This is a genomic window from Streptomyces sp. NPDC056373, from assembly GCF_042262425.1.
GTDB lineage: Bacteria > Actinomycetota > Actinomycetes > Streptomycetales > Streptomycetaceae > Streptomyces.
Genome location: NZ_JBHJPX010000008.1, coordinates 1 through 80949, shown reverse-complemented (window position 1 = coordinate 80949; position 80949 = coordinate 1). Strand labels below are relative to the sequence as shown.

Below are 80949 nucleotides of genomic sequence, written 5' to 3'. Positions count from 1 at the left end.
CCCCTCGCCGCGCTCCCCCTCGGCCCCCCGGGGCTCGCCGCCGCCCGGCCGGGGCCCCCCCGGCCGGCCCCCCGCCCCCCCCCCCCCACGGCCGCCCGCCTCCTCGATGAGGGCGGCCGCCGTGTCGGTCGCCGCACCCGAATCCAGGAGTGCGGCGATCCGGCCGCCCATCGGGGAGCCGAGCGCCACCAGCACCGGGAACGTCTTCTTCCGCTCGCGCAGATCACCGTGGACCGGTTTACCGGTGACGCCGGGGTCTCCCCAGATGCCCAGCACGTCGTCGACGATCTGGAACGCGACCCCCAGGTGCCGGCCCGCCCGGTCGAGCGCGGCGGCCGTCTCGGGGCCGGCGCCGCCGAGCACGGCACCGAGCGCGGCCGCGCAGCCCAGCAGCGCGCCCGTCTTCTGCTCCGCCATCGCCCGGTACTCGTCGGGCCGCACCCGCTCCGGGCCGGTCCACGGGCGGTCGGCGAACAGCAGGTCGTCCGCCTGCCCACGCACCAGGTCACCCAGTGCCACGGACAGCGTGCGCACGCCCGCGGCACCACCGGGCTGCGCGGCCAGCGTCTCGACGGCCAGGGCGAACAGGGCGTCGCCCGCCAGCACCGCGGGCCCCGTGCCGTAGGCCCTCCACACGGTCGGGCGGCGTCGCCGGTCCGCGTCGCCGTCCATGATGTCGTCGTGCAGCAGGGAGAAGGTGTGCACCAGTTCCACCGCGACGGCCGCGGCCACGCCGGCCTCTCCCCGCGCACCGGCCGCCTCCGCGCCGAGCACCGCGAGCGCCTGCCGCACGCCCTTGCCGCCGGAGGCCGCGGCCGGAGCACCCCCGACCTCGCACCAGCCGAAGGAGTACGCGGCCATCTCGCCCACCCAGGGGTGCAGCCGCCCCACGGCCTCCTCCAGGGCGGGCCGGACGAGGGCGCGGCAGCGGCCCAGCACCGCGGGGACGTCACGGGCGCCGACCGCGCGAACGTGCGCCTCGCCCCGCAGCGCCGTCCGCGCCGCGGCGGTCGCCTCGGCCGCCGTGCCCGGCCGTGACGGCCGGGCGGCGACCGGTGCCGGCGCGTCCTCGAGCGCAGACTGTCCGGCTTCCCGGGACGGCAGGGCGTGGGTGGCCGGGGGCCTCCTGCCGTGGTGCGCGGTTTGTCCGGTTTCCCTGGACGGCGACCCCTGCGTGGCCGGTGCCGGTGCCGTCGTGGCGTTCCTCCGGGCTGTCTTCACCGTCGTCGGCAGCGCCGTCACAGGGTCGCCCCCGTCGTCCGCCCGGCCGACGGTATGCCGAGTTCCTCGTGGGCCCTGGCCACCATCCGGCGGGCGTGCTGCAGCCCGATGCGCTCCAGCAGGCCCGCGAGGTCGGCCAGTTCGGCCGCCGTCTCGTCACGGTCGCGGCCCAGGCGGGCCAGGGACTTGGCGAGTCCCAGCCGCGAGAGCGCCTCCCCGCGCGGCTCGCTCATCTCGCGGAACTCCTTGAGCGCCTGCTCGTACAGCACGCGCGCCTGCTCGTAACGCCCCGCCCGGTACAGGACGTTGCCGCGCATCTTGTGGTTGTAGGCGAGCGCGCTGGACAGCCGCATCGCACGGCACGTCGTCTCCGCCTCGCTCAGCAGCTGAAGGGCCCGCTCGGTGTCCTGGTCGCGTACCGACACCACGTCGGCCAGTCCGCGCAGCGCCCAGGCGTGGCCGCGGCGGTCGTCGGCACGAGCGGCGATCTCGGCGGCCTCCTCGAACAGCGCGTACGCCGAGTCGTAGCGGCCGGTGTTGCGGTGCATCTGCGCGATGCCCTCCAGCGCCCACACCGTGTGCCGCGCTTCCCCGCGCCGCCGGGCCTCGGCGAGCAACTGCTCGTGCAGTCTGCCGACGGACTCGTAGTCGCCCTGGATGCGGCCGGTCTCGGCCAGGCCGGCCAGCGAGTATCCGCGCACGACGATGTCCCCGCCGCGTTCGCCGAGGTCGGCAGCCAGCTGGAGCAGTCTGCGGGCCAGCCGGAGCGCGCCGCGCTGCCGGGCCAGGGTGCCGCCGCTCCACAGTGCCCAGGCCATCGCCCCGACGTCCCCGGCCTCCCGGGCCGCGCGGTAGCTCGCCTTCCAGGCCCGGTCCGCGTCCTCGATCCGGCCCAGCCGGCGGTGCGCCTCGGCCACCGCGAGCCCGGAACGCGCCGCCTCCCCGGGCTGTCCGGCGCGCTCGGCCGCTCTCAACTGCTCGGTGCCGGCGGCCAGGACGTCGGTCAGGGAGGAGTTGACGGACAGAGTGGTGAGGGCGCCCTGGTACTCCGGTGCGAATGCCTTGCCGTACATCGATGCCTTTCGGTCCGTATGCGCCCCATGTATACATGCTGCGTATACATGGGGTGTATAGGGGTGTGGAAACCTGCCCCGGCCACAAGGGCCGGGGCAGCACCTGTTGCCGATCAAGACGTCGGCGCAGCGGACCGGGTTGCCTGTGAGGCGCAGATCACCTGATGGGTGTTCAGTGCTGGCCGGCTTTGTGCGGTGTCGCCTCGCTCGGCCGGACGACGACGAACCCCTCGCCCTGGAGCAGCAGTTGCACCGCCTCACCCGAGCCGCCGCGCAGCATCGACCCGATGGACTGCGAACGGTGCAGCGAGGTCTGCAGCCCCGCGGTCCAGCCGACGATCGCGTCGGTGTCGACGTACACCGGGTACTGCGGCGATACCGGGATGACGAGCGGGCTGCCCTCGCACACCAGGCCCAGCTTGCCGTGCCCGGTGAAGACGCTGTTGAACAGGCCGCCGCCGGTGATGCCGGCGCCCTTCACGGTGGCGATGCGGTACGACAACGTGGCGTCGAAACACAGGACGTTGCGGCCGTTGACCGTGAACTCGTCGCCCGGCTCGACATCGACGATGAAACAGTTCTGCGCCTCGTGCGCGAACCAGGCCTCACCCTGCCCGCGCACCGCCATCAACGGCAGCCCCTCGCCCGTGACGGCGCGCTTGAGCATGCCGCCCACGCCCTGGCCCCTGCGCTCGAACTGGAGATTGCCGCGGTAGGAGATCATCGCGCCCTGCCGGGCGAGCATTTCGCCGTTCACCGTGTACCGGATGCACTTGGCGTTCTCGACCGCCATGCCCGGCGCCGTGGCGGGCCGCACCATGTGCTCACTGGAAAAGAGGTCACCCTTCATACCGGCATCCTCGCCCGGAGCGTGTCCCTCCGCCAAGATCACGCGGGAGGCCGCTCCGTCCGGCCACGGCTCACACCGCTCCTCCGGCCGCGAGGGACGGCCCGCCCGCCGAGGAGCACGCCCGTGGAGGCCAGCCACCTGCACAGCACTTCCGACCGCACCACTACGGTGGGTACGCCCAGACGACCTCCACCCGCACACGCCCCGACCGGCCGAAGGAGCGCCGACGCATGTCCCGCACCGCACGCCCCCGCTGCCGAGCCGTCCTGGCCGCCCTTTCCTGCTGCGTCGCGCTGGGATGCGGGACCGGCACGGTGCCCCAGGGGGGCCGGCCCAGCCCGCCGCCCAGCGCCCCGAGGGCGGCCGGGCCCAGCGTGGTCACCTGGGCCTCCTCCGCCGGCCACGTGGGCGAGACGGCCGCCGGCCGCGGTTACCGGCTGATGGTGCGCACCAGCGTGGGTGGCAGCGGCCTCAGGGTGCGGCTGTCCAACGCCTTCGGCGACCAGCCGGTGACGTTCGCCAACGTCCACGCGGGCCTGCGACGGGGCGGCGCCGCACTCGTCCCCGGCAGCAACAGACGTCTGACCTTCGGCGGCCACCGCTCCGTCACCGTCCCCGCCGGCGGCATGGTCTACAGCGACCCGCTGCCCGGCCGCGTCCCGGCCGGGCGCACCCTCGCCGTCAGCATGTACGTGCCCCGCGCGGCCGGAGCCCTCACCGGACACTGGCTGGCGATGCAGACGTCCTACAAAACCGTCGGCGACCACGCCGCGGAGGAAAGCGCCGCCCACTGGAAGCAGCGGACCGGCTCCTGGTTCTATCTCGACGCGGTCGCCGTCCGGCCCCACGAGAAGACGGGCGCCGTGGCCGCCCTCGGCGACTCCATCACCGACGGCTGGCATTCCACGACCGACCGAAACCGCCGCTGGCCCGACTTCCTGGCCCGCCGCCTGCGCGAGTCCACCGGCACCCGGGTCGAGGGGGTGGCCAACGCGGGTATCGCCGCGAACAAGGTCCTCCTCGACGGCCCCGGGCAGAGCGCCCTGAACCGGGTGCAGCGCGACGCGCTCTCGCTGCCGGGCGTGCGCACGGTCTTCCTCTTCCAGGGCGTCAACGACATCAAGGCCGAACCCGGCGCCACCGGTGCCGGTCTGATCGCGGGCTACCGCAGGCTGATCGACCGGGCGCACGCGGCCGGGAAGTGCGTCGTCGGAGCCACCATCGCCCCCTACAAGGGCTGGCAGGAATGGGACCCCGCCGGGGAAGCGGTGCGGCGGCAGGTCAACGCCTTCATCCGCGACAGCGGCGAGTTCGACGCCGTCGCCGACTTCGATCGCGTCCTGCGCAGCCCCGACGACCCCGAGCGGATCCGCCCCGCCTTCGACGGCGGCGACCACCTGCACCCCGACGACCAGGGGATGCGGGCGATGGCCGATGCCGTCGACCTGGACAGCCTCGACTGCGGGGCCGGCCAGTTGTGACGTCCCGCGGCGCCGGAATGATCCGAACGGCAGGCCCCAGGGCCTGCCGGCAACCGGTGACGACACGGCAGCCGCACGTGCCCGGCCGGTCCGAAGAGCATGGACCCGGCCCCGCGCGAGGCCTCCGCCCCGCACGGCGCCACACTCCCCCTGGCCCGACAGGGGCCGGCCGGCGGGGCCTTGGCCGCAGGCCGCCTCGGCCGGCTGCCCCGGCGGTCAGCCGGAGGTCGTCGGCTCCGGCGTGATCAGGCCCTCGCGGTAGGCGATCGCCACGGCCTCGCCGCGGCTCGACGCGCCCACCTTGGCGAGGATGTTGGAGACGTGGACGCTCGCCGTCTTGCCGCTGATGAACAGCTCCTCGCCGATCTGCCGGTTGCTGCGGCCGAGGGCGAGCAGCCGCAGCACGTCCTGCTCGCGCGCGGTGAGGACGGCGGCCCGGTCGTCGCTCCCGGGCCTGTCCGACAGCCGGCCGCGACGGACCAGGTCGTCCACCTGTCCGCGCAGCGGCGTGGCTCCGAGGCCGTCCGCGATCTCCCGCACCGCCCGGGCCTCGGACGCCGCCTCCTCACGCCGCCCGGCCGCCACCAGGGCCTCGGCGTACCGCAGCCGGCACCGCGCCCGCTCGTAGACGTCGCCGTAGCCGAACGCCGTCACCACCCTCGCCCAGGCGGCCGCGTCCGGTCCCGACGTGGCCCTGATCCACTCGGCCTCGGCCCGGGCCAGCCACGCCTGCCCCTCCGGGCCCTGAGGCGGGCCGTCGTCCCGGACGGCCGTCGTCCGTGCCACTTCCACCAGTTCGGTCGCGGTGTCCGTCCAGCGGCGGGCCCCGGACTCGTCACCGGCCGACCGCAGCCCGGCCGCCGCGTCTGCCACCGCCGACAGCGCCAGCGCTGCCAGCCGCACCGTGACGTCCGGGCGGGTACCCGACTCGTCGATGAGGCCCGAGACCGTCGCCCGCATCCACCGCACCGCGTCCTCGGGATCCCCGCGCAGTGCCGCCGCGTCGGTGAGCACGATGCCCGCGACGAGGGTGGCCATCCAGTCGAACGGCCCCTCCAGCAGGGCACGCGCGCGGTCGGCGGCCGCGAAGTCACCGCGCGCGAGCATCACGTACAGCGCGGGACCGATGGTGTACCCGCCGGCGGCCGGCAGCACGTCGGCGTCGGCCGCCGCCGCGCGCACACACTCGTCCCAGCGGCCCAGCACGTTCAGCACCAGCAGCCGCAGGTATCGCATCTCCAGCGGATACGTCGACGACAGCAGCCCGGCACGCCGGGCCCGGTCCAGGCCCTCCGTGAGCCAGGGCACGCACTCCGTCAGGGCACCGGACTCGTAACAGCCCATGGCCAGGTTGAACAGCGCGCGCAGCTCCACGGGCGCGTTGCCCGAACTCCGGGCCAGCTCCCTGGCTTCGGCCAGCAGCCGCCGGCCCTCCGGGCCGCGCCGCCCCTGGCCGTCGAAAACGGCCAGGGAGATCAGCAGGTCCGCCTGGGCGTCGGTCACCCGCAGCCGCTTGGCCACCCCCAGCGCCCGGCGGGCGACCGTGAGCGCGGTCTCGTTCTCCCCGACGTGACGTGCCGCCAGGACATGGGTGGCGGCCGCCCACACCCACGTCGGGGACGGCGGCTCCTCCGGGATCATCGCCAGGGCCTCACTGCTGTAGGCGAACGCCGCCGTCAGGCTGTCCACGCTCAGCAGGTTCCCGGCGAGGGTGTAGCGGACCCGCGCGGCGAGTTCGGACTCGGCGTCCTGGCCGAGTCCGGCCAGCGCGGACCGGGCGAGGGACACCGCCCGGTGCAGTTCGCCGGCGTGCGCGGCCGCCGCCGACGCGCGCAGCATCAGCGTCACCCGTTCGACGCCCGGGGGCCGGGCCCCGGGACCGACCGCCGACCACAGGTCCAGGGCCGCTTCGAGATGCCGTTGCTCCTCGGCCGGCGCACCGACGCGCCGGGCGTGGTCGGCGGCCTCCAGCGACGCGGCCAGCGCCTCGGGCAGGTCGTGGCTCTCCCGGTAGTGGTGGGCGCGCTCGGCGGCCCCCTCGGCCCGCCCGCGCCCGGCGAGCAGCCGTGCGAACACCCCGTGCAGCCTCGCCCGCTCCCCGGGCAGCAGATCGGCGTACACGGCCTCACGGGCGAGCGCGTGCCGGAAGGAGTACGTGTCCGCATCGCCGGCCACGAGCAGCTGCCGGCCCACTGCCTCCCGCAGCGCCGACTCCAGCTCCGCCTCCGGCAGTCCGGCCGCCTCCCGGAGCAGGTCGTGCTCCACCCGGCGCCCGGCGACGGCAGCGGTCCGCAGCACCTGCTGCGCCGTCTCGGAGAGCTGCTCGAAACGGATCAGCAGCACATCGGCGAGTCCACTGGGCACACCGCCCGAGTCGGTGTCGGTGGCGGCGAGCAACTCCTCCGCGTAGAAGGCGTTCCCCTCGGCCCGCTCCACGATCCGCCGCACCGTGGCGTCCGGCAGCGGCCGCGGCTCCAGGGCCCGCACCAGCCGGTCCACGTCGTGATCGGCCAGCGGCCGCAGTTCCATCCGCTCGACGACGGGCAGTCGTACCAGCTCCGCCAGCAGCGGCCGCAGCGGATGCCGGCGGTGCAGGTCGTCGGCCCGGTACGAGGCGAACACCGCCAGCCGGCGCCGGAGCACGCCCCGGCCCAGCAGGAACCGCAGCAGGTCACGCGACGACTGATCCGCCCAGTGCAGGTCCTCCAGCACGAGCAGCAGCGGCGTGACCTCCGTGACCTCGGCCAGCAGCCCGGCCATCCCCTCGAACAGCCGCAGCCGCCCGTCCACGTCCCGCGCGGAGTCGGATCCTGCCCCCAGCAGCCGCTCGACCACGGGATGGGTGGCGAGAGAGCCGGCGAACCGCTCGTCGGCGGCCAGCACCCCGAGAATCTCGGTGAAGGGCAGATAGGGCAGCCCGACGTCGCCGAGATCCACGCAGTGCCCGGTGAGCACGGTCATGCCCGCCGCGGCAGCCTGCCTCCCGGCCTCGTCGAGCACCCGGGTCTTGCCGACCCCGGCGTCCCCGGCGATCAGCACGGCCCGGGCCTCACCGCCGCGTGCATGCTCCAGTACCGAGGAAAGGCGCGCGAGTTCGGCGTCCCGCCCGACGACGGGCGTGACCGATGAAGCCTGCTGCACAGAACCAACCTTCTTGCTTCAGGGGCGCGGGGAACTGCGCGATCGACCGGACACGACCCGCAGCCGCCACCGGACAGCGAGCCCCAAGCGCCTAGGCCCGCAAAATCTTCGCCCAATCCGCCGGCACCCGCCCCGCCGGCCCCGGCGTCGGCTGGTCGACCGGATGGCTCACCGGCTCCGCCAGCTCCGGCCCGCCCTCGTACAACTCGTTCGTCTCGTAGTTCCAGTACCAGTCCTCACCCGGCTCGAAGCTCTGCACGAACGGATGCCCGGTCTCCCGGAAATGCCCCGTCGCGTGCTTCGCCGGCGAACTGTCACAGCACCCCACGTGCCCGCACTGCGCACACCGCCGCAGATGGAACCACCATCCCCCGGCCGCGTCACACCCGGCACACCCGCTGCCGCTGGGCCGCGCGGTCGGGTCGATCCCGTTCTCGCCACTCATGCAGACTCCTCCTCGGCCGCTGTCAGCGGAAGCAGTACCTGGAAACGCGTGTCACCCGGCTCGGACTCCACCCGGATGCTGCCGTGGTGCTTGTTGACCACGATGCGCCACGAGATGTCGAGCCCCAGCCCGGTCCCCTCACCCACCGGCTTGGTGGTGAAGAAGGGGTCGAAGATCCGCTCCCGGTCCTGTGCCGGGATGCCTGTGCCCGTGTCGCGGAACTCCACCAGCAGCCGGTCGTGTTCCGCGGCCGTCCGCACGGTCAGGGCCCCCTCCCCGCCCGCGCTGTGCATCGCCGCGACCGCGTTGTCGATGAGGTTCGTCCACACCTGGTTGAGCTCGGCGGGGTAGGCGGGGATCCTCGGCAGCGTCCGGTCGTATTCCTTGACCACCTCGATCCGCTTGCCGATCTTGCCCGACAGCATCAGCAGCGTGGAGTCGAGGAGTTCGTGCACGTCGGCGTGTCGGAAGGGCGCGCGGTCGAGCTGCGAGTACTGCTTCGCCGCGTCGACGAGATGGGAGATGCGTGCGGTCGAGTCGTTGATCTCGTCCATCAGCAGCTCGGTCTCGACGGTGTAGTTGAGCCACCCGATCGCGCTCGGCAGGATGTCCTCGTCCACCGCCGCCGCGACCTGATCCAGCCAGTCCACGTCGAGGCCGGCCTGCACGAAGGTGGGCGCGATCCGCCAGCCCTCCTCGATGCCCTGGTCGTCCAGCCAGTCGGTCACGGCGTCCTCCTGGTCGGACGCCTCCAGCGGGCTCAGCGCGGGTGCCTTCGCGACCCGCTCGGCCGTGCGCTCCTGGATGTCGATGAGGTTCGCCATGACCTCGGGGGAGTACGACCCCTGCGCGATGATCGCCAGTTTGTGGCGCATCTTGCCGACCCGCTCCCGCAGGGTGGCCGTCGCCCGTACGGCCGCCGCGGCGGGGTTGTTGAGCTCGTGCGTGAGCCCGGCGGACAACGAGCCCAGCGCCAGCAGCCGTTCGCGCTGCCCGATGGCCCGCTGGGTGCTCTTCGAACCGAAGAACAGCCCCTCCAGCAGGTGCACCGCCATCGGGAACCACTCCTGCATGATGCCCGCGAAGGTGTCGGCGGGCAGCACGAAGAACCGCGTCGGCTCCGTGACACGCATGGAGTTGTTGTAGACCTGCCGCACCCGGTCGCCCAGGTAGGCCTGCATGGACCCCGCGTACACCCCGCGCTGCGAGGTCCGGGTCACCTCCACGTCGTCCCCGCCCACCCGGCGGTACAGCACCACCGTGCCTTCGAGCATCACGTAGAAGCAGGTCGCGGGCTCACCCTCGGTGTACACGGGACCGGGTTCGAACCGCTCCACCCGCCCCTCGCTGCACAGCCTGCCGAGCTGCTCGGGCGTGAGCTTCTCGAACAGGAACAGCGCCCCGATCTCCTGCGGGTTGCAGGGCACGGACCGCCCGCTCACGACTGCTCCAGATACCGGTGGACGAGCATGACGGCCATGGCTCCCTCTCCGACGGCGGACGCGACCCGCTTGGCGGACTCCGAGCGGGCGTCGCCCGCCACGAACACGCCGGGCACGTTGGTCTCCAGGTGGTACGGCGGCCGGTCCAGCTCCCAGTCCTGCGGCGGGCGGCCGTCCGGGGTCAGGTCCGGCCCGGCGAGGATGAACCCGCGCTCGTCCCGCAGCACCGTCCCGTCCAGCCAGCCGGTCAGCGGGGCGGCGCCGATGAACACGAACACCCACTGCGCGTCGACCTGTTCGGTCTGCCCGCTGTCCACGTCCCGCAGGGTCAGCCGCTCCAGCCGGCCGTCGCCGTGCGCGGCCTCGACGACCGTGCGGGCCCGGACCTGGATGTTGGGCGACTCCTCGATCTGCTGGATCAGGTAGTGCGACATCGACGCCGCCAGTGACTCGCCGCGCACCAGCAGCGTCACCGACTTGGCGCCCCGGGACAGGTACATCGCCGCCTGTCCCGCGGAGTTGGCGCCGCCGACGATGTACACGTCCTGGTCCTGGCAGGAGGGCGCCTCCGTCAGGGCCGACCCGTAGTACACCCCGCAACCGGTCAGTTCCTCGCACCCGGGTGCCGCCAGCTGACGGTAGGACACCCCGGTCGCCAGGATCACGCTGTGCGCCGCCACCGCCGAGCCGTCGGAGAACCGTACGACCCGGGCCGCGCCGTTGACCTCCAGTGCCGTCACCTCGCGCGCGGTGAGGATCTCGGCGCCGAACTTCGACGCCTGCCGCCGGGCCCGGTCGGTGAGCTGCGCCCCCGACACCCCGTCGGGAAAGCCGAGGTAGTTCTCGATGCGCGAGCTCTGACCCGCCTGCCCGCCGGTCGCCGACCGCTCCACCAGCACGGTCCGCAGCCCCTCGGACGCGCCGTAGACGGCCGCGCCGAGACCGGCCGGGCCGCCGCCGATGACGACCAGGTCGTAGAAGTCGGCCGTCGGCGTCGTCGCCAGCCCGACGCGCGCGGCGAGGTCGACGGCCTCCGGCTCGACCAGCGGCGAACCGTCCGGCGTGATCACCACCGGCAGCCGCAGCCCGTCCTCGCCGGCCGCGGCCAGCAGCCGCCGTCCCTCCGGCTCGTCGGCGGAGTACCAGCGGTAGGGCACCTGGTTGCGGGCCAGGAACTCCCGCACGTCCGAGGAACGCGACGACCACCGGTGCCCCACGACCTTGGTGCTGGGCACGGGCCGGAAGTCGCTGGACCGCCACGCCTGGAGCAGATCGTCGAGGACGGGGTACAGCTTCTCCTCGGGCGGGTCCCACGGCTTCAGCAGATAGTGGTCGAGGTCGACGACGTTGATCGCGTCGATCGCGGCGTTGGTGTCCGCGTACGCGGTCAGCAGCACGCGTCGCGCGCCCGGGTAGACGTCGAGGGCCTGTTCGAGGAACTCGATGCCGTTCATCTGCGGCATCCGGTAGTCGGCCAGGATCACGGCCACGAGATCACCGCGCAGCTTCAGCTCCCGCAGCGCGTCCAGCGCGGACTCGCCGGACTCCGCCCGCACGATCCGGTACGACGCGCCGTACCGGCGCCTCAGGTCCCGGGCCACGGCCCGGGAGACACCCGGGTCGTCGTCCACGGTCATGATGACGGTCCGCGCCGAATCGGCGGCCTGTGCCATACGTCCCCCACACCGGGCGGTCGACTCAACGGCACGGCGTCCCCGGGGCACCGCGCCGACCTCCGCCCATCGTATGTTCGATCGCCGCGCGGCGCTCCGGTACGAAGATCGGCTCCGACGGGCGCGGGCACCGGCGGCGGTGGTGAAGACTGGGCGGCACAGTGACCGACGCCCAGGGAGGCACCCGGATGACACGCCCGATCACCGCAGGGGTCGACGGATCGCAGGAGAGCCTCGCGGCCCTCGCCTGGGCGGCGCGGGAGGCCGTGCGGGGCGACCGGCCGCTGCGCGTGGTGCACGCCTGGCGGGTCCAGACGCCGGAGCTGATCGAGAGCGCGGTCGCCGCGGACGCGGAGAGCCAGGCCGAGTGGGTGCACGGCGCGGTGACCGAGGCCGTCGGGACCGTCACCGAACGGCATCCGGATCTCGCGGTGACCACCGATGTCATCGAGGGCGCGGTGGCCGACACCCTGGTCGCCGCCGCTGCCGGCGCCGAGATGCTGGTGCTCGGTTCGCGCGGACACGGCCGCATCGTCGGATTCCTGCTCGGCTCGATCGGCCAGCAGGTGATCGCCGAGGCCGTCCGGCCAGTGGTGCTGGTCCGGGCCGGCGACCGGCCCTCCTCCGAGGCCGCCGGGCGGGAGATCGTGGTGGGCCAGCAGGGCGATCCCGAGGACAGCGCCGAAGCGCTGCGCTTCGCCTTCGAGACGGCCGCCGCGCGGGGGGCGACCGTGCGGGTCGTACGGGCCTGGAGCCTGCCGCCCGTCTTCGCCTACAGCCCGGGCTCGCTGAAGCTCCTCGACGAGGCCGGGGGACTGGAGCCGTACGAGCAGAAGAGCCTGGCAGCCGCGGTCCGGCCGTTCCGGGAGCGCTTCCCCGACGTACCGGTCGAGGAGCACGTGGAGATGGGCAGCGCGAGTCAGGTGCTGCTGTCGGTGGCCGGGACGGCCCAGCTGATGGTCGTGGGCCGGCGGGCCCACCGCTCGGCCGTCGGGGCGCGCATCGGCTCGGTGGCCCACGGGATGCTGCACCACGCCGACTGCCCGGTGGCGGTGGTGCCGCCCCTGTGAGGGCCCCGGCCCCTCACTCCGCCGTCGGCTGCAGGGTCTTCCTGGCCTTGGGCAGGATGTTCTCGATGTAGTCCTCGACCACCGCGTCGAGGCCGATGTCGTGCTGGGCCCGCTCGGACAGGTACCAGCGGTGTTCGAGGAGCTGGTGGTAGATCTCGGCCGGGTCCATCGCGCCGCGCAGTTCGAGCGGCACGGCCCGCACCGTCGGCCGGAAGACCTCGCGGACCCAGCGGTGGGCCAGCACCTCGGGGCGGGCGCCATGGGGGTCCCCCCTGTTCGAGCGAAGCCGAGAACTTGGGGGAGGATCACCCGGCGCGTAGTCGTCCTGGGTCGCCATCCAGCTCTCCAGGTCGTTCAGCAGCCGCCGGGCCTGGTTCTCCTCCGTGTCGAGACCGGTCAGACGCAGCAGCTGCCGCTGGTGGTGGCCCGCGTCGACCACCTTGGGCACGAAGCTGACCGTGTCGCCGTTGGAGGCGTGCTCGATCTGCATCTCGGCGACGTCGAACCCGAGGTCGTTCAGGCGGCGGATCCGGCGTTCTATGTAGTGGTACTTGCCCGCCGGGTAGACGGAGGCCCGGGTCAGCTCGTCCCACAGGCCGCGGTAGCGGGCGCAGATCTCCATGCCGAACTCGACCGGGTCCACCGACGGGTGCAGCGCCCCGGACGCCTCCAGGTCCAGCAGCTCCCCGCTGATGTTCACGCGGGCGAGATCGAGGTCGTACTCCCGCTGCCCGGTGCTGAGCTGTGGATGCAGGTCGCCGGTCTCGGCGTCCACCAGGTATGCGGCGTATGCGCCCGCGTCGCGCCGGAAGAGGGTGTTGGACAGCGAGCAGTCGCCCCAGGCGAACCCGGCCAGGTGCAGCCGCACCAGGAGCACGGCGAGCGCGTCCATGAGCCGGTGCATGGTGGCCGGCCGCATGGTCGTCTCGAACATCGAGCGGTACGGCATCGAGCCGCCCAGGTGCCGGGTGACCAGGACGCTCTCCAGCGGGGCGCCGCTCGCGTCGGTGCGGCCGGTGACCACGGCCAGTGGGTCCACCGACGGGATGCCGAGCCGGTCCAGGTCGCGCAGCATGTCGTACTCGCGCAGCGCCGGGCGCTCCGCCAGTTCCTTGACGGCGATCACCTCGTCGCCCGCCCTGGAGTAGCGCACGACGTGCCGGGAGATGCCGCGCGGCAGCGGCACCAGGTACTCCTCCGGCCACTCCTCCAGAGGTACGTCCCACGGCAGTTCCAGCAAGAGCGCGGGGTGCTCGGGGTTGGTCGCGCTGATCTGCAGTGCCATGGGCCGGGTGTCCTTGTCTCGCCGCCGATCGTCAGATCAGATTAGAGGGCCCGTTCCCGGGCGCGGAGGGCGGCGTCCCGTACCGGCCCGCGGTGGACCGGCCCGTGCCCGGGAAGCAGCAGCTCGCCCTCCAGCTCCGCCAGGACGTCCAGCGAGGCCAGGGCCCGGGGCCGCTCGTGGTGGAACATGTCCGGCAGCAGCTGCGGCCCCTCGATGCGGGACGTGGGATGCCCGCTGACCAGGGCGTCCCCGGAGACCAGCGCACCGGTGCCGGGCAGGTGGTAGGCGCAGTGCCCGCCGGTGTGACCCGGTGTGTGCACCGGCACCGGCCGCCCGGGCAGGTCCAGGGCGCCGGCCCGTGGGAAGGGCTCGGGGGCCCTGACCGGGTTGTGTGTCGTGCCGCCGGAGCGCAGCGCGTGCACCGCCCACGGGAGCACGCCCGGTCGCCAGCCGTTGCCCAGCACCGTGCCGAGGGACACCTGGTGCAGGAAGTCGCGCCGGGCGTGCGGCACTTCGGCCTCGTGCAGATACACGGGCGTGCCGTAGGTGGTGCGCAGGTACTCGGCGGAGCCCAGGTGGTCGTTGTGGGCGTGGGTGATCAGCACGGCCGCGACCGCCTCCGGGGAGCCGCCCACCTCGGCGAGCGAGGCGAGGACCTGCTCCCGGTCACCCGGATACCCGGTGTCGATGAGCGTCACGGCGTCCCCCTCGGTGAGGATCACCCAGTTGGTGTTGGAGCCGTGCACCAGGTAGGTGCCGTCCGCGACGTGCTGTACGTCCGCCCGCATGAATGCCCTGCCCCTGTGTGGTTTCCGGTACCGGCCCGACGGGAGAAGGAAAGCAGACGCGGTGAGATCCAAGATCGCCGGGTCCGCCCCAAGAGGGTCGTGTTGCGCGGTTGTCCGGTCCGCCGTCAGCGCACGCCGTGCGGGCGGAACTGGATGCTGATGCGCGGCCCCGTGGCCCGGGTGCTCTTGGGGACGGCGTGCTCCCAGGTGCGCTGGCAGGAACCGCCCATCACGACGAGGTCGCCGTGGCCCAGCGGGCGGCGGACGGTGTCGCGGCCGCCCCGCACCGGGCGCAGCAGCAGGTCCCGGGGCGCTCCCACCGACAGGATCGCGACCATGGTGTCCTCGCGCGCACCGCGTCCGATCCGGTCACCGTGCCAGGCCACACTGTCCCGGCCGTCGCGGTAGTAGCAGAGCCCGGCCGTGGTGAACGGCTCGCCCAGCTCCTCGCCGTAGTGGGCGCTCAGCGCGTCCCTGGCCCGGGCCAGTACCGGGTGCGGCAGAGGATCGTCCACGCCGTAGAAGGAGAGCAGGCGGGGGACGTCGACCACGTGGTCGTACATCGTGCGCCGCTCGGCTCGCCACGGAACCTCGGCCGCCAGCTGTTCGAACAGTTCGTCCGAGCCAGTGAGCCACCCGGGAAGCACATCGAGCCAGGCGCCGAAACCGAGGTCGGTACGGCTGATCCCGTCCAGAGAGCCGAGCCGCAGCTCGTCGGCCTGGTCGAAGAGGGAGCCCTGGAGGTGCATGCAGCCAGCGTACCCCGGAATCGAAAGTGTGTTCCATGGTGAGATCGGTCTTTCGATACGTTGGTGTATCCAATACAGTCGTGTATCGAAGCGACCGAAGGCATCAAATGGATCGAAGGGAGGGCGGGGCATGGCGGCCGGCGGAACCACCGGACGCGTGACCAGGCGCCGGGTGCACACCCGCGCCAACCTCCTCGGGGCGGCGTTCTCCGTGTTCGCGGCCAAGGGATTCGGCCACGTCTCGATCGAGGAGGTCTGCGAGGCCGCCGGCTACAGCAGGGGCGCCTTCTACTCCAACTTCTCCAGCCTCGACGAGCTGTTCTTCGCCCTCTACCAGGAGCGGGCCGACCTGATCGCCGAGCAGGTCTCCGGCGCGCTCGCCCTGGACGGACCCGACCTCGACGTGCCCGCCGCCGTGGACCGCGTCACGGACGTGCTGCTCCTCGACCGCGACTGGCTCCTGGTGAAGACGGACTTCCTCGTGCACGCCGCCCGCGACCCGGAGGTGGCGCGCAGCCTGCTCGAACACCGCGCGCGGCTGCGGCGGGCCATCGCCGACCGGCTCGGCCGGGCCCGCGGGCACACCGCGCTGCCCGCCGTTCTGGGCGACATCGACGCCGCCGCCCACGCCGTCGTCGCGGCGTACGACGGTGTCACCACGCAACTGCTGCTGGACCGGGACCTGGAGCACGCCCGTGTCTGGCTGAAGCAACTGCTCACGGCCCTGCTGACCGACGGCAGCGGCACCCCCGATCACACGAAGCACTGAGGAAGGGAACGGTCGCCATGGATGCCGATGTCATCGTCGTCGGAGCGGGACTCGCCGGCCTGGTCGCGGCGCACGAACTGACCAGCAAGGGCCGGCGGGTCGCCCTCGTCGACCAGGAGAACGCGGCCAACCTCGGCGGTCAGGCCTTCTGGTCCTTCGGCGGGCTGTTCCTCGTCGGCTCGCCGGAGCAGCGGCGGCTGGGCATCAAGGACTCCTTCGACCTCGCCTGGAGCGACTGGCGGTGCAGCGCCGGCTTCGACCGGCTGGAGGGCGAGGACTCCTGGGCCGTGCGCTGGGCCCGCGCCTACGTCGATTTCGCCGCGGGGGAGAAGCGGTCCTGGCTGGACGGGCACGGCATCACGTTCCTGCCCACCGTCGGCTGGGCCGAACGCGGCGACCTCACGGCACACGGGCACGGCAACAGCGTGCCCCGCTTCCACGTCGCGTGGGGCACCGGAACCGGCGTCGTCGAACCGTTCGTGCGCTACGCGAAACAGGCCGCCCGGGACGGACTGCTCACCTTCCACCACCGCCACCGCGTCGACGCCCTCGTCGTCGAGGACGGCACCGCCCGGGGCGTACGCGGCACGGTTCTGGCCGAGGACCCCGCCCCTCGGGGCGTCGCCTCCAGCCGGGACGCGATCGGCGAGTTCGAACTGACCGCCCAGGCCGTCATCGTCACCAGCGGCGGCATCGGCGCGAACCACGACGTCGTGCGCCGCTACTGGCCGGAGCGCCTCGGCACCCCGCCGCGGGAGATGGTGACCGGCGTCCCCGCCTACGTCGACGGCCGGATGCTCGACATCAGTGCCGAGGCGGGCGTCCGGCTGGTCAACCGCGACCGCATGTGGCACTACACCGAGGGCCTGCGGAACTGGGACCCGATCTGGCCCGGCCACGGCATCCGTATCCTGCCCGGCCCGTCCTCGATGTGGTTCGACGCCCTCGGCCGCCGCCTGCCCGGACCGTACCTGCCCGGCTACGACACCCTCGGCACCCTGAAGCACCTGCGCACCACGGAGGACATCGCCGGATACGACCACTCCTGGTTCATCCTCACGCAGAAGATCATCGAGAAGGAGTTCGCCCTGTCGGGCTCCGAGCAGAACCCCGACATCACCGCCAAGGACCGTGCCGGATTCCTCAAGGAGCGCATCCTCGGCAAGGGCGCGCCCGGACCGGTCGACGCGTTCCTGCGCAAGGGCGCCGACTTCGTGACCGCGGGCAGTGTGGAACAACTCGTCGCGAAGATGAACGAACTCACCGACAAGCCGCTCCTCGACGCGACCGTGGTCAAGCGCCAGATCGAGGCCCGCGACCTGCAGATCGCCAACCCCTACGCGAAGGACGCGCAGGTACAGGGCATCCGCAACGCCCGTCGCTACATCGGTGACCGCCTCGGCCGGGTCGCCACCCCGCACCGCATCCTCGACCCGGCGGCCGGACCGCTGATCGGCGTCAAGCTGCACGTCCTCACCCGCAAGACCCTCGGCGGTATCCAGACCGACCTCGACTCGCGGGCGCTCGGGTTCGACGGCAAGCCGATCGACGGACTGTACGCGGCCGGCGAGGTCGCCGGATTCGGCGGCGGCGGCGTCCACGGCTACAACGCCCTGGAAGGCACCTTCCTCGGCGGCTGTCTCTTCTCGGGCCGGGCGGCGGGGCGGGCGGCCGCCAAGCAGACCGCCTGACGTGAAGCGACGGTCCGTCCCCTCAGGACCCGAGGAGGCGGGCCAGCACGGTGGCGTGGCTCTGCTGGGGCGTCTTCGACGCGGTCAGCAGGGTCACGTCGCCCTTGCGGACCAGATCGCGCACGCTGTCGAGCGCCTCGACGGCCTGGCCGGCGGCGAGCTCCGCCTCATACCGTTCGGCGAACTCCTCGTACGAGCCCTCGCCCGCGTGGTACCAGCGGCGCAGCTCCGTCGAGGGGGTGAGCGCCTTCGGCCACTCGTCCACCCGCGCCGCGTCCTTGGCCAGGCCGCGCGGCCACAGCCGGTCCACCAGGACCCGCGCACCGTCCTCCGGCTCGGCGGGATCGTAGACACGGCGCACACGCACGCTCATGGTCGGTCTCCTCTCCGCGGCGGACGGGTGTGCCGCGAGCCTAACCCCGGCCGGGCACCCGCACCGCCCGGTACCGCCTTGCGCGCACACGACAGGTCCCGGTGCCGCGGCGGGCGGCGTTCACCGTCAAGGAGTGGCGAACGCCGCCCGCTGCTGCACCAGGACCCTCGGGGGTGGCCGGTGTCAGCCGGAGCGGCGGCGGGCGGCCGTGCGGCGCTTCAGCGCACGCCGTTCGTTCTCGCTCGTCCCGCCCCACACGCCGATGGACTGCCCCGTGTCCAGGGCCCATTGCAGGCACTGCTCCTCCACGGGGCAGCGCCGTCGGCACACGGCCTTGGCCTGCTCCGTCTGCAACAGAGCCGGGCCGGAGGTGCCGATCGGGAAGAAGAGCTCGGGGTCCTCGTGCCGACAGGCAGCGTGGTCTCGCCAGTTGTCCATCGAAGTCACCTGCATCGCAGTAGAAACGTGCTCTCTCGGATGCTTACTCTCTTTCGGGTGACCTGTCGATGCCCGCTGAAACAGGGCGTTCCCGGACAGTCGTTCACTGCTCCCGCATGCCCCAGGGGGAGCCGTGGTCCGTCAGCAGGTCCAGGAACGGCCGGGCGGGGAAGGCCTCCGGGCCGAGCACACCGGTACCGGACCAGGCGCCCGTCGCGAGGAGTTCGAGCGCGACGACGGGGTTGATCGCCGTCTGCCACACCACGGCCTGGGAGCCGTACTCGGTCATGGACCACTGGTTGTCGACCACGTGGTACAGGTACACCTCGCGCGGCTCACCGTCCTTCACACCCCGCACCCAGGTGCCCGCACACGTCTTGCCGTGCATCCGCTCGCCCAGCGTCGCCGGGTCGGGCAGGCACGCGGCGACCACGTCCCGGGGCGAGACCTTCACCGGTCCGTCCGGCCCGGGCACGGTCACCGGGTCGGTGCGGTCCAGGCCCAGCAGGTGCAGGGTCCGCAGCGTCTCGACGAACTCCCGGCCCAGGCCGTACTTGAAGGTCACCCGCCGGGCGTCGACCCACCGCGGGACGAGCAGCACCTCCTCGTGCTCCACGTTCACGCACTCGACCGGGCCGATGCCCTCGGGGAAGTCGAACACCTCGGGCTCGCTGAACGGCTCGGTGGTGAACCAGCCCTTCCCGCCCTCGTAGACGACCGGCGGGTTGAGGCACTCCTCGATGGTGGTCCAGATACTGAAGGAGGGCGCGAAGCCGTAGCCGTCGACGGCCAGGTTCGCGCCGTCGCGGATGCCGATCTCCTCGATCTCGTCGAAGAGTTCGTCGGCGGCGTACCGCGCGAACACGTCCGACAGGCCCGGCTCCACCCCCATGCCGACGAGGGCCAGCAGCCCCTCCCGCTCCCAGTCCGCGGCCTGCGCGAACTGTTCGTCGCCGAGCTTGACCCCGCACTCCTCGTACGGCCGCTCGGCGTGCGGACGGGACAGCGACATCGCCATGTCGAGGTAGGTCGCGCCCGCGGCGCGGGCCGCGCGGAACAGAGGCATCACGAAGCGGGGGTCCGTGGCGTTGAGCAGGACGTCGCAGCGGTGCCGGGCGAGCAGACGTGCGACGGCACTCTCGTCGCTCGCGTCGACCTGTTCCGCCGTGAAGCGCGCGTCGTCGCCGAGCGCCGCGACCGCCGCCGCGGCGCGGGCCGGGTCGTAGTCGGCCACCACCATGGCCTCGAAGAACGGCCGCCGGGTCGCGATCCGGGTGATGGCGCCGCCCACTCCACCGGCTCCCACGAGCAGTACACGCATGACAGAAACTCCCTATTTGCGAAGAACGTGACACGCCCTTGGAGAGATGAAACGCCGCCCCGTCACTTAAGGTCAATGGCGTTGGCATAAGGAGGGAGCCCAGCGTGCCGAAGCCCGTGGTGCCCGAGGAGAAACGCCGCCGGCGCAGGCCCACCAAGAGCGGCACCGTGCTGTCCGAGGAGCTGATCGTCGAGACCGCGCTGCGCATGCTGCGCGAACACGGCAGCTCGGGACTGACGGCCCGCCGGCTCGGCCTCGCCCTGGACGCCGACCCGAGCACGCTCTACCGGTACTTCCGCGGCATGGACGAGCTGACCCTCGCCATCGGCGACGCGCTCATCGGCCAAGCCCTCAGGGGCTGGCGGCGCACGGGGGAGTGGCGGGCGGACCTGCGGTCCTTCGGGCTGCGCATCCACGCCGCGTATCTCGCCCATCCACAGGCCGCCCTGCTGACCACGAACCGCGTCACGGGCCGGGCCCATGAGCTGGCAGCCGACGAGGCCGTCCTGGACGTCCTGCGCACGGCCGGTTTCCCGCTGCCCGACACCGTGCGCATCTACCACGCCTTCATCGACCAGACCCTGGCCTTCGCCGCGCTGGACGCCGCCTCGCTGGCCCTGCCCAGCGACTCGCTGCACGCCGACGAGGACATGTGGCGCTCCACGTACGCCCACCTGCCCGCCACCACCCACCCCCGCATCGCCGAGGCGGCGCCGCTGCTCGCCGCCCGCATGCTCGACAGCGCCTACCCGACGGCCCTGGAGATGCTGCTGGACAGCGCGGCGGCCCGACTGGAGGTCTTGCGGGACTGACGGTCTCAGGGCTCTGCTGCCCGAATGCTGCGGCGGCCCGGCTGGAGGCCTTCCGGGACAGGGGTCTCAGGGCCTGTTGCCGGACAGCGCGGCGGCCCGGCCGGTCTCGGGGAATCGAGGGCTCAGGGCCGCAGCGCCTGCGCCGCCGTCGCGGTCACCGTCTCCGCCACCTGGGCGAGCGCCGGCGAGTCGAGCTTCCACTGCTGCCAGTACAGCGGCACGTCGACCGTGCGGCGCGGGGCGATGCCGACGAGCCGGCCGTCACGCAGCAGAGGATCCGCCTGGGGTTCCGGCACCAGGCCCCATCCCAGCCCGGCGGCGACGGCCTCGACGAACCCCTCCGAGGTCGGCACGAAGTGCCGCAGCGCGCTCGCGCCGCCGCGCCCCCGGGTGAGCCCGCGGACGAAACCGTCCTGGAAGTCGTCGCGCCGGTCGAAGACGACCACGGGCGCCTCACCGAGCGCCTGCGCCAGACTCCCGCCGAGGTGGCGCGCGGCGAAGTCCGGCGCGGCCACGGGCAGATAGCGCATCCGGCCGAGCGACCGCACGGAGCAGCCCGGCACCGGATCGGGCGACGAGGTCACCGCGGCCATCACCACGCCCTCCCGCAGCAGGGCCGCCGTGTGGTCCTCGTCCTCGCGGCGCAACTCGAAACAGAGCCGCAGTTCCTCCGGTACGCGAGTGAGCACCGGAAGGAACCAGGTGGCCAGCGAGTCCGCGTTCACCGCGACCGACACCCGGATCGGCTCCCCGGTGTCGGCCAGCCCCAGCTCCGTGTAGGCGTCGTGCTCCAGCCGTGCCACCTGACGGGCCAGCCGGACCAGCACCTCACCCGACTCGGTCGGCCGCACCGGCTTGGTCCGCAACAGCAGGACCCGGCCCGTGCGCTGCTCCAGCGCCTTCACCCGCTGGCTGATCGCCGACGGCGTCACGTGCAGCGCGCCCGCCGCCGCGTCGAACGTCCCCTCGTCCACGACGGCGAGCAGGGTCCGGACCTGGTCCAGCGGGAGATCGGTCATCATCACGTGTGCTGATGATACGTAAGAATCTTTAGCTGGACCCGGGTGAGAGGCCTCCGTAGCGTCGACGCCATGACCAGCACCTTCACCGCCGGCGCCGCCGGTTTCGGCACCGGACTGTCCCTCATCGTCGCCATCGGCGCCCAGAACGCGTTCGTCCTGAGGCAGGGGATCCGCCGCCAGGCCGTCCTCGCCGTGGTGGGGATCTGCGCCCTGTCCGACGCGGCACTCATCGCGCTCGGGGTCGGCGGGGTCGGCGCGGTGGTGGTGAAGTGGCCGGGCGCCCTCACGGCGGTCGGCTGGATCGGCGGTGCCTTCCTGCTGTGTTACGGCGTCCTGGCCGCCCGCCGGGTGTTCCGGCCGGACGGGGACGCACTGCGGACCGAGGGAGACGCGACCGGATCGGTGCGCCGGGCCGTGCTCACCTGCCTGGCGATGACCTGGCTCAACCCGCACGTCTACCTCGACACCGTCTTCCTGCTGGGCTCCGTCGCCGCCGACCACGGCGAGCTGCGCTGGACCTTCGGCCTCGGCGCCGTGCTGGCCAGCCTGTGCTGGTTCACCGCCCTCGGGTTCGGCGCCCGGATGCTCGGCCGTTTCCTCGCCAGGCCGGCCGCCTGGCGCGTCCTGGACGGCCTGGTCGCCGCCACGATGATCGTGCTCGGCATCGTGCTCATCACCGGAAGCTGACACCTCGGCCGCGGTGGCCGGACCGGCCGGTGCGATAGTGATCCCCGCCCCAAAAGATGTAGCGAGCATCGAGGAAGCGGCGCGTGGACACGAGCGAGAGCACGACCGAAGAGCGGGAACCCGACCGGGAGGCGCCCCGGCGGCGCGGCTGGCGGCGCTGGGCGATGGACACCCGCCCGCTGCGCCGCCCCGCCTACCGGCGGCTGTGGAGCTCGACGGTGGTCACGGCGGTCGGCAGTCAGCTCACCGCCGTCGCCGTCCCCAAGCAGATCTACGACATCACGGGCTCCTCGGCCTGGGTGGGCGCCGCGAGCCTGGCCGGCCTCGTGCCCCTGATCGTGTTCGCGCTGTGGGGCGGGGCGATCGCCGACACCATGGACCGGCGCAAGCTGCTGCTGATCACCAACAGCGGCATCGCCGTCACCTCGCTGCTGTTCTGGCTCCAGGCCTTCGCCGCCCTGGAGTCGGTGGCCGCGCTGATGCTGCTGCTGGCCGTGCAGCAGGCCTTCTGGGGCCTGAACGCACCGGCCCGCAGCGCCTCCATCGCCCGGCTGGTCCCCGCGGACGAACTGCCCGCCGCGAGCGCCCTCGGCTCGACCGTGATGCAGACCGGCCAGGTGGCCGGCCCGTTGCTCGCCGGCGCCCTCATCCCCGTCATCGGCCTGCCCGAGCTGTATCTCATCGACGCGCTGGCGCTGTGCGTGACGGTGTGGGCGGTGTACCGGCTGCCCTCGCTGCCGCCCCTGGCCGGCACGGTGGTGCGGCGCGCGGGCGTGAAGGAGATCGCCGCCGGTTTCCGCTACATCTCCGGCCACACCGTGCTGCTGCTGTCCTTCCTCGCCGACATCGTCGCCATGGTCCTCGGCATGCCCCGCGCCCTCTTCCCGCAGCTCGCCTCCCAGACCTACGCCCCGTACGGCGAAGGGTTCGCGCTGGGCCTGCTGTTCGCGGCGATCCCCGTCGGCGCCGTGCTGGGCGGGCTGTTCTCCGGCACCTTCTCCCGGGCCCGGCGGCACGGCCTGATGGTCATCGGCGCGGTGGTCGCCTGGGGCGTGGCCATCACGGGCTTCGGGCTGAGCGGCAGCCTCTGGGTCGCGGTGGCCTTCCTCGCCCTGGCCGGGGTGGCCGACATGGTCTCCATGGTCTTCCGCGGGGCGATCCTGCTGTCCGCCGCGACCGACGAGATGCGCGGGCGCATGCAGGGCGTCTTCACGGTCGTCGTGGCGGGCGGGCCACGCCTGGCCGACGTGCTGCACGGCACCGCGGGCTCGGCCTTCGGCCCCCGCACCGCCGTGGCCGGCGGCGGACTGCTGGTCGTCGCGGTGATGCTGGTGCTGGCCACCGCCGTACCGGCGCTGCGCCGCTACCGGGTCTGAGGGCTCACAAGGCTCCGCGCCGGTGCAGCGTGTACTGCTCCATCAGCTTGCCCCGGGTCATCTCCAGCCGGTGGGCCAGCACCTCGGCGACGTTGCGCACCAGCATCATCCCGAGCTGCGGGTCCTCCCGGCACAGCTCCAGCACGGCCCCCGCGTCGAACTCGTAGGCTCGCACCGGGCTGAACGCCACCGCGCCGAAGTCCCAGGTGTAGGGCGGGAAGAGCCAGGACCAGCCGAGCAGGTCCCCCGCGCCGAGGCTGGCCACGGTCACCCGCTGCAGGGAGTTCACCTGCTGGTCCAGGGAGACGGCGCCGGAGCGGATGACCCAGAAGCGGTCGGCCGTGCCGTCCGCCTCGAAGATCCGGACGTCCTCCCGGAACGACACCTCCCGGGCGAGCGTCATCAGCAGCTGCCGCTGGGGCGGAGGCAGGGCGGTCAGGAGTTTGATCGCTTTGGTCATGCGTGGAGCTCCTCGCCGGGCGGTCGACTGCGGTGCGGTGTCCAAGGGGTCCTCACCCCATTTCAGCCGCTGCCGGGGCCGTGGGCACCTCGGCGTACGCGACTTCTTCCGGCAGGCCGCCCGGGCATGAAAAAGCCCTGGCTGGACGGGGGGGACCAGCCAGGGCCGTGTGCGGTGACGCACGGAGGACCAGGAGTCGACTCCGTCACCACGTATATGAACCGTAAACCATTCAGGCGGTGGACGCGCACCCGAAGACCGGGTCGCGTGACCCGTTTCACGCCCGTGTCACCGCGTGAGCACCCGCACCGTCTCCAGCTCCGGGTCCTCGGGGTCGGGCAGGTGCATGCCCGCCTCCAGCCCCGTCCGCAGGTACGCCAGCACCGGTTCGGTCAGGCGCTCACCGGGGAGGACGGCGGGGATGCCCGGGGGATACGGCGTGATCACCTCGGCCGCGATCCGCCCGGCCGCCTCGGACACCGGCACGGTCTCGGCCGGGCCGAAGAAGGCGTCCCGGGGCAGCGCCGCCTGCTCCATGCGCAGCTCCGCCGGCGACGGCACCTCCACCCGCGGTGCCCCGGGCAGATCCGGAGCCGCCCGCGCCAGGTCCCGCAGCGCCTCCAGCAACCGCCCGGTGGTGTCCCGGTCGCCGCCGTGGGTGATCTGCGCGCCGATACGGCGGTGATCCACCAGATGCGCGTCGATCTGCCGGTGCTCGCGCAGCCAGTCCGCCGCCTGGAAGCCCGTGATCCCGAGTTCGGTCAGGTCGATGACGCCGGGCAGCGGGTCGAGGTCGTCGGCCAGACCCGGACCGCAGAAGTCGTCCCGGTCGTTGACGTGCAGTCCGTCGATCTCCTCGACGGCGGCCCGGGCCTCGGCGGCGAGGTCCAGCGCACCCGCCATCAGTTCCTCGCCGCGCAGCGCCATCTGCCGCCGCCAGCCGTCGAGGCCCGCGAAGATCAGCACCGACGGGCTGGTGGTGCCCAGCAGGTCCGCACGCATCCCCAGCAGCTCCGGCGGCACCAGATCGCCCTGGAGATGGAAGACCGAACCCTGCTCCAGACCGCTGCCCATCTTGTGAATGCTGGTCACACAGATGTCGGCGCCCGCGTCCACAGGGAACTGCCGCACGTGCTGAAGAAGGTGTGCTCGGCATGCACCGCGTCGGCCATCAGTTCCTGCGCGCGCTGCAGCACCCGCCCACGGGTCAGCCGGTCGTCCGGACCTCCCGAGGCCAGCACGTCCTCGTGGAACACCGCGTCACCGAGGATCTCCCGGACCGCCGGATCGGCACCCCGGGCCTGCTTGTGCCCGGGCGGTGTGAACGACAGACGTTCCTTGCGTCGGTACTCGTCCAGGGCTTCCAGAACCGGTGCTCGCGTGTGGTCGACCGTCATGCGCGCCGGGTCCCCGGCGTGTGCCCTTGCAATCCGGTCCCACCCGGACGGCCACCGGCGTCCGTCCGGTCAGCCCTCCTGTTCGTGTCTGCCCGGTGTCACGATCTCGTCCAGCACCCGCAGCACCGCCTCGTAGGACATCTGCCGAACGGTCGCGTCCCGGGCCCCTTGCGGGTCGGTGGCGCCCAGCTCCTCGCTCCTGGTCCGCCATGTCCGCTCCTCCTGGAGCGCGCACTCCCTCGCGCGCCGGATGCGCCGCAACAGCTCGTCCGAATCCACCACATCGGTCATGCGGACCGCGTACCCGCCGAACGCGCGGAGATGGCACCCGCATCCGGCCGTTCGAGGTCTTTTCGCATCCTCCGGCCGGACCGGAGGTTTGCAGGTGCGGGGACCGGTGAGCCGAAGAGTGAGACCGCGGCGTTCACGCGGTGCGCGTCCCGAACGCCACGAGTCCGTTTCGAGCAGTGGGTCCGAGGACCCCGGGCAGGCCCCCGCGGGCGGCCACGGAACCCGGTCCGGACCCGGTATTTCCGTCCGTGCTGTCAGGGGAGCTGCAGAATGTGCGACGAGCACATGATCGAATCCGTAGGTGAGCCGCCCGGGTCTCACCGGGCCCGGCCGTGCAAGCCGGCCGAGGCGCGCAGGGCGGTGGAGCTGGCCGTGGCCGAACGCTGCCGGGCCACCCACACCCGGTGCGACACGGACGCCCTGTCCGACGCGCTGCTCGTCACCTCGGAGCTGACGACCAACGCCATCCTGCACGGCGGAGGCGTCACCGACTTCCAGGTGGACGTCGACGATCCCGGCGTGCGCGTCTCGGTCAGCGACCGCAGTGACGCCCTGCCCGTGACCGCGCCACGCACGGACCCGAACGGACGCATGCGGCACGGCGGCCACGGCTGGCCCATCGTCTGCCGGCTCGCCCGCGACGTGCGGGTGTCGGACCTGCCCTCCGGGGGCAAGTGCATCACCGCCGTCGTGCCCCTGTACTGAATGCCGGTGAGGCAGCTCCCGACAGATTGCACTGCAAAGCGGAGTTTGCTCCCCCGGGTGCAGGGCAGACGCACATTCGTGCTTCGGACCGGAGGCGCCCCAGCGGGAGCGGTATGACTGCCCCGGAGGCCTCCAGGCGATCCGGGCAGCTTCCTTCCCGCGGTCAGTCCCTGAAACCACCGTTCAGGAGCGAATCCGCATGCTCATCGAAACGCCCACCCATCGTCCCGGCACGCCCGAAACGACGACCCCCGCCAGCCGGCGGCGTCACGACGACGCCCCCGACACCGCCTCCCTCTTCGCCCGTATGGCGGAGCTGGAGGAGGGCCCCGAGCGGGAGGCCGTCCGCGACGAACTGGTCACCCTCTGGCTGCCCATGGCCCACCGCATCGCCGGGCGCTTCCGCGACCGCGGAGAGTCGATCGAAGACCTCCGCCAGGTCGCCGCACTGGGTCTGGTCAAGGCCATCGACCGGTTCGACCCGAGCCGGGGTGCCTTCGAGAGTTACGCCGTCCCCACCATCACCGGCGAGGTCAAGCGGCACTTCCGGGACCGCATGTGGGCCCTGCGGGTCCCCCGCCGTGTGCAGGAACTGCGCAACAAGGTGCGGGTGGCACGCCGCGAACTCACCCAGAACCCGGGCAGCCCCGAGCCTTCCGTGGCGGACCTCGCCACGCACACCGGCCTGACCGAGGAAGAGGTCAATGCCGGGCTCGAGGCCCTGGACAGCTTCAGCACCCTGTCGCTGGACGCCGAACTCTCGGCCGACGACGACGGCTACAGCCTCGCGGACACCCTCGGCGCGGCCGACTCGTCCTACGACGTCGTCGTGGACCGTGAGTCCGCCAAGGAAGGCCTGCGCCGTCTGCCGGAACGCGAACGGGCCATCCTCTACATGCGCTTCTTCGAGGACATGACGCAGAGCCGCATCGCCGATCACCTCGGCATCTCACAGATGCACGTCTCCCGCCTCATCAGCCGCAGCTGCGCCCGGGTGCGCGACGAGGTCCTGGGGCAGCAGACGGGCAACCGGGGCAGCGGCGGCCCCTCCACGACGGCCTGACCACCCGACCTTCACGAGGAGCGAAAACCACCATGCTGAGGCCCCACCCCGCCGTGCTGCGCCGGCTCGTCGACGAGTACGAGGCCCTGGCCGCCGCCGAAGCCACCGGCGGACCGGCGGAGCAGAACCCCCGGGTACGCGACCTGGCGTACACGCTGTGCGTGTCCACCGGCACCCGGACCCTCGAGCGCGCCCTCGAGGCCGCTCACCAGTGGCTCGCGACCGCACCCGCACCGGTTCGCGGACCCGTGGCGCCGATGGCCGGGCCGCGTACACCGGTCACGGAGCCCGCCTGACCCCCGTGAGCCGTTGAGCGACGGGGACGACGAGACCGAGCGAGAGCCCGGCCGACGGCGCGAGCCGCGGCCGGGCCCTTTCGCGCCACGACTTCGGCACTCCAGGAGTTTCATGTCCACAGCGGAGCGTGCCGCCGCCGACGGCGGCGAGCTGGAGCGCCTGCGTGCCGAGGTGCGCGACCTGCGGGCCCGCGCCCGCGTGCGCCCGCTGATCTCGCAGGCGCAGGGCATGATCCAGGAGCGGTACGCACTGCCGGACGGTGAGAGCGCCTTCGCCCTGATGCAGCGGGCGTCCCAGCGGTACAACGTCAAGCTGCGCACGCTGGCGGGCGTCCTGGTCACGGTGCCGCGGCCCGAGGGTTCGGACGGCCTGTGGTTCCCGCGGCGGGTGCGCGAGGCGGCACCGGACCTGACCTTCACACAGGCGCACCGGTCCGGTTCCGGCAGCCGGAGCGCCGTCCTGAAGGCCGTACTGCGGTCCACCCTGGCGGTCACCGGGACCGACATGGGCAACGTGCAGCTGCCCGACCCGGCGCGGGGCGGTCTGCGCATCGAGCAGCACACGGGCCTCACGGCCGAGTTCGTCGACTTCTTCGCCCACGTCGGCGAGGACGGGACGTCCTGCGCGCAGGCCGCCCGGGACGTCGCCCAGGTCACCGTCCACGACGTGGAGAGCGACCCGGTGTTCTCCGAACCGGCCCGCCTGGCCATCCTCGAGGCGGGCAGCAGAGCCTGCCACAGTGTGCCCCTGACGACCGCGTCGGGGTTGTGCGTCGGCATGGTCTCGGCCCACATGGACCGGCCCCTGAACGGACTGACCGCAGCCCAGACGAAGGCCCTGGACACCGTCGGCGGCCAGGCGGGCCGCTGGCTCGCCTGGCACGACCGCACGGTGGTCCTGGACGCCTTGGAGCACCTGCACGCCCTCGGCCGCGCCGCCCGCGGAACGAGGCTGCGCCGGTCCTGAGCCGTGAAACGAGGCCGGTCCCGGTCCCGGTCCCGGCCCCGGAGCGCGGCTGCGCCGGTCCTGAGCCCGTGACGGGAGTGGCGCAGCCGTGCCGTTGGGGAGACCGCACGCGACCGGCAACCGGAACCCCCTGGTCCGGTGGTTGTGCAGGGTGTGTGAACGCAGACCGGGGGCATCCGGACTGCCGGGAGGTCGACATGAACACGAGTGCGATGGCACAGGGCGGTCGCTTGAGGGCCCGGCGGATGGCGCGGGGCTCGGTGACCGAGGGGGCGGCACGGGCGGGTTTCGCCGCCCGGGGCGTGATCTATCTGCTCGTCGGAGCGCTGGCCCTGCAGATCGCCTTCGGCGACACCGGCCGTCAGGCCGACCGAGGAGGAGCCCTGCAGGAACTGGCGCAGAAGCCGTTCGGCGCGGTGCTGCTGTGGGCGCTGGGCATCGGGCTCGTCGGCATGGCCCTGTGGCGGCTGTCCGAAGCCCTCTTCGGCTCGATCGGCAAGGACGGCCGCAGCGCACGCAAGCGGCTGATGGCGACGGTCCGCTTCGTCTTCTACGTCTTCGTCGCCTACTCGGTGCTGACCTTCGCGGTCAGCCGCCACCAGAGCGGCGGATCCAGCGACCAGCAGTCCCGGGACGCCACGGCCAAGGCTCTGGAGATACCCGGCGGCCAGTGGCTGGTGGGAGCCGCGGGGATCGGCATCGTCGTGGCCGGCGGCTGGATCGCAGTACGCGCGGTGCTGCGCAAGTACCACGACAAGCTCCGGCTGGGTCAGATGACCCGGCGGACGCGACAGCTGGTGGACGTCACGGGCGTGACCGGCGGCGCGGCCCGGGGGCTGGTGTTCGCGGTGGCCGGTGTCTTCGCCGTCCGCGCGGCCGCCGACTACGAACCCGACAAGGCCAAGGGCCTGGACGACACCCTGCGCACCTTCGCCGACACTCCGCTCGGCCCCTGGCTGCTGGTGTGCGTCGCGGCCGGGCTCGTGCTCTTCGGGGTGTTCTCCTTCGCCATGGCCCGGTGGCGGCGCGTCTGAGCCGCGATTCGTGGGGAACACGATGCCAATGAGCGATTCCGAGATTCCGCATGGCGATGGCCGGCCCGTGGACATGTACCTGGACCTCCTGCGCATCCGGATGGACACCGAGGACTACCGCCTCCTGATGCGCGCGGTGGAACCGGTCCTGGAGGCGATCGAAGAGGAACGCCTGTCCAGCCTCGACTTCGCGCTCGACTCCGGAGGCGAGGACGAACTGCCCCAGGAGGTCCGCGACGAGGTGGCGCTCGTCATCGCCACCGCCGTCACCGGCCGCCTGGACAACGAAGTCGTCGAACTCGACGTCGACGACACCGGCCCGGTCAGGATCGTCACGGACGCCACCACCGCGTCCGACCCGATCCGCCTCGGCGAGATAGCCGAATACATCCGGGACCGGCACAGGCAGACCGAAGAACTGCGGGGCATCGCCGAGGTCAGCGGGCTGCCCACGGACTTCTGACGGGCAGCGGCTCCGTGTTCCTCATCGCGGGGCTCTCACCCCGTGGGGGCCCTCAGCCCTTGGGCGCCGCCACCGGCACGTCCAGCGGCCGGGCGAGGCCCACCACGGCCTCGTCCAGCCGCTCCAGATGCCGCAGCACGCGGTCGGTGATGCGGCCGTAGCGCGGTGTGCCGGCGTCGGATCCCAGCAGGGAGGCGATGCTCGGCCCGGTCTCGACCCACGCGTCCGCGTGCTCGTCGGCGACCCGGGACGCGATCGTCTCGATGTTGCGCACCGTGCGCCCGGCGGCCCCGCGCAGTCGCGGGTCCGCCGCGATCGAGGGATGCGTGGGCAGCAGTTCGGCGGTCGCCGCCAGCGTCCGTGCGTGGTACGCGCACGTCTCCAGCAGCGCCACCACGTAGCGGGCCGTGTTCCGCCGCGTCCGCAGGGGTGTGACCGGGTGGATCAGCGGCTGGGTCGCGGCCCGCAGATCGGCCAGTGACTGGTCCAGGTCGCGCGCCTTGTCCAGCAGTTCGTCCGCGGGCCCGCCGCTGAGCTGGCCGACCGCGGCCTCGGTGACCTCGGCCAGCCGCTCCAGCACGGTGCCCAGCAGCTCGTTCGTACGGCGGTCCGTCCGCACCGGCAGGACCAGCGCCGCCGCGACCACCCCGCAGGCCGCGCCGAGCGCCGTCTCCTCGATGCGCAGCACGAGCACGTCGAGACTGTAGGTGTGCAGCAGCGTGTACAGCAGTCCCAGCATCGCGGTGACGAAGAACGACATCAGGGTGTAGGACAGCGGCGCCGAGTAGAACATGGCGAAGATCAGCACCAGGACCAGGGCGAACGCCGTCCAGGTGTGGTTGCCGACCAGTCCTGCCAGGACGATCCCGGCCACCACGCCGAACACGGTGCCCAGCAGCCGCCGGTAGCCCTTGACCAGGATCTCGCCCGTCGACGCGGTGTTGAGGAAAACGATCCAGCACGTCAGCACCGCCCAGTACCAGCGCTGCGACGACAGCAGTTCGCCGCCCACGATGGCCAGCGCGGACCCGACGGCGACCTGCACGGCCGCACGCGTGGTGGGCCGCCGCAGCCCCGTCTGCTCCTCCGGAGCCGCCTCCTCGCCACCGCCGTCGATCGCGGCGTCCTCGGCGTCCAGTTCCTCGCGGGAGCGGGCCGTGGCGGGGGTGTCGTCCGACTCGTCCTGCGGACCGTCCAGGGCGATCCGCAGCCCGAGCACCGCGCGGGCCGACTCTCCGATGCCGCGGAAGACGTCCTGGACGGCGGCCGAGGCGGCCGGCAGGTTCTCCTCGTCCCGGTAGCCGAGGAGCCGGTTGCGCACATGGGCGAGCCCGGTGCCCGTGTCGCCGCTGCCCGCCCGCAGCACCAGGACGTGCAGCGCCCGCAGATCGCGGCGCAGCGTGGCGCCCGCCTCGTCGGGCATCTCCGGCCCGGTGAGCGACGGGGCGGGCGCGCCCGGCAGGTGCAGCGTCAGCGTGTCGGCGCGTTCGGCGGTGCGGGCGGTCAGCAGCAGCAGACCGAGGCGCTCCGCGGCGATCTCGGCGTCCGCGATCCTGCGCTGCACCAGCCGCGCCGCCGACTCGTCCGGGGTGCCCTCCTCCAGCCGTCCCTGGATCATCATCGCCGTCTCGTGGAGCCGGGCGGTGCCGTCGCGCACGGCCTCCAGCGCCTTGTCCATCTCGGCGGCGGGGGCGTCGAGCAGTTCGGCCTGCGCGGCCACCAGCTGGGCCAGCCGCGCGCGGAAGGCCAGACGCAGCCGCAGCAGCACACCCGTGGGCGTCGCCGGCACGACCGCGAAACGCATCAGGGCGCTGGAGCAGAACGCCAGGGCCATGGCTCCGCACAGCTTCGGCAGCGTGCCGACGGTGGCATCGACGAACAGCGACAGGAAGTAGACCTGGAAGCCGATCAGCCCCAGCGCGGTGCCCCGGTCGCCGAACCGGCGGCCGTAGACCGCACAGAAGATCAGGACGACGAAGAAGGCGTCACCGACGACGAGACGCGTGTTGAGCACCGCGCCCAGTGACACCGAGGCCAGGGCCACCGGCAGCCCCAGTGCCAGCGTCACGGCCTGGGCGCCGAGCTGCTTCTCCCGGATGGCGAAGGTGGCGACCATCGCCGCCATGGCCCCCGCCACCAGAAGGTGCACATCGGTCTGCAACAGGGACAGCACGGCCAGGGTGAGCGCGATCGCGCCGACCGTCCGCAACCCGGCCGTCAGACGCAGCAGTCCGGGGTCGGACGCCGCGATCCGGTCCCGAACTCGTTCCCGCACCGCGCGTCCCGCTGCCCTCACGCCGCCGCACTCTCTCCCTGCTCACACCAAGATCCGTATCTCAGCATGACATGCCACCGGCGAAAGCTCCCGTCCGGGCCGTCCTACTCCGGTCCGCCGGACGCCTCGACCCGCTCCCGCACCTGCTCCGGCGTCAGGTAGGCGTCGGTGTACTCGAAGTCCTTCAGCCGCGCGGCCTTGCGGGTCTGGAACCCCGTCCGTACGAAGTCGTCACCGGCGACCGCGTTGAGCAGCCAGTTCGTCATCACCCGCGTCTTGGCCACGTTGGTGCGCAGCGCGGACCAGTGGTAACCGCGGGCCACGGCCTGGGCGGGCAGCCCGCGCAGTTCGATGCCCAGCGGCTTGGAGACCGCGTCGGTGCCACCGAGGTCGACGACGAGCCCGAGGTCCTTGTGCACGTACGGCTTGAGCGCCTGGCCCCGCAGCGACGCGATGACGTTCTCGGCGACGTGCCTGCCCTGCCGCAGGGCGTGCTGCGCGGTGGGCGGGCACATGGCCCCGTCCCCCTTGGCCAGGTCGGGCACGGCGGCGGAGTCGCCTAGCGCGAACACCCCGTCGTCGCCCGGCAGGCTCATCTCCGGGGCGACCGCGAGCCTGCCCTTGACGGTCTCCGCGCCGAGCGTGGCGATCAGCGGACTGGCGACGACCCCGGCGGTCCAGATGAGCGTGCGGGTCGGGACCACCCGCCCGTCGGTGAAGGTGACCTCCTCGGGACCCGCCTTGGCGATGGAGGTGCCCAGGGAGATGTCGATGCCCCGCCGGCGCAGGATCTCCTGCGCGCTGCTGCCGAGCTTGTCGCCCAGCTCCGGCATCAGCTTCGGCGCGATGTCGATCAGATGCCACTTGATCAGGCTCGGGTCCAGCCGCGGGTAGCGCTTGACCGCCGCGTGCGTCAGCCGCTGCAGGCACGCCGCCGTCTCGGTGCCCGCGTAACCGCCGCCGACCACCACGAACTGCAGCCGCGAGGCCCGCTCCACGGGGTCCTCGCTCGCGTCGGCCAGGTCCAGCTGCGAGATGACGTGGTCACGGATGTACGCCGCCTCGGCGAGCGTCTTCATCCCGAAGGCGTGGTCCGTCAGCCCGGGGATGTCGAAGGTCCGGGTGATGCTGCCGGGCGCCAGCACGATGTAGTCGTAGGGCTCGTTGACGATCTCGTCGGTGATGGTGCGGACGACACAGACCTTGGACTTCAGGTCCACGCCGATGGCGCCGCCGGGGATGATGCGCGTGCGGTACTTCTTGCTGCGGCGCAGCGAGACGGCGATCGACTGCGGCGTCAGCACACCGGAGGCGACCTGGGGGAGCAGCGGCAGGTAGAGCTGGTAGGCGAACGGCGTCACCAGCGTGACGTCCGCCTCGTCCGGGGAGAGTTTCCGTTCCAGACGGCGGACGCACTCCACACCGGCGAAGCCTGCGCCAACCACCAGGATCCTGGGTCGTGTCACGGTGTTCATCCCTTTCTGCGGCTCCAGGCGGTCTGCCTCGAACGCCTTCCGACTGCCCCTGGATCGCTGGTTCGCACCCACTCGATCCCACCGTGTCTCCGGCCGGCGCGCCAGCCGGACGCGGCAGGCAGACGAACGCGTCGATCACCACCATGCCCGCACTGTGGCCGAAAAGCACCGGGCGGGAGTGAAGAACACGTGCACACAAGGACGGCCGGACCCGCCGTCAGGAGTCCACGCCACCTTGGACATGACACAGCAACAGACACACGTCGTCGTCCCGCTCGGAATCGCTCAGCAGCGGAGGCAGCAGCCGGTCCGCCGAACCCTCCAGGTCCGCGTCCAGTTCCGCGGACCGGAATCCGCCGAGTGCCGTGGCCAGCCGGTCGATCCCGGGGTCTATGCCCTGGGCACGCCGCTCCACCAGCCCGTCCGTGTACAGCGCGAGGGTCGAGCCGGGCTCCAGGTCCTCCGTGTGGTCGGCGATCTCCTGGGTGAGCGGGATGCCGAGCATCGCACCGGGTTTGGCGTCGAGGATGCGCACGGTGCCGTCGGGCAGGCGCAGCACCGGCGGGGGATGCCCGGCTGCGGCCCAGGTCAGCGTGGGCTCGTCCGGGTGGAACCGGGCGATGACGGCGGTGGCGTACAGGTCCGGCTGGAGATGGTGCAGGAACCGGTGCAGGCGGGTCAGCAGCCGCCCGGGGCTGTCGCCGTCGACGGCGTAGGCCCGCAGCGCGGTGCGCAGCTGGCTCATCATGACCGCCGCGTGCAGACCGTGTCCGGTCACATCGCCGATGACGGTGATGAGACCGCCGTCCCGCTGGGGGAACGCGTCGTACCAGTCGCCGCCGATGTTCAGCCCGTGGGTGGCCGGAAGGTACCGCGCCGCCAGGCTCAGGCCCGGCGTGGCCGGCAGATCCGTCAGCAGGGCACGCTGCAGCGTCTCGGCGATGTCGCGGTTGTGCTCGAAGCGCCGGGCGTTGTCGATCGCGATGCTCGCCCGCCGGGTGAGCTCGATCAGCATCACCGCGTCGTCCGGGTCCCAGCGTTCCCCGGGCGGCGACAGGGTCAGGACGCCCAGCGGAGCCCGCCGCGTCGGCAGCGGCACGCACAGCAAAGGCCGTCCCGGGTCCAGGGCCGAAGGCGGCTGGTCCTCGACGCCGGGCAGGTTGCCGGGACGGTCGGCGGCGTACTGGGGCCGCCCGGTACGGGCCGCGACCACAGCGGCGGCCGGGTGCGGCGCCGACCGGTGCTTTTCCTCCTCGTGATCGAAGAGCCAGACGTCGACGCTGCCCGCGTACTCCGGCACCAGCAGGTCCGGCAGCCGGCGGACGATCTCCTCGTGGTTGAGCGATGCCGTCAGCACCGCGCTCGCGTCCGCGAGGAACGTCAGGCGGCGCCGGGCGCTCTCCGCCTCGTTGCGGGCGCTGCGCTCGGCGGCGAAGGCCTCGCGCTGGGCCAGTCCGGCCGCGTCCAGCTCGGCGTGCAGGGCCAGGACGCCCTGGTTGGTCTGGTGCAGCTCCTCGCGGTGGAAGAGGACCAGGTCCTCCTGCTCGGTGAGTTTGTCCAGCACCACGGCCGTGTCCTCGTCGGCGCCGAGCAGCGCCTCCGACAGGGCGGCCGGATCGTCCGGGACGGTGCCGTCCTCGGTGGCCTCGGCGGACTCGGGACAGGGGACCGTGACCTCCCAGAGCGGCTCCCCGGCGGTGCACGCCTCCGGAGACGGGGTCACCACGACGTGCAGCAGGCCCTCCTCGGCGGGGGAGCCCGCCAGGTCCATGGTGAGCCGCCAGGTGCCGCCCTTGGTGAGGCACTGCCGCAGGTGGGCGCTGAGGTCGGCGGCGAGCCGGGTCCGTTCGACGGTGGGCACACCGTACGCGGCGGCCAGGCGCGCGAGCGAGATACGGGCGCGGGCCGCGTCGGTGACGGTGGTGATCTGCCAAGTGCGCATCATGGGCGTTCCGGCGGGTTCGAGGTCAGCACGGCCACGGCGGTGTCGTCCCGGACCGGTCGGGCGGGACTGCTGGCGTCACGTATCGTCACGGCGGCCGTCACGGCCGGGTCGGTGGCGGGCAGACCGGGGTCGGACGGCGGTGTCCAGCGGCTGGGCAGGCCGTCGGTGTGCAGGATGAGTATCGGGTCGCCCACCCAGTCGGCCGCCTCCTCGCGGAGGGTGCCGGGCCGGTGGACCCCGACGATGCCGGGCCGCGACAGCAGGGGGTGCCAGCTGCCGTCGGTGCGCAGCCGCGCCCCGACGTTGCCGATGCCGGCGAACCGCAGCCGCCCGGCCGTCAGGTCGAGCTGGGCCAGGGCGACGGCGGCGCCCCGGGTGCTCCGCAGCGCGTCGTGCAGTCGCCGCAGTGCCTCGGCGGGGGAGAGGTGGGCCCAGCGGTGCAGCGCCGTGACCGCGGCGGACGAGGCCCGCGCGGCCTCCGGCCCGTGCCCCAGCCCGTCCGCCAGCATCAGCGTCACCAGGTCCCCGGCCCGGACCCACGCCCAGGCGTCTCCCGAGTACTCGGCTCCCCCGTAGGGAATGTTCACCCCGCCGGCCCGCACCCCGGAAACCGGCGAGGAACGGTTCTGCGCGGCGACCCCGGCGTCCGAAGCCCCGCGGGCCGTGGCCCCTCGCTGCTCGCCCGGCTTCGTCCAGGGGCCGCTGCCGGTTGCCCCGGCGTCCGTGAGGCCGTGGGCCGCCGGGGTCCGGGAGGCCGCGCCGGTCCCCGGGTCGCCGGGGTTCGCGAGTCCGTGGGCCGGTGCTGTCCTGGACGCGGAGCCGTCGCCGGGCGCGCCGGCGTCTTCCGAGCCGTGGGCCGGTGTCGTTCGGGGCCCGGGGCCGGTGGCCGGTGCGTCGGTGGCCGGGAAGTCGCAGCCGGGGGCTGCGTGGAGCGCCGGATCGGTTCCCCGGGCGGGTGCGGCCGGTCGCGTGGGGCCGCCGGGATCCCCCGGGGCCCGGCCGGTGCGGCCGGGTGCTCCCGACGGCACCGGGGCGTGGCCCGTCAGGCCGCCGCATGCCACCGCGCCGAACGGCGGTGCGCCACCCGGCCACTGTCCCCCTGCGGACACCCGGCCCTCGGGCCCGGCCGGTCCCTCGGTGGCCCGGGGCGTCGAGCTGACGCGGGCCACCGCGACCGTGCCGCGGCCGGGGACGCTGTGCAGGGCGAATTCGTCGGAGACGCGCAGACACGTGCCGAGACCGGCGCCGAGCGAGCGGGATGTGGTGAAGCCGTCGCGCAGCGCGGCGGGCACGTCGGGGATGCCAGGGCCGTGGTCGACCGCGGCGATCTGCACCACCCGTGACCCCCACGACCCCTCCCGCAGCACGGGCGGGGCCACGACGTCTATGAGGACCTGGCCACCCTCGGCATGCTTCAGCAGATTCGTGGCGAGCTCGGTCGCGACCAGCGCGGCCGCCGCGGTCCGCCGCTCGTCCAGGCCGGCATACGCGGCGGCGTCCTCCGCCGCGACCCGGGCGTCACGCACCCGGGTCGAGTCGCGCACCGGCACGTCCCACACGCGTGGCATCAGACCTCCTCGCGCGGACGAGGCGGCCGTCCCACCCAGCACGTCACCCGCACCGTGGTGCCCGAACCGGGCGTGGTGTCGATGTCGAAGTCGTGCACCAGGCGCCGCGCACCGCTCAGCCCCATGCCCAGACCGCCACCGGAGGTGTAGCCGTCGCTCAGCGCCAGGTCCAGGTCGGCGATGCCCGGCCCCTCGTCGGTGAAGGCCAGCCGCAGCCCCTGCGCGCCCGCTCCGCCGACCTGCCTCGCCTCCATCTGTCCGCCACCGCCGTGCACCAGGGTGTTACGGGCCAGCTCACTGGCCGCGGTGATGAGCTTGGTCTGGTCCACCAGTCCGAAGCCGAGCCGGGCAGCGGCCTGCCGTACGTGCTGTCGCACCCACACCAGGTCCATGTCCGACCGGATGGGCAGGCAGGCCTCCACGCCCGAGGCGGTGTGCATCACGGACTCTCCTGACGCGGACTGCCGGGACGGGGCACCGGGGCCTGCCGCGCGAGGAGCTCCATGCCCGCCTCGGTGCTGAGCGCGGTGCCCAGTCCCGGCAGTGTCAGACCCAGTTCGACCAGGGTGATGGCGACCGCCGGGCGCATCCCGGCCACCACGGTGCGCGCGGCCAGCAGCTTGGCCTGCGCGGCGATCTCGGCCAGCACCCGGCCGAGGAACGAGTCGACGATCTCGACACCGGAGATGTCGATGAGGACGCCGCGCACCCCGGTACGGGAGATGGTCTCGGCGAGGTCCTGCTGGAGCTGTTGCGCCGTGCTGTCGTGCAGGTCCCCCTGGAGCGTGACCAGCAGGACGTCGCCGAGCCGGAGCACCGGCACGTGGCCGGTCACGGGACGGGGATGGGCGTCGTTCACCGCTGACCCGCACCCGGCTTCACGATGTCCGCGCCGAGCTGGTGCAGCGCGTACCCCAGCGCGTCGGCGAGGCTGGCGCGGGTGATCACGTCCAGGTCCAGACCGAGATGCACGATGGTCTGGGCGATGGCGGGGCGGATGCCCGAGACGATGCACTCGGCGCCCATGAGGCGCGCCGCGGCGACCGTCTTCATCAGGTGCTGTGCCACCAGCGAGTCGACCGTGGGGACCCCGGTGATGTCGAGGATCGCGAACCGCGCGTGCTGGTCGACGACGGCGTTGAGCAGCGTCTCCATCACGATCTGGCTGCGGGCGCTGTCGAGCGTGCCGATGAGCGGCACGGCCACGATGCCGTCCCACAGCCGGATGACGGGCGTCGCCACCTCCATCAGCTGCAGCCGCTGCCGGTCGCTGAGCGCCTGCCACTCGCTGAGCGCCGTCTGCATGGCCACCAGCCGCAGCGTCCCCATCAGAACGGTCAACGCCGTCGAACACGCCCGCAGGTGCTCGGGCGGCGCCTGCGTCAGATCGGCGACCAGCAGGTTCTCCACGGGCGGTCGCAGCGCCGCCAGCTCGCTGGAGACCTGGGTGTTGCTCAGCCCGGCACGGGAGCGGGCCGCGCCCATCCGGCCCAGCTGCTCGCGCACCGCGCTGAACCCCGCGGCGTCCGGATCCTCCACCTGCTCCGAGTCGGCCACCTGGGCCAGCGCGTCCACGACGGCCCTGCCCGCTTCCACCGCCTCGTCGCGCGAGACGGTGAACACGGTGCGGAACAGGGGCTCGTCCGCCCACCGCTGGGCGATCTGCTCACGCCGGCGGTGCAGGAAGTCCCTGACCTCGTGGGTGGGCGTCGCGAGCTGTCCGTCCGCTTCGTGCTCCGGCACCTGGTTCTCTCCTCATCCGCGTTGCGTCGACCGAGCCCGCTTCTGGCAACGAGACGGCGATGTGACACTTGCCGGGCGACAACTCTAACCATGCGCCGACCTCGTACGACACCTGCTCCGGGGCAAGTGATCCGGTCCGGGCGGACGGCGCTTGGGCGCCGTCGTCGCCGGGCGTGCGAGGGGTGAGCCGTCGTGCGGGCAGGGCGGAGCGAGGACCGGGCCGCCGATCTTCCCCGGCGCCGGGCCCGAGGGGGCACTCTGGCCGTCAGATGCTCTGTCCCCCCGGCTCCTCGGGGTGCTCCGGCCCTTCGTCGACCCGGGTCAGGGCCTCGTCGACACTCTCCGATATCGGCACCGTGATGCTGACGCCGGTCAGATCGAGGATGCGCCGCACGGCCGGTGTCGGGCTGATGACGTGCACACTGCCCTCGGTCTTACGGGTCTCCTGGTACACCCGCAGAATGATGTTCATCCCGGACGAGTCCATGAAGGGGACGGACGAGAGATCGAGCAGGAAGTGCCGTCGGCCGTGGTGGAGTTGGTTGGCCAGATGGGCCTGGAACTCGGTCGCGGTGTCGACGTCCAGGTAACCGTCGACCGTGATCAGGGCCACGTCCTCCCGGGGCAGCTCGACTTCCACGGACAGCGGGTTCTGGGCGAGGGGCACGGATACCTCCAACAAGTGCTACGGCCTGGGCTGGTCACCTCTGGGGATGACCGCGGTGCGAGGGGATCCCGGTCGTTCTCCGGACTCGAATGCCGTTTCTCATGCGCCTCCCTTCACTGACGGGCTTCGGATGTCACCGCGCCCCCGCGATTACCCCGGAAACCACCTCCCATGCCTCCCCGGCCGAACATCGCCGGGACCGGCCGCCGGAAGTCCCGTGCGGGTAGCAGGCCTGTGCGCCGAATGCGCTTGCGGCAGCAGGGTAGTTGCTGCTGTGGAAAGGGGCGGGCGCGGGCGTCCGCCGGAGCAGAACGCGATCACATCGCCAGGGAGGATGGAACAGCGTGGCCATCGACAGAATCTGGTCGTACGCGCCGGACAGCGGTCACACCGAGGGGCAGGACCTGACCGGTTTCGCCGTCGCCGCGACCGACGGCACGATCGGGCACGTGGACCGGGAGGCCGCCCCGCACGCGATGACGCACCTGGTCGTCGACACCGGCGTCTGGGTGTTCGGCCGCAGCGTCCTGGTGCCGGCCGGAGTCGTCACCGGCGTCGACACCCAGGGGAGAAAGGTCACACTGGCCTGCAGCAGGGCCGATGCCAAGGCGGCCCCCCGCTTCCAGACCGACAGTGAGACCAGGGACCAGGAGTACCTCCGGGCCGTGGGTGCCTACTACGACCGGCTGCCGCCGCGCGAGACGGCCACGGTCTGAGACCGCCACGGTCCGAGCCGGTCACGGGCGCATCGCGCCCGTGACGCTCCGGCTCACCAGGGCATGAACACGTGCACGTCCTTGCCCCGGTCGTCGGCCACCACGCTGACCTGGTCGCACAGCGTGTGGATCAGGTGCCAGCCGATGCCCCCGCCGCCACTGCGCGGATCGAAGGGGCGGGGGGCGGGCTCCGTGGTGCTGGTGTCGTGCAGAACCACATGCACACCGTCGAAGGTCCGGCGCATCCGCAGCGCGAACGGACCCGGGGCGTACTGCACCGCGTTGGCGGCCAGTTCCGTCACCACCAGCAGGATGTCGTCCCAGTACTCGGGGGCAGAAGGCGGGGAGGAGCGTGCGAGATCGCCCAGGAACCCCTCCGCGGCCAAGCGCGCACCGGTCACGTCGTGCGGCTCGCCCACGAAGGTGTTCGTGCGGCTCGGGATCTCCTCGGAGGTCAGGGCGTCGTCCCCACGTGGCTCGGTTGACATATCGCCTTTCCGGCCCGGGCGTCAGCTACGGCTGTCGTCAGGGCTGTCGTCCTTTCTCTTGCGTCGCCACTGTTGCGTGTTCCCGAGGGGACGAGGCCTACGCGTCCGGCGCGCGCTCAACGGAATACATTGTCGGAATCGTCCCAGTTCGACGGTTCGGCCGGGGTGCTCGGCCGTCCGGGGCGCCTGCGGGACTGGTACATCGCGTCGATCTCGGAGGCGTAGTGCCGCACGATCTCGTCCCGGCGCAGCTTCATCGACGGCGTCAGCATCCCGTTCGTCACGTCGAACGCCTCCGGCAGGACCCGGAACACCCGGATCGACTCCGCGGGCGACACGACGCTGTTGGCCGCGGCCACGGCCCGCGCCACTTCCTCCCGCAGCGCGTTCTCCTCCCGCGCCTCCCGCATCTCGCCCTGCAGTGCCAGCCCGGCCCGCCAGTGCGCGAGGAATTCCGGGTCCAGCGTGATCAGGGCTCCGACGCAGGGCCGGTTGTCCCCCACGACCACCGCCTGGTGGATGAGCGGATGCATCCGCAGCCGCTGCTCCAGGGCCAGCGGGGCGACACTCTTGCCGCTGCTGGTGATGATGATGTCCTTCTTGCGGCCGGTGATCGTCAGATAGCCCTCCGAGTCCAGCAGCCCGAGGTCCCCGGTGGCAAGCCACCCGCCGCGCAGCGCGGCCCGGGTGGCGGCCGGGTCGCCCACGTACCCCTGGAACACCGACGGGCCGCGCACCAGGATCTCCCCGTCCTCGGCCACCTGGATCTCCGTGCCCGGCAGCGCCTGCCCGACCGTCCCGGACTTCTCCCGGCCCAGCGGCTGCATCGTCACCCCGCCGGCGGTCTCCGTCAGGCCGTACCCGTCGTGCACGTAGATGCCGATGCCCTCGTAGAAGAGAGAAAGATCGCGGCTGAGGGGCGAACCGCCGGACGTCGCCCGCTCCACCCGGCCGCCCAGTGCCGCCCGCAGCCTGCGGTACACCGTGCGCTCGTACAGGGCGTGCTGGAACCTCAGGTCGAAGCCGGGCCCGCGGCCGCGGCCCAGCCGCTGGCGCTCCAGGGCCGCGGCGAAGTCCCGGGCGGTCTCGGCGGCCCGCTCGAACAACCCGCCGTGCCCCCCCTGCTGAGCCGTGCGCAGGAAGTTCTTGTAGATCTTCTCCAGGACCGAGGGGACCGCGTAGAGGTACGTCGGACGGAACGAGCGCAGCGCCGACGTCAGCGCCTCCCCGCTCAGATCGGCCTGGTGCCCCATCAGCAGCCCGCCGCGCACGCACAGCCCCTGGATCATCAGCCCGTACACGTGGGAGAAGGGCAGGAACGCGAGCACGGAGCCCTGCTCCCCGCGCGGCGCCGCCGTGTGCCCCCAGCCCGTGAGCAGTGTGTCGCAGGGGCCGGCCAGATTGCGGTGGCTGAGCGCGCAGCCCATGGCGTGGCCGGAGGTGCCCGAGGTGTAGGCGATGACAGCGGTGGAGTCCGGCAGCACGATGCGGCGCATCGAGTCGACCGTGGCGATCGGGGTGAACTCGCCCTGCACCGTCAGCTCCTCGAGGGCGCCCGCGTCCAGCTGCCAGACGTGCCGCAGCAGCGGAAGCGAGGCGCACACCGAGCCGACGGTCATGACGCCCTGCTCGTCCTCCACGACCACGGCCACACAGCCGGCGTCCCGCAGGATCCACTCGACCTGATCGCGTGAGGCCGTCGGGTAGACCGGGACCACCTCGGCGCCGACAGCCCACAGCGCGTAGCACAGCACCGTCCACTCGAACCGGGTGCGCGCCATGATCGCCACGCGGTGCCCCGGTGCGATGCCCGAGGCGATCAGCCCCTTGGCCACGTCCACCACCGCGTCACGCAGCTCGATCGCCGTCACCTCCTCCCAGGTCGTGGAGGCGGGGTCGGCCCGCCGGGCGAGCATCGGCCTGGCCGGTTCGCGGTCCGCCGTGTCGAAGACGCTGTCGGCGAGCCCGCCGGTCAGCGGCGCCACGGCCGGGGGAGCGAGGGCGAGGTCGCGCATGCACTGCTCCTGACGTGTACGGGGTGTGACATTGCCGACGGGTACCGTCATCGGCGGTGCTCGAATGTAGTCGAGTCGAGACCCTTCGGGGTCGGAAAATACGGAAGTCGACCCGCTGGTGATCTCGGCGTGATCGGGGGACCCGGAGGACATGAGTCACATCAGTCCCGATCCCGAACCAGAACGCACCCCCGGTCTGGAACCCGGCGGCGGCGTACCGCCGGGCGAGACCCCACCCGCGGAGAGCAGCATGCCCGAGACGCTGCCCCGCGAGACACACAACCCGACCAAGGGCTGGGCCAAGGCACCGCTGACCGTGATCATCCTCTGCGTCGTGCTGATCGCGGCGTTCTTCCTGGCCTACGCCCTCGTCCTGATCCTCTGAACACCTGCCCGGCGAGACGCTGCCCGACAAGCCCCTTCCCGAACGAGCCCCTGCCCGCAACCGGCGGGACGCCTCACGCCTGCGTGCGGCGGACGCACTCGGTGACGACGTCCCGCAAGCTCCCCGTGCTCTCCAGCAGTGCGCGCTGCACCTGAGCGCCGTTGCCCTCCCGCAGCAGCTCGTCACAGGCCGTCCGGGCCCGATCCAGGTCGCCCGCGCTGTCGAGGGCCTCCTCGACGTGGTCCAGCAGGGCACGCACGACGGCTTCGGCGGGCATGCGCCGCATGGTCGCGGGGTGCAGCAACTCGCCCGAGAGGCCGGACCTGGCGGCCTGCCAGTCGGCCAGCCGCAGCAGGCTGACACTGTGGCCGAGCGGCTCACGGCCGTCCCGCCACTCGCGCGCGGCCGTCTCCACCAGCCCCCGGACGAGCGTGGCGACCAGCACGGCCGTGCCGGAGTGCAGACAGACGTCCGAGACGCGCAGCTCCACCGTCGGGTACCGCGAGGACAGCCGCGCGTCGAAGTAGATCATCCCGTCGTCCAGGAGGGCGCCGGTGGCCACCATGTCCGCGATGAGCTGGTGGTACCGCTCGGCAGAGCCGAAGATCTCGGTCGGGCCGGCCGACGGCCAGCGCAGCCACACCCGGCTGCGGTAACTGCTGTAGCCCGTGTCCTCGCCCTGCCAGAACGGCGAGTTCGCGCTGATCGCCCGCAGCACCGGCAGCCACGGCCGCAGCCGGTCCACGACCGCCACGCCCTCGTCGTCGGACTCGACCGACACATGCACATGGCAGCCCATGACGAGCTGCTCCCGGGTGGCGATGCCGTACTGCTCGGCCATCCACCGGTAGCGCCGGTTCACGCTGACGGCGGGGCTGACCGGCAGCGGTGAGGTGGCGAGCGCCGCCACGGTGCAGCCGATCTCCCCCGCGTGCCGGGCGGCCTCCTTGCGGCAGCGCACGATCTCCGCGCGCAGGCTCTCCATGGACGACTGCGGATGGGTGGCGAACTCCAGCATCTGCTCGTGGAGTTCCTTCTCGAAGACGTCCTGTTCCGCGTCGTCCTTCTCGGCCCGGGCGAGCACCGCCGCGGACAGCGCCCGCGGTTCCCCGGTCTGCGGATCGACCAGGAGGAGTTCCTCCTCCACTCCCACGGTGCGCACCTGATGCCCGCCCTTCTGTGCCCTGCCGCGTCGTACCGCCGGGCGCTCCCGGCGGTACGACACCCAGTGCCCCTCCAGGCGGGCAGGACACCTGGTGGGACAGGGGGACTTCACACGGCGAACGGCGTCAGCCACACCGTGGCGAGCGGAGGCAGCGTGATCCGGACACATCCGTCCTCCGGCTTGACCGGATCCGGGTTGGTCACGCCGCTGCCGCCGTAGCGCGCGTCATCGGTGTTGAGGCGCTCCTCCCAGGCGACGACGTCACCCGGCACCCACAGGCCGTAGTCCTGCCGGACCACGGGAGAGAAGTTCGACACCGCCAGCAGCGGCCTGCCCTCGGTGTCATGGCGGAGGAAGGCGAAGACGTTGTCGTCCGCCGAGTCCACCGCCACCCACCGGAAGCCCTCCGGGCGGGTGTCGCACTGCCACAGCGCCGGAGTCGCCCGGTACGCGGTGTTCAGGTCACGGACCAGGTCGCGCACACCCCGGTGGTCGCCCGCGGAGTGGTACCCGTCGTCGAGCAGCCACCACTCCGGGCCCTGCTCCACCGACCACTCGGCCCCCTGGGCGAACTCCTGCCCCATGAACAGCAGCTGCTTGCCGGGGTGGCCCCACATGAAGCCGAGATAGGCCCGGTGCGTGGCGCGCCGTTGCCACCAGTCGCCGGGCATCTTCGACACCAGGGCCTGCTTGCCGTGCACGACCTCGTCGTGGGAGATCGGCAGCACGTAGTTCTCGCTGTAGGCGTACACCATCGAGAACGTCATCTCGTGGTGGTGGTACTTGCGGTGCACCGGCTCGTGGGCGATGTACTCCAGCGAGTCGTGCATCCAGCCCATGTTCCACTTCAGGCCGAAGCCGAGCCCGCCGGTGTCGGTCGGCCGGGTCACCCCGCCCCAGGCGGTGGACTCCTCGGCGATGGTCACGACCCCGGGAGCGCGCCGGTACACGGTCGCGTTCATCTCCTGCAGGAACCGCATGGCCGCCAGGTCCTCCCGGCCGCCGTACGCGTTGGCCTCCCACTGCCCGTCCTCACGCGAGTAGTCCAGGTACAGCATCGAGGCGACCGCGTCCACGCGCAGACCGTCGATGTGGAACTCCTCGCACCAGTACACGGCGTTCGCGACCAGGAAGTTGCGCACCTCGGTACGGCCGAAGTCGAACTCGTACGTGCCCCAGTCCGGGTGCTCCGCGCGCCGGTCGTCACCCGGTTCGTACAGCGGCTCGCCGTCGAACCGGGCCAGGGCCCAGTCGTCCTTCGGGAAGTGCGCAGGCACCCAGTCCATGATCACGCCGATACCGGCCCGGTGGCAGGCGTCGACGAAGAAGCGGAAGTCGTCCGGCGTGCCGAGCCGGGCCGTCGGGGCGTAGAACCCGGTGACCTGGTAGCCCCAGGACCCGTGGAAGGGGTGCTCGGCCACCGGCATCAGCTCGACGTGCGTGAAGCCCAGGTCCTTGACGTACTTCGGCAGCTCCTCGGCGAGCTGCCGGTAGGTCAGCCCCGGCCGCCACGACGCCAGGTGCACCTCGTAGACCGAGAACGGCGCCTCGTGCACGGGCGTGTCGGCGCGGTGCGCCATCCACTCGGTGTCGCCCCACTCGTAGTGCGAGGCCGTCACGATCGACGCCGTGTGGGGCGGCTCCTCGCAGCGCCGCGCCATCGGGTCGGCCTTGAGGAAGCGGTGGCCGTACCGGGAGTGGATCTCGAACTTGTACGGCGTTCCCTCGCCCACGCCGGGCAGGAACAGCTCCCACACGCCCGAGGCGCCCAGCGACCGCATCGGGAACTGCGTCCCGTCCCAGTGGGTGAAGTCCGTGGTGACCCGCACGCCCTGCGCGTTCGGCGCCCACACCGTGAACCGGGTGCCGCTCACGCCCTCGTGGGTCATGGGCTGTGCGCCGAGCGCCTGCCACAACTGCTCGTGCCGGCCCTCGCGGATCAGGTGCAGGTCGAGCTCGCCCAGCGCCGGAAGGAACCGGTACGGATCGTGCGTCTCCTGCTCGCCCTCCGCGTACGCCACGTGCAGGGTGTAGGCGGGGATCTCGTCGAGCGGCAGCACGCCCGAGAAGAGGCCGTCGCCCTCCGAGACCAGGGCCGTGCGTCTGCCGCCGACGACCACGCTCACCGCGCGGGCGAAGGGGCGCAGCGCCCGGAACACGACCCCGCCGGGCACCGGGTGGGCCCCCAGCAGCGCGTGCGGATCGTGGTGGGCTCCCGCCAGCAGGCGCCCGCGGTCCTCGGGACTCAGGGCAGGGGCGGTCGTGCTCGGGACCGGGCCTGACGGCTCCGGGATTGAGGTGTCTCGCAGGGCCACGGCTCAGTCTCCTCTCACGGCGAGGCGCTCGATCGCCGCCATGGGTACAGGCAGCCAGTCGGGGCGGTGCCGTGCCTCGTACAGCACCTCGTACACGGCCCGGTCCGTCTCGTAGGCGCGGAGCAGTCCGTGTTTCTTCCGGGGGTCCCAGCCGGCGCGGGCTGCGTAGCCCGCGCAGTAGGCCTCGCGGCAGCGACGGGCCCACTCGGGGCGCCAGGGGCGGCGCTGCCGGGCGGCGTAGTCGAAGGAACGCAGCATCCCGGCGATGTCCCGCACCGGGGAGTGGGCGCTGCGCCGTTCGGAGAGCGGCCGGGACGGCTCGCCCTCGAAGTCGATGACGAACCACTCGCGCCCGGCCCGCAGCACCTGACCGAGGTGCAGGTCGCCGTGGATGCGCTGGGCGGGCGGCCCGGCGTCGCAGCTGGTGAGAGCCGCGAACGCGGTCCGCAGCCCGGGCACGAACGGCTGCAGCGCGGGCACGCAGTGCGCGGCGGCGTCCAGCCGTTCGGTCATCGCGGCCGCCGTCTGCCCGTTCTCCCCGGGCCCGCCGACGGGGAACGCCGACGCCAGCGCGAGGTGCACCTCCGCGGTGGCCACGCCCAGCGCACGGGCCTGGACCGTGAAGTCGTCCCCCGATGCCAGTGCGTTCAGCCCCAGCGTCCAGCCGTCGGAGGCGTCCCGCAGATACGGCTGCAGCACGCCGAGGGTGGCCTTGAACGGATGCCGGGTCTGGAACCAGGCCACCGGCGCGGGAACGCGGTGACAGCCCTGCCGGGCCAGCGCTCCCGGCACCTCCAGGTCCGGGTTGACGCCCGGCTGGATGCGCCGGAAGACCTTCAGGATGTACTCGTCGCCGTACACCAGCGAGGAGTTGGACTGCTCGGCGTCCAGCAGTCGCGGCACCAGTCCGGCGGGCACCGGCTGGTCCGGGTCGCAGTCGAAGCGCAGGGGGCCGGCGGTGCCCGGTTGCCGCAGCCGGTCCAGCAGGAGCTGGGCGGAACGGGGGTCGTGCAGCGCGTCGTACACCGTCATCCCGGCCAGCGGTCCCTCCTGCACCTGTCCGATGAGGGCCCGCCCGAGCCGCGGCGACGGGTGCTCCCGCACACCGAGCAGGAGCTGGTAGCAGTCGCCCGCCGGGGGAGCGCCGCCCGGCGAGGGCACGCCCGTGTGCCCGGCGTGTCCGGCGTGGATCAGCAGATGCAGACAGCCCGGGAAGAGCTCGGTCATCGACAGCAGGCCGAGCTCCGTGACGGGCCGGTCCTTGCCGGCGAACCAGCGCTGCCGGGGCAGCCACTCGCGCAGCAGCCCGCCGAGCGACTCCATGGGCTCGGCCAGGCGCCGGAGGTCGGGGCGCAGGAATGCGGTCTTCGGCATGGTCACGCCTCCTTTCGTCGGCGCTGGCTCACAGTCGCCGGCCGATGCGGGAGGCGACCCGGGTGAGCCGGAACCAGTAGAAGCCGTGGCCCCCGAGCGTCAGCAGGTACGGCAGCTCGCCGATCGCCGGGAAGCGGACCCCGCCGAACAGCTCCACCGGGTGGCGCCCGGCGAACTCGCGCAGGTCCAGCTCGGTGGGCTGCGCGAACCGCGCGAAGTTGTTGACGCACAGGACCAGGTCGTCCCCTCCTTCCCCGGAAACGGGGGCCTCGCGCAGGAACGCCAGCACAGCGGGGTTGGAAGAGGGCAGTTCGGTGTAGGAGCCGAGCCCGAAGGCCGGGTTCTGCTTGCGGATCTCGATCATGCGCCGGGTCCAGTGCAGCAGCGAGGACGGCGACGACATCGACGCCTCGACGTTGGTCACCTGGTGGCCGTAGACCGGGTCCATGATCGCGGGCAGGAAGAGACGGCCCGGGTCGGAGGTCGAGAAGCCGGCGTTGCGGTCGGGCGTCCACTGCATCGGCGTGCGCACCGCGTCCCGGTCGCCGAGCCAGATGTTGTCGCCCATGCCGATCTCGTCGCCGTAGTACAGGATCGGCGAGCCCGGCAGCGACAGCAGCAGGGCGGTGAACAGTTCGATGGTGTGCCGGTCGTTGTCGAGCAGCGGGGCGAGCCGGCGGCGGATGCCGATGTTGGCGCGCATGCGGGGGTCTTTGGCGTACTCGGCCCACATGTAGTCGCGCTCTTCGTCGGTGACCATCTCGAGCGTCAGCTCGTCGTGGTTGCGCAGGAACATCCCCCACTGGCAGCCCGAGGGGATGGCCGGGGTCTTGGCCAGGATCTCGGAGACGGGGTAGCGCGATTCCCGGCGTACGGCCATGAAGATGCGCGGCATGACCGGGAAGTGGAAGGCCATGTGGCACTCGTCGCCGCCGCTGGGGTAGTCGCCGAAGTAGTCGACGACGTCCTCGGGCCACTGGTTGGCCTCCGCCAGGAGCACGGTGTCCGGGTACTGCGCGTCGATCTCCTTGCGCACCCGCTTCAGGAAGTCGTGCGTGGCGGGCAGGTTCTCGCAGTTGGTGTCCTCGGCCGCGTAGAGATAGGGCACCGCGTCCAGCCGGAAGCCGTCGATGCCCAGGTCCAGCCAGAACTTCAGCGCGGCCAGGATCTCCTCCTGGACGCGCGGGTTCTCGTAGTTGAGGTCCGGCTGGTGGGAGAAGAAGCGGTGGAAGAAGTACTGGCCGCGCACCGGGTCGAAGGTCCAGTTCGAGGTCTCCGTGTCGACGAAGATGATCCGGGCGTCCGGGTAGCCCTTGTCGTCGTCGGCCCACATGTAGTAGTCGCCGTAGGGTCCGTCGGGGTCCTTGCGCGACTCCTGGAACCACGGGTGCTGGTCGCTGGTGTGGTTCATGACGAAGTCGATGATCACGCGCATGCCGCGCTGGTGGGCGGCGTCGGCGAACTCCACGAAGTCGGCCAGGTCGCCGAACTCCGGCAGGACGGCCGTGTAGTCGGCGACGTCGTAGCCGCCGTCGCGCAGGGGTGACTTGAAGAAGGGCGGCAGCCACAGGCAGTCGACGCCCAGCCACTGGAGGTAGTCGAGCTTGGAGGTGAGGCCCTTCAGGTCGCCGACGCCGTCGCCGTCGCTGTCCTGGAACGAGCGGACGAGCACCTCGTAGAAGACGGCGCGCTTGAACCAGTCGGGGTCTCGGTCCCTGGCAGGGGTGTCCTCGAAGGTGTCCAGCACGGGCTCGTTCACGGTCATGATGCTTCGGCCCCTCCGTTCGCGTGTGCGGCGGGCGGGGACTGGACGTGAAAGACGTGCGCGGGAGCCCGCCCCGGCTCCAACCGCACGTAGTTGTTCCTGCTCCAGTGGTAGGTCTCGCCGGTGAGCTCGTCGCGCACCGGAACCGACTCGTGCCGGTCCAGGCCGAGTTGCGGCATGTCCAGCGAGACCGTGGCCTCCTGGGTGTGGTGGGGGTCGAGGTTGGCGACCACCAGGACCACATCGGATCCGCTGCGCTTGCTGTACGCCATGACCTCGTTGTTGTCGGTGTGGTGGAAACGGAGGTTCCTGAGCCGGCGCAGCGCGGGATGCTCCCGCCGGACGGTGTTGAGGCGGGTGAGCAGCGGGGCGATGGTGCGGCCCTCGCGTGCGGCGGCTTCCCAGTCGCGGTGGCGGAGCTGGTACTTCTCCGAGTCGAGGTACTCCTCGCTGCCTTCTCGCAGTGGGGTGTTCTCGCACAGTTCGTAGCCGGAGTAGATGCCCCAGGACGGTGAGAGGGTCGCGGCGAGGACGGCCCGGACCTCGAAGGCGGGGCGGCCGCCGTGCTGGAGGTGGGCGTGCAGGATGTCGGGGGTGTTGGGGAAGAAGTTGGGCCGCATGTAGGAGGCGGCCTCACCCGACAGCTCGGTCAGGTACTCGGTCAGCTCCTGCTTGGAATTGCGCCAGGTGAAGTAGGTGTAGGACTGCTGGAAGCCGATCTGGGCCAGGGTGTGCATCATCGCCGGCCGGGTGAACGCCTCGGCCAGGAAGATCACGTCGGGGTCGGTGCGGTTGACCTCCCCGATCACCCGCTCCCAGAAGACGACCGGCTTGGTGTGGGGGTTGTCCACCCGGAAGATCCGCACCCCGGCGTCCATCCAGTGCCGCAGCACCCGCACCGTCTCGGCGACCAGGCCGTCCATGTCGGCGTCGAAGGCGATCGGGTAGATGTCCTGGTACTTCTTCGGCGGGTTCTCCGCGTAGGTGATGGTGCCGTCGGGGCGGTGGTGGAACCACTCGGGGTGCTTGTGCACCCAGGGGTGGTCCGGGGAGCACTGCAGCGCGAAGTCCAGTGCCACCTCCATGCCCAGCTCCCGGGTCTGCTGGACGAACCGGACGAAGTCCTCCAGGGTGCCCAGGCCGGGGTGGACGGCGTCGTGGCCGCCCTCGGGCGAGCCGATCGCCCAGGGCACGCCGACGTCGTCGGGGCCGGGGGAGAGGGTGTTGTTCTTGCCCTTGCGGAAGGTGGTGCCGATGGGGTGGATCGGCGGCAGGTAGACGACGTCGAAGCCCATCGCGGCGATCGCCGGGAGTCTGCGCGCGGCGGTGCGGAAGGTGCCGTGGGGCTGCTCGGGGGTGCCCTCGGAGCGCGGGAAGAACTCGTACCACGAGCCGTACAGGGCCCGCTCCCGTTCCACGAGCAGCGGCAGCGGCTCACTGCTGGTGACCAGGTCCCGCAAGGGATGGCGGGCCAGGACCGCGTCCACCTCCGGCGTCAGCGCCGCCGCCAGACGAGCCGCCGCGGACAGCGAATCGTCGCGCAGGGTCTTCGCCGCGGTGAGCAGCACCGTGCGGCCGGCTCCCTTCGGCACGCCGGCCGCTGCCCGCTCGTACAGTTCCGCGCCCTCCTCCAGAACCAGGCCCGGGTCGATGCCCGCCGGGATCTTCACGTCCGCCGTGTGGCGCCAGGTGGCCACCGGATCGCTCCAGGCCTCCACCCGGTACGACCAGTGGCCGACGGCGTTCGCGGCGACCTCGGCGCCCCAGCGGTCGCTGCCGGGGGCGAGTTCACGCATCGGCGCCCACGGCCCGGGGCGGCCCTCGGGGTCCTTCAGAACGACATTGGCGGCCACCGCGTCGTGCCCCTCCCGGAACACGGTGGCGGTGACCTCGAACGATTCACCCACGACTGCCTTCGCCGGCCGGTTGCCGCTCTCCACGGCCGGGCGGACGTCCCGTACCGGGATGCGGCCGATGGCCCGGGTCCTTCTCATGGTCCTCACCTCCAGCGTGCTCGAAAGCCGGGCCGCAGGGCCCGGCCGGGGGACGGGATGTGTGGGAAGGCCGTTACCTTCCCGCCGGGGATCTGTGCTCGGCGGCCGGGGATCTCCGTTCGGCCGCCGACGGTCTGCGTCGGACGGCCGTGGCCGGACGAGTCCGTTCGCCGGGTTCCTGCAGACAGGTGACGTGCTGCTCCTGGAGGCAGGTGATCTGCTGTTCCTGCAGGTAGGTGACGTGGTTCGTGCGCAGGTACCGCTCGGCCGCGTCCGCGGCCTCCCGAGCGCAGCGCTTGCCCATCAGCACACAGAGCGTGTAGCCGGAGTCCTCGAACGTGGTCCGCACGGTGCGGTCGTTCGGTGCCGCGAGCATCACGCGTTCCCAGGCCCGGTAACGCCGCAACTGCCGGGCGACTTCGGCTTTGGCGGGTAGCAGCATGGCGCCGATCACCTTTCGGGGCTCGAGGGGCACGGTCTCCCGACGGTCGGACGGCGGCCGTGCGCACAGCGGCACGGATCCGTGACGGCGATCGAGTTCTTCACACATGGTGCACGCGGGACGACGCAGCGTCTTGTTGGATCTTCAACCAGTAGTGGTTTCGCTGGGCCGTTCAGGTCACCCGAACCCGCTCACTTGTGTGTACTCCGGCCTCAGCTGTGCGCTCGTGTTGCACGAACGGGCTATCACCCTCAGGCTGAGTGTGACTCAGAAGCGATGAACGCTCACGTTCCGTGTTCGGGGCTCGTCCCGCAGGACCGCGGGAGCGAGAAGGAACCGAGCTTCGCGGTGAGGAGCCGACCGATGAAGACCGCAGTGCCCTGCTACTACCACCTCGACGTGGAAGTCAGCCCGGAACGGGTGGGACAGGTCAGCCGCATTCTGGCCGCTCACCTGAGGTTCTGGGACCTGGACAACCTGATCCAGCCCGTCTGCGGCGGTGCCGAGATGCTGCTCAAGGCCATCGACGAACACGCCACGGACAAGAACACGTCGGTCGAGATGTGGTGGAACGGGCAGCACCTGATCACCGCCATCGGGGACAACGACCGCGCCCTGCGCCCGGACCAGGAGCTGCGCGGGTGCCTGGAGCACCTCGCGGCGATGAGCGACGGCTGGGGCTGCTGCGCCACCGAGACCGGCAGCAAGGTCATCTGGTTCTCGCAGCGCGCCCGCGCCGGGGAACGCGTACCGCTGGTGCCGACCGCGCCCGCGCCGCGCGAGAGCGAGGGCCTCGACGTGCCTCGCGAGGAACGGGTCGCGCAGCTTGCCGGGCCGGCCGGCATCCCGGCCGAGGTTCTGGAGGACGCCCGGTGACGCGCCGGCCGTCACGGAAAGGGGCGTCCGCCTGGGGCGGGCGCCCCTACCCTCTGGGGGCGGACCACGACGGGGAGGGCACCAACTTCGCGCTGTTCAGCGAGGTCGCCGAACGCGTCGAGCTGGTCCTGGTCGACGACGACGGCACCCACACCCAGGTGCCGCTGAACGAGGTCGACGGCTTCGTGTGGCACGGCTACCTCCCCGGCGTCGGGCCCGGCCAGCGCTACGGGTACCGCGTACACGGGCCGTGGGCCCCGGCCGCGGGCCACCGCTGCAACCCGGCGAAACTGCTGCTCGACCCGTACGCCCGTGCGGTGGACGGGCAGATCGACAACCACCCCTCGCTCTACGAGCGCAACCCCGGCGGCCCCGACCCGGCCGACAGCGCCGGGCACACGATGCTCGGCGTGGTGACCGACCCGGCCTTCGACTGGGGCGACGACGCGAGGCCCGGCCGGCCCTACGCCGACACGGTGATCTACGAGGCACACGTCAAGGGCATGACCCGCACCCACCCCGAGGTGCCCGAGGAACTCCGGGGCACCTACGCCGGGCTGGCCCACCCCGCGGCCGTCGAGCACCTGACCTCCCTGGGCGTCACCGCCGTGGAGCTCATGCCGGTCCACCAGTTCGTCCACGACGGGGTGCTGCACGACCGGGGACTGGCCAACTACTGGGGCTACAACACCATCGGCTTCTTCGCCCCCCACAACGGCTACGCCGCCCACGGCACGCGCGGCGAGCAGGTCGCCGAGTTCAAGCAGATGGTGAAGACCCTGCACGCGGCCGGTCTCGAAGTGATCCTCGACGTGGTCTACAACCACACCGCCGAGGGCAACGAGAGAGGGCCCACGCTGTCCTTCCGCGGCATCGACAACTGCTCGTACTACCGCCTGGTCGACAGCGACTGGGAGCACTACTACGACACCACCGGCACCGGCAACAGCCTGCTGATGCGCCACCCCTACGTCCTCCAGCTGATCATGGACTCGCTGCGGTACTGGGTGACCGAGATGCACGTCGACGGCTTTCGCTTCGACCTCGCGGCCACTCTGGCCCGGCAGTTCCACGAGGTGGACCGGCTGTCGGCGTTCTTCGACCTCATCCAGCAGGACCCGGTGATCAGCCGCGTCAAGCTGATCGCCGAGCCCTGGGACGTCGGAGAGGGCGGCTACCAGGTCGGCAACTTCCCGCCGTTGTGGTCGGAGTGGAACGGCATGTACCGCGACGCGGTCCGGGACTTCTGGCGCGGCGAGGACCACACCCTCGGCGAGCTCGCCTCCCGGCTCACGGGCTCCTCCGACCTGTACCAGCACAGCAGGCGCCGGCCCCGCGCCAGCGTCAACTTCGTCACCGCGCACGACGGCTTCACCCTGCGCGACCTCGTGTCCTACAACGACAAGCACAACGAGGACAACGGCGAGGACAACCAGGACGGCGAGAGCACCAACCGGTCCTGGAACTGTGGCGCCGAGGGGGCGACCCGCAACCCGGCCGTGCTGGAACTGCGCACGCGCCAGCAGCGCAACCTCCTCGCCACGCTGCTGCTGTCCCAGGGCATCCCGATGCTCTCCCACGGGGACGAACTCGGGCGCACCCAGGGCGGCAACAACAACGCCTACTGCCAGGACAACGAGATGTCCTGGATCGACTGGCGGCTCACCGGGGAACAGCGCGATCTGCTGGAGTTCACCCGGTACCTTATCCGGCTGCGCACGGCACATCCCGTGCTGCGGCGGCGCCGCTTCTTCCTCGGCGAGACCCTCACCCGGGCGGACCAGCCGCTGCCCGACCTGGTGTGGCTGGCGCCCGACGCCCGCGAGATGACCGACGACGACTGGGAGCGCGGCGACGCGCACTCCGTCGGTGTCTTCCTCAACGGCGACGCCATCGCCGAGCCCGATCCGCGGGGGCGCCCGGTCGTGGACGACTCGTTCCTGCTGCTCCTCAACAGCCACTGGGAACCGGTCGACTTCCGCCTGCCGGACGCCTCCTACGGCGAACGCTGGAAGGCCCTCATCGACACGGCCGACCCGGAGGGCGCCCCCGACGAGTCCGAGCACAAGGCGGGGACGGACCTCGGCGTCGACGCCCGCAGCCTGGTTCTGCTGTCCCGGCCGTCACGGGCGGCACGCGAGCCGGAGTGACCGTCAGCGGTCGCGGCGCGCGGTCACCGTGAACTGCGCTCCGTCGTGGTCGCGCAGCACGGCCTCGTCGCTTCCCTTGGACAGGACGCTGCCGCCGTGGAGTTCGGCGGCACGGGCGCAGGCCTCCACGTCGTCCACGGAGAAGTGGACCTGCCAGTGCGGCCGGATCGCGGGGTCGGGGGCCGCCTCCAGGGCCCCTGACTCGATCCGGGCCACCACGTCCCCACGGCTGCGCAGCACGACCTCGCCGCCCTCGTAGTGGACCTCGCAGCAGCCCGGCCGCCGGCTCGCCCACTCGAGGATCTCGCCGTAGAAGATCGCCGCGTCGAAGGCGTCCCGGGTGTGCAGTGTGATGAAGGCCGGCTGGGCGTTGCGCCAGGTCTCCCAGTCGGTGAAGAGGTCGCCCTCCCAGATGCCGAAGGTCGCCCCGTCCCGGTCGGCCAGCAGCGCCGCCCGCCCCGGCGGGAGGGAGATCGGCCCGACCGCGACCGTCCCCATGCGCTCCTGCACCCGCGCCACCGCCTCGTCCGCGCTGCGCACCGCGAAGTACGGCGTCCACGCCACCGCCATCTGCCACATGGTCGCCACGCCCGCGATGCCGGCCACCGGCGAGCCGTCCACCAGCGCGATCCGGAACCGGTCACCGAGCTTGGCGGGCCGCCACTGCCAGCCCAGCACGGCCCCGTAGAACTCCTCCGTCGCCTTGACGTCCCGGCTGGTCAGGCTCACCCAGCAGGGCGCGCCGAACACGGAATGTGATGAGACGACGTCCTTCGTGCCGGAGGAGGTGGGCATGTCGTGGTTCATGGCAGTCGCGTCCTGATCTCGTCGGCCTGGCAGCCACCGGAGGATTGACACCAGTGTCCGGCCGGAACCGCTGTGGGCGCCTGCCGAGTACCCCGGCGGGGGCGCCGAAACGGCGTCCGGCCTGGTCCGCCCCGGTGGCACAGGGCGTACCGAGTGACGACGATGGATGGGTCGGACACTGCGTCAAGGTACTCAAGCATCCGGTGGGACCTCGGGCGCAGCGGCGCACCGGACCCGGAGGTGACCATGACCACGGACGGGGGCTCGGATCGGATCCTCGAACTTCAGGAGCAGGTCCAGCAGCTGAAGGAGGCGGTCGTCTCCCATGCCGTCGTGGACCAGGCGATCGGGATGGTCGTGGCACTCGGCCGGATCTCCCCCGACCGGGGGTGGGCCGTGCTGAAGGAGGTCTCCCAGCACACCAACATCAAGCTGCGCAATGTGGCCGAGCTGATCCTCGTCTGGGGGCGCACGGGCGTGATGCCGGAAGAGATCCGGGCCGTGCTGGAGGACGCCCTCGATCGCGCCGGACCGACGCAGATCCCCGGGTCGCCGCCGGAGGGGTGAGCCCCGCCAGCGGCACCGGGCGCCCGCGCGTCAGCGGGCCTCGGTGAGCAGTTCCTCACGCAGATGGGCGAAGCAACTGCTGAGCAGCCGGGAGACGTGCATCTGCGAGATGCCGAGCTGTTCGGCGATACGGCTCTGGGTCATGCCCTTGAAGAAACGCAGATAGAGGATGATCCGTTCGCGCTCCGGCAGCGCCTCGAGGCAGGGCCGGACGGCCACCCGGTTGACCACGATGTCGAACGCCGGGTCGGGTCCGCCGATCGCGTCCCCGAGGGCGTAGCCGTCGGTCCCGGGCATCTCCGCCTCGAGCGACAGCGCGGAGAAGCACTCCAGGGCCTCCATTCCGGTGCGCACCTCACCATCGGTGAGCTGGGCGAACTCGGCGATCTCGGCGACGGTGGGGGCGCGCCCCGGGGTGGTCTGCGACAGCTCCTTGGCGGCGTGCCGCACCCGGTTGCGCAGGTCCTGGACCCGGCGGGGGACGTGCAGCGTCCACATGTGGTCACGGAAGTGGCGCTTGATCTCGCCGGTGACCGTCGGTACCGCGTACGCCTCGAAGGCGTTGCCGCGGGCAGGGTCGTAGTGGTCGACCGCCTTCACCAGGCCCAGAGCGGCCACCTGGTAGAGGTCCTCGAGGGACTCGCCGCGGCCGCGGAACCGGATGGCGATCCGCTCGGCCATGGGAAGCCAGGCCTCGACCAGCTCGTCCCGCAGGGCCTTGCGCTCGGGCCCTTCGGGCAGCTGCGCGAGACGCGCGAACGCCGCCGCGGTGTCGGGGGCGTCGTCGTGGGGGTGCGTTCGGGTGCTGCCGGCGATACGCATGGTGCGCACCTCCCTGAGCAGGTGCTGAATGGGGACAGACACCGCGGGAAGCGCGGCCTCGGACGTCACGGAAACCAGGAGTCCGGGCGGCCCGCTCCCCACATACGTGCCTCCTGTCCGAAGCACTGGCAATTCAGACAATACGGCATTTGGGGGACGCGGGCGCGACGCGGGCGCTCTCGAGGTCGCTGCCCTTTCAGGGACGTCTCTTGACCTCTCTTGACCCCGCCTTGGACCGATTAGCTCTGTTGCAGAGCTAATCTCGGCCCATGGAGCCGGACACCTTCCCTGAAGAGCTGGCCGACGCGCTCGTCGGGGTTCAGCGGCTGATCCGGCGGCGCCTGCGGCGGCAGATGCCCGACCCGCGGCTGCGCGGTGCCGAGGTGGAACTGCTGCGCCTGGTCGTGGCCCGGCCCGGCGTCGGCATCTCCGACGCGGCCAAGGACCTCGGGCTGGCGGCCAACTCGGTGTCCACCCTGGTCAACCAGCTGGCGGGGGCGGGCTACCTGGTCCGCGAGACCGACCCCGCCGACCGGCGGGCCGCCCGGCTGCTGCCCACCCCGGCCGCCGAGGCGCGGCTGGGGGAGTGGCACAGGCTCCGCGCCGAGCTCGTGCACCGCCAGGTGGGGCGGCTCGACGAAGCGGATCGCGAGGCACTGCGCGCGGCGATCCCGGCCCTGCGCAAGCTGGCCGACACCCTGCACGAGGAGGCCGAGGAGTCATGACGAGGGACACCGCCCCATCCCGGGCCGACAGGCCCGCCCGCCCGGCTGACCCGCCCGCCTCCCGGGCCGACGAGACCGGCCCTCGAACTGACGGGATCGCCCCCCGGGAGGCCGGCGAAACGGGCCCTCGAACTGACGGGACGCCCCGGGCGGCCGGCGAAACGGGCTCCCGGGCTGACGGGACGCCCCGGGCGGCCGGCGAAATGGGCTCCCGGGCTGACGGGGCGCCCCGGAGGGCCGGCGAGACCGGCCCTCGAACTGACGGGATCGCCCCCCGGGAGGCCGGCGAAGCGGGCTCCCGGGCTGGCGGGACGCCCCGGGCGGCCGACGATTTGGGTCCCCGGGCTGACGGGATGCCCCGGAGGGCCGGCGAAGCGGGCTCCCGGGCTGACGGGACGCCCCGGACGGCCGACGAAACGGGTCCCCGGGCCGGCGAGGCCGTCCCCCGGGCCGACGCCGTCGCCTGTACCGGGCTCACCTACGCCTTCGGCGGCACCAACGCCGTGGACGGGCTCGACCTCACCGTCCGGCAGGGCGAGGTCTTCGGCCTGCTCGGACCCAACGGCGCGGGCAAGACCACCGCCATCCGCTGCATCACCACCCTGCTCCCCGTGCCCGCCGGCATGGTCAGCGTCTTCGGCCACGACGCCGCCGGGGACCGCATGGCCGTACGCCGCCTGCTCGGCTACGTACCGCAGCAACTGTCGGCGGACGCCGGACTCACCGGACGGGAGAACGTCGCCCTGTTCGCCCGGGTCTTCGACGTGTCCCGCGCCGAGCGCGCCGAGCGCGTCGCCCAGGCGCTGGCAGCCGTCGACCTCGCCGACGCCGCCGACCGGCTGGCCGCCACGTACTCCGGCGGTATGGTCCGCCGGCTCGAACTCGCCCAGGCGCTGGTCAGTGCCCCACGGCTGCTGATCCTCGACGAGCCCACGATCGGCCTGGACCCGATCGCCCGCACCGGCGTGTGGGAGCACATCGGCGCCGTCCGCCGGGCCACCGGCATGACCGTGCTCGTGACCACCCACTACATGGACGAGGCCGACCAGTACTGCGACCGGGTCGCTCTGATGCACCGCGGCCGGATCCGGGCCCTCGGCACCCCCGCCGAGCTCCGGGACGGGCTCGGCGCCCGCCGCCGCGCCGCGGGCGCGGCCCAGAACACGCCGCCGACGCTGGAGGACGTCTTCCGGGACGTGGCCGGCAGCGGTCTCGACGAGGAGGCAGGAGATTTCCGCGATGTCCGAAGCACCCGCCGCACCGCGCGCCGCGTCGGCTGACCCCGCCCGCGCCCACGGCATCGACCTGCTGCTCAAACCTCCGGCGCCCCGGGCCGGTTGGCGGCTGCTGCCCGCCCGCGTCGGCGCGATGTGCGCGGTCGAGCTGCAGAAGCTGCGCCACGACCGCACCGAGCTGTACACCCGTGCGGTGCAGCCGGCCCTCTGGTTGCTGATCTTCGGTCAGACCTTCACCCGCATCAAGGCGATCCCCACCGGCGGCATCCCCTACGTCGACTACCTGGCGCCCGGCATCATCGCCCAGTCCGCGATGTTCATCGCCATCTTCTACGGCATCCAGATCATCTGGGAGCGCGACGCCGGGGTCCTCAACAAGCTCCTCGTCACGCCGACTCCGCGGTCGGCCCTGATCACCGGCAAGGCCTTCGCGGCCGGGGTGAAGTCGCTCGTCCAGGCCGTCGTCGTGCTGCTCATCGCGGCACTGCTCGGCGTGGCCCTGACCTGGAACCCCCTCAAGCTGCTCGCCGTCGCCGCGATCGTCGTCCTCGGCTCGGCCTTCTTCTCCTGCCTGTCGATGACCATCGCCGGCATCGTCCTCAGCCGTGACCGCCTGATGGGCATCGGGCAGGCGATCACCATGCCGCTGTTCTTCGGCTCCAACGCCCTGTACCCGGTGTCCGTGATGCCGGCCTGGCTCCAGGCCGTCAGCAAGGCCAACCCGCTCAGCTACGAGGTGGACGCCCTGCGCGGCCTCCTCCTCGGCACGCCCCGTCATCTGGTGTCCGACTTCGCGGTGCTGGGCCTGGCCGCCGCACTCGGCGTCACGGCGGCCTCGGCCCTGCTGGGCCGTCTGGCCCGTTGATCTTCACTCGTGGAAGTGATGTGCGGCACGCCCGGGCAAGCGCTTTCTCCCGCTCTTTCCGGATAACCGCTGGGCACGGCTTGATCACCGATCAAAAAGGATGAACTGCCAGGCCACAGCGCATTCTGCTCATTTGACAGTGCGCTGAGACCACAGATAGGAAGCAGCTTCCAGAGGTCGAGAGGGTGCAGCGTGTACGAGCCGAACGTGGTCGGGGACTGGCAGGAGTACGACGAGCATGCCGGTCTGCGCGTCCGCGTCCACCGTCTGGAACCGGCCGAGCCGCCCCGCGGCCGGGACGACGCCGCCGAGGGGCTGACGTACTTCTGCCTCCGCGTGACGGTCGAGAACCGCGGCAGCCGCCATCTCGGCGTGCACCTGGAGGACGGGCAGATCGACGTCCGCCTCGGCCCGGACGGGGAGAGCGCCTTCATCGACTGGCGCAACTCGCAGTTCATCGAGGGCTTCGACGTCTATCCGCTGCGTCGGGCCACCGCCGTGCTGTACGCGGCCGGCGCCGAGGCGTCCCTGAGTCTGGTGGACGTCCAGGTGCAGTTGCGTGTCGAGGAGGAGTGGACCGACCGCCGGCTCTGGTCGGGCGGCATCGGCGCGCACGAGGGGGGCGCCGGCGGTCAGCAGGGCGCGGTGCGGGACAGCCTGGCGCACCAGGTGAGCGTCTTCCTGCGGGATCAGGCGGAGGAAGGCACCGCCTGATCCGGCGTCAGGCCGTCGCGGGGGTCAGTGCGGGATGCCGTCGATGATCTCGCGGGCACCCTGACGCAGCAGGGCCACGGCGACCGAGGTGCCCAGCGTGGCCGGGTCGAGCCGGCCCGCCCACTCGTGGGCGTTGAGGCGCGTCTTGCCGTCCGGGGTGAACACGCAGGCCCGCAGGGACAGTTCACCACTGCGGTCCACCTGTGCGAACCCGGCGATGGGGCTGTTGCAGTGCCCCTGGAGCACATGCAGGAACATGCGCTCGGCGGTGGTCTCCCGGTGGGTGTCCGGGTGGCCGAGACCGCTCACCGCGTCGATCAGCGCCGCGTCGTCCTCGCGGCACTGCAGCGCCAGCACGCCCGCGCCGATGGGCGGCATCATCGTCTCGGTCGAGAGGATCTCGCTGATGACGTCCTCGCGGCCGATGCGCTCCAGGCCGGAGACCGCGAGCAGCAGGGCGTCGGCTTCCCCCGCGGCCAGCTTCGCGAGCCGCTTGTTGGCGTTGCCCCGGAACGGCACGCACTCCAGGTGGGGATGCGTGGCGGCCAGCTGCGCGACGCGGCGCACCGAGGAGGTGCCGATGCGGGTGCCGGCCGGCAGTTCGTCGAGGGTGAGGCCGCCCGGGTGGATCAGGGCGTCGCGGATGTCGTCCCGCTTCAGGAACGCGGCGAACACCGTCCCCGCCGGGAGCGGCCGGTCGGCGGGCACGTCCTTCACGCAGTGCACGGCGAGGTCGGCCTCGCCGGCCAGCAGCGCCGCGTCGACCTCCTTGGTGAACGCGCCCTTGCCCTCGACCTGGGACAGATCGCCCATCCACTTGTCGCCGGTGGTCTTCACCGGAACGACCTCGGTGCGCACTCCGGGGTGGGCGGCGGCCAACTCGGCCCGGACGCGCTCCACCTGGGCGAGCGCCATGGGGGAGTCGCGGGAGACGATGCGAATCAGTTCGGGGACGGACATGCGGACACGATAGACCCTCTCGCGGGGGTGTTCGTGCCGTACCTCCCCCGACCGCCGGGCGGCGTACGTCAGTTCGCCACGAGTGGATCTTCCTGCGGTACGGCGCCGCCGCTCCGCGGGGCGGCACCGCACGAGCCGGGTCCGGCCGAAGGCCCGGGGCCTCCGGCCGGACCGTGCGCGTCACGCGTACGGGTCGAAGGCGATGCCGGAGGGCTTGGCCTTGGCGAGGTGGCCGGCGAAGTTGCCGTCCTTCAGGCCGAAGTTGGCGCTGCCGAAGTCGTACGCCGTGAGCTTGTCGCGCACCCCGGCCGGGTAGCCGTTCCAGCCGACCAGCGCCGGGTACTGCCAGGTGCGCTTGTGGTTCTCCGGCGGCTCGTCGTTGGCGTTCGCGGCGCGGAAGCAGTGTGTGCTGACGCCGTCCTTGTGGTAAACGATCTTCGCGTGCGTGCCGTCGAAGCGGATGGCGGACGCCGCGTGCACGGTGAACCCGCCGTGGTTGGACGTCGACACGTACTTGACCTGGTTGTCCTGCACGAACACCGCGACGTGCTCGAAGTCGTGCCGGTGGCCGCCGATGCTGCTGCCGGCCACGGCCTGGTCCTTCTCGAAGTAGAGGGCGTACAGGACGGCGCACCAGCCGTTGTTGCACTTGGAGCGCGCGTAGCCGTTGGTGTTGTCGAGGTCCGAGGCGTCCCGGCAGTTGCCGTTCAGGGCGCCGGTCGGGTTGAGCCCGCCGTTCACGGTGCCGTCCGGGCCGATCGCGGGCGTGGAGTAGCAGCCGTCGGTGTCGTAGTCGTAGGCGGGCTGGTACGTCTGCTCCAGCGTGTCCGCGTTGGCGGGCAGTGCCGCGGGCGGGGCCGCGTGGGCCGTGGCGGGGACCGCGAGGACGAGGGCTGCGGCACCGGCCGCCCCGGTGAGCCATCTCCTGCGGTGGTGGGCGAACGGGCGTGACGACACTGCGTCCTCCTCGGTCCGGGCGCAGCCCAACGGCTGTGGGGGAAAGGGAGGTTCAGCTTCCAGGCTGAACGCGTCCATGCCAAGAGGGATGGAGGAACTCAACAGTGAATCGCAGCCCAACAGTTGACCACCGGCCGTCGTTTCAGACCAGGTCGTCCGGGATGTCCGCCGCCGCGTCCTCAGGCGCCAGGTCGGGCCGCAGCCGCAGCCAGGACGGCTGCCTCAGCAGCCCCTCCCGGGTGCGGGTGCTGTAGCGGACCTCGCCCACGAGGCGGGGTACGACCCAGTGCGCCCCCGGGGTGCGCGGGGCGGGATCGAAGGGGCAGACACCGGTCGCTGCGGCCCGCAACAGCGCGGCGAGTTCCGCGCGTTCGGCCTCGCTCCAGCCCGTGCCCACGCTGCCGACGTAGCGCAGCCGCCCCGCGGCACGCTGCCCGACCAGTACCGCGCCCGGCAGGCCGGTGAGCCGCCCCTTGCCGGGCTGCCAGCCGCCGACCAGGACATCCTCGGTGCGCATGTTGCGGATCTTGATCCAGGCCCGGGAGCGGGTCCCGGGTTCGTACACGGAGTCCAGCCGCTTGCAGACCAGGCCCTCCAGGCCGTGCTCCCGGGTGGCGCGCAGGGCCTCGGGGCCGTGGCCGACGAGCGCGCGCGGGGTCGACCACGAGGGTCCGGCGAGGCCGAGGTCCTCCAGTGTCGTGCGGCGGTGCGCGTAGGGGAGCCGCAGCAGTGAGTGGTTCGCCAGATGCATCACGTCGAACAGCACGAGATGGACCGGCACCTCCGCCGCCCGCCGTGCGGCCCGGGCGGGCGCGTGGGCCAGGCCCATCCGGGACTGCAGCAACTGGAAGCTGGCGCGGCCCTCGGCGTCCAGGGCCATGATCTCGCCGTCCAGTACGGCGGCCGTGGTGCCGAGGGCGGTGCCCAGCGGCTTGAGTTCCGGATAGGCGGCGGTGATGTCGTCCCCGGAGCGGGCGCGCAGCAGTACGCTGCCGTCCCCGGGCAGATAGGCCACCACGCGCTGGCCGTCCTGCTTGGTCTCGTAGGCCCACCGCGCGTCCTGCGCGGCGGGCGGCAGGGTGCCGGACGTGGCGAGCATGGGCGGGATCAGCGGCAGGTCCACGGGTGAGGTGTCGACGAACCGCCCGGCCCTCACGCGTGTTCTCCGGCTGATTCCCCTGAACGGCGCCGACCGCGGCGGGTACGGTCGACCGCCCGGTTTACTTGAGTTACGCAACGAGATGGTAGCGTGGCGCTCATGTCCACACCACCGCCCCCCGCCGTCCCCTCCCCGGAAGTGATCGACATCGAGCGCGCGCTCAGCCGCATCACCTACCTGAGCACCCGCGCCCGCCGGCACGACCGGCTGATGGCCCTGGCGGGCGTGCCGCTGGACCGCGCCGCCGTGGCGCTGCTGCGGCAGATCGCCGACTCCGAGCCCCTGCGGCCGGGGGAGCTCGCCGCGCGGCTGGGCGTGGAGGCCTCGCACATCACGCGCACGGTCCAGCAGTTGCAGAAGTCCGGGTACGTCACCCGCGTCCCCGACCCGGACGACCGCCGCGCCCAGCGTATCGAGCTCACCGACGCCGGCGGCGAGGCCATCGCCAAGGTCCGCGAGGCCGGGGTGCGTGGCATGCAGATGGCGCTGTCCCAGTGGTCGCCCGACGAGCTGCGGCAGCTCGCCACGCTGTTCCACCGCATGGTCGACGACTTCCTCGCCTACGGCGACGAGGAGGGCGAACCCCAGGCTGCTCCGGGCGGCTCCGCCTGATTCCTGGTCACCGTGCGGCCGGATCGAGCGGATCCGCCCGCACGGCGTCCGCCGCCCCCGGATCCGCCGGTTCGCGCAGGCCGCACAGCAGCAGTCGGCCGAGGGCGGGCAGCACGACGAGCGGCAGCAGGGCCCACCGGAGGGACGTCGCGTCGGCCACTGCCCCGAGCGCGGGGGCCGCGAGCCCGCCCACGCTCACGGTCAGGCCCAGCGTGACCCCGCTCGCGGTGCCCACGCGCCGGGGCAGGAAGTCCTGACCCAGGGTGATGTGCAGCGAGAACGGCACATAGAGGCCCGCCGACGTCAGTGCCACGAACAGGTACACCGGCGGCCCGGGCACCAGCACCAGCCCCGCCACGGCCAGGACGGTCAGGGCGTACGACCGGCGCACCACCGGCATCCGCCCGTACCGCCCGGCCAGCCGGCCCCCCGCCAGGGTGCCGACCGCGCCGCCGGCGTACAGCACGAACAGCGCCGCGGTGCCTGCCGCCTCGCCGCCGCCGGTCCGCTCCCGCACGTACAGCGCGACGAACGTGCTCAGGCCGACGAACACCACGGAGCGGCAGACCACGGCTCCGGACAGCCGCAGGAAGGACCCCCAGTCGTCCGCACCGGCGGCGGTGCTCGCACCGGCCCTCCCGGCGCCGGACCCCGCCGAGCGCACGGCCGCCGCGCACAGCGCAGCCCCCGCCAGCGCCGGGAGGACCAGCAGGGGAGTCGCGCGCAGCCCGCCCGTGGCCATCACGGCGAAGACCAGCAGGGGCGCCGACGCGAAGCCGGCGTTGCCGCCGAAGGAGAACCAGCCCATCCCGGTGTGCCGGCCGTGCGCCAGGGCCCGCGCCACCCGGGCGGCCTCCGGATGGTAGGCGGCAACCCCTACCCCCGACACGGCCACCACCGCCAGAGTCAGCGCATAGGAACCGGTCACCCCGCTCAGGGCGACGCCCGCCCCGGCCGTCAGCGCGCTCAGGGGCAGCAGCCAGGGCATCGCCCACCGGTCGGTGAGCACCCCGAACAACGGCTGCACCAGCGACGACAGCAGGGACGCCGCCAGGACGACACCGGAGGCGGCGGCATAGGAGTAGGCACGCTCGGCGACGAAGTACGGCACGAGGGCGGCCACGGCCCCCTGGTACACGTCCACGCAGGCGTGCCCCAGGGACATCAGGCCGATCGGTCGGCCGTACGGCGAAGAGGTCACCCGGCGATCGTCGTCCGCGGAACGTCCGGCCCGCTTCCGATAATCTGCCCGATCGTGCCGAACACCCGCCACGCCCCGACCGCTCCCACCCGAGCCCAGCGGCTCACCGCGGGCGACCGCATCGACGCGCACCGGCACGACGACCACCAGATCGTCTACGCGGGCTCCGGCGTCGTCGCCGTCACCACCGACGCCGGCACCTGGTTCGCCCCCGGCACCCGCGCCATCTGGGTCCCGGCCGGCACCGTGCACGCCCATCGCGCACACGGCCGCCTCGACCTGCACCTGATCGGCCTGCCCGCCGGCGACAACCCGCTCGGCCTGGACCACCCGGCCGTCCTCGCCGTCAGCCCGCTGCTGCGCGAGCTGATCCTCGCCTACACCCGCGACCCGGGTGACCACGGCCCGGAACGCCGCCGGCTGCGCGCCGTCCTGCGCGACCAGCTCCGGGTCTCGCCCGAGCAGCCCCTGCGCCTGCCCACCGCCGTCGATCCGCGGCTGGCGGCCGTCTGCTCGCTCGTGCACGCCGACCCGGCCGACGCGCGCACCCTCGCCCGGCTCGGCGCCGCGACCGGGGTGGGGGAGCGGACCCTCAGCCGGCTCTTCCACCGCGAGTTCGGCATGACCTTCCCGCAGTGGCGCACCCAGTCGCGGCTCTACCACGCCCTGCGGATGCTGGCCGACGGCCTGCCCGTCACGACCGTGGCCCACCGCTGCGGCTGGTCCTCCGCGAGTGCCTTCATCGACGTCTTCCGCCGCTCTTTCGGCTACACTCCGGGCCGCCATCACCCGCGCTCCCAGGACCCGGTGAACTGACCCGTCTACCGGGCGGTAATAATGCGCTGCAGGCCTTCAGAGGAGGAACCGTGCCCCGGTCCGAACGCTCACCCCTGCTGCTCGCCGGCCTGCTGGCCACCGCGGGCGTCGCCCACTTCGCCACCCCCCGCCCGTTCGACGCGACCATCCCGCGCGGCCTGCCCGGTACGCCCCGGGCCTGGACCTACGCCAGCGGCGCCGCCGAGCTCGCGCTGGCCGCCGGTCTCGCACTGCCCCGTACCCGCAAGGCCGCCGCACTGGCCACGGCGGCCTTCTTCGTCGGAGTGTTCCCCGCCAACGTCAAGATGGCCGCCGACTGGCGCCACCGCCCCACGCCGCAGAAGGCCGCCGCCATCGGACGCCTGCCCCTGCAGGTGCCCCTCGTGCTCTGGGCCCGCGGCGTGGCCCGGAACGCGGAGGGCAGGTCGTGAGCACGCGTGTGGAGACCGGGGACACGGTCGAGGACTTCGCCCTGCCCGACGAGACCGGCACCGTCCGCACCCTGTCCGCCCTGCTCGCCGACGGCCCGGTCGTGCTCTTCTTCTATCCCGCGGCCCTGACTCCCGGCTGCACGGCCCAGGCCTGCCACTTCCGCGATCTGGCCGCCGAGTTCGCCGCCGCCGGAGCACGGCCCGTCGGCATCAGCGGCGACGCCGTCGAACGGCAGCAGGAGTTCGCCGGACGGCACGGCCTCGGCATGCCGCTGCTGTCCGACGCCGACGGTGCGGTCCGAGAGCGGTTCGGGGTGAAGCGAGGCCTCTCCCTGGCGCCCACCAAGCGCACCACGTTCGTCATAGCGCAGGACCGCACCGTCCTCGACGTCGTCCGCAGCGAACTGCGCATGAACGCACACGCCGACCGGGCCCTCGCCGCGCTGCGCGCCCACCGCGCCTGACACCGTCCCGAATGCCCCGTCGCGGTTGATAGAGGGCGGCAAAGGGATAATCCTGGACGCTATGGAGGACGCCTCCGCTGCTGCGATCATCGACGCCCGCGGCATTGTGACGGGGTGGAGCGAGGGTGCCCGGCGGCTGACCGGCTACCCGGCCGAGGAGGCCGTGGGCCGGTCCGTACGGGAGCTGCTCGCCGAAGAGGTGCCTGCCGAGGCGGTGTCCGCCCGGTCGGGCACCGTCATGGTGCGGCACCGCGAGGGCTACCTGGTCGGGCTCCGCGTCAGCGGCTGCGCCGTGACGGGCCCGGACGGGAGAGCGGGCGGCTATGTGATCACCGTGGCGTCGCCCGGCCGCGGGGAGACGTCCCTCGCCGGACGTGCCTTCCAGCAGGCGTCCATGTCGATGTCCGTCTTCGACCTCAACCAGCGCTATCTACGGCTCAACGACGCCGCCTGTCACGTGATGGGCGTGTCGGAGGAGACGCTGCTCGGCCGGCACTTCCCCGAGACCGTGGAGGAGGCGGAGCACAGCCGCGGCTTCAACTGGCATCTGCGGCACGTCGTCGAGACGGGACGGCCGCTGCGCTACGAGAGCTACACCGGCGCACCGGCCCTCAACCGCGAGCACGCCTGGGTCACCGAGATGTGGCCGGTCCGGGACGCCGCCGGCGCACTCGTGGGGACCGCCCTGGCCGCCTTCGACAGCACCGAGCAGTACTGGGCGAGGCAGCGGCTGGCCCTGCTGAACGAGGCCGCCGCCGGGATCGGCACCACCCTGGACGTGATCCGCACGGCCGAGGAGCTGATCTCGGTCGTGGTGCCCCGGTTCGCCGACTTCGCGAGCGTGGACCTGTTCGACTGGGTCCTCGGCTCCGACGAGGCGCCGACGGCCCCCGTCCAGGAGGTCACGCTGCGGCGGGTCGCCCACGGCTCCGTCACCGAAGGCACCCCGGAGGCGGCCGTCCACCTCGGAGAAGTGGACGTCTACCCCTCGTTCTCGCCGATCGCCCGGGCCATGCGGGAGGGCCGGGCCATCGTCAGCCAGGCGGGGGAGCCGGCGTTCATGCGCTGGGTGGCCGAGCGCAACTCCCGGGCCCCGCAAGGACGCCCCTACCGTCAGGGCGTCCATTCGATGATGGCCGTACCGCTGCGGGCCCGCGGCACCACACTCGGTGTCGCCGTCGCCGTGCGCGTGGCACAGCCGGACGACTACGCCGACGACGACGCCGTGTTCGCCGAGGAGCTCGCCAGCCGGGCCGCGGTCTGCGTCGACAACGCCCGCCGCTTCGCCCGCGAGCGCACCACCGCCCTCGCCCTCCAGCACAGCCTGCTGCCCAGGGGCCTGCCCGGACAGGCCGCCGTCCAGGTCGCCCACCGCTATCTGCCGTCCGGCTCGGCGGCCGGCATCGGCGGTGACTGGTTCGACGTGATCCCGCTGTCCGGCAGCCGTGTCGCGCTGGTCGTCGGGGACGTCGTGGGGCACGGCATCCCCTCGACGGCCACCATGGGCCGGCTGGTCACCGCCGTCCGCACCCTCGCCGATGTCGACCTGGCACCCGACGAGCTGCTCACCCACCTCGACGACCTGGTCACCCATCTCGCCTCGGACGACCAGGGCGACGACGTCGCCGAACTCGGCGCGACCTGCCTCTACTCCGTCTACGACCCCGTCACACGCCGGCTGAGCCTGGCCGCCGCCGGGCACCCCGCGCCCGCGCTGGTGCTGCCCGACGGCTCCGCCCGGCTGATCCCGATGAGCGCGGGGCCCCCGCTGGGCGTGGGAGGGCTGCCGTTCGAGGCGACGGAGCTCCAGCTGCCCGAGGGCTCCGTCGTCGCCCTCTACACCGACGGACTCGTCGAGGACCGCGACCGCGACGTCGACCACGCCACCGAGGAACTGTGCCGGGCACTGACCGTGCCCGCCGACTCGCTGGACGCCCTGTGCGACACCGTGCTGAAGGCCGTACTGCCGGCGGAGCCCGGGGACGACGTGGCCCTGCTGCTGGCCCGGACCCGGGCGCTGGGCGCCGACCAGGTCGCCACCTGGGACGTCACGCCCGACCCCGCGGAGGTGGCCGCCACCCGGCAGGCCGCCACCGACCAGCTCACCGCATGGGGCCTGGACGAGACGGCCTTCGTCACCGAACTCGTCGTCAGCGAACTGGTCACCAACGCCATCCGGTACGGCACCCCGCCCATCCAGCTCCGCCTGATCCGGGACCAGACCCTGATCTGCGAGGTGTCCGACGGCAGTTCCACCTCCCCGCACCTGCGCCGGGCCCACCAGGACGACGAGGGCGGCCGCGGCCTGCTGCTGGTCGCCCAGCTCACCCAGCGCTGGGGCAGCCGGCAGACCACCCGGGGCAAGACCATCTGGTGCGAACAGTCCCTGACGCCGGAGTTCTGACCGGCCGGAAGCCCCGGCCCGCCCGCAGCCCGTCCCGATCGGCCACCCCTGGCTCCTTCCCGCCTTGCGCACGCCCCGGGTACACGTCAGAACTCCTCGTGCACCTCGGGGTCGGCGCCGACCCGCCGGTGCGCCCGGTCCCCCACGGCCCGCATCTCCTCCTCGCTCAGCTCGAAGCCGAACACGTCGAGGTTGGCGCGCTGCCGCTCGGGGTTGGCCGACTTGGGGATGGGCACCGCCCCGAGCTGCGTGTGCCAGCGCAGCACGACCTGCCCGGGCGACACCCCGTGCGCCCCGGCGATCCGCCCCACGGCGGGATCCTCCAGCAGCGGCGTTCCCCGGCCCAGCGGGCTCCAGCTCTCGGTGACGATGCCCTTGCCCGCGTGGAAGGCGCGCAGGTCGTCCTGCGGCAGCAGGGGGTGCAGCTCGACCTGGTTGACCGAGGGCAGCACCCCGGTCTCCTTCTCCAGCCGCTCGATGTGCCCGGCCGTGAAGTTGGAGACGCCGATGGAGCGGACCAGCCCCTCCTCGCGGAGCTTGATCATGGCCTTCCAGGAGTCGACGTACCGGTCCACGCGCGGCAGCGGCCAGTGGATCAGGTACAGGTCGACGTACTCCAGGCCGAGGCGGGCCCGGGACTCCTCGAAGGAGGCGAGGGTCTCCTCGTAGCCGTGGTGCCGCCCCGGGAGCTTCGTCGTCACCACGATCTCCTCGCGCGGCACCACCCCGGAGGCCACACCGCGGCCGACCCCCGTCTCGTTGCGGTAGTTCGTCGCCGTGTCGATCAGGCGGTAGCCCGCCTCCAGTGCGGAGAGCACCGCCTGCTGCGCCTCGTCGTCGCCGAGCGGCCAGGTGCCCAGCCCCAGAGCGGGCAGCGTCGTACCGTCGTTGAGCGTGTGCGTCGGGATGCTGATCACCGTCGGACCTTCCCTTTGACTGTGCGTGCGGCTGTGTCGTCCCTCCAGCGTCACGGATAGGGTGAGCAATGATCAACCGGACAGGTGGGGGATGAGGACGGCGGACGGCATGGGCAGCGCCGAGGAGAAGCCGGCGACGGGGTCGGGACGCCCCACCTCGCGGGACGTCGCGCGGCTCGCGGGCGTGTCGCACACCGCCGTGTCCTTCGTCTTCAACGGCCGTGCCGCCGGCAACCTCTCACCCGCCACCCAGGAACGCATCCGGCAGGCCGCCGCCCGGCTCGGCTACCGCCCCGACCCCGTGGCCCGCAGCCTGCGCCGCAGCCGTACGGCCGTGATCGGCCTGGTCACCGACGAGATCGCCTCCTCACCCTTCGCGGGACGCCTGCTGCGCGGCGCCATGGACACCGCCTGGGCGGGCGAGCACCTGGTCCTCACCGTCGACTCCGGCGGCGACCCGGCCAAGGAGGACGCGGCGGTCGCCGAGCTCCTCGACCGCCGCGTCGACGGCATCATCTACGCCGCCATGTCCCTGCGCGGCGTCCGCGTCCCCGAGGGCCTGCACCGCACCCTGTCCGTCCTGGCCAACTGTCTGCCCGAGGACGACTCGCTGCCCGCCGTCGTCCCCGCCGAGCGCGCCGGCGGCCGTACGGCGGCCCGGCTGCTGCTGGAGCAGGGGCACCGGCGGGTCGCGCTCGTCGGCGGGCAGAACGACATCGCCACGGTGGAGCGGCTGCGGGGCTTCCGCGACGCGCTGCGCGCCGAGGGCATCACCGTCCCGCGGGACTGGGTCGTACGGACCGGAGCGGAGATCTCCAGCGGCCACGAGGGCGCCATCCGCCTGCTCGACGGTGCTCCGCCCGATCTCAGGCCGACCGGCATCTTCGCTTTCAACGACCGGGTCGCGGCAGGCGTCCTGCACGCCGCGACCCGGCTCGGCATCTGTGTCCCGGGTGACCTGTCGGTGGTGGGCTACGACGACCAGGAGCACATGGCCGCCCACCTCGCGCCGCCCCTGACCACCGTCGCGCTGCCCCACCGGGCGATGGGGGAGGCCGCCGCGCGGCTGCTCCTCGACTCCATCGCCACCGGCCGGACCCCGCCCGCCACGGTGCGGCGGCTGGCCTGCCCGGTGATCAGCCGCGCGTCGGTGGGACCAGCGCCCATCCCGTGACGGACGCCCCGGAGGGCACACCCAGCTCCCGGACGTCGTCCCCGCGTTCGTAGACCCGTTCGGTGATCGTGGCCCGGTCGCCGACGAACAGTTCGTACAGCGAGCCGTCGACGAGCACCCGCAGGGTGAGCTCTTCGCCCGGCGGCACCCGGACGACCACCGGTGCCCCGGCCCGGTCCCGTGGCCAGCCGTCCCGGTCCAGCGTCACCGTGCCCTCGCCCGGGTCCAGGGAGACGGTCAGCTCGGCGCCCGAAGCCGACCTCAGCAGACTCACCGTGCCGCGCTCGCGGACGCCGACCGTCAGATCGTAGGCCGCCGGCAGCGCGGTACGGCCCGGAGCGGTCACGAACGGCTCGGCGGCCCGCAGCCGGTGCAGCTCCGGCGCCGGGGACACGCGCAGCGCCCCGTCCGGATGGACGTCGACGACGCGAGGAGCGGTGAGGACACCGGCCCAGCCGGCTTCGTCCTGCTCGCGGGCCTCCCACGACCAGCCCCACAACAGAGCGCGGTCCGGCTCCTGGAGCACCGCGGGAGCGTAGAAGTCGCGGCCGTGGTCGAGCAGGCCGCCGGTGCGCGCGGTGAAGCGCAGGCCGGCGTCCAGACGGCCCGTCAGGTAGCCGGTGGTCCACGGGTGCCCGTCCCACAGCGCCACCGCCAGCACCCACTCACCACCCCGCGTGGCGTACAGCTGGGGACACTCCCAGCCGGTCGCGCGGTCTGAGAACGCTGCCCGGGCCGCCGGGTCGTGGCCGTCCAGCAGCACACCCGCGAACCGCCAGTCGGTCACATCGTCGCAGTCGTAGAGAAGGACCGACGGCGTGCCGTCGGCGTGGCCCGCGCCGACCAGCGCCCAGCGGCGGCCCTCGTACCGGAACACGAACGGGTCGCGGAACATCACCACGTCCAGATCGGCGGGCGGACCTGTGACCACCGGGGCCGGCAGGGGCGTCCACTCGGTCAGCGCGGGATCGTCCGGGTCCGCCGCGCGGGCCAGGCAGATCGTGCCGAGCCCGGTGTGGTGGCGATCGACCCCGGTGTAGACGGCCGTCGGCACGCCCCCGTCGTCGACCATGCACCCCGACCAGCAGCCCGCTTCGTCCGGGCCGCCCGGGGTCGGGGTGAGCGCGATCGGATGGTGCTCCCAGTGGGCGAGGTCGGCGCTGGAGGCGTGACCCCAGTGGACGTTCGTGTGCACCGGGGCTTCCGGGTTGTGCTGGTAGAAGAGGTGATGGCGGCCGCGCCAGCGGAAGGGCCCGTTGGGGTCGTTCATCCAGTTGGCGGGCGGGCGGACCCGGAAGCGCGGGGCGTGCGGGTCGTGCGGGGGAGCGGCGAGGCTCAACGGTTGACTCCTGCGGACGTGATGCCCTCACGCAGAGGGCGCTGGCCGACGACGAACACGGCGACGGCGGGGATCATGGAGAGGACGACACCGGCGAGCACCACGGAGACGGAGCCGGTGCCGAGGTTGCCCTGGAGGGAGACCAGCCCCAGCGGCAACGTGTAGTTCTGGCCGGACGTCTCCAGGATCAGCGGCCGGAAGAACTCGTTCCAGTGGTAGTTGAAGGCGAGGACACCGACGATCGCGAGGCCGGGCGCGGCCAGGGGCGCGTAGACGGACCGGAAGGTCCGCCAGGGCCCGGCCCCGTCCAGCATCGCCGCCTCGCCCAGGTCCTTCGGCATGCCCAGGAAGTACTGGCGCATCAGGAACGTGCCGAACGCGGTCGGGAACGCCGGGATGATCAGCCCGAGCAGCGTGTCGGTCAGGCTCATCGACTTCAGCACCAGGAACACCGGCACGACGGTGACCTGCAACGGCACCATCATCGTCGCCAGAACCAGGCCGAACAGCGGCTTCTTGAAGCGGAACTCCAGCCGGGCGAAGGCGTACCCGGCCAGGCCCGCCGTGATCATCTGACCGATGGCGATCAGCGCCGTGACCAGCGTGGAGTTCAACGCCAGCAGCCAGACGTCGATCTGGTCGAAGACGCCGCGGTAGGCCTCGATGGAGGGGTCCGTCGGGATGAGCCGCGGCGGCAGGTCGAAGGCCTCGGCGGGGGTGCGCAGCGAGGTGGACACCGTCCACACCACCGGGCCGAGGGTGAGCAGTGCGCACACGGCCAGGCCGGCGATCCGCGCCCATGGCGCGAGCCCGTGCCGCACCCGGCTGGAGGAGAGGGTTGCTTGGCTCATGGGAGGACTCACCCGGCTCACTGGTAGTGGACGAAACGCCGGCTGAGCCGGAACTGGAGGGCGGTGACGGCCATGATCAGCACGAACAGCAGCACACCCACAGCGGACGCCTCACCGAAGCGCAGCTGCTCGAACGCCGTCTCGTAGATGACCATCACGACCGTGCGGGTGGAGTCGCCGGGACCGCCGTTGGTGAGGACGTACGGCTGCTCGAAGACCTGGAGGGCGTTGATGATGCCGACGACCGAGGCGACCAGCAGGGTCGGTGAGAGCAGGGGCAGGGTGACGGTGAGGTGCTTGCGCAGGCCCGTGGCTCCGTCGAGGGCGGCGGCCTCGTGGATCTCCTTCGGGATGTTGTTCAGCCCGCCCACGAACAGCAGGAACGAGAAGCCGAACTGCTGCCAGACGTAGACCAGGACCACCGTCGCCATCGCCGCGTTCTCCGACGTCAGCCATGGCACCGGCGCGATCCCGACGAAGCCGAGCAGCCAGTTGACGACCCCGAAGTCCTGGTTGAACAGGTACTTCATCACCACCGAGATCGACGCGGCGGACAGCACCAGCGGGAAGAAGAACGCCGAGCGGAACACCGAGCGCAGCCACACCGGCATCCGCCCGTTCAGGGTCAGCGCGAGGGTCAGCGCCACGAGCAGTTGCAGCGCCACCGCGAACACCATGAACACCAGCGTGTTGCGGAAGGAGACCAGTACGGTCTCGTCGCCGAAGGCCTCGCCGTAGTTGGAGAGCCCGGCGTAGGACGGCGAGTCGATGACGTTCCAGTGGAAGAGGCTCAGCACCACCGAGCCCACGATCGGGACGACCGTGAAGACGACGATGCCGACGATCGTCGGCGTCAGGAAGAGCGCGGCCAGCAGCCGGGAGCCGCGGTCACGGGCCGAGGAGCCCTGCGGTGCCGGGGCGGGCGGGGCCGTCGGGCGTTCGGCCCGCACGGGCGGTATCCGGGTGTTCGTCATACGTCACGCTCCATGGCCTTCTCCAGATCGCCCTGCATCCGGCGCAGCGCGGGACGCACCGAGCGCGCGGAGGCCAGGGCCGTGCCGGTGTGCTTCAGCAGCACCTGCTCGACCTCGGCGACCTGCGGCGGCGCCGGGATCGGCCCCGTGTCGGGGAACCGGTCGAGGGTGTCGTAGAACACCGGCCAGTGCGCCGGGCCGGTCTTGGCGTAGCGGCCGGCGGTCAGCAGTGAGCGGCGGGCCGGGGTGGTCTGGTTCGTGGCGAACAGCCGCTCCAGGACGTCCTTGCGGGCGGCGTACTTGATGAACTCCCACGCCTCGTCCTGCATCGTCGAGGTGCGCAGCAGCGCGTAGCCCGCCGCCCCGTACTGCATGCGCTGGGTGCGCCAGCGTGGGAAGTACTGCACGTCGAAGCCGTCCCGCTCCATGCCGGCCAGGTGCAGTCCGCCCGCCCAGAAGCCACCGGCCGGGGTGACCCCGACCCGGCCCGTGGAGAAGACACCGATGAGGTTCTGGCCGTTGCCACCCTCGGGCCGGGTGCACAGACCGTCCCGGATGAGGGAGGCGAGATAGTCGTAGACCTCCTCCACCCGCTCGTGCGTGGCCTGCGGTCTCGTCCAGCGGAAGCCCCCGCCGCGGCCCTTGCGTTGCGGGGCCGGGTAGAAGCCGTCCCACAGCCAATTGCCACCGGGTGCCTTGGACTCGGCGAGCAGGTTCGTGTCGTTCGCGAACAACCAGGGCACCACACCGCCCCACAGGCGGTTGGTCCAGAAGTACGGCGTGAAGCGGGAGCCGCTCGAGCTCTTCATGTCCCGCAGCAGCGCCGTGAAGTCGTCCCGGGTCCAGTCGGCCGGCGGGAAGCCGGCCCCCGCCCGGCGCAGCACCTGGTGGTTGAGGTACATGTCGGCCGCGTTGAACTCCACCGGCAGCTGGTGGAGGCTGCCCTCGTACATCATCGACTCCACCAGCGAGGGATGGACATCGGCGAAGTACTCCTTCAGCTCGGCCGCGTCCCGCTTGACCCACTTGTCCAGGGCCACCCCCAGCCGCTGCGCGAAGAGCTGCACGCCCTCGGTGGCGACGTAGACGAGGTCGGGGGCGGTGCCCGCGGCGACCTGGGTGAGGATCTTCGCGAAGAAGTCCGACCAGTCGACGGCCTGGACGGCGTTGATCCGGAGCTCGATGTCGGGGTGCAGCTCGGCGAAGCCCTCGCGGAGCATGCGGATGGCCTCCGGCCCGTAGGCGGGGCCCAGCGTGGCGACACGGAGGGAGCCGTCGTCCCGGCCGGGGATGTCGGCTCCGGTGAGCTGGTCCCAGCTCGCGGCGGTGCCCGCCAGGGCGGCGGCCCCCGCGCCGTAGGCGCCGTACCGCAACAGGGCGCGACGGGTGAGGTGCGAGTCGGTCATCGTATGTGGGGCCTAACTCGTGTTAGCCGTGGATTGATGCCCCAGATGATGTGAGTGCTGAACGAGCCTGTCAAGGTGTGCGAGCGCTCGACCTTTAACGAGTTAGGTCCGAAGGTCCTGTGTCGCGGGGTGGTCGCCCCCGGCTGAGATCACTGTCACGATCTTCGGGACGGGAACACGCCCACGACCAGCGGAGCGCTCATGACGACGGACAGCCCGACGACGGACGCGGCAGTGCGGGAGGCCGGGGTGGAGGTGAAACCGGTCGCCGGGTACATCGGGGCGGAGATCGGCGGGGTCGATCTGGCGGCGGACCTCGATGACGCCGTGGTCGCCGCGATCAGGGCGGCGGTGCTGCGGTGGAAGGTGGTGTTCTTCCGGGGGCAGCGGCTGGACCACACCGGGCACGTGGCCCTGGCGCGGCGTTTCGGGGAGCCGGTGGTGCTGCCCCGGCGCGGCAAGGCCTCGCCCCCGGGCTTCCCCGAGATCGAGACCACCGCCGACCGGCTGGAGCTGGGCGGGCGGTTCGGTATGGAGCACGACGAGTGGCTGCGACGCCGGCGCCACACCCTGCTGCGCGGCTGGCACTGCGACCACGGGGCCCGCGTCGACCCGCCCGCCGCGACGATCCTGCGCGCCGAGACCGTGCCGCCCTACGGCGGCGACACCACCTGGGCGAACCTCGCGGCGGCGTACGCCGGACTCTCCGCGCCGCTACGGCAGTTCGTCGACGGACTGCGGGCCGAGCACCGGCTCGGCGTCGGCTACCAGCCACGGCCCGGCGACGACGCGTACGTCCGGCACCTGCTGGACCGGCAGGTCGCCTCGCTGCACCCCCTGGTGCGCGTCCACCCGGAGACGGGCGAGCGGATCCTGTACGTCAACGGCTACTACGTCGAGCAGATCGACGGCCTCTCCCGGCCCGAGAGCGGCGCCATCCTGGAGATGCTGCTGGAGCAGGCGGTCCGGCCCGAGTACACGGTCCGGTTCCGCTGGGAGCCGGGCAGTGTGGCGTTCTGGGACAACCGCGCCACCATGCACCTCGCCCCCGGCGACACCGCCCACCTCGATCATCCCCGGATCATGCACCGCGTGATGCTCGCCGGGGACGTGCCCGCAGGGGTGGACGGCAGGCCGTCGGAGCCGATCACCGGGACCGCGCCAGGCCGTTGGTGACCCGGTCCGGGCCGGTGGCCCGGGCTGCGCGTGCGCCCTCGTCGGTGGCTTCGTGGCGGGGGCGGCCGCCGGGGGCTCCCATGGACTCACCGAGGCACGATCACTGCGCTGCCCCGGGCTTTCCGCCCTGCTTGGCGATGAAGCGCGCCTTCTTCTGACGATTCCCGCACGTGTTCATGTCGCACCACCTGCGCGTGCGGCTCCGGCTGGTGTCGAAGAAGGCGGCCTGGCAGGTCGGCGATGCGCACAGGGCCAGTTTTCCGTCTCGTTCGCCTGCGATGATGCTGATCGCGTCCGCGGCGATCACGCCGAGGGCGTCCTCCACGCGGGAAGCCGAGCCGAGCCGCCATCGCCGCTCGCCCTCCGGCGTCAGGATCGCCGCGGCCCGGCCCTGAGCGCTGCGGTCGTTGATGACGCGGACTGCCTGCGCAGGCAGAGGATCCTGGATCGCGGCCGCTGTCGCGGCGGCATGAATCGCTTCCCTCAGCTCACGAGCGAGGCCGAGCTGGGCAATGGTGCAGGTGTCCACCGCGAGCCCGTACACCGAGAGCCAGTCGACGAGCCGGTGCGGCGTGGGAATGCGCTCCACGGCGTCGCCGTGACGCTCCGACAGGGTCCCGGTGAAGCTGGTCGCCAGCACGCTGCCGAGGCGGAAGTCAGGAAACTCACCACGCATGGAACCAGCATAGCCGGTTGCGACTTGACTTCGCACTCTGTTAGAACCGTCATAGCCGGTTCCGCGATGCCTGGAGGTCTCATGCCCCGTCCGACCAGCGACGTGCAAGCGTTCGAAGCCCATGTGAGCGACGCCGACCTCGACGATCTGCGCGCGCGCCTGGCCGCGGCGCGCCTGCCGGAGGCCGAGACGGTCCACCGTGCCGCCCCCGGCCCGCGCCGGTGGGAACAGGGGGTTCCGCTCGCCGACCTCGTCGATCTCGTGAACTACTGGCGCACCGGGTACGACTGGCGGGCGTTCGAGAAGCGCCTCGACCGCATCGGCCAGTTCCGCACGACCATCGACGGTCTGGGGATCCATTTCCTGCACCGCCGGTCCGCGCGCGCGGACGCCACTCCTCTGATCGTGACGCACGGCTGGCCGGGCAGTGTCGCTGAATTCGTCGACGTGGTGGACGAGTTGGCCGATCCGGAAGACGCGGACGCGCCGGCGTTCCACGTCGTCGTCCCGTCGCTGCCCGGCTTCGGGCACAGCGACAAGCCGGACACCACCGGGTGGGGAACCGAGAAGATCGCGGCCGCATGGGTGGAACTGATGGGGAGGCTCGGCTACGGCGAGTTCCTGGCCCACGGCGGCGACTGGGGAGGCAACATCACCACGGTTCTCGGCGGCCGGTTCCCGGCCCACGTTCTCGGCATCCACACCACGTTCGCGGAGGGACCGCCCGGGCTGACGACGGACGGGCTGACGGCCCCCGAGCGCCGGTGGGCCGAGGAGACCCGCCATTTCTGGCGTCACCGCGCGGCGTACGCGAAGCAGCAGGCGACCCGGCCGCAGACCATCGGCTACTCGCTCGTCGACTCACCGGTCGGGCTTCTCGCCTGGATCGTCGACAAGTTCGCCGAGTGGTCGGACACCGAGGACAGCCCGTTCGAGACGATCTCCAGGGACCGCGTCCTGGACGACGTCACCCTGTACTGGCTGACGCGGACCGGGGCATCGGCGGCCCGCATCTACTACGAAAGCCACAACTCGCTCGATCCCGAACTGCGGGTCGACGTCCCGTCGGCCGTCACGATCTACCCCCGCGACATCGAGAGGTGCCCACGCCCCTGGGCACAGGAGCGCTACCGGCGGATCGTCCGATGGGGGTCGCCCGAGAAAGGGGGCCATTTCCCGTCGCTGGAGGTTCCCGGCTACTTCGTCGATGACCTGCGCGAGGGCCTCGCGGCCGTGCTGGCCGCCCAGCGGTGAACGCGGTACCCGACTGCTCCGGGACTTTCCGCCCGCCCTGAGCATCTGGCTCGCGGCCAGCTCGCGATACAGCGCACTGCTTTCCAGTAGCTCCTCATGACTTCCCCCGGCGGCCGTGCGGCCGCCCTGGAGGAGCACGATGTGGTCGGCGTGCTCTCGTCCGGCACGCCGAGGGCACGCACCGGACACCGCGGGCACCGCACTGGACTTTCGAAACACCCCCTAGCTTGATCTTTAACCTGTGCGGCGAGGTCGCGGAGTGGCCGACTTCTTGTTCCGGGACGTGGCGTTGCCCGCCTTGCGGGGTGTGTGGACGTCGTGGCGTGGGGTGGGTCGGGAGTTTTTTCGGCCGGGCGGTCGTCCAGGTCCGGGGCGGGTGGGTTTCGGTGCTCTGGCCGGACAGACGGCCTTTGGGCGGATGTGCCGAAAGTCGCGGCGGACACGTGCCGGGGTCAGTCTGTCTGAGGAGACGGGCCTCTCCCACGGGCGGCGCTGGTCGGCTGCGAGTGGCCGGGCCAGTCGCAGTTGGGTGTAGGCCGCGAGGATGAGCCACGTCCAGCGGTCCGCCGCCTCGGGGGTGCGGATCTTCGGGCATGTCCAGCCGAGTGTCTGCTTGAACAGGCGGAAGGTGTGCTCGATGTCGAAGCGACGCAGGTATGCCTGCCAGAGTCGGTCGGCGTCCGCTTCGGTGGCGCCGGTGCC

General features: G+C 72.3%; 74 protein-coding genes and 2 pseudogenes. 30 read left to right on the top strand and 46 right to left on the bottom strand.

Annotated elements, in window-relative coordinates; all coding sequences use genetic code 11:
* The 3 genes from ACFCXS_RS18110 to ACFCXS_RS18100 form a co-directional block, all read right to left on the bottom strand.
* The coding region (locus tag ACFCXS_RS18110) for a polyprenyl synthetase family protein (protein WP_376644627.1) at nt 1-990 on the bottom strand (990 nt) is incomplete at its 3' end.
* A 248-nt stretch (nt 991-1238) separates the two neighbouring features.
* Nucleotides 1239-2294, bottom strand: coding sequence for a tetratricopeptide repeat protein (locus tag ACFCXS_RS18105; RefSeq protein WP_376644327.1), 1056 nt, complete (start codon nt 2292-2294; stop codon nt 1239-1241).
* Nucleotides 2295-2466: 172 nt separating this feature from the next.
* A complete protein-coding gene (locus ACFCXS_RS18100) occupies nt 2467-3144 on the bottom strand; it encodes an AIM24 family protein (protein ID WP_376644326.1) in 678 nt (225 codons plus the stop codon).
* A gap of 230 nt (nt 3145-3374) precedes the next feature.
* On the opposite strand from ACFCXS_RS18100, the gene ACFCXS_RS18095 reads away from it, so the two are divergent.
* The gene (locus ACFCXS_RS18095) at nt 3375-4625 is read left to right on the top strand and encodes an SGNH/GDSL hydrolase family protein (RefSeq protein ID WP_376644325.1); all 1251 of its coding nucleotides are present in this window, start codon (nt 3375-3377) and stop codon (nt 4623-4625) included.
* A gap of 216 nt (nt 4626-4841) precedes the next feature.
* On the opposite strand, the gene ACFCXS_RS18090 is transcribed toward ACFCXS_RS18095, so the two are convergent.
* The 4 genes from ACFCXS_RS18090 to ACFCXS_RS18075 form a co-directional block, all read right to left on the bottom strand.
* Nucleotides 4842-7766, bottom strand: coding sequence for an AAA family ATPase (locus ACFCXS_RS18090; RefSeq protein ID WP_376644324.1), 2925 nt, complete (start codon nt 7764-7766; stop codon nt 4842-4844).
* A gap of 91 nt (nt 7767-7857) precedes the next feature.
* A complete protein-coding gene (locus ACFCXS_RS18085) occupies nt 7858-8211 on the bottom strand; it encodes a UBP-type zinc finger domain-containing protein (protein WP_376644323.1) in 354 nt (117 codons plus the stop codon).
* The gene (locus ACFCXS_RS18080; RefSeq protein ID WP_376644322.1) at nt 8208-9653 is read right to left on the bottom strand and encodes an ATP-binding protein; all 1446 of its coding nucleotides are present in this window, start codon (nt 9651-9653) and stop codon (nt 8208-8210) included. Before ACFCXS_RS18080 ends, ACFCXS_RS18085 begins: the two co-directional genes overlap by 4 nt.
* Nucleotides 9650-11326 carry an FAD-dependent oxidoreductase gene (locus tag ACFCXS_RS18075; protein ID WP_376644321.1) on the bottom strand — a complete coding sequence of 559 codons (1677 nt, stop codon included), beginning with the start codon at nt 11324-11326 and terminating at the stop codon, nt 9650-9652. Before ACFCXS_RS18075 ends, ACFCXS_RS18080 begins: the two co-directional genes overlap by 4 nt.
* A gap of 188 nt (nt 11327-11514) precedes the next feature.
* Here ACFCXS_RS18075 and ACFCXS_RS18070 point away from each other — a divergent pair, with 188 nt between their 5' ends.
* On the top strand, nt 11515-12396 hold the full coding sequence (locus tag ACFCXS_RS18070; protein WP_376644320.1) for a universal stress protein: 882 nt from the start codon (nt 11515-11517) through the stop codon (nt 12394-12396).
* Nucleotides 12397-12409: 13 nt separating this feature from the next.
* Here the strand turns inward: ACFCXS_RS18070 and ACFCXS_RS18065 are convergent, their stop codons facing one another.
* From ACFCXS_RS18065 to ACFCXS_RS18055, 3 genes are all read right to left on the bottom strand, one after another.
* The gene (locus ACFCXS_RS18065; RefSeq protein WP_376644319.1) at nt 12410-13681 is read right to left on the bottom strand and encodes a DUF4032 domain-containing protein; all 1272 of its coding nucleotides are present in this window, start codon (nt 13679-13681) and stop codon (nt 12410-12412) included.
* A gap of 41 nt (nt 13682-13722) precedes the next feature.
* Complete coding sequence (locus tag ACFCXS_RS18060; RefSeq protein WP_376644318.1) at nt 13723-14469, bottom strand: MBL fold metallo-hydrolase; 747 nt, start codon at nt 14467-14469, stop codon at nt 13723-13725.
* A 125-nt stretch (nt 14470-14594) separates the two neighbouring features.
* On the bottom strand, nt 14595-15218 hold the full coding sequence (locus tag ACFCXS_RS18055; protein ID WP_376644317.1) for an alpha-ketoglutarate-dependent dioxygenase AlkB: 624 nt from the start codon (nt 15216-15218) through the stop codon (nt 14595-14597).
* 130 nt (nt 15219-15348) lie between these two features.
* On the opposite strand from ACFCXS_RS18055, the gene ACFCXS_RS18050 reads away from it, so the two are divergent.
* Nucleotides 15349-15987, top strand: a complete 639-nt coding sequence (locus ACFCXS_RS18050; RefSeq protein WP_376644316.1) for a TetR/AcrR family transcriptional regulator — start codon at nt 15349-15351, stop codon at nt 15985-15987.
* Between the two features lie 17 nt (nt 15988-16004).
* Complete coding sequence (locus ACFCXS_RS18045) at nt 16005-17678, top strand: FAD-binding dehydrogenase (protein ID WP_376644315.1); 1674 nt, start codon at nt 16005-16007, stop codon at nt 17676-17678.
* Nucleotides 17679-17700: 22 nt separating this feature from the next.
* Here ACFCXS_RS18045 and ACFCXS_RS18040 read toward each other — a convergent pair whose 3' ends face one another.
* The 3 genes from ACFCXS_RS18040 to ACFCXS_RS18030 all read right to left on the bottom strand — a co-directional run bounded on the left by ACFCXS_RS18040 (nt 17701) and on the right by ACFCXS_RS18030 (nt 19810).
* Entirely contained in the window at nt 17701-18051 is a 351-nt protein-coding gene (locus ACFCXS_RS18040) for a DUF488 domain-containing protein (RefSeq protein WP_376644314.1), read from the bottom strand.
* Nucleotides 18052-18234: 183 nt separating this feature from the next.
* On the bottom strand, nt 18235-18489 hold the full coding sequence (locus tag ACFCXS_RS18035) for a WhiB family transcriptional regulator (RefSeq protein WP_376644313.1): 255 nt from the start codon (nt 18487-18489) through the stop codon (nt 18235-18237).
* 103 nt (nt 18490-18592) lie between these two features.
* Nucleotides 18593-19810, bottom strand: coding sequence for a saccharopine dehydrogenase family protein (locus ACFCXS_RS18030; RefSeq protein WP_376644312.1), 1218 nt, complete (start codon nt 19808-19810; stop codon nt 18593-18595).
* Nucleotides 19811-19914: 104 nt separating this feature from the next.
* Here ACFCXS_RS18030 and ACFCXS_RS18025 point away from each other — a divergent pair, with 104 nt between their 5' ends.
* Nucleotides 19915-20622, top strand: coding sequence for a TetR/AcrR family transcriptional regulator (locus ACFCXS_RS18025; RefSeq protein ID WP_376644311.1), 708 nt, complete (start codon nt 19915-19917; stop codon nt 20620-20622).
* 122 nt (nt 20623-20744) lie between these two features.
* On the opposite strand, the gene ACFCXS_RS18020 is transcribed toward ACFCXS_RS18025, so the two are convergent.
* Nucleotides 20745-21644: a LysR family transcriptional regulator ArgP gene (locus ACFCXS_RS18020; RefSeq protein ID WP_376644626.1), complete on the bottom strand. Its 900-nt coding sequence runs from the start codon at nt 21642-21644 to the stop codon at nt 20745-20747.
* A 69-nt stretch (nt 21645-21713) separates the two neighbouring features.
* Between ACFCXS_RS18020 and ACFCXS_RS18015 the strand changes: the two genes are divergently transcribed.
* Nucleotides 21714-22331, top strand: coding sequence for a LysE/ArgO family amino acid transporter (locus ACFCXS_RS18015; RefSeq protein WP_376644310.1), 618 nt, complete (start codon nt 21714-21716; stop codon nt 22329-22331).
* An 83-nt stretch (nt 22332-22414) separates the two neighbouring features.
* Complete coding sequence (locus ACFCXS_RS18010; RefSeq protein WP_376644309.1) at nt 22415-23707, top strand: MFS transporter; 1293 nt, start codon at nt 22415-22417, stop codon at nt 23705-23707.
* A gap of 4 nt (nt 23708-23711) precedes the next feature.
* Here ACFCXS_RS18010 and ACFCXS_RS18005 read toward each other — a convergent pair whose 3' ends face one another.
* The 3 genes and pseudogenes from ACFCXS_RS18005 to ACFCXS_RS17995 form a co-directional block, all read right to left on the bottom strand.
* Nucleotides 23712-24167: a cyclic nucleotide-binding domain-containing protein gene (locus ACFCXS_RS18005; protein WP_376644308.1), complete on the bottom strand. Its 456-nt coding sequence runs from the start codon at nt 24165-24167 to the stop codon at nt 23712-23714.
* A gap of 288 nt (nt 24168-24455) precedes the next feature.
* Nucleotides 24456-25564 (bottom strand): annotated as a pseudogene (locus ACFCXS_RS18000) (aminotransferase class I/II-fold pyridoxal phosphate-dependent enzyme).
* Nucleotides 25565-25633: 69 nt separating this feature from the next.
* Nucleotides 25634-25855: a hypothetical protein gene (locus ACFCXS_RS17995; protein WP_376644307.1), complete on the bottom strand. Its 222-nt coding sequence runs from the start codon at nt 25853-25855 to the stop codon at nt 25634-25636.
* 270 nt (nt 25856-26125) lie between these two features.
* Between ACFCXS_RS17995 and ACFCXS_RS17990 the strand changes: the two genes are divergently transcribed.
* The 6 genes from ACFCXS_RS17990 (at nt 26126) to ACFCXS_RS17965 (ending at nt 30383) form a co-directional block, all read left to right on the top strand.
* Nucleotides 26126-26560: an ATP-binding protein gene (locus ACFCXS_RS17990; RefSeq protein ID WP_376644306.1), complete on the top strand. Its 435-nt coding sequence runs from the start codon at nt 26126-26128 to the stop codon at nt 26558-26560.
* Between the two features lie 199 nt (nt 26561-26759).
* A complete protein-coding gene (locus ACFCXS_RS17985; RefSeq protein WP_376644305.1) occupies nt 26760-27623 on the top strand; it encodes an RNA polymerase sigma factor SigF in 864 nt (287 codons plus the stop codon).
* Between the two features lie 32 nt (nt 27624-27655).
* Nucleotides 27656-27919, top strand: a complete 264-nt coding sequence (locus ACFCXS_RS17980; RefSeq protein WP_376644304.1) for a DUF5133 domain-containing protein — start codon at nt 27656-27658, stop codon at nt 27917-27919.
* A 112-nt stretch (nt 27920-28031) separates the two neighbouring features.
* Nucleotides 28032-28886: an ANTAR domain-containing protein gene (locus ACFCXS_RS17975; RefSeq protein WP_376644303.1), complete on the top strand. Its 855-nt coding sequence runs from the start codon at nt 28032-28034 to the stop codon at nt 28884-28886.
* Between the two features lie 197 nt (nt 28887-29083).
* Nucleotides 29084-29920: a DUF1206 domain-containing protein gene (locus ACFCXS_RS17970; protein ID WP_376644302.1), complete on the top strand. Its 837-nt coding sequence runs from the start codon at nt 29084-29086 to the stop codon at nt 29918-29920.
* Between the two features lie 28 nt (nt 29921-29948).
* Nucleotides 29949-30383, top strand: coding sequence for a hypothetical protein (locus ACFCXS_RS17965; protein WP_376644301.1), 435 nt, complete (start codon nt 29949-29951; stop codon nt 30381-30383).
* Between the two features lie 52 nt (nt 30384-30435).
* Here the strand turns inward: ACFCXS_RS17965 and ACFCXS_RS17960 are convergent, their stop codons facing one another.
* The 8 genes from ACFCXS_RS17960 to ACFCXS_RS17925 form a co-directional block, all read right to left on the bottom strand.
* Nucleotides 30436-32679 (bottom strand): FUSC family protein, encoded by a 2244-nt coding sequence (locus tag ACFCXS_RS17960; RefSeq protein WP_376644300.1) that lies wholly within the window; start codon nt 32677-32679, stop codon nt 30436-30438.
* Nucleotides 32680-32762: 83 nt separating this feature from the next.
* Entirely contained in the window at nt 32763-34133 is a 1371-nt protein-coding gene (locus ACFCXS_RS17955; protein ID WP_376644299.1) for an NAD(P)/FAD-dependent oxidoreductase, read from the bottom strand.
* Nucleotides 34134-34350: 217 nt separating this feature from the next.
* Nucleotides 34351-36078: a PP2C family protein-serine/threonine phosphatase gene (locus ACFCXS_RS17950; protein WP_376644298.1), complete on the bottom strand. Its 1728-nt coding sequence runs from the start codon at nt 36076-36078 to the stop codon at nt 34351-34353.
* Nucleotides 36075-37646, bottom strand: a complete 1572-nt coding sequence (locus tag ACFCXS_RS17945) for a SpoIIE family protein phosphatase (protein ID WP_376644297.1) — start codon at nt 37644-37646, stop codon at nt 36075-36077. The genes ACFCXS_RS17950 and ACFCXS_RS17945 overlap by 4 nt, the downstream gene beginning before the upstream one ends.
* On the bottom strand, nt 37646-38086 hold the full coding sequence (locus tag ACFCXS_RS17940; protein ID WP_376644625.1) for an anti-sigma regulatory factor: 441 nt from the start codon (nt 38084-38086) through the stop codon (nt 37646-37648). Before ACFCXS_RS17940 ends, ACFCXS_RS17945 begins: the two co-directional genes overlap by 1 nt.
* Complete coding sequence (locus tag ACFCXS_RS17935; RefSeq protein ID WP_376644296.1) at nt 38086-38505, bottom strand: STAS domain-containing protein; 420 nt, start codon at nt 38503-38505, stop codon at nt 38086-38088. The genes ACFCXS_RS17940 and ACFCXS_RS17935 overlap by 1 nt, the downstream gene beginning before the upstream one ends.
* Nucleotides 38502-39389, bottom strand: coding sequence for an STAS domain-containing protein (locus ACFCXS_RS17930; protein WP_376644295.1), 888 nt, complete (start codon nt 39387-39389; stop codon nt 38502-38504). Before ACFCXS_RS17930 ends, ACFCXS_RS17935 begins: the two co-directional genes overlap by 4 nt.
* Nucleotides 39390-39654: 265 nt before the next feature.
* Entirely contained in the window at nt 39655-40056 is a 402-nt protein-coding gene (locus ACFCXS_RS17925; protein WP_376644294.1) for an STAS domain-containing protein, read from the bottom strand.
* Nucleotides 40057-40400: 344 nt separating this feature from the next.
* Here ACFCXS_RS17925 and ACFCXS_RS17920 point away from each other — a divergent pair, with 344 nt between their 5' ends.
* A complete protein-coding gene (locus ACFCXS_RS17920; RefSeq protein ID WP_376644293.1) occupies nt 40401-40772 on the top strand; it encodes a PRC-barrel domain containing protein in 372 nt (123 codons plus the stop codon).
* Nucleotides 40773-40825: 53 nt separating this feature from the next.
* Here the strand turns inward: ACFCXS_RS17920 and ACFCXS_RS17915 are convergent, their stop codons facing one another.
* A complete protein-coding gene (locus ACFCXS_RS17915; protein ID WP_376644292.1) occupies nt 40826-41260 on the bottom strand; it encodes an ATP-binding protein in 435 nt (144 codons plus the stop codon).
* A gap of 116 nt (nt 41261-41376) precedes the next feature.
* Complete coding sequence (locus tag ACFCXS_RS17910) at nt 41377-43275, bottom strand: AMP-dependent synthetase/ligase (RefSeq protein WP_376644291.1); 1899 nt, start codon at nt 43273-43275, stop codon at nt 41377-41379.
* A gap of 151 nt (nt 43276-43426) precedes the next feature.
* On the opposite strand from ACFCXS_RS17910, the gene ACFCXS_RS17905 reads away from it, so the two are divergent.
* Entirely contained in the window at nt 43427-43660 is a 234-nt protein-coding gene (locus tag ACFCXS_RS17905) for a DUF6480 family protein (RefSeq protein ID WP_376644290.1), read from the top strand.
* A 73-nt stretch (nt 43661-43733) separates the two neighbouring features.
* Here ACFCXS_RS17905 and ACFCXS_RS17900 read toward each other — a convergent pair whose 3' ends face one another.
* The 6 genes from ACFCXS_RS17900 to ACFCXS_RS17875 all read right to left on the bottom strand — a co-directional run bounded on the left by ACFCXS_RS17900 (nt 43734) and on the right by ACFCXS_RS17875 (nt 52715).
* A complete protein-coding gene (locus ACFCXS_RS17900) occupies nt 43734-44822 on the bottom strand; it encodes a glutamate--cysteine ligase (RefSeq protein ID WP_376644624.1) in 1089 nt (362 codons plus the stop codon).
* Nucleotides 44823-44932: 110 nt separating this feature from the next.
* Nucleotides 44933-47140 carry a 1,4-alpha-glucan branching protein GlgB gene (glgB, locus tag ACFCXS_RS17895; protein ID WP_376644289.1) on the bottom strand — a complete coding sequence of 736 codons (2208 nt, stop codon included), beginning with the start codon at nt 47138-47140 and terminating at the stop codon, nt 44933-44935.
* A gap of 3 nt (nt 47141-47143) precedes the next feature.
* Nucleotides 47144-48514, bottom strand: a complete 1371-nt coding sequence (locus tag ACFCXS_RS17890) for a maltokinase (RefSeq protein ID WP_376644288.1) — start codon at nt 48512-48514, stop codon at nt 47144-47146.
* A 28-nt stretch (nt 48515-48542) separates the two neighbouring features.
* Complete coding sequence (gene treS / locus ACFCXS_RS17885) at nt 48543-50279, bottom strand: maltose alpha-D-glucosyltransferase (protein WP_376644287.1); 1737 nt, start codon at nt 50277-50279, stop codon at nt 48543-48545.
* Entirely contained in the window at nt 50276-52273 is a 1998-nt protein-coding gene (locus ACFCXS_RS17880) for an alpha-1,4-glucan--maltose-1-phosphate maltosyltransferase (RefSeq protein WP_376644286.1), read from the bottom strand. The genes treS and ACFCXS_RS17880 overlap by 4 nt, the downstream gene beginning before the upstream one ends.
* 73 nt (nt 52274-52346) lie before the next feature.
* The gene (locus ACFCXS_RS17875; RefSeq protein WP_376644285.1) at nt 52347-52715 is read right to left on the bottom strand and encodes a DUF5133 domain-containing protein; all 369 of its coding nucleotides are present in this window, start codon (nt 52713-52715) and stop codon (nt 52347-52349) included.
* Nucleotides 52716-53078: 363 nt separating this feature from the next.
* Between ACFCXS_RS17875 and ACFCXS_RS17870 the strand changes: the two genes are divergently transcribed.
* Both ACFCXS_RS17870 and glgX read left to right on the top strand, forming a co-directional pair.
* Entirely contained in the window at nt 53079-53591 is a 513-nt protein-coding gene (locus tag ACFCXS_RS17870; protein WP_376644284.1) for a pep a2, read from the top strand.
* Complete coding sequence (gene glgX, locus ACFCXS_RS17865) at nt 53588-55741, top strand: glycogen debranching protein GlgX (protein ID WP_376644283.1); 2154 nt, start codon at nt 53588-53590, stop codon at nt 55739-55741. Before ACFCXS_RS17870 ends, glgX begins: the two co-directional genes overlap by 4 nt.
* Before the next feature lie 3 nt (nt 55742-55744).
* On the opposite strand, the gene ACFCXS_RS17860 is transcribed toward glgX, so the two are convergent.
* The gene (locus tag ACFCXS_RS17860; RefSeq protein ID WP_376644282.1) at nt 55745-56548 is read right to left on the bottom strand and encodes a VOC family protein; all 804 of its coding nucleotides are present in this window, start codon (nt 56546-56548) and stop codon (nt 55745-55747) included.
* A gap of 246 nt (nt 56549-56794) precedes the next feature.
* Between ACFCXS_RS17860 and ACFCXS_RS17855 the strand changes: the two genes are divergently transcribed.
* Nucleotides 56795-57115: an ANTAR domain-containing protein gene (locus ACFCXS_RS17855; RefSeq protein WP_376644281.1), complete on the top strand. Its 321-nt coding sequence runs from the start codon at nt 56795-56797 to the stop codon at nt 57113-57115.
* Between the two features lie 30 nt (nt 57116-57145).
* Here the strand turns inward: ACFCXS_RS17855 and ACFCXS_RS17850 are convergent, their stop codons facing one another.
* Complete coding sequence (locus ACFCXS_RS17850; protein ID WP_376644280.1) at nt 57146-57937, bottom strand: RNA polymerase sigma factor SigF; 792 nt, start codon at nt 57935-57937, stop codon at nt 57146-57148.
* Between the two features lie 269 nt (nt 57938-58206).
* On the opposite strand from ACFCXS_RS17850, the gene ACFCXS_RS17845 reads away from it, so the two are divergent.
* The 4 genes from ACFCXS_RS17845 (at nt 58207) to ACFCXS_RS17830 (ending at nt 61476) form a co-directional block, all read left to right on the top strand.
* Entirely contained in the window at nt 58207-58662 is a 456-nt protein-coding gene (locus tag ACFCXS_RS17845; RefSeq protein ID WP_376644279.1) for a MarR family winged helix-turn-helix transcriptional regulator, read from the top strand.
* 353 nt (nt 58663-59015) lie between these two features.
* Nucleotides 59016-59942 carry an ABC transporter ATP-binding protein gene (locus ACFCXS_RS17840; protein ID WP_376644278.1) on the top strand — a complete coding sequence of 309 codons (927 nt, stop codon included), beginning with the start codon at nt 59016-59018 and terminating at the stop codon, nt 59940-59942.
* The gene (locus ACFCXS_RS17835; RefSeq protein WP_376644277.1) at nt 59902-60762 is read left to right on the top strand and encodes an ABC transporter permease; all 861 of its coding nucleotides are present in this window, start codon (nt 59902-59904) and stop codon (nt 60760-60762) included. The genes ACFCXS_RS17840 and ACFCXS_RS17835 overlap by 41 nt, the downstream gene beginning before the upstream one ends.
* 192 nt (nt 60763-60954) lie before the next feature.
* Nucleotides 60955-61476 (top strand): hypothetical protein, encoded by a 522-nt coding sequence (locus ACFCXS_RS17830; RefSeq protein WP_376644276.1) that lies wholly within the window; start codon nt 60955-60957, stop codon nt 61474-61476.
* 24 nt (nt 61477-61500) lie between these two features.
* On the opposite strand, the gene hemC is transcribed toward ACFCXS_RS17830, so the two are convergent.
* The 3 genes from hemC to ligD form a co-directional block, all read right to left on the bottom strand.
* Nucleotides 61501-62436, bottom strand: coding sequence for a hydroxymethylbilane synthase (gene hemC / locus ACFCXS_RS17825; RefSeq protein WP_376644275.1), 936 nt, complete (start codon nt 62434-62436; stop codon nt 61501-61503).
* 180 nt (nt 62437-62616) lie between these two features.
* Nucleotides 62617-63393, bottom strand: coding sequence for an NPP1 family protein (locus tag ACFCXS_RS17820; protein WP_376644274.1), 777 nt, complete (start codon nt 63391-63393; stop codon nt 62617-62619).
* Between the two features lie 142 nt (nt 63394-63535).
* Complete coding sequence (gene ligD / locus ACFCXS_RS17815) at nt 63536-64516, bottom strand: non-homologous end-joining DNA ligase (RefSeq protein WP_376644623.1); 981 nt, start codon at nt 64514-64516, stop codon at nt 63536-63538.
* 135 nt (nt 64517-64651) lie between these two features.
* Here ligD and ACFCXS_RS17810 point away from each other — a divergent pair, with 135 nt between their 5' ends.
* Nucleotides 64652-65164: a MarR family winged helix-turn-helix transcriptional regulator gene (locus tag ACFCXS_RS17810; protein ID WP_376644273.1), complete on the top strand. Its 513-nt coding sequence runs from the start codon at nt 64652-64654 to the stop codon at nt 65162-65164.
* A gap of 7 nt (nt 65165-65171) precedes the next feature.
* Here ACFCXS_RS17810 and ACFCXS_RS17805 read toward each other — a convergent pair whose 3' ends face one another.
* Nucleotides 65172-66329, bottom strand: a complete 1158-nt coding sequence (locus ACFCXS_RS17805) for an MFS transporter (protein WP_376644622.1) — start codon at nt 66327-66329, stop codon at nt 65172-65174.
* 90 nt (nt 66330-66419) lie between these two features.
* Here ACFCXS_RS17805 and ACFCXS_RS17800 point away from each other — a divergent pair, with 90 nt between their 5' ends.
* From ACFCXS_RS17800 to ACFCXS_RS17785, 4 genes are all read left to right on the top strand, one after another.
* Nucleotides 66420-67181 (top strand): helix-turn-helix transcriptional regulator, encoded by a 762-nt coding sequence (locus ACFCXS_RS17800; RefSeq protein WP_376644272.1) that lies wholly within the window; start codon nt 66420-66422, stop codon nt 67179-67181.
* A 50-nt stretch (nt 67182-67231) separates the two neighbouring features.
* The gene (locus ACFCXS_RS17795; RefSeq protein ID WP_376644271.1) at nt 67232-67612 is read left to right on the top strand and encodes a DoxX family protein; all 381 of its coding nucleotides are present in this window, start codon (nt 67232-67234) and stop codon (nt 67610-67612) included.
* Entirely contained in the window at nt 67609-68076 is a 468-nt protein-coding gene (locus ACFCXS_RS17790; protein WP_376644270.1) for a peroxiredoxin, read from the top strand. Before ACFCXS_RS17795 ends, ACFCXS_RS17790 begins: the two co-directional genes overlap by 4 nt.
* 61 nt (nt 68077-68137) lie before the next feature.
* Entirely contained in the window at nt 68138-70480 is a 2343-nt protein-coding gene (locus tag ACFCXS_RS17785; RefSeq protein ID WP_376644269.1) for a SpoIIE family protein phosphatase, read from the top strand.
* A gap of 86 nt (nt 70481-70566) precedes the next feature.
* Here the strand turns inward: ACFCXS_RS17785 and ACFCXS_RS17780 are convergent, their stop codons facing one another.
* On the bottom strand, nt 70567-71397 hold the full coding sequence (locus ACFCXS_RS17780; protein ID WP_376644268.1) for an aldo/keto reductase: 831 nt from the start codon (nt 71395-71397) through the stop codon (nt 70567-70569).
* 109 nt (nt 71398-71506) lie between these two features.
* On the opposite strand from ACFCXS_RS17780, the gene ACFCXS_RS17775 reads away from it, so the two are divergent.
* Nucleotides 71507-72571, top strand: a complete 1065-nt coding sequence (locus ACFCXS_RS17775) for a LacI family DNA-binding transcriptional regulator (RefSeq protein ID WP_376644621.1) — start codon at nt 71507-71509, stop codon at nt 72569-72571.
* Here the strand turns inward: ACFCXS_RS17775 and ACFCXS_RS17770 are convergent.
* The 4 genes from ACFCXS_RS17770 to ACFCXS_RS17755 are packed head-to-tail and all read right to left on the bottom strand — an operon-like array spanning nt 72534 to nt 77141.
* Complete coding sequence (locus ACFCXS_RS17770) at nt 72534-73910, bottom strand: glycoside hydrolase family 32 protein (RefSeq protein ID WP_376644267.1); 1377 nt, start codon at nt 73908-73910, stop codon at nt 72534-72536. The two genes, ACFCXS_RS17775 and ACFCXS_RS17770, sit on opposite strands and share 38 nt — an antisense overlap.
* Nucleotides 73907-74761, bottom strand: a complete 855-nt coding sequence (locus tag ACFCXS_RS17765; protein ID WP_376644266.1) for a carbohydrate ABC transporter permease — start codon at nt 74759-74761, stop codon at nt 73907-73909. Before ACFCXS_RS17765 ends, ACFCXS_RS17770 begins: the two co-directional genes overlap by 4 nt.
* Nucleotides 74762-74778: 17 nt before the next feature.
* Nucleotides 74779-75735 carry a carbohydrate ABC transporter permease gene (locus tag ACFCXS_RS17760; protein WP_376644265.1) on the bottom strand — a complete coding sequence of 319 codons (957 nt, stop codon included), beginning with the start codon at nt 75733-75735 and terminating at the stop codon, nt 74779-74781.
* Nucleotides 75732-77141, bottom strand: a complete 1410-nt coding sequence (locus ACFCXS_RS17755) for an extracellular solute-binding protein (protein ID WP_376644264.1) — start codon at nt 77139-77141, stop codon at nt 75732-75734. Before ACFCXS_RS17755 ends, ACFCXS_RS17760 begins: the two co-directional genes overlap by 4 nt.
* A 201-nt stretch (nt 77142-77342) precedes the next feature.
* On the opposite strand from ACFCXS_RS17755, the gene ACFCXS_RS17750 reads away from it, so the two are divergent.
* Nucleotides 77343-78317 (top strand): TauD/TfdA dioxygenase family protein, encoded by a 975-nt coding sequence (locus ACFCXS_RS17750; RefSeq protein WP_376644263.1) that lies wholly within the window; start codon nt 77343-77345, stop codon nt 78315-78317.
* 100 nt (nt 78318-78417) lie between these two features.
* On the opposite strand, the gene ACFCXS_RS17745 is transcribed toward ACFCXS_RS17750, so the two are convergent.
* On the bottom strand, nt 78418-78993 hold the full coding sequence (locus tag ACFCXS_RS17745) for a CGNR zinc finger domain-containing protein (protein WP_376644262.1): 576 nt from the start codon (nt 78991-78993) through the stop codon (nt 78418-78420).
* A gap of 81 nt (nt 78994-79074) precedes the next feature.
* On the opposite strand from ACFCXS_RS17745, the gene ACFCXS_RS17740 reads away from it, so the two are divergent.
* Entirely contained in the window at nt 79075-80247 is a 1173-nt protein-coding gene (locus tag ACFCXS_RS17740; protein ID WP_376644261.1) for an epoxide hydrolase, read from the top strand.
* 234 nt (nt 80248-80481) lie between these two features.
* Here ACFCXS_RS17740 and ACFCXS_RS17735 read toward each other — a convergent pair.
* Nucleotides 80482-80949 (bottom strand): annotated as a pseudogene (locus tag ACFCXS_RS17735) (transposase); the annotation flags it as partial.

Bases quoted from the DNA above. Each gene is read 5' to 3' on its own strand.
- ACFCXS_RS17975 (WP_376644303.1), top strand. From the start codon at position 28,032: ATGTCCACAGCGGAGCGTGCCGCCGCCGACGGCGGCGAGCTGGAGCGC.
- ACFCXS_RS18075 (WP_376644321.1), bottom strand. From the start codon at position 11,326: ATGGCACAGGCCGCCGATTCGGCGCGGACCGTCATCATGACCGTGGAC.
- ACFCXS_RS17835 (WP_376644277.1), top strand. From the start codon at position 59,902: ATGTCCGAAGCACCCGCCGCACCGCGCGCCGCGTCGGCTGACCCCGCC.
- ACFCXS_RS17855 (WP_376644281.1), top strand. From the start codon at position 56,795: ATGACCACGGACGGGGGCTCGGATCGGATCCTCGAACTTCAGGAGCAG.
- ACFCXS_RS17845 (WP_376644279.1), top strand. From the start codon at position 58,207: ATGGAGCCGGACACCTTCCCTGAAGAGCTGGCCGACGCGCTCGTCGGG.
- ACFCXS_RS18045 (WP_376644315.1), top strand. From the start codon at position 16,005: ATGGATGCCGATGTCATCGTCGTCGGAGCGGGACTCGCCGGCCTGGTC.
- hemC (WP_376644275.1), bottom strand. From the start codon at position 62,436: ATGTCCGTCCCCGAACTGATTCGCATCGTCTCCCGCGACTCCCCCATG.
- ACFCXS_RS17805 (WP_376644622.1), bottom strand. From the start codon at position 66,329: ATGTCCCTGGGGCACGCCTGCGTGGACGTGTACCAGGGGGCCGTGGCC.
- ACFCXS_RS17765 (WP_376644266.1), bottom strand. From the start codon at position 74,761: ATGAGCCAAGCAACCCTCTCCTCCAGCCGGGTGCGGCACGGGCTCGCG.
- treS (WP_376644287.1), bottom strand. From the start codon at position 50,279: ATGACCGTGAACGAGCCCGTGCTGGACACCTTCGAGGACACCCCTGCC.
- ACFCXS_RS18035 (WP_376644313.1), bottom strand. From the start codon at position 18,489: ATGGACAACTGGCGAGACCACGCTGCCTGTCGGCACGAGGACCCCGAG.
- ACFCXS_RS17860 (WP_376644282.1), bottom strand. From the start codon at position 56,548: ATGAACCACGACATGCCCACCTCCTCCGGCACGAAGGACGTCGTCTCA.
- ACFCXS_RS17760 (WP_376644265.1), bottom strand. From the start codon at position 75,735: ATGACGAACACCCGGATACCGCCCGTGCGGGCCGAACGCCCGACGGCC.
- ACFCXS_RS17810 (WP_376644273.1), top strand. From the start codon at position 64,652: ATGTCCACACCACCGCCCCCCGCCGTCCCCTCCCCGGAAGTGATCGAC.
- ACFCXS_RS17970 (WP_376644302.1), top strand. From the start codon at position 29,084: ATGAACACGAGTGCGATGGCACAGGGCGGTCGCTTGAGGGCCCGGCGG.
- ACFCXS_RS17870 (WP_376644284.1), top strand. From the start codon at position 53,079: ATGAAGACCGCAGTGCCCTGCTACTACCACCTCGACGTGGAAGTCAGC.
- ACFCXS_RS17785 (WP_376644269.1), top strand. From the start codon at position 68,138: ATGGAGGACGCCTCCGCTGCTGCGATCATCGACGCCCGCGGCATTGTG.
- ACFCXS_RS18050 (WP_376644316.1), top strand. From the start codon at position 15,349: ATGGCGGCCGGCGGAACCACCGGACGCGTGACCAGGCGCCGGGTGCAC.
- ACFCXS_RS17850 (WP_376644280.1), bottom strand. From the start codon at position 57,937: ATGCGTATCGCCGGCAGCACCCGAACGCACCCCCACGACGACGCCCCC.
- ACFCXS_RS17915 (WP_376644292.1), bottom strand. From the start codon at position 41,260: ATGTCAACCGAGCCACGTGGGGACGACGCCCTGACCTCCGAGGAGATC.
- ACFCXS_RS17880 (WP_376644286.1), bottom strand. From the start codon at position 52,273: ATGAGAAGGACCCGGGCCATCGGCCGCATCCCGGTACGGGACGTCCGC.
- ACFCXS_RS17875 (WP_376644285.1), bottom strand. From the start codon at position 52,715: ATGCTGCTACCCGCCAAAGCCGAAGTCGCCCGGCAGTTGCGGCGTTAC.
- ACFCXS_RS18085 (WP_376644323.1), bottom strand. From the start codon at position 8,211: ATGAGTGGCGAGAACGGGATCGACCCGACCGCGCGGCCCAGCGGCAGC.
- ACFCXS_RS17840 (WP_376644278.1), top strand. From the start codon at position 59,016: ATGCCCCGGAGGGCCGGCGAAGCGGGCTCCCGGGCTGACGGGACGCCC.
- ACFCXS_RS17995 (WP_376644307.1), bottom strand. From the start codon at position 25,855: ATGACCGATGTGGTGGATTCGGACGAGCTGTTGCGGCGCATCCGGCGC.
- ACFCXS_RS17775 (WP_376644621.1), top strand. From the start codon at position 71,507: ATGGGCAGCGCCGAGGAGAAGCCGGCGACGGGGTCGGGACGCCCCACC.
- ACFCXS_RS17985 (WP_376644305.1), top strand. From the start codon at position 26,760: ATGCTCATCGAAACGCCCACCCATCGTCCCGGCACGCCCGAAACGACG.
- ACFCXS_RS17955 (WP_376644299.1), bottom strand. From the start codon at position 34,133: ATGAACACCGTGACACGACCCAGGATCCTGGTGGTTGGCGCAGGCTTC.
- ACFCXS_RS17750 (WP_376644263.1), top strand. From the start codon at position 77,343: ATGACGACGGACAGCCCGACGACGGACGCGGCAGTGCGGGAGGCCGGG.
- ACFCXS_RS17890 (WP_376644288.1), bottom strand. From the start codon at position 48,514: ATGCCGAAGACCGCATTCCTGCGCCCCGACCTCCGGCGCCTGGCCGAG.
- ACFCXS_RS17940 (WP_376644625.1), bottom strand. From the start codon at position 38,086: ATGCACACCGCCTCGGGCGTGGAGGCCTGCCTGCCCATCCGGTCGGAC.
- ACFCXS_RS17950 (WP_376644298.1), bottom strand. From the start codon at position 36,078: ATGATGCGCACTTGGCAGATCACCACCGTCACCGACGCGGCCCGCGCC.
- ACFCXS_RS17980 (WP_376644304.1), top strand. From the start codon at position 27,656: ATGCTGAGGCCCCACCCCGCCGTGCTGCGCCGGCTCGTCGACGAGTAC.
- ACFCXS_RS18065 (WP_376644319.1), bottom strand. From the start codon at position 13,681: ATGGCACTGCAGATCAGCGCGACCAACCCCGAGCACCCCGCGCTCTTG.
- ACFCXS_RS17965 (WP_376644301.1), top strand. From the start codon at position 29,949: ATGAGCGATTCCGAGATTCCGCATGGCGATGGCCGGCCCGTGGACATG.
- ACFCXS_RS17910 (WP_376644291.1), bottom strand. From the start codon at position 43,275: ATGCGCGACCTCGCCCTCGCTCCCCCGGCCGTGGCGCCGCTGACCGGC.
- ACFCXS_RS18060 (WP_376644318.1), bottom strand. From the start codon at position 14,469: ATGCGGGCGGACGTACAGCACGTCGCGGACGGCACCTACCTGGTGCAC.
- ACFCXS_RS18015 (WP_376644310.1), top strand. From the start codon at position 21,714: ATGACCAGCACCTTCACCGCCGGCGCCGCCGGTTTCGGCACCGGACTG.
- ACFCXS_RS18055 (WP_376644317.1), bottom strand. From the start codon at position 15,218: ATGCACCTCCAGGGCTCCCTCTTCGACCAGGCCGACGAGCTGCGGCTC.
- ACFCXS_RS18105 (WP_376644327.1), bottom strand. From the start codon at position 2,294: ATGTACGGCAAGGCATTCGCACCGGAGTACCAGGGCGCCCTCACCACT.
- ACFCXS_RS18020 (WP_376644626.1), bottom strand. From the start codon at position 21,644: ATGATGACCGATCTCCCGCTGGACCAGGTCCGGACCCTGCTCGCCGTC.
- ACFCXS_RS17945 (WP_376644297.1), bottom strand. From the start codon at position 37,646: ATGCCACGCGTGTGGGACGTGCCGGTGCGCGACTCGACCCGGGTGCGT.
- ACFCXS_RS18030 (WP_376644312.1), bottom strand. From the start codon at position 19,810: ATGCGTGTACTGCTCGTGGGAGCCGGTGGAGTGGGCGGCGCCATCACC.
- ACFCXS_RS18100 (WP_376644326.1), bottom strand. From the start codon at position 3,144: ATGAAGGGTGACCTCTTTTCCAGTGAGCACATGGTGCGGCCCGCCACG.
- ACFCXS_RS17905 (WP_376644290.1), top strand. From the start codon at position 43,427: ATGAGTCACATCAGTCCCGATCCCGAACCAGAACGCACCCCCGGTCTG.
- ACFCXS_RS17755 (WP_376644264.1), bottom strand. From the start codon at position 77,141: ATGACCGACTCGCACCTCACCCGTCGCGCCCTGTTGCGGTACGGCGCC.
- ACFCXS_RS18040 (WP_376644314.1), bottom strand. From the start codon at position 18,051: ATGAGCGTGCGTGTGCGCCGTGTCTACGATCCCGCCGAGCCGGAGGAC.
- ACFCXS_RS17745 (WP_376644262.1), bottom strand. From the start codon at position 78,993: ATGCGTGGTGAGTTTCCTGACTTCCGCCTCGGCAGCGTGCTGGCGACC.
- ACFCXS_RS18005 (WP_376644308.1), bottom strand. From the start codon at position 24,167: ATGACCAAAGCGATCAAACTCCTGACCGCCCTGCCTCCGCCCCAGCGG.
- ACFCXS_RS18070 (WP_376644320.1), top strand. From the start codon at position 11,515: ATGACACGCCCGATCACCGCAGGGGTCGACGGATCGCAGGAGAGCCTC.
- ACFCXS_RS18095 (WP_376644325.1), top strand. From the start codon at position 3,375: ATGTCCCGCACCGCACGCCCCCGCTGCCGAGCCGTCCTGGCCGCCCTT.
- ACFCXS_RS17990 (WP_376644306.1), top strand. From the start codon at position 26,126: ATGTGCGACGAGCACATGATCGAATCCGTAGGTGAGCCGCCCGGGTCT.
- ACFCXS_RS17740 (WP_376644261.1), top strand. From the start codon at position 79,075: ATGCCCCGTCCGACCAGCGACGTGCAAGCGTTCGAAGCCCATGTGAGC.